This is a genomic window from Paenibacillus sp. Dod16 (assembly GCF_049893405.1).
GTDB lineage: Bacteria > Bacillota > Bacilli > Paenibacillales > Paenibacillaceae > Paenibacillus_AQ.
The window spans coordinates 1-104400 of record NZ_JBNDYG010000018.1; the positions used below are offsets into that span (position 1 = coordinate 1).

General features: G+C 49.6%; 97 protein-coding genes, 3 pseudogenes and 1 riboswitch. Of the genes and pseudogenes, 72 read left to right on the forward strand and 28 right to left on the reverse strand.

Translation table 11 applies throughout. The features are described from left to right. Nucleotides 1–263: 263 nt before the first annotated feature. From ACPV3A_RS15070 to ACPV3A_RS15090, 5 genes are all read left to right on the forward strand, one after another. Nucleotides 264–887: a TetR/AcrR family transcriptional regulator gene (locus ACPV3A_RS15070; protein ID WP_220684501.1), complete on the forward strand. Its 624-nt coding sequence runs from the start codon at nt 264–266 to the stop codon at nt 885–887. Further along, nucleotides 884–2110, forward strand: coding sequence for an Acg family FMN-binding oxidoreductase (locus tag ACPV3A_RS15075; protein WP_426200124.1), 1227 nt, complete (start codon nt 884–886; stop codon nt 2108–2110). Before ACPV3A_RS15070 ends, ACPV3A_RS15075 begins: the two co-directional genes overlap by 4 nt. Nucleotides 2111–2193: 83 nt before the next feature. Then, a complete protein-coding gene (locus ACPV3A_RS15080; protein ID WP_426200125.1) occupies nt 2194–2547 on the forward strand; it encodes a DUF952 domain-containing protein in 354 nt (117 codons plus the stop codon). Nucleotides 2548–2589: 42 nt separating this feature from the next. Then, nucleotides 2590–2886 (forward strand): antibiotic biosynthesis monooxygenase family protein, encoded by a 297-nt coding sequence (locus ACPV3A_RS15085; RefSeq protein ID WP_071219926.1) that lies wholly within the window; start codon nt 2590–2592, stop codon nt 2884–2886. A gap of 21 nt (nt 2887–2907) precedes the next feature. Beyond that, nucleotides 2908–3819, forward strand: coding sequence for a phosphotransferase family protein (locus tag ACPV3A_RS15090; RefSeq protein WP_220687359.1), 912 nt, complete (start codon nt 2908–2910; stop codon nt 3817–3819). A gap of 30 nt (nt 3820–3849) precedes the next feature. On the opposite strand, the gene ACPV3A_RS15095 is transcribed toward ACPV3A_RS15090, so the two are convergent. Beyond that, nucleotides 3850–4065, reverse strand: a complete 216-nt coding sequence (locus ACPV3A_RS15095; RefSeq protein WP_071219928.1) for a hypothetical protein — start codon at nt 4063–4065, stop codon at nt 3850–3852. Nucleotides 4066–4136: 71 nt separating this feature from the next. Next, nucleotides 4137–4733 carry an ATP-dependent Clp endopeptidase proteolytic subunit ClpP gene (gene clpP / locus ACPV3A_RS15100; protein WP_074961827.1) on the reverse strand — a complete coding sequence of 199 codons (597 nt, stop codon included), beginning with the start codon at nt 4731–4733 and terminating at the stop codon, nt 4137–4139. Nucleotides 4734–4897: 164 nt separating this feature from the next. Here clpP and ACPV3A_RS15105 point away from each other — a divergent pair, with 164 nt between their 5' ends. The 6 genes from ACPV3A_RS15105 (at nt 4898) to ACPV3A_RS15130 (ending at nt 10440) form a co-directional block, all read left to right on the forward strand. Beyond that, nucleotides 4898–5632 carry a sigma-70 family RNA polymerase sigma factor gene (locus ACPV3A_RS15105; RefSeq protein ID WP_194543694.1) on the forward strand — a complete coding sequence of 245 codons (735 nt, stop codon included), beginning with the start codon at nt 4898–4900 and terminating at the stop codon, nt 5630–5632. 215 nt (nt 5633–5847) lie between these two features. Next, entirely contained in the window at nt 5848–6327 is a 480-nt protein-coding gene (locus tag ACPV3A_RS15110; protein WP_194544882.1) for an 8-oxo-dGTP diphosphatase, read from the forward strand. A gap of 17 nt (nt 6328–6344) precedes the next feature. Continuing rightward, on the forward strand, nt 6345–7058 hold the full coding sequence (locus tag ACPV3A_RS15115; RefSeq protein WP_194543693.1) for an HAD family hydrolase: 714 nt from the start codon (nt 6345–6347) through the stop codon (nt 7056–7058). After that, complete coding sequence (fosB, locus tag ACPV3A_RS15120) at nt 7039–7464, forward strand: metallothiol transferase FosB (protein WP_194543692.1); 426 nt, start codon at nt 7039–7041, stop codon at nt 7462–7464. Before ACPV3A_RS15115 ends, fosB begins: the two co-directional genes overlap by 20 nt. A 45-nt stretch (nt 7465–7509) precedes the next feature. Beyond that, nucleotides 7510–8094, forward strand: coding sequence for a CDP-diacylglycerol--glycerol-3-phosphate 3-phosphatidyltransferase (gene pgsA, locus ACPV3A_RS15125; RefSeq protein WP_194543691.1), 585 nt, complete (start codon nt 7510–7512; stop codon nt 8092–8094). A 210-nt stretch (nt 8095–8304) separates the two neighbouring features. Further along, entirely contained in the window at nt 8305–10440 is a 2136-nt protein-coding gene (locus ACPV3A_RS15130; protein WP_194543690.1) for an Ig-like domain-containing protein, read from the forward strand. A 52-nt stretch (nt 10441–10492) separates the two neighbouring features. On the opposite strand, the gene ACPV3A_RS15135 is transcribed toward ACPV3A_RS15130, so the two are convergent. After that, nucleotides 10493–11602, reverse strand: coding sequence for a glycosyltransferase (locus tag ACPV3A_RS15135; protein WP_194543689.1), 1110 nt, complete (start codon nt 11600–11602; stop codon nt 10493–10495). Between the two features lie 192 nt (nt 11603–11794). Here ACPV3A_RS15135 and ACPV3A_RS15140 point away from each other — a divergent pair, with 192 nt between their 5' ends. The 14 genes from ACPV3A_RS15140 (at nt 11795) to ACPV3A_RS15205 (ending at nt 24476) form a co-directional block, all read left to right on the forward strand. Further along, nucleotides 11795–12682: a PhzF family phenazine biosynthesis protein gene (locus tag ACPV3A_RS15140; RefSeq protein WP_194543688.1), complete on the forward strand. Its 888-nt coding sequence runs from the start codon at nt 11795–11797 to the stop codon at nt 12680–12682. Between the two features lie 61 nt (nt 12683–12743). Continuing rightward, on the forward strand, nt 12744–13289 hold the full coding sequence (locus tag ACPV3A_RS15145; protein WP_426200126.1) for an STM3941 family protein: 546 nt from the start codon (nt 12744–12746) through the stop codon (nt 13287–13289). Next, nucleotides 13286–14215 carry a phosphotransferase family protein gene (locus ACPV3A_RS15150; RefSeq protein ID WP_426200127.1) on the forward strand — a complete coding sequence of 310 codons (930 nt, stop codon included), beginning with the start codon at nt 13286–13288 and terminating at the stop codon, nt 14213–14215. Before ACPV3A_RS15145 ends, ACPV3A_RS15150 begins: the two co-directional genes overlap by 4 nt. Nucleotides 14216–14334: 119 nt before the next feature. Continuing rightward, nucleotides 14335–14946: a hypothetical protein gene (locus ACPV3A_RS15155; protein WP_426200128.1), complete on the forward strand. Its 612-nt coding sequence runs from the start codon at nt 14335–14337 to the stop codon at nt 14944–14946. 59 nt (nt 14947–15005) lie between these two features. Next, nucleotides 15006–16220, forward strand: coding sequence for a glycosyltransferase family 4 protein (locus ACPV3A_RS15160; RefSeq protein ID WP_426200129.1), 1215 nt, complete (start codon nt 15006–15008; stop codon nt 16218–16220). 22 nt (nt 16221–16242) lie between these two features. Then, nucleotides 16243–16416, forward strand: coding sequence for a hypothetical protein (locus tag ACPV3A_RS15165; protein ID WP_194543683.1), 174 nt, complete (start codon nt 16243–16245; stop codon nt 16414–16416). Between the two features lie 23 nt (nt 16417–16439). Continuing rightward, on the forward strand, nt 16440–17009 hold the full coding sequence (locus ACPV3A_RS15170) for a methyltransferase domain-containing protein (RefSeq protein ID WP_426200130.1): 570 nt from the start codon (nt 16440–16442) through the stop codon (nt 17007–17009). A gap of 21 nt (nt 17010–17030) precedes the next feature. Next, nucleotides 17031–18164: a class I SAM-dependent methyltransferase gene (locus ACPV3A_RS15175; RefSeq protein ID WP_426200131.1), complete on the forward strand. Its 1134-nt coding sequence runs from the start codon at nt 17031–17033 to the stop codon at nt 18162–18164. Nucleotides 18165–18297: 133 nt separating this feature from the next. Beyond that, nucleotides 18298–19188 carry a TIGR01777 family oxidoreductase gene (locus tag ACPV3A_RS15180; RefSeq protein WP_426200132.1) on the forward strand — a complete coding sequence of 297 codons (891 nt, stop codon included), beginning with the start codon at nt 18298–18300 and terminating at the stop codon, nt 19186–19188. Between the two features lie 103 nt (nt 19189–19291). After that, on the forward strand, nt 19292–19801 hold the full coding sequence (locus ACPV3A_RS15185) for a GNAT family N-acetyltransferase (RefSeq protein WP_220684513.1): 510 nt from the start codon (nt 19292–19294) through the stop codon (nt 19799–19801). A 21-nt stretch (nt 19802–19822) separates the two neighbouring features. Continuing rightward, on the forward strand, nt 19823–19957 hold the full coding sequence (locus ACPV3A_RS15190) for a hypothetical protein (RefSeq protein ID WP_426200133.1): 135 nt from the start codon (nt 19823–19825) through the stop codon (nt 19955–19957). Between the two features lie 131 nt (nt 19958–20088). Further along, on the forward strand, nt 20089–23424 hold the full coding sequence (locus tag ACPV3A_RS15195) for an SNF2 helicase associated domain-containing protein (protein ID WP_426200134.1): 3336 nt from the start codon (nt 20089–20091) through the stop codon (nt 23422–23424). A 53-nt stretch (nt 23425–23477) separates the two neighbouring features. Further along, the gene (locus ACPV3A_RS15200; RefSeq protein ID WP_426200135.1) at nt 23478–24050 is read left to right on the forward strand and encodes a hypothetical protein; all 573 of its coding nucleotides are present in this window, start codon (nt 23478–23480) and stop codon (nt 24048–24050) included. A 90-nt stretch (nt 24051–24140) separates the two neighbouring features. Further along, nucleotides 24141–24476, forward strand: a complete 336-nt coding sequence (locus ACPV3A_RS15205) for a potassium channel family protein (RefSeq protein ID WP_194543676.1) — start codon at nt 24141–24143, stop codon at nt 24474–24476. 107 nt (nt 24477–24583) lie between these two features. Here ACPV3A_RS15205 and ACPV3A_RS15210 read toward each other — a convergent pair whose 3' ends face one another. Next, complete coding sequence (locus ACPV3A_RS15210; RefSeq protein ID WP_220684515.1) at nt 24584–25066, reverse strand: hypothetical protein; 483 nt, start codon at nt 25064–25066, stop codon at nt 24584–24586. A gap of 144 nt (nt 25067–25210) precedes the next feature. On the opposite strand from ACPV3A_RS15210, the gene ACPV3A_RS15215 reads away from it, so the two are divergent. Both ACPV3A_RS15215 and ACPV3A_RS15220 read left to right on the forward strand, forming a co-directional pair. Next, nucleotides 25211–25828 carry an NUDIX hydrolase gene (locus ACPV3A_RS15215; protein WP_220684516.1) on the forward strand — a complete coding sequence of 206 codons (618 nt, stop codon included), beginning with the start codon at nt 25211–25213 and terminating at the stop codon, nt 25826–25828. Nucleotides 25829–25855: 27 nt separating this feature from the next. Beyond that, nucleotides 25856–27934, forward strand: coding sequence for a peptidoglycan D,D-transpeptidase FtsI family protein (locus ACPV3A_RS15220; protein WP_426200136.1), 2079 nt, complete (start codon nt 25856–25858; stop codon nt 27932–27934). A 208-nt stretch (nt 27935–28142) separates the two neighbouring features. Here ACPV3A_RS15220 and ACPV3A_RS15225 read toward each other — a convergent pair whose 3' ends face one another. The 6 genes from ACPV3A_RS15225 to ACPV3A_RS15250 form a co-directional block, all read right to left on the reverse strand. After that, on the reverse strand, nt 28143–29174 hold the full coding sequence (locus ACPV3A_RS15225; protein ID WP_426200137.1) for a glycoside hydrolase family 88 protein: 1032 nt from the start codon (nt 29172–29174) through the stop codon (nt 28143–28145). A gap of 45 nt (nt 29175–29219) precedes the next feature. Then, the gene (locus ACPV3A_RS15230; protein WP_426200177.1) at nt 29220–29996 is read right to left on the reverse strand and encodes a carbohydrate ABC transporter permease; all 777 of its coding nucleotides are present in this window, start codon (nt 29994–29996) and stop codon (nt 29220–29222) included. Between the two features lie 62 nt (nt 29997–30058). Then, nucleotides 30059–30958 carry a carbohydrate ABC transporter permease gene (locus tag ACPV3A_RS15235; RefSeq protein WP_009589786.1) on the reverse strand — a complete coding sequence of 300 codons (900 nt, stop codon included), beginning with the start codon at nt 30956–30958 and terminating at the stop codon, nt 30059–30061. A gap of 118 nt (nt 30959–31076) precedes the next feature. Then, entirely contained in the window at nt 31077–32417 is a 1341-nt protein-coding gene (locus tag ACPV3A_RS15240) for an ABC transporter substrate-binding protein (protein WP_220684519.1), read from the reverse strand. A 143-nt stretch (nt 32418–32560) separates the two neighbouring features. Beyond that, nucleotides 32561–34108 (reverse strand): response regulator transcription factor, encoded by a 1548-nt coding sequence (locus ACPV3A_RS15245; protein WP_426200138.1) that lies wholly within the window; start codon nt 34106–34108, stop codon nt 32561–32563. 13 nt (nt 34109–34121) lie between these two features. After that, nucleotides 34122–35855, reverse strand: coding sequence for a cache domain-containing sensor histidine kinase (locus ACPV3A_RS15250; RefSeq protein ID WP_426200139.1), 1734 nt, complete (start codon nt 35853–35855; stop codon nt 34122–34124). A 237-nt stretch (nt 35856–36092) separates the two neighbouring features. Here ACPV3A_RS15250 and ACPV3A_RS15255 point away from each other — a divergent pair. The 3 genes and pseudogenes from ACPV3A_RS15255 (at nt 36093) to ACPV3A_RS15265 (ending at nt 38086) form a co-directional block, all read left to right on the forward strand. Next, a pseudogene (locus tag ACPV3A_RS15255) lies at nt 36093–37189 on the forward strand (rhamnogalacturonan acetylesterase). 101 nt (nt 37190–37290) lie between these two features. Then, nucleotides 37291–37665 (forward strand): sensory rhodopsin transducer, encoded by a 375-nt coding sequence (locus ACPV3A_RS15260; protein ID WP_426200140.1) that lies wholly within the window; start codon nt 37291–37293, stop codon nt 37663–37665. Nucleotides 37666–37678: 13 nt separating this feature from the next. Next, entirely contained in the window at nt 37679–38086 is a 408-nt protein-coding gene (locus ACPV3A_RS15265; protein ID WP_426200141.1) for a GNAT family N-acetyltransferase, read from the forward strand. Nucleotides 38087–38160: 74 nt separating this feature from the next. Here ACPV3A_RS15265 and ACPV3A_RS15270 read toward each other — a convergent pair whose 3' ends face one another. Then, entirely contained in the window at nt 38161–38562 is a 402-nt protein-coding gene (locus tag ACPV3A_RS15270) for a hypothetical protein (RefSeq protein ID WP_426200142.1), read from the reverse strand. Between the two features lie 174 nt (nt 38563–38736). Between ACPV3A_RS15270 and ACPV3A_RS15275 the strand changes: the two are divergent. The 19 genes and pseudogenes from ACPV3A_RS15275 to ACPV3A_RS15365 form a co-directional block, all read left to right on the forward strand. Continuing rightward, nucleotides 38737–38988 (forward strand): annotated as a pseudogene (locus ACPV3A_RS15275) (DinB family protein); the annotation flags it as partial. Between the two features lie 88 nt (nt 38989–39076). Next, nucleotides 39077–40159: a Gfo/Idh/MocA family protein gene (locus ACPV3A_RS15280; RefSeq protein ID WP_426200143.1), complete on the forward strand. Its 1083-nt coding sequence runs from the start codon at nt 39077–39079 to the stop codon at nt 40157–40159. Nucleotides 40160–40230: 71 nt separating this feature from the next. Continuing rightward, a complete protein-coding gene (locus tag ACPV3A_RS15285; RefSeq protein ID WP_426200144.1) occupies nt 40231–40740 on the forward strand; it encodes a hypothetical protein in 510 nt (169 codons plus the stop codon). A gap of 103 nt (nt 40741–40843) precedes the next feature. Then, the gene (locus ACPV3A_RS15290) at nt 40844–41635 is read left to right on the forward strand and encodes a lipid II flippase Amj family protein (protein WP_426200145.1); all 792 of its coding nucleotides are present in this window, start codon (nt 40844–40846) and stop codon (nt 41633–41635) included. 48 nt (nt 41636–41683) lie between these two features. After that, complete coding sequence (locus ACPV3A_RS15295) at nt 41684–41977, forward strand: hypothetical protein (RefSeq protein ID WP_426200146.1); 294 nt, start codon at nt 41684–41686, stop codon at nt 41975–41977. A 337-nt stretch (nt 41978–42314) separates the two neighbouring features. Then, entirely contained in the window at nt 42315–43013 is a 699-nt protein-coding gene (locus ACPV3A_RS15300) for a FadR/GntR family transcriptional regulator (protein WP_113057336.1), read from the forward strand. Between the two features lie 90 nt (nt 43014–43103). Further along, nucleotides 43104–44453, forward strand: a complete 1350-nt coding sequence (locus ACPV3A_RS15305) for an acyclic terpene utilization AtuA family protein (RefSeq protein WP_426200147.1) — start codon at nt 43104–43106, stop codon at nt 44451–44453. 13 nt (nt 44454–44466) lie between these two features. Then, the gene (locus ACPV3A_RS15310; protein WP_426200148.1) at nt 44467–44793 is read left to right on the forward strand and encodes a DUF4387 domain-containing protein; all 327 of its coding nucleotides are present in this window, start codon (nt 44467–44469) and stop codon (nt 44791–44793) included. A gap of 3 nt (nt 44794–44796) precedes the next feature. Continuing rightward, nucleotides 44797–45690: an ABC transporter permease gene (locus ACPV3A_RS15315; RefSeq protein ID WP_216531778.1), complete on the forward strand. Its 894-nt coding sequence runs from the start codon at nt 44797–44799 to the stop codon at nt 45688–45690. 15 nt (nt 45691–45705) lie between these two features. Beyond that, nucleotides 45706–46578 (forward strand): carbohydrate ABC transporter permease, encoded by an 873-nt coding sequence (locus ACPV3A_RS15320; protein ID WP_339218472.1) that lies wholly within the window; start codon nt 45706–45708, stop codon nt 46576–46578. Nucleotides 46579–46649: 71 nt separating this feature from the next. Further along, complete coding sequence (locus ACPV3A_RS15325) at nt 46650–48143, forward strand: extracellular solute-binding protein (protein WP_339218470.1); 1494 nt, start codon at nt 46650–46652, stop codon at nt 48141–48143. 13 nt (nt 48144–48156) lie between these two features. After that, on the forward strand, nt 48157–49311 hold the full coding sequence (locus ACPV3A_RS15330; protein ID WP_220684533.1) for an ADP-ribosylglycohydrolase family protein: 1155 nt from the start codon (nt 48157–48159) through the stop codon (nt 49309–49311). A 61-nt stretch (nt 49312–49372) separates the two neighbouring features. Beyond that, a complete protein-coding gene (locus ACPV3A_RS15335; RefSeq protein WP_426200149.1) occupies nt 49373–51493 on the forward strand; it encodes an ADP-ribosylglycohydrolase family protein in 2121 nt (706 codons plus the stop codon). 22 nt (nt 51494–51515) lie between these two features. Next, on the forward strand, nt 51516–52427 hold the full coding sequence (gene rbsK, locus ACPV3A_RS15340) for a ribokinase (RefSeq protein ID WP_426200178.1): 912 nt from the start codon (nt 51516–51518) through the stop codon (nt 52425–52427). Nucleotides 52428–52673: 246 nt separating this feature from the next. Beyond that, the gene (locus ACPV3A_RS15345) at nt 52674–52859 is read left to right on the forward strand and encodes a hypothetical protein (protein WP_074961828.1); all 186 of its coding nucleotides are present in this window, start codon (nt 52674–52676) and stop codon (nt 52857–52859) included. 411 nt (nt 52860–53270) lie between these two features. Continuing rightward, entirely contained in the window at nt 53271–53819 is a 549-nt protein-coding gene (locus tag ACPV3A_RS15350; RefSeq protein WP_426200150.1) for a nucleotidyltransferase family protein, read from the forward strand. A 107-nt stretch (nt 53820–53926) separates the two neighbouring features. Then, nucleotides 53927–54634 carry a class I SAM-dependent methyltransferase gene (locus ACPV3A_RS15355; RefSeq protein WP_426200151.1) on the forward strand — a complete coding sequence of 236 codons (708 nt, stop codon included), beginning with the start codon at nt 53927–53929 and terminating at the stop codon, nt 54632–54634. A 2-nt stretch (nt 54635–54636) separates the two neighbouring features. Further along, nucleotides 54637–55101 carry an NUDIX hydrolase gene (locus ACPV3A_RS15360; RefSeq protein ID WP_426200152.1) on the forward strand — a complete coding sequence of 155 codons (465 nt, stop codon included), beginning with the start codon at nt 54637–54639 and terminating at the stop codon, nt 55099–55101. Beyond that, on the forward strand, nt 55098–55658 hold the full coding sequence (locus ACPV3A_RS15365) for a histidine phosphatase family protein (protein WP_194543651.1): 561 nt from the start codon (nt 55098–55100) through the stop codon (nt 55656–55658). Before ACPV3A_RS15360 ends, ACPV3A_RS15365 begins: the two co-directional genes overlap by 4 nt. A gap of 199 nt (nt 55659–55857) precedes the next feature. Here the strand turns inward: ACPV3A_RS15365 and ACPV3A_RS15370 are convergent, their stop codons facing one another. After that, the gene (locus ACPV3A_RS15370; protein WP_426200153.1) at nt 55858–57108 is read right to left on the reverse strand and encodes a methyl-accepting chemotaxis protein; all 1251 of its coding nucleotides are present in this window, start codon (nt 57106–57108) and stop codon (nt 55858–55860) included. Nucleotides 57109–57291: 183 nt separating this feature from the next. Further along, nucleotides 57292–58014: a class I SAM-dependent methyltransferase gene (locus tag ACPV3A_RS15375; protein WP_426200154.1), complete on the reverse strand. Its 723-nt coding sequence runs from the start codon at nt 58012–58014 to the stop codon at nt 57292–57294. A gap of 144 nt (nt 58015–58158) precedes the next feature. Between ACPV3A_RS15375 and ACPV3A_RS15380 the strand changes: the two genes are divergently transcribed. Together ACPV3A_RS15380 and ACPV3A_RS15385 are read left to right on the forward strand one after the other, a co-directional pair. Then, a complete protein-coding gene (locus ACPV3A_RS15380) occupies nt 58159–58857 on the forward strand; it encodes a nucleotidyltransferase domain-containing protein (RefSeq protein WP_194543648.1) in 699 nt (232 codons plus the stop codon). Between the two features lie 117 nt (nt 58858–58974). After that, nucleotides 58975–59073 carry a YjcZ family sporulation protein gene (locus ACPV3A_RS15385; RefSeq protein ID WP_194543647.1) on the forward strand — a complete coding sequence of 33 codons (99 nt, stop codon included), beginning with the start codon at nt 58975–58977 and terminating at the stop codon, nt 59071–59073. Between the two features lie 72 nt (nt 59074–59145). On the opposite strand, the gene ACPV3A_RS15390 is transcribed toward ACPV3A_RS15385, so the two are convergent. After that, nucleotides 59146–59751 carry a YkoF family thiamine/hydroxymethylpyrimidine-binding protein gene (locus tag ACPV3A_RS15390; protein ID WP_426200155.1) on the reverse strand — a complete coding sequence of 202 codons (606 nt, stop codon included), beginning with the start codon at nt 59749–59751 and terminating at the stop codon, nt 59146–59148. An 84-nt stretch (nt 59752–59835) separates the two neighbouring features. Next, nucleotides 59836–59938, reverse strand: a riboswitch (TPP riboswitch). A 185-nt stretch (nt 59939–60123) separates the two neighbouring features. After that, entirely contained in the window at nt 60124–60726 is a 603-nt protein-coding gene (locus ACPV3A_RS15395; RefSeq protein ID WP_194543645.1) for a nitroreductase family protein, read from the reverse strand. Nucleotides 60727–61257: 531 nt separating this feature from the next. Here ACPV3A_RS15395 and ACPV3A_RS15400 point away from each other — a divergent pair. The 5 genes from ACPV3A_RS15400 (at nt 61258) to ACPV3A_RS15420 (ending at nt 66672) form a co-directional block, all read left to right on the forward strand. Then, nucleotides 61258–62211, forward strand: a complete 954-nt coding sequence (locus ACPV3A_RS15400; protein WP_071219984.1) for an ABC transporter permease — start codon at nt 61258–61260, stop codon at nt 62209–62211. Then, nucleotides 62201–63148, forward strand: coding sequence for an iron chelate uptake ABC transporter family permease subunit (locus ACPV3A_RS15405; RefSeq protein WP_426200156.1), 948 nt, complete (start codon nt 62201–62203; stop codon nt 63146–63148). Before ACPV3A_RS15400 ends, ACPV3A_RS15405 begins: the two co-directional genes overlap by 11 nt. Further along, nucleotides 63145–63903: an ABC transporter ATP-binding protein gene (locus ACPV3A_RS15410; protein WP_076325073.1), complete on the forward strand. Its 759-nt coding sequence runs from the start codon at nt 63145–63147 to the stop codon at nt 63901–63903. The genes ACPV3A_RS15405 and ACPV3A_RS15410 overlap by 4 nt, the downstream gene beginning before the upstream one ends. Before the next feature lie 199 nt (nt 63904–64102). Beyond that, a complete protein-coding gene (locus ACPV3A_RS15415) occupies nt 64103–65074 on the forward strand; it encodes a siderophore ABC transporter substrate-binding protein (RefSeq protein ID WP_339294410.1) in 972 nt (323 codons plus the stop codon). 173 nt (nt 65075–65247) lie between these two features. Further along, nucleotides 65248–66672: an NAD-dependent succinate-semialdehyde dehydrogenase gene (locus ACPV3A_RS15420; protein WP_426200157.1), complete on the forward strand. Its 1425-nt coding sequence runs from the start codon at nt 65248–65250 to the stop codon at nt 66670–66672. Between the two features lie 136 nt (nt 66673–66808). Here ACPV3A_RS15420 and ACPV3A_RS15425 read toward each other — a convergent pair whose 3' ends face one another. The 6 genes from ACPV3A_RS15425 to ACPV3A_RS15450 form a co-directional block, all read right to left on the reverse strand. Then, nucleotides 66809–67774 carry a Gfo/Idh/MocA family protein gene (locus ACPV3A_RS15425; RefSeq protein WP_426200158.1) on the reverse strand — a complete coding sequence of 322 codons (966 nt, stop codon included), beginning with the start codon at nt 67772–67774 and terminating at the stop codon, nt 66809–66811. A gap of 192 nt (nt 67775–67966) precedes the next feature. Continuing rightward, nucleotides 67967–68950 (reverse strand): Gfo/Idh/MocA family protein, encoded by a 984-nt coding sequence (locus ACPV3A_RS15430; RefSeq protein ID WP_426200159.1) that lies wholly within the window; start codon nt 68948–68950, stop codon nt 67967–67969. A gap of 124 nt (nt 68951–69074) precedes the next feature. Further along, on the reverse strand, nt 69075–70097 hold the full coding sequence (locus ACPV3A_RS15435) for a Gfo/Idh/MocA family protein (RefSeq protein WP_426200160.1): 1023 nt from the start codon (nt 70095–70097) through the stop codon (nt 69075–69077). A 45-nt stretch (nt 70098–70142) separates the two neighbouring features. Beyond that, nucleotides 70143–70979 (reverse strand): carbohydrate ABC transporter permease, encoded by an 837-nt coding sequence (locus ACPV3A_RS15440; RefSeq protein WP_113057310.1) that lies wholly within the window; start codon nt 70977–70979, stop codon nt 70143–70145. Nucleotides 70980–70995: 16 nt separating this feature from the next. Continuing rightward, nucleotides 70996–71937 (reverse strand): carbohydrate ABC transporter permease, encoded by a 942-nt coding sequence (locus ACPV3A_RS15445; protein WP_426200161.1) that lies wholly within the window; start codon nt 71935–71937, stop codon nt 70996–70998. A gap of 47 nt (nt 71938–71984) precedes the next feature. After that, on the reverse strand, nt 71985–73247 hold the full coding sequence (locus ACPV3A_RS15450; RefSeq protein ID WP_426200162.1) for an ABC transporter substrate-binding protein: 1263 nt from the start codon (nt 73245–73247) through the stop codon (nt 71985–71987). Nucleotides 73248–73652: 405 nt separating this feature from the next. On the opposite strand from ACPV3A_RS15450, the gene ACPV3A_RS15455 reads away from it, so the two are divergent. The 4 genes and pseudogenes from ACPV3A_RS15455 to ACPV3A_RS15470 all read left to right on the forward strand — a co-directional run bounded on the left by ACPV3A_RS15455 (nt 73653) and on the right by ACPV3A_RS15470 (nt 79437). After that, entirely contained in the window at nt 73653–74855 is a 1203-nt protein-coding gene (locus tag ACPV3A_RS15455) for an ROK family transcriptional regulator (RefSeq protein WP_426200179.1), read from the forward strand. Nucleotides 74856–74924: 69 nt separating this feature from the next. Continuing rightward, on the forward strand, nt 74925–76415 hold the full coding sequence (gene glpK, locus ACPV3A_RS15460) for a glycerol kinase GlpK (RefSeq protein ID WP_216531801.1): 1491 nt from the start codon (nt 74925–74927) through the stop codon (nt 76413–76415). A gap of 243 nt (nt 76416–76658) precedes the next feature. Beyond that, nucleotides 76659–78313, forward strand: a pseudogene (locus ACPV3A_RS15465) (glycerol-3-phosphate dehydrogenase/oxidase). 131 nt (nt 78314–78444) lie between these two features. Then, complete coding sequence (locus ACPV3A_RS15470; RefSeq protein ID WP_426200163.1) at nt 78445–79437, forward strand: aldose 1-epimerase; 993 nt, start codon at nt 78445–78447, stop codon at nt 79435–79437. Nucleotides 79438–79536: 99 nt separating this feature from the next. On the opposite strand, the gene ACPV3A_RS15475 is transcribed toward ACPV3A_RS15470, so the two are convergent. After that, a complete protein-coding gene (locus ACPV3A_RS15475) occupies nt 79537–80232 on the reverse strand; it encodes a TIGR02206 family membrane protein (protein ID WP_426200164.1) in 696 nt (231 codons plus the stop codon). A 270-nt stretch (nt 80233–80502) separates the two neighbouring features. On the opposite strand from ACPV3A_RS15475, the gene ACPV3A_RS15480 reads away from it, so the two are divergent. Next, nucleotides 80503–81450 carry a hypothetical protein gene (locus tag ACPV3A_RS15480; RefSeq protein WP_339218435.1) on the forward strand — a complete coding sequence of 316 codons (948 nt, stop codon included), beginning with the start codon at nt 80503–80505 and terminating at the stop codon, nt 81448–81450. An 86-nt stretch (nt 81451–81536) separates the two neighbouring features. Here the strand turns inward: ACPV3A_RS15480 and ACPV3A_RS15485 are convergent, their stop codons facing one another. From ACPV3A_RS15485 to ACPV3A_RS15495, 3 genes are all read right to left on the reverse strand, one after another. Beyond that, nucleotides 81537–81881 (reverse strand): LytTR family transcriptional regulator DNA-binding domain-containing protein, encoded by a 345-nt coding sequence (locus ACPV3A_RS15485; RefSeq protein ID WP_009590070.1) that lies wholly within the window; start codon nt 81879–81881, stop codon nt 81537–81539. Nucleotides 81882–82014: 133 nt separating this feature from the next. Further along, nucleotides 82015–83223, reverse strand: a complete 1209-nt coding sequence (locus tag ACPV3A_RS15490; protein WP_426200165.1) for a peptidyl-prolyl cis-trans isomerase — start codon at nt 83221–83223, stop codon at nt 82015–82017. Between the two features lie 134 nt (nt 83224–83357). After that, the gene (locus ACPV3A_RS15495) at nt 83358–84428 is read right to left on the reverse strand and encodes a permease (RefSeq protein WP_194543631.1); all 1071 of its coding nucleotides are present in this window, start codon (nt 84426–84428) and stop codon (nt 83358–83360) included. Between the two features lie 292 nt (nt 84429–84720). Here ACPV3A_RS15495 and selD point away from each other — a divergent pair, with 292 nt between their 5' ends. Together selD and mnmH are read left to right on the forward strand one after the other, a co-directional pair. After that, entirely contained in the window at nt 84721–85773 is a 1053-nt protein-coding gene (gene selD / locus ACPV3A_RS15500) for a selenide, water dikinase SelD (protein ID WP_426200166.1), read from the forward strand. 39 nt (nt 85774–85812) lie between these two features. After that, nucleotides 85813–86865 carry a tRNA 2-selenouridine(34) synthase MnmH gene (gene mnmH, locus ACPV3A_RS15505; RefSeq protein ID WP_426200167.1) on the forward strand — a complete coding sequence of 351 codons (1053 nt, stop codon included), beginning with the start codon at nt 85813–85815 and terminating at the stop codon, nt 86863–86865. A gap of 220 nt (nt 86866–87085) precedes the next feature. Here the strand turns inward: mnmH and ACPV3A_RS15510 are convergent, their stop codons facing one another. Then, on the reverse strand, nt 87086–87730 hold the full coding sequence (locus ACPV3A_RS15510; protein ID WP_426200168.1) for an SDR family oxidoreductase: 645 nt from the start codon (nt 87728–87730) through the stop codon (nt 87086–87088). Between the two features lie 178 nt (nt 87731–87908). Between ACPV3A_RS15510 and ACPV3A_RS15515 the strand changes: the two genes are divergently transcribed. From ACPV3A_RS15515 to ACPV3A_RS15535, 5 genes are all read left to right on the forward strand, one after another. Continuing rightward, nucleotides 87909–88598 carry a phosphatase PAP2 family protein gene (locus ACPV3A_RS15515; RefSeq protein WP_426200169.1) on the forward strand — a complete coding sequence of 230 codons (690 nt, stop codon included), beginning with the start codon at nt 87909–87911 and terminating at the stop codon, nt 88596–88598. A 107-nt stretch (nt 88599–88705) separates the two neighbouring features. Then, a complete protein-coding gene (locus tag ACPV3A_RS15520; protein WP_071220011.1) occupies nt 88706–89764 on the forward strand; it encodes an FUSC family protein in 1059 nt (352 codons plus the stop codon). 294 nt (nt 89765–90058) lie between these two features. Beyond that, nucleotides 90059–92389 carry an RNA polymerase recycling motor HelD gene (gene helD, locus ACPV3A_RS15525; RefSeq protein ID WP_426200170.1) on the forward strand — a complete coding sequence of 777 codons (2331 nt, stop codon included), beginning with the start codon at nt 90059–90061 and terminating at the stop codon, nt 92387–92389. 308 nt (nt 92390–92697) lie between these two features. Then, nucleotides 92698–94401: a methyl-accepting chemotaxis protein gene (locus ACPV3A_RS15530; RefSeq protein ID WP_426200171.1), complete on the forward strand. Its 1704-nt coding sequence runs from the start codon at nt 92698–92700 to the stop codon at nt 94399–94401. Nucleotides 94402–94486: 85 nt separating this feature from the next. Further along, entirely contained in the window at nt 94487–95791 is a 1305-nt protein-coding gene (locus tag ACPV3A_RS15535) for an MFS transporter (protein WP_426200180.1), read from the forward strand. Nucleotides 95792–95851: 60 nt separating this feature from the next. On the opposite strand, the gene ACPV3A_RS15540 is transcribed toward ACPV3A_RS15535, so the two are convergent. Together ACPV3A_RS15540 and ACPV3A_RS15545 are read right to left on the reverse strand one after the other, a co-directional pair. Beyond that, nucleotides 95852–97090, reverse strand: coding sequence for an MFS transporter (locus tag ACPV3A_RS15540; protein WP_426200172.1), 1239 nt, complete (start codon nt 97088–97090; stop codon nt 95852–95854). A gap of 8 nt (nt 97091–97098) precedes the next feature. After that, nucleotides 97099–97545, reverse strand: coding sequence for a MarR family winged helix-turn-helix transcriptional regulator (locus ACPV3A_RS15545; protein ID WP_426200173.1), 447 nt, complete (start codon nt 97543–97545; stop codon nt 97099–97101). A gap of 224 nt (nt 97546–97769) precedes the next feature. Between ACPV3A_RS15545 and ACPV3A_RS15550 the strand changes: the two genes are divergently transcribed. The 4 genes from ACPV3A_RS15550 to ACPV3A_RS15565 all read left to right on the forward strand — a co-directional run bounded on the left by ACPV3A_RS15550 (nt 97770) and on the right by ACPV3A_RS15565 (nt 104217). Beyond that, nucleotides 97770–98507 (forward strand): glycerophosphodiester phosphodiesterase, encoded by a 738-nt coding sequence (locus ACPV3A_RS15550; protein ID WP_216531815.1) that lies wholly within the window; start codon nt 97770–97772, stop codon nt 98505–98507. A gap of 4 nt (nt 98508–98511) precedes the next feature. Beyond that, the gene (locus tag ACPV3A_RS15555; protein ID WP_426200174.1) at nt 98512–99720 is read left to right on the forward strand and encodes an SLC45 family MFS transporter; all 1209 of its coding nucleotides are present in this window, start codon (nt 98512–98514) and stop codon (nt 99718–99720) included. A gap of 153 nt (nt 99721–99873) precedes the next feature. Continuing rightward, nucleotides 99874–100884 carry a LacI family DNA-binding transcriptional regulator gene (locus ACPV3A_RS15560; RefSeq protein WP_426200175.1) on the forward strand — a complete coding sequence of 337 codons (1011 nt, stop codon included), beginning with the start codon at nt 99874–99876 and terminating at the stop codon, nt 100882–100884. A 111-nt stretch (nt 100885–100995) separates the two neighbouring features. Further along, nucleotides 100996–104217, forward strand: coding sequence for a cellobiose phosphorylase (locus tag ACPV3A_RS15565; protein ID WP_426200176.1), 3222 nt, complete (start codon nt 100996–100998; stop codon nt 104215–104217). Nucleotides 104218–104400: the final 183 nt, after the last annotated feature.

Consider the following 104400-nt stretch of genomic DNA (forward strand, 5'->3'; position numbering starts at 1 on the left):
GTAAGCCTGCTGTTTTTCTCGGTTAGAACGCAACATATTTAACACCCTTCCGAACGGTTTATTTACTAATATTATATAATATTAACGCGGTGTCGTGTTGAATTAAATGTGCGAAAAATAGCTGTCGAGATTTTCTCGACAGCCTGAAGACATCTTGAATGATGTCTTCTTTTTGTGTTATTGATATTGCAAAAATAGAGTATTTACTCTAAAATTGATTTAGAGTAAATACTCTATTTTTTATGGAGGAAGTGTGAACCACCATGGGCTCCAAAACCAAAGACAAAATCATTCAGGCAGCTATCGATTTATTTAACGAATATGGAACGGGTGCTGTTTCTACGAATCGAATAGCTGGTGAAATCGGGATCAGTCCAGGCAACCTGTACTATCATTATCAGAATAAAGAAGATATTATCCGCGCCATTCTTCAGGTTATGATTGCGGATTGGGATCGGGTGTGGCTTTCTTCCAAGGAGGACCACATGCCTTCCCTGGGCGATCTGGAGGATATTATCCGGCTTAACCTTCAGCTTCAGCTCCAATATCGTTTCTTTTACCGTGAATTAATTCCTTTGATGAGAGCGGATCCGGAACTGAAGGTTGTTCATCAACAAATCCAGACGCAGCGGATAGGCGAGTTGCAGCAGTTCTTTCAAGTATTTGTGGATGCCGGGGTCTTTCGATTACCTGAGTCCGTAGCTATGGAATCGTTATTGACGTCCTGTTGGATTATTAGTAACTACTGGTTGTCTCATCTCGAAAGTGGCGGTGTAAGGGCCGATGAAAGTCAGATCGAACAGGGAATCGCGTTGATTCTGTCCGTACTTCATCCCTATATTCCCGCGGTAAATGACGCCACTAAACCTGAGGGGGATAACAAATGAAGAAGATTGGGAAAGAACCCGGCTTAGCCGATAAGCTAATGACAACAAACTCATCCAGAAGAGATTTCCTTAAAAAAGCGGGTGCCACTTTTCTTGCCATTTCTTTTGGTGGATTGTTGTGGAGGGCTGTGAATCAAGGAGTATTCAGCTCGGGGAAGGGACCTGCTTATGAGTTATGGTCACTTGATGAAGCGTCCCCCTTATCTGAGCCCATGGCATTAGTCCATGCAGCTACGCTTGCATCCAATCCTCATAACACTCAACCGTGGCTATTTAGGGTGTCGGAGACTTCGATTGAGCTTTACGCCGATCATACGCGCACACTCGGGACGATGGATCCCTTGTTAAGAGAAATGCATATGGGTCTTGGTTGTGCGCTGGAGAATCTGATGCAAGCAGCCGGCGCGAAAGGGTATGTTCCGAAGCTGACCTATTTTCCAGATCCTCTGGACATGGGTTATATCGCGAATGTACAGCTGATTTCCTCAGGTAAGAAAACAAATTCGTCCCTATATCAGGCCATACCTGGGAGGCATACACATCGGGGTGCTTATGATACGGACCGTGCAGTAGCTTCCGAAATGTTAGAACAGATGAGCATGCTTGGAAATGATCTATCGAATGTGACACTGACCTGGCTGACTACAAACGATGAGAAGAGCAGGGCTGGAGAGTTAGTGATTGGGGCAACCGAGGCTATCATCGCAGATGACGAGATGAGCCATGATAGCAACCGTTGGTTTCGTGGGAATTGGGATGAGTTACAGAAGAATCGGGACGGGCTGACATTAGATGCTCAGGGTGGACCGGCATGGATCCGGGCGGCTGGGAAAATGCTGCCAAGTGTTTCTCACGACAGTGCAAATCAGTTCTGGCTGAAATCTACGCGACAAACACATGTTCAAACGGCAGCTGCCTATGGACTGCTCACGACTGCGGACCTGAACAATCCGGTGGATCGGGTAAAAGCGGGACGTTTCTGGCAGAGGCTTCATCTGAAAGGGACAGCTGAGGGCTTGGCCTTGCATCCATTGAATCAGCCGATGGAGGTGAGAGATCGGGAGCTGCAGCTTAAGAGCAGGAATCGACCTTTTGGCCGGCAGCTTACAGAATTAACAGGCACCTTGGTAGGGGAGCCAGTATTCCTGTTTCGTATCGGTTATCCCTTGACCTCGGTTTATCCGAGTCCCCGCCGTGACCTTAAGGATGTCATCATAAAGTAAACGTACAATCTTAAGGGATGTGGTTTTTTTATCTCAAGTGTGTCAAGATAAATGGAATATAAGCGACTGGGGGAACGGACGGCATGATCTATCATATAATTTCTAAGGAAGCCTGGATGATAGCACGAGAGAATAGATTGTACGAGCCGCCGAGCTTACAGACGGACGGATTCATCCACTGCTCCACAGAGGAGCAAGTCAGCGGAGTAGCCAATACGTTCTACACGGGCAGGACGGATCTATACGTTTTGGGTATTCAAGAAGATCAGGTGGAAGCGGAGATTGTATATGAGGACTTATATGAGATGAACCAATTGTACCCGCATATATATGGAGGGCTGAATCTGAACGCCGTCCAGAAGATGTATCGTTTTGAGCCGGATGAAGAGGGGGTATTTGCGTTTCAGCCTTCTGCCGAGCTTGAATATAGTGGATAGACCGTGATATGAATTTTAACTTGAAACCAAGGAGGAAACGCAATGATACTCGAAGTGGCCATGCTGCAAGTGAAACCAGGACTTACGTCAGATTTTGAACGCAATTTCCAAATCGCCTCAGGGATCATATCCAAGATGGAGGGGTATATCCACCATGAGTTGAAGCGGTGCCTGGAGGATTCGCACAAATATGTTCTATTGGTGAAATGGGAGACGCTGGAGGATCACACGATAGGTTTTAGGGGATCCGCCGAATATCAGGAATGGAAAGAATTGCTGCATCACTTTTATGATCCATTCCCCGTCGTTGAACATTTTGAAGATGTGTACATAAAGTGACCGTTAAGGCAGGTGTTGGAGATGAGCCTGGAGGATCTTATAAAAGAGGTTTACGGCAGCCCGCCGCTGAAGATCGAACCCATGTCATTTGGCCATACCAATCAGGTATATAGTGTGACATTATCCGATGAGCAAATCATTCTCAGAACCAATGACAAGCCCGGCGTCCTAGAGCATACAGCGGACAATATTGCGATTCTTTCTTCATTAGGCTTGCCGGTACCGAGTGTGATCCGAACGGATGTGTCCATGGAATTGGTCCCCTTTGCTTATATGATACTGGAGCACTTCCCCGGACGGGACCTCCGATATGAGCTTGAGGGAATGACGCATGAACAAATGACTGAACTTGCCCAGCAGATCATTTCATACCAACGCAGCGTGTCAGAGCTTCCCCGAGGCACCGGATTCGGATGGGTTCCAATTGGAGAGCAGGGGCCCTTCTCAACCTGGACTCAGATCATCGATCGTGATATCCGCCAGCATATCGATCACATAATCGATGATGTTACTCCGGAGACTATCGTCCAATTGCAACACATGAAGCAGCGTTACACGCCTTATTTTGACCAAGTGGAGCCCATCTGTTTCCTTGATGATCTTACGATCAAGAATGTAATTGTGGCCCAAGGCAAGCTTCAGGGTATCGTTGATTTTGATTGGGTATGCTACGGGGATCCGCTGTACATGATTGCCCTCACCCAGACGGCGGTGGTCTCCGATATTGGAGAGCAGGGGATGCCCTACGTGGAGGCGTTATGCAGGCATTGGGGAATGGAGCAAGAACAGCGGGCGCTAATTGATTTCTATTCTGTTATTCATGCCCTGCAGTTTATCGGCTTTCATAAAAAGGAGCAGAACGAAGTCTGCAAGCAGCGAATGCTCTCATTCCTATTAGAAAAAATCAACCGCGATACAAACAGAACCGCATGAGCTTAAGGAGCCCATGCGGTTCTTGTTATCTTATCGGGAGGTTGGTGCAAATCCCACTCGAGGTTTGTCTCGTTCCTTGGTATTCACGGAAACGTAGCGGATTGCGGTTAACGGTACATACAGCATCTCATATTCGTCCTGGTACCGGATAAATTGATCGCCTACTTCCTCCAGCGTGCCGTTTCGCACATAGCTTCCATCCGTAAAATAAATGCTCACTTCCTGATTGAGCAAACTTTTCAGCATATACGTTCCACTCCTTGTGAATAAAATAGAGTATCGGGTCTAACGGATCAGGCCATTATATACGATTAGCGTCACAGTTTCGTGACGATATCGTCAATGATGCCGTATTCCTTCGCTTCTTCCGCCGACATAAAATAATCCCGCTCCATATCCTTTTCGACGCGTTCGACGGATTGACCTGTCCGCTCGGATATAATCTGTGCCAGCTTCTCACGGGTTTTCAGAATGCGTTTTGCCGTAATGGCAATATCGGTAGCCTGCCCTTGCACACCACCCAGCGGCTGATGGATCATGATCTCGCTGTTCGGCAGCGCAAGTCGTTTGCCTTTGGCCCCGGCCAGCAGCAGGATCGCGCCGTAAGAAGCGGCAAAACCGGTGCAGATGGTGTTGACTTGAGGTTTGATGATCTGCATGGTATCGTAAATGCCAAAGCCCGCGGATACCGAGCCGCCCGGACTATTGATATACATGTGGATATCCTTCTCAGGATCCTCAGCCGCCAGAAACAACAGCTGTGCGATAATGCTGTTAGCGATGGCGTCATCGATGGCTGCACCCACAAACACGATCCGATCCTTCAGCAATCGGGAATAAATATCGTAAGATCGTTCGCCCCGGTTGGTTTGTTCTACAACATAAGGAACAACATTCATGGTTTCATCCTCCATATTCGTTAGGTTTTCAGGTTTCAGCAAGTAAACGAAGAGGCAGCCGCAAAAGATACGGAGAAACCACGAAATAAATTGTTCGAAAATCAAAGTAACGAAAAGATAACTTCATTCGTTTACATATAAGATATCTGTATCGAGATTAGGAAAGGAGTTGGCTTCCGATGACGATATTTCGACCGAGCGTTACCCCTCCGGCTGATCTAAGCTTTGAGGAAATGAATGCTACCCTGCACAGATATTGTCTGTCCCTCACAAACTCCTCATGGGATTCCGATGATCTGGTGCAGGACACTTGGATCAAGGCACTGGAGCATCTGAAGCAGCGGAGCCATGTCAACCACGAAGCGCTGCTGCTGCGGATTGCCAAGAATACATGGATTGACCGGGTTCGCCGGGATCAGATCTATAGACGAATTCTGGATGAGAAGCTGGAACATGTTTTGCCTAGGGAAGAAGCGTCGAACGAGGACAGCAAACTGAACATCGAGTTCGCTTTTCAATGGCTGCTGGAACACTTGTCGCCCCTGCAGAGAACGGTGCTGGTGCTCCGTGAAGTGTACGAATATTCTGTTTCGGAAACTGCGGTGAAACTGAAAACGACGGAGGGAGCGGTGAAAGCGGCCCTTCATCGAGCTCACAAAGTGCTGCAATCGCTGGATCCGGAGGAAGAGGAACTTGAATTGGCTATGCCGGAAGACGAGGAGATGACCCTGAATCTTCAGGCATTGGCAGAGGCATACCAATCCGGGGACGTTGAAGCGGTCGTGAGGCTTATTCAATGGAATAGCAGTGAAGCATCAGCCATCGGCTGCATGGTTCCGATGCAGGTTGAAACACCGAGCGCAAGTTATATGATGTACGGCGGATATTCGTCCGACATGAGAATGGCCGCGTAAAGCGAAGATTCGAGCAGGTTGATCATACATTTATCGGGAAGGCCGGAGCAGAGGTTGCTCGGGCCTTTTTTTTGATGCAACATAACAATGAAAAAGACGACACGAATCTCCGTTCATCATATCGTCATTCAGCGCTTGGCGGATGTATAATATAAACCAAGTAGAACCGTTAGGAATGAGGGGTTAGGTTGCAGACCGAAGTGAAGTTGTACACCATGTGCATGATACAAGACGGAAGCAGCGTTCTGCTGATGAACAGACCGGATGCCAAAGGATTTCCCGGATATATTGCGCCCGGCGGCAAAGTGGATTTTCCGGAAAGCATTGTAAACGGAGCCATTCGGGAGGTGCGGGAAGAAACCGGCTTGATTGTAAAGGACATCGTCTATAAAGGCCTGGAGGAATCGTGTGAGCCGAACACAGGTCTACGGTACATGGTGTTTAATTATTTGGCCACCTCCTTTGAAGGGGAATTGCTGGAGCATCCCCCTGAAGGAGAGCTGTTATGGGTGGACCGGGATGAGGCATTAAAGCTGCCTATGCAGGATTGGTTTAAACGCCGGTTTCCGTTGTTTTTTGAAGAAGGTACGTTTGAATTAAGCGAGATTTGGGACGAGAAGACCGGGATTGTTCTGGATGAAACCATCAAGCGGTATCCGGCGAAATCACCTCAGGCGGCAGGGATCGTTGATTAACGAAGGGAGCGGTGTTCATGATGGTCAGGGCGGTGTTCTTCGATTTATTCGAGACGTTAATTACGGAATTCGCAAACGGCAAGCGGGTGTCCAAGAGGTCCTATGATTATATGAATAGACTCGGGCTATCCGAAGCGGAGTTTAAACGGGAGTGGAGCATCCGGTTTGAGCAAAGAATGAATGGTCATTTTCCCAACTATCACGCGGTGATCCGGGATATCCTTGATTCCCGGAGTTTACCTTATCATCAGGAACATGTAGAGTTTCTCTACCAGTCGAGAGTCAGCGAGAAGAAAATCCCTTTCAATACGATATCGAATGAGATCTGCAGGATGCTGGATCTTTTGCGTGAAAGGGGTCTGAAGGTGGGCTTGATCAGCAATTGCTCGGAAGAAGAGGTGATTTCTTTTGGCCAGAGCGGATTGGCGCCTTACTTCGATGACGTTATCTTCTCATATGAAGTTGGGGTAGCCAAACCGAACCCGGAAATCTATCGATTGGCTTGTGACCGGTTGTGCGTAACACCACAGGAATCTCTGTTTATCGGGGATGGCGGTTCAGATGAGCTGAGAGGCGCCAGCAATGCCGGTCTTAGGCCATATCACGCCTATTGGTACAACACGTTTATTGAGAGCGAGCATGAGAAGATCCATCAACCGCTGCAAGTGCTGGATCTTATCGAATCTTCTATTAAAAAGGAGTCGCCCAACAATGAAACTGCAGGCCATTAACCATCTCTGTTTTTCTGTTTCGGAATTGGAACGGTCCATCGCTTTTTATAGGGACGTATTTGAAGCCAAACTTCTGGTTAAAGGGAGAAAGCTGGCATATTTTGATCTGAACGGACTGTGGATTGCTTTAAATGAAGAAGATGTCGACAGGAGCACCTCGAATAGAACATATACGCATATTGCCTTTACTATGGAAGAGGAGGAGTATGAAACAACGCTGCTTCGTCTGCAAGCGCTCCAGGTGGAGATTTTGCCGGGAAGGGCAAGGGAGGAGAAGGACAAGAAGTCGATCTACTTCCTGGACCCGGATGGGCATATGTTCGAGTTTCATACGGGCTCCATGAAGGACAGGCTGGACTATTACCGCGCGGATAAAGAGCATATGACCTTTTACGATGCCGAATAGTTAGGGGAACGAACGATTCCAATTGCAGATCGAGGAGATGAACCGATGAACCTTGCCAACAAAATAACGATAGCCAGAATAATGCTGATTCCATTATTCATTCTTTTTTTTGCTGAGTATCCGCTATGGCTGACCGAGAACAGCCGCTTCTTCGGATTTATTCATGTTTATGGAACCTACATCGCGCTGGGCGTGTTCATTCTTGCTTCGGCTACGGACAAGCTGGACGGTTACATCGCGAGGAAATACAATCAAATCACGAATCTCGGAAAACTACTGGATCCGCTCGCGGATAAACTGCTTATATCGGTTGCCTTAATCATGATGGTTCAATCAGGGATGGTTGCGACGTGGATAGCCGTTGCCATCATTGCGCGGGAATTTGTGATCACAGGGCTTAGGATGGTTGCATCCGAGCAGGGAATCGCATTGTCCGCTGACAGTCTCGGCAAATTGAAAATGGTGCTTCAGGTGATAGCCATTGCAGCGGTATTGCTGGATAATTATCCGTTTCAGCTCGTCACTATGATTCAAGTGGATGAATTTCTCATGCTTGCAGCAGTCGCCTTGACGATATATTCGGGCATCCATTATCTGTTGAACAATTATAAACTCATAAAATTGAGCTGATTTAAGCAGGATGAGCGTTACCCCGGCTTGACTGATAGGGACAGCTGTCCATTTTATCACGCCGGATTTTTTTCGAGATCCGGGGCTGGGAAAATATCCTACTTTGTGCCTATTTTGGCGTCAGAAGGTAACGATTTCATCCGGGACTGTCGATATAGAGATAGACTGAAAAAAAGCCTGAGAGACAGAAGGTACAAAGGAGAGAAATAAATGAGCTTAAACAGAAAGACAACGAAGATGTTTCTTGTCGTTGTGATGATGTTGGCGATGGTTTTTCCAACCAGCGTATTCGCCGCCTCCGGGGACGTAACGTCGATTGAATTTGATACGAACGAGAGCAAAATTTACTTAACCGTTAATGAAACCTCGGAACAACTTCGAGTATTGGCTAACATTGAAGGCTCTTCTACGAAGAAGGATGTAACCAATGAGTCGACGTGGACTTCGTCCAACACGAGAATTGTAAAGGTTGACGGTGGACTTATCATTCCACTGGAGAAAGGTACAGCCCGAGTTACGGCAAAATACAAAGGCGCGATCAAGACGATTGACGTCGACGTTAAATTTGCCATTGACGAGTTTAAACTGGATCAGCCCAATAAAGTGGAGCATAAGCTTGGAACGGAAGGTCTAACCGTTAAAGCCTTGGCTGACGGAACAAACGACGTAACCACGGAAGCGAAGTGGACCACTTCCGATGACAGCGTTGTAAAAGTAAGCAAAGGCGAACTGACCCTTGTGGGTCTGGGAAGCGCAACCGTGACTGCGGAATACAAAGGACTCAAAGCTTCCTTCACGGTGAAAGTCATTGCACCTTACCAAAAGCTTGCGATCGTTCCGGGTGAAGATCTGGAGCTCTTGGTTGGCGATGCGCCTGTTGAGCTGAAAGTATTCGCTAAGCAGTCGGAGACCGATACAGGTATGGACGTGACGGATAAAATAGAGTTGAAATCGTCCAATTCTTCCGTAGCTACAATTGAGGATGGCAAGCTAAAGCCGGTTGCGTTGGGTAAATCTACGATCAGCGTGAGCTATCTGGGTTCAACGGCCAAATTGGATGTGTATGTGCGCAATCCTTATGAAGCTTTGATTCTGGATCAGACGGATTTTATCAAGAATCCGGTTCTGTTCATGAATGATTCGATTACGGTACAAGCCAAGGTTCGCAACGCGGCTTCGCAATCCATCGACGTGCCCGGGGAATGGACCTCATCCAACCCGCTGGCTGTTTCTGTTAATGGTGGCGTGATTACAGCGAGAGCTTCGGGAACCTCTACCATTAAAGTTAGTTACTTGGGAATCAGTAAAGAATTCTCGGTTAAAGTATATCCGACCGTGACCAAGTTTGAGGCAGCTGATACGGAAGTGGATGTGCTGAAAGGCGAATCCAAGTCCTTCCCTAAAGTGACGGGAACGCTTCTGGACGACGAGAAAGAGGACTTCAGCAGCGCGGTTAACTGGACTTCCAGCGATGAGAAAGTGGTAACGACCGAAGACGGCAAAATCAAAGCCATCGACGCCGGTACAGCAACGATCACCGGTAAGATCGGCTCCAGAGTAGTAGCGACGGTGCCGGTTACCGTCAATGAAAAAGTGCTGGTACTTCTGCCGGATGTAGAAGAGTATCAGCTGGTTATGGGAAGAAGCATTGCGCTGCCGAAAGTAAATGCTGTATTTGAAGATGGCACGGAGAGCGATGTGACCTCTTCCGTTGAATGGTCACTGACGGGCTCTGCAGCTGTCATTAAAGACGGTACGATCAAGGGCTTAACGAAAGGCTCGACGACACTGAAAGGCACTTACCTGAATAAAGAAGTCAAGATTCCGGTCGTGGTGGAACAGGAAGTTGTGAAGATCGTTGTAGAGCCGGAGAATATCGATCTCAACATCAAGAAATCCAAATCGATTAAAGTTACAGGCTATTACAGCAACGGCAAAACGGTTTCGCTCTCATCCAAGATGAATTGGAGTTCTTCGGACACTGCGATTGTGACGGTATCCAGAACCTCCGTTAAGGCGGTTGCCGAGGGTAAGGCAACGATTACGGGTTCATACCAAGGCAAAGAAGTTACCGTTAAGGTAAACGTGGTTCCGAAAATGAAGAAATTGATTGTCAGCGAGAAGAAACTGAACTTGAAGCCCGGTGACGTCAAAACCGTTACGGTTACGGCCGAATTCGATACCGGCGCGAAAATAAATGTTGGAGACACCGCCGTTTGGACAACCAGCAACTCCAACGTTGCCAAAGTAACGAACGGACGTATTGAAGCGATCGCGAAGGGAACCGCCCGCATTAAAGGGCAGTACAATTCAAAGACCGTATCCATTACCGTCTCTGTCAAATAGGACAACAGATTAGCAGTAGCCCGGCTTTTTAGAAGCCGGGCTGCTGTCTTTTCTATGGACTGGGCCGTTCTTGGTCATTTTGAAGCTCCTGCAGCTTGTTTTGAAAATATTCCTGGTTCGCCAGTATCGTTTCATCGCCTGGACGATAGACAAGCGCCTGCTCATTATGCTGATTGGCAAGAGCATGGGCTCCGATCCGGTCGTAACAAACGGCCAATTGCAGGTGAGGCAGCCAGGTGGAGAAGGAGGGGTTGTGAAATCCCATATAACCCGGAGGCAGCTCAAGCTCGGTCGCCAGTTTATACCAGTAAATGGCCGTATCGTAGTTGTTTTTCACGAAAAAATGGTAACCAATGCGGCAGCAGAATTCGGACCGCGGTGGCGCATAATGCAAGGATCTGATAGAGGATTCAAAAGAGGCTTGCCCATTTCCGAGCTCGTGATGGCAATCGGATAGCCTGCTGCAGGCCGTGAGTATATCCTCAATCCAGCCCTGTTCCGTATGTAAAAATTGTTCGTAATAATCAATAGCTTTCTCGAATTGGCCGTGATCCTTCAATTCATTCGCATAATAGAATAAATCTCGTGGCGTGAACGATTCGCCAGCCGTCTCACGCTTCTCGTAGATTCTAAGATTCCGGCCGGTATCGGGGTCGTGCTTCGAGCTGAGATGGGTAACCGCGATATCGCTATTGATAATATTGCCGTAGACCTCTAGATACTCATGGACGGGTCCGATCCATCGGAAGCCTCTGTTTCGCTTCACAAGACGGTTGCGCCGGAGACTGAAGGTGACATTGCCAAATTCGTCCGAACTTAAATGGTAGAGCATGGTTACGGAATCGATGCCGGATGTAAGGTTTTCTTTAAGCGTTTTTAACTTGAGCTGGTCTTCTTCCAGCAGTATGTCGTCAGCATCGAGCCACAGGATATAGTCCTGGGTAGCCTTACTAAAAGCGAAATTACGCGCAGCCGAGAAATCGTCAATCCACTCAAAATCAAAGATGAGCTCTGTAAAGGATTGAGCGATTTCTTTTGTACGATCGGTAGATCCTGTATCGACAATGATGATCTCATCCACGATGTCGGCAACACAGGATAAACAGCGGTTTAACACGAGTTCCTCGTTTTTTACGATCATGCACAGGCTGATAGTGTTCAATGAAATTACCCCCATGTATGGTTTTGATTCATAACAATATGCCAGATATATATTCAAGTCAGCTTACGAAATGAACCTTATACAGGAAGCTGTTTGAAATTTGGTCTGGATTTAACATATCCCCTAATGGTAAAATCTTCACTAATTTGGATAGCAAATCATAGACGGTGCAGAAAGAAGGGGTAGAGGAACATGAAATCTATAAACGTGCTTCATTACGATGCATTCTCCGTGCAGCCTAACAAGGGGAATCCTGCTGGGGTGGTTCTGAATGCAGATGATCTGACGGAGGAGGAGATGCAATCCATCGCTCGCAGCGTTGGATTCAATGAAACCACCTTTATCTTACAATCAGAGCAAGCAGATATCAGATTGAGGTATTTTACTCCGGGCCATGAAATGAATTTATGCGGCCATGCCACCATGGCATCCATGTATGCTTTAAAAACCAGGGGACTGCTGCCGGAAAAAGAAACCGTGTGGATTGAGACCAAGGTGGGCAGTTTGCCTATAGAATATCAAAATGCCGAGGGCCTGTTAACCATGAAGATGAAGCAGGATCACCCTCAATTCATATCCTACGAGGGTGATGTAGACCGTCTAGCATCATCGATAGGTCTGAAACGTGACGATTTGGACTTAAGTATGCCCATCGTTTATGGAAGCACGGGGATTTGGACATTGTTGGTTCCGATAAAAGGGTTGCATCATTTTGACCGGATGGTGCCAGATAATGCAGTGTTCCCGGACATTTTAACCGAAAACCCCAAGGCCTCACTGCATCCTTTTTGCCTGGAAACGATGGATGCGTCTTCGTTCATGCACGCGAGACACTTCTCATCGCCGTATTCTGGCACCATTGAAGACCCGGTAACTGGAACTGCATCGGGGGTAATGGGAGCTTATTATTTGACGTATCTGAACCCTGAGTTATCCTCCGCTCGATTTAGTATTGAACAAGGCCAGGAAATGGGGAAAGACGGTAGAGTGCATGTTCATGTGAACCGTCGTAAAGAGACCATGGATGTCTATATTTCCGGTACGGCGGTGTTTGTAAAAGAATTCCAGGTTAGCTATTGATGGATGACCATCGAATGATAGAGCCATCGACATAAGTTAATTCATACAAGGAGTGCGACCCATGCAGGAACAAGAAGAAATAAAGATTTATCCTAAGGTAACCAAAATGCTAGTGGGCTCTTTGGCGTTTGTGCTGCTAGGTAGTGGATTGGTATACGGCGGGGTGACGTCGGACAACATGGTTATCGCCATTGTCGGAATCATCTGTGCGTTGTTTTTTGGCGCGGGGCTGGTGTTTGCCGTTACCAAGCTGTTCCAATCGGCTCCGGCACTCTTGATCCATAAGGAGGGGTTCGTCGATAAATCCTCTTATGTGAGCGCAGGAGCCGTCGCGTGGGACGAAATTAAAAATATTCATATCTATCAGATCAAGAATGAGAAATTCATAGGAATTGAAGTTTATGATCCTGACTATCTGATGTCCCGGCACCCTGCCTGGAAGCGGAAGCTCATGCGTATGAATAAAGGCATGACGGGCTCTACGATTCATATTTCTGCATCGAGTATCTCCGCTAATATATACGAACTGTTCCCTTTGTTGTATCGAAGATGGAATGCGTCCAAATCGAACCCGGATCAGATGCTGAAGGAGGAGAACATGTTATGAGAACATTTAAGCCGGAAATGACTTTGGATATGGCGGTAAGCCATCTGAAGCATATTGAAGGGGAATCGGTAATGAATGTCACCCCCATCGAGATGGGCGAACTGAGCAAGGTGTTCAGTTACCGCAAGGGCGATGCCGATTATGTCATTCATTTTAAGGATAATGAGGATAGCCTTCATAAAGTGTTCAAAATCTACGATATGTACGGTGAACAATCCTTGCCCATTCCCCGTATCCACAAGGTAGGGAGAATGGAGAATATTCATTTCTCCATCTCGAACAGAGTATCCGGAACGCCGATAAGTGCTCTTGAACCGACGCAAATTCGAGCGCTCATCCCCGACATTGTCCATCAATTCATGCGGATCCGTCAGGTACATGTCGCGGATTCCCATGAGGGTTACGGCTGGATTACTCCGGAAGGCAAGGCTGTCCATCGTTCATGGCTGGATTACATCACGTCTGTTTTCGATGAGGAGCAAGAAGGCTTCTACCATGGATGGCACAATCTGTATGAGAACAGCTTTCTGGAAAAAGAGTTTTTTGAAGAAATCTACCTAACGATGATCGAACGGGTTCGCTATTCGCCTCCGGAGCGGTATCTTGTACATGGAGATTTCCATTTGGGTAATATGCTGGGAGAGAACGAGAACGTTACGGGGATCGTGGATTGGGAGATGGCCATGTTCGGCGACTTCATGCTGGATGTTTCCGTTCTTCATATGTGGTACCCGATGCTGGAGTTTCCAAGTAGGCTGCAGCAAGCCCTGGAGCAGCAAGGCATAAGTATTCCATATTTTGAGGAGAGACTGTTAGGCTATCAACTGTTCAAAGCGCTGGACGGACTCCGTTTTTATGCGAAGAAGGATGATCCCCACAGCTATCAGTATATGAAAGACAAAATTATATCTCTATTAAATCGATAGATCCCTACGGGGGTCTTTTTTTATAAGAGAAATGTGTGAAACGGAATAGATAACTGACGAGTCCAGAATCATTGGCCAAGAATATAATGGACTAGGTTTAGTTGAAGGGTGGGAACGTCATGCAGCATACCGATCGGGTAAGGAGCCGTGTACCGGATGGCACTCTAATTAGGGGCTTGTATTCTGCTGTTTATTTGGTTGAGCATGGCAAGAAACGGCCCATTAGCGATTTGGCGACTTTCCATTCGTACGGATTTACCGCGAAAAGCATGGTGGAATTGAATGAGTCGGTACTCGAAGAAATGGAGACCGGGTCACCCGTGAATATATCCGGGGATTTCATCATGAACAGTCCTTCAACCCTTCTAGTAAAAAACAGCGGATCGGAAATCTATCTGTGGAGCGATCGGCGTCTTCATCCGATTATTTCCCACGAAATGTATCATAGGCTCCATTTTAATTATTCCAGCGTTGTCATCTTGCCGGACGAACTAATCGCTATACTCCCTCAAGGGGATATGATTCATGATGCATCCTTGCTCACGTCTTTTCTTATTAACGGCAGAGTATACAGCGCTCCGAATGGGTCGATCTACTATGGGGAGCGGCATATGCTGCGGAAAATCGGAGGACCCGCCATCTTTGCTTTCTATCGGTGGAGAGTTGAAGAGATTGTTCATTTAACTAGTGAAGAGTTCCACAACTGCCGAATAGGGGAGCCGATCCTGTAAATAATTTCGCAGTATTAGAAGCTGTTTATGACGAGGTTTTTTCGGAAAGGGTGGGGTGCTTGAAGATATTGCTCGTGACGATATTCCTGATTCCTCATGTCGGTGGACTATGGAAGTATATGCTACAGATCAAGCAGGGGCTTGAGGCATTGGGGCATGAGGTCGACATGGTCGGTGACAGAATTGATTGCTTTTATGTGTATGGAGATGAGAACCGGAAGGTGTTCAAGAGTCATTATAAACCGATGTTGGAGGCGAATCTCCCAGCAGCATCCCCTATATTCTCGGATAATTGGGTCAGGCATGCTGAATCTGAGCGGTTATGTTTGGAGCTAACGCTTTCTTATTTGGACTTGGAGCAATACGATGTCATCCATGCACAGGATGTGCTGGCTGCGGCAGCCGTCAGTCGGGTGAAACCTGCGGGCATACCCTTGGTAACCAGCATTCATGCTTCCGTGGCACTTACTATTTTGAATATGGTCCAAAATGATCAAGGGATTAAACCTTCCAGCCCATTACTTGTCTGGAATTATTATAAATCGATTGAGAATATCGGGGGCTCATCCAGCGATCAGGTGCTTCTGGCTTCCGAATGGCTGAGGGATGTCGTGGTATCGTACTTTGGTCTGCCAGTATCCCGGATCTCATTGATTCCCTATGCGATGGATATTCCAAGCTTCGAAGACAGGTTGAAGAAAGAGCACGAACTGACTCGACCCGTGGACAAGAAAGTGATCATCTGCACCTCCAGACTCAGTCATGAAAAGGGAATTCACGTGTTGTTGGAAGCCTTGGGCAAACTCCATGCTTTTCGTCAGGACTGGGAGTGCTGGCTTGTTGGAGACGGAGATCAGCGTGCATTGTACGAATATCGCGTTGGTCAGTTGGGTATGACGGGGGCAGTCCGTTTTTGGGGCTCGCGTGACGATGTTCCTGCGTTGTTAGGGCTGGCAGATATTTTTGTTATGCCAAGTCTGATGGAGACCCTCTCCTATTCTGTGATGGAGGCGCAGATTGCCGAATTGCCGATCGTTTCTTCGGATGCGGGCGGTCTTAAGGAAGCAGTACAGCATGAGGTGAACGGCCTTCTCTTTCAGACCGGGAATGACGATATGCTTACTGCACGTCTGAATATGTTGCTGGAAGATGAAGCGTACCGTAGGCTTCTAGGTAAACAAGCGCGGAAATGGGCATTGGCTCATCGTGGTCTGGATTCCATGGTGAAGCGAATATTGGAGGTTTATCAAAAAGAGATAAGCAAGGCCCAGTAACCTAGGAAAGGGAGGAAGGACCATGCATTTGATAGAGGTACCCGGAGACCAGTACAGTCATTTGTTTCTGGTCAATCAATTCCCTTCGTCATTCATGGTGAATCAAATGGTGTGGGAGCAAACAGTAAGCCGGCTTCCTAAGGATTATTTCATACCGGATTACCGGATTATTAATATGATGATGAATATGAAATAGAATGATCGAATGGAGGTATGGGAATGGGAACATCTAACTGGCAGAATTTATCTTTTTGTGTGGATCTGATCCGGTATATATCTCCGAAGTCCGTACTGGATGTCGGCGTTGGATTTGGCCGTTGGGGAATGATCTGCCGCGAATATTTAGATGTTTGGGAAGGGCGCGTATTCCGCACATATTGGGATACGCGAATCGAAGGGATTGAAATTTATCCGGTCAATATTGATTCATATCATTCCTGTTTCTACAATATCATCCATGTTGCGGATGCATTCGATCATATACAAACGGAGGTTCAGCCAGGACAATTCGATCTGATCATTCTGGGTGACGTTCTGGAGCACTTTACAAAAGAGCGGGCGCTTGTGCTGCTGCAGACCTGTATTGAAAAATCCCGCTTTGTCCTGCTAAATATCCCGATTGGAACAGACTGGCCGCAGGGAGCAGTGTACGGTAATGATTTCGAAACCCATTTGAGCACATGGACAACGGAGGAGCTGGATCTGCTTCCCGTAGTCGACAAAAGGCATTTTAGGGATTACATTAACCGTGATTTCTCCACGTATTTGTTTTCGATGCCAGGCAAGTAAAAGAGAAGGGAGGTTTACGCGATGTCACCTGAAGCACATCTGCAGACCATGGTTACGAAAGTACCGCTGGAATTGTTGTTTACGGATTTCATAGATGAAGAACATAAGACCGTATTAATTCCACACTATACGGAAGCCTGGTATGACGTCCACAAAAGATACGGGGATCTTCCCATCAATCGTTTGACGCCTCATCTGCAATTGTTCCGTTACCTCATGAATCAAGGGGAATACCCGAAATTGTATCTGGACTGGCATGCCTCCATATTTATCACCCGTGATTTGGAAGTACCTATTTCGGATAACGATCTATTGGAGCAGCGGCGCATACAATATGTCACGATGGCTGCCTTGTTCGCCAATGATAAGGATCATTTCAACGAAGATCCGATTCTGGTCCAATATAACAGGAAAGGCGGTTATTTTCACGTGAAAGACGGCCACCATCGAGCCATCTTTCAATACTGCAGCGGAGTTAGGCAGGTCCCGGCTCGAATGAACGTTCGCGACTATGAGGAGTGGAAGCATACGGATGCTGTGAACCAGGTAACCGAGGTCTTTTCCCGCCATCTTCGAACCCTGATTTATACACCGATTTTGAATCCTCACTTCATGCATTTGAAGAGTGAACGGGATGATGTCTATCCGACCCGTATGGATCTGATTATGGAGTATCTGGGTTCCTCATCCGTTCGAGGAAAAAGGGTAATCGATATCGGCTGCAACATCGGATTTTATGCCAGACACTTTACGCGTCAGGGGGCTATCGTCACCGGTTATGAGCCAATGGCTGAGCATTACGAGCTGGCAAGGCAGCTGAACGTTCTCGAACGAGTTCATTTTGATCTCAAGGAGGGGCGGTTTGAACGCTCAAGTCTTACGGAAACATATGATATCGGGTTGCTTCTAACCGTATTCTATCATGTGATGGACGATCTGCCGGCGCGGGAAGCATTTCTGAGGAAATTAGACCAGAGTGTTACAGGGGTTCTATTTTGGGAATCCGGAGCCGAGCCGGAGAAGGAGAAGGCTATTTTGATTAATGGAACGCATTTTGACAGATATAAGAAATTGGGGGATACCGAAGGGACCGGGAAGAAAAGAGAATTTGGTGTTTTTCTGAAATCATCATACAAATCCGGCAGCGCTATATGAATGGAACATCTTCTATAAGGAAGGTGTTTTCTTTTTATTCTTTACTGAAAAATGATATATTGTAAGAAACAAATAGATAAAATGGGAATTTATAATAGGGATAAAACATAGAGAAATGAGCTGATTCTATTCTATGAAAAAGATCGTTCTGGCTGGTGGAACAGGTTTTATCGGAACTTATCTTGCGAAAAAATTCACGAATGAGCAGCAAGCACAAGTACTTATGATATCCCGACGGAAGGGCCATATCCCATGGAACAATCAAGAAGCGATCGTCGCTGCTCTGGAGGGGGCGGATATGCTGATTAATCTTGCAGGTAAATCGGTCAATTGCCGTTACGATGAGGAAAATAAGAAGCTGATTCTGAAATCAAGAATAGATACAACGAATATACTCGGCACGGCTATCGAGGCATGCCGTACTCCTCCTCGTACATGGTTTAATTCTAGTACGGCCACGATTTATCGCCACGCTGAAGATAAGCCGATGACGGAGGAACAGGGTGAAATCGGGACAGGTTTCTCGGTTGAGGTTGCCAAGGCATGGGAGCGCGCTTTTTTCTCGTTCTCACTGCCTCAAACAAGACAAATCGCTTTACGCATTGCCATCGTGCTGGGACCGGGGGGCGGCGTCATGACGCCTTATGTTAACTTGGTAAAATACGGACTCGGTGGCGTTCAAGGTACAGGCAAGCAAAAGTTCAGCTGGATTCATGTAGAGGATTTGTATCGTATGATCCTGTTTTTACAAGAAAGAGCAGAGCTGAGCGGGATATTCAATTGTGCCTCCCCTCATCCGGTTACGAACAAGGAACTAATGGAGCAGCTTCGGCTTGCATTGAATCGCAGAATGGGATTGCCATCACCCAAATGGCTGCTTGAACTGGGAGCCCGGCTGATTCAAACCGAAACGGAACTCGTGCTGAAGAGCCGATGGGTCATTCCGGACAGACTCTGCAAGGCAGGATTTCATTGTACATATGATACGCTGAATAAAGCACTGGCTGACATCTTGAAGCGATAAGTGGATTTTAACGCCTTGGTGGATTACGCATTGTAAAAATGATTGCATATGGAAACGGAACGGATAGAATGAATTTATTAGATGAGAGAGGGAGTGTACTGTAATGAATTCTGCGTTTACGATTATGGAGGTCGACCAATTAGAAAGCGAGACGCATCATCAATTAACGGAACTATTGATTCGGGTAGTAGAAGATGGGGCATCGGTAGGATTCTTACCGCCGCTGTCTTACGATGAAGCTTTCGCTTACTGGGAGGATGTGCTTGGCCCAGGGGTTACCCTGTGGGTTGCCGTACAGGATGGGCAGGCGATTGGCACGGTTCAGCTGCAATGCGCCATGAAGGCAAATGGCAGACACCGGGCCGAGGTAGCAAAACTGATGGTGGATCCTGTATCTCGCCGCGGAGGTATCGGCAGAACGTTGATGCTTCATCTGGAGCCGAAAGCCAAGGCAGAGGGTAGAACGTTGTTGGTATTAGATACCCGGGAGGGGGACCCCTCCAACAAGCTGTATCAGTCTCTGGGTTACATCCAAGCTGGGATTATACCCGATTATGCCATATCCTCTAACGGCGAACTGGACGGGACGGTGCTGTATTACAAACGTATCTAAGCCACGAAACGGAGGGGTTGGATGGATCAAGATGAGCGATTCTATCGCAAATGGACTCAGATCCGGGCGAAGGGGAGAGCATGGAGAGATCAAAATACCCGTTATGACAATTTGACCCGGTCTTATGAGAAACAGCGGAAGAAGAACTTGCCGTAGCGGCGAGTTCTTTTTTGCTTCTGGAATGGACGTCGATAGACGTTTTCTACTATCGGCCGTCGGCATTACTAGCCTTTTCGCCCAACATGTTATACTGTTTTTTAGCAGCAATTAGAGAAGGGATTGTGGTTATGGGTTACCAGCTGACCGAACGGGTGATCAAGTTATTATGCGGAAAGACCTCCTACGATCGCGGCGGGGTTTTATATAGAGATGGACATGTTACGATGTTGAAACAAGATACGGACACTCGGAAATACGAGGCTGAAGTGACGGATCAGGAGCCGGGTATCGCCTATGCCGAGATTGACTCGAACGGGGATGTATTCACGGAATGCAGCTGTATCGATTATGGATTCTCCCGGAAGCGATGCAGACATATTGCGGCTCTGCTCTTGAATATCCGTGATATTGAGCAAACGGTGGAAGCACCCATGCGCCCCTATCCATCGTTATTACATCCTTCTGACGGCGGAAATAATGGAGACGGGCAATTAACACCTCGGTACTCTACGGAGCATGAGAGAAGCTCGGACGAAGGGGAGCAGGATGCGCGGCTCAGCAGCCAGCTGCTCGGATTGTTCTCTTATTCTGCAGGCCGGAGGGCTACGGCAGCATCCAGGTTTGACACCCGGGAAGTTCTGGAGATGGAGTTCATTTTCAAGTTATATCCTTACGGAAATCGGAAATATCTGTTTGGCGTTGAACTGCGAATCGGTAAGAAACGCTTGTACATTGTGCAGCGGATCCGAGAGTTTCTGGCGTGTGTAAAACTCGGAGAGACCTGCATGTTCACGAAGAATTTCACGTACGATCCGGAGCAACACAGCTTTAAAAAGGAGGATGATGATATTCTCCATGAGCTGATTCGTATATACGAGCATGAAAGCATGTTTAAACAGTCACTGGACATGTATGCTCCGCATGGCAAAAAGGGAGGCGGCGACCGAATGCTGATTATTCCTCCCACTTTTTGGCCTGAGGTTAGGGAACGAATATCCCATTCGAACCATTCCCTGCTGTCTTTGGACGGGATCCTCACGGATAAGCTGGAATTCGTTCAAGATCCGATCCCCCTTCAATTCGAGTTTGATGAAGCCGGGGATGATCACTACCTGATGAAGATCGAGGGACTGGAGCGAATGATCGTTCTGGAGGGATACGGCCTCGTCATTGTGGACGGTAAGCTCATTCAGCTTGAATTGGATGCTTGCAGAAGACTCTCCGAGATGAAGGAGCTGCTTGAGAATTCGAATAAACCGCATATCCGGATTCAACCTGAGATGATGGAGTCCATTATGGAACGGGTGGTTCCGGGACTGATGAAGCTTGGAAGTGTCCACGTGGCACAGACCGTATCGGACCGCATTGTCAAAACGCCTTTAAAAGCGAAGCTCTATCTGGACAGGGTGCGTGGCCGGCTTTTGGCCGGACTCGAATTTCAATACGGAGAAATCACCATTAATCCGTTGGAGGGACATCGTGCAACACGCAGCAGCAGCTCAATTCTCGTTCGCGACGGAGAGCAGGAGCAGCGGATTCTAGAGCTTATGGAGAACGCCTCCTTTGCCAAAACGGATGGCGGCTTCTTCATGAACGATGAGGATGCCGAATACGATTTCCTGTATCATACGATCCCGCAGCTGGAGAAGCTGCTGGTTGTTTATGCAACGACAGCCGTGAAGGAACGGGTGCTTACTGAACCGATGGGAGCCAAGGTGCGGGTGGAGGTCGACGAACGGACGGATTGGCTTGAATTGAAGTTTGACATGGAGGGGATTCGGGAAGCCGAAATCCGGGAAATCGTCAAATCGCTTGAAGAAAAACGAAAATATCACCGGTTGCGAAACGGAGCGCTGCTTCCGCTGGAGAGCGCCGAGTTCCAGGCCATGGTTGCCTTAATGAACCGGGTAGGGCCTTGGTTATACGAAGGGGAGGGCACAGAATTCAAAATGCCGGCAGTCCAAGGACTTCAGCTGCTGGATTGGGAGGAAACGGGATCAGCGGTCCAGCTTGGCCGATCCTTGCGCCGAATGCTGCAGCACGTGAAGAATCCGGATCATTTGGATTTTGCCGTGCCGCCGAGCCTCGAAACGGTCCTCCGGGATTATCAGAAGTTTGGTTTCCAATGGATGAAGACGATGGCCCATTACCGCTTCGGCGGCATCTTGGCCGATGACATGGGCCTCGGTAAAACCATTCAGAGCATTGCTTTCATTCTGTCGGTGCTCCCGGAGATCAGAGAGCGCAGCGAACCTGCACTTATCGTGGCGCCTGCCTCACTGCTCTATAACTGGTTTAACGAGCTCCAGAAGTTTGCGCCCGAGATCAAGGCCGTCATTGCCGATGGCACGCAGACCGAGCGGACTAAGATTATACAGAATGCGGGGAACCCAGATGTTATCATTACTTCGTACCCGCTGCTCCGCAGGGACGTTGAGCGGTATGCGAAGCTGCCGTTCTTAACGTTAATTCTGGATGAAGCCCAATTCTTCAAAAATTATACAACGCAAACGGCTCAGGTTGTTAAAACGCTTCATGCCCGTTATCGGTTTGCACTGACAGGCACCCCGGTCGAGAACCGGCTGGAGGAGCTGTGGTCCATATATGACGCCGTTTTCCCGGCACTCTTTGGAGATCGAAAAGCGTTTCAGGAATTGCCGAAAGAAACCGTGTTGAGGCGGGTGCGTCCCTTCCTGCTTCGCAGGCTGAAATCGGATGTGCTCAAGGAACTGCCGGAGAAGATCGAGACGGTTCAGGCATCAAGCCTGCTGATCGAACAGAAGAAGCTCTATACAGCCTATCTTGCGAAGTTAAGACAGGAGACGCTCAAGCATTTGGCGCAGGATGGATTTCAGAAAAGCCGGATTCGCATCCTGGCGGGCATTACCCGTCTGCGCCAGATCTGCTGTCACCCGGCCCTATTCGTGGAAGGCTATGAGGGCAGTTCGGCCAAGTTTGAGCAGCTCCTGGAAACCATTGAGGAATGTCGTCTTGCAGGCAGAAGGATGCTGGTATTCTCCCAGTTTACGGGGATGCTGAATCTGATTGCCGGGGAGCTCGGATATCGGGGGATCCCGTTTTTCTATCTGGATGGACAGACTCCGGCATCGAAGCGGGTGGAGCTGTGCGAACGCTTCAACGAGGGAGAACGGGAAGTGTTCCTCATCTCGCTGAAGGCAGGCGGAACGGGGCTGAACCTGACCGGGGCCGATACGGTGATCTTGTATGACCTGTGGTGGAATCCGGCTGTGGAGCAGCAGGCGATGGACCGGGCCCATCGCATCGGACAGAAGAAGGTTGTGCAGGTGATACGGCTGGTGGCTCAGGATACCATCGAGGATAAAATGGCTGCTCTGCAGCAGAAGAAGAAGGATCTGATCGAGGAACTGGTTCAGCCGGGAGAAGAGTCGCTTCCAAGCTGGACCGAGGCGGAGATCCGGGAGCTGTTGTCCCTTCAGAGCTAAACTCATGGGTATGGATGGCGCTCGATTGCAAAAGATGACAAGGAGTTGTTGTTTTGAAAAAAACAATGCTTCTCATACTGGCAGCCGTGTTGGTCGTCATCAGTTACATGCCGCTGTTCCTGGGTGGATATGTATACAATGAAGAGCAGGCCTTGCGGCGCTTGCATCCTGCGTATACCGGGGATAAGTTATACGAGAGAATAGGGGATCATCACAAGCTGATCGTCTGGCATGATGGCAACGTGAAGATGGTCACCCTTATGGAAAGTAAATGGGGACTGCTGCACCGTGCTTCGAACTCGGTCGTTCTGGAACGGGGATCCGAAGATGAACCCTTTACTCGGATCTGGTCTGCTAGCCGTCGCGGGGAGGATATGTATGATACCTTACTGGCGGTCGAGACTTCAGAGAACGAGAGCAGGAAGATCATCGTGACTAATGAGCCATGGGATGATGAGCCGATCGATGATCTGGATCAGATCAAAGCCTTGTCCGGGGTCTACATTGAAATGGATGTCGAACAAGGATATGCCGTTCATTATGAACAGCTGCCTTCCGATCAAATCGGAGGTTTTATATTTCGAAGTATCGATTCCGAAGGGAATATTCTCTCCGTTCATCCTTAGCTAATGGGCGCAGAACATAAACGCTGATATAATAGCTGTATAAGATTGATGTAACGTATACTCCAGTTATAGAATAGGACGGTTTCCGGGATGATATCTTTTTTACTAACGTTAAAACGTCTTTTCAGCGGTCTGTTTCGAGCGTTTAAGCAGCGGTATTTTGTAGCGCTGTTTGTGCTTATCGTCATCATGCTGTTATCGGGCACGATGTTTTATACCAGACAAGAAGGCTTGTCGGTGCTGGATGCACTTTATTTCTGCGTGGTTACCTTGAGCACGGTAGGGCATCCGGAATTCGTGCCGCAGACGCCGCTCGGTAAAACATTCACGATGGTCTATATTGTCGTCGGAACGGGTTTATTCCTGGGGATGGCCGGACAATTGGCGTATGCCTTAATCCGAACGAATCAAAGGGATGAGAAGTAAACAACGAATTCATAATGAAAACGAAGAAACAGCCCTGGCGCCGGGGCTGTTTCTTTTCTTATGGAAAGACGGATGCTAGATGCTTGGTAAATCAATCCACAGCAGGTCTATTCAACCGTCACCGCGAAATAAAAGCTGGCTTCTCCTTGATCCAGGGGCCATGTGCAGTGAATTTCGTACAGGTACGAGCCGGCTTTCGCTGGTACGGTATATCCATCGTTACCTGAGTCCGTCAAGTTGAGAATGGTGAAGCCTTGTATTCCTTCGGGTGGCTTCGATTGAATGTCGGCACCGGCTTGGACCGCAACCGGCGTCATATCCTCAAGCCTGGGACGGGCCGCATCCGTCGTCGCGCAGTTATCCCCGTTGCACCACGAATAACCGCCGCGTTGCAGCTTGATCTCGGTGCCGTCAATGCTTACCTTGGGCAGCGGAGGTTCGGCGGCTTTCACCCACAGGGTCTGAACGGCTTTGCGGGCATTTTCCTTCGAGATCGGCGTTACGTTCTCAGACCTGGATCCGATGTAGTACCCGGTACCGAACACCATGATTAGAAGAACAATGTATAACACCGACCGCATTTTTTTCATGTCCAGCTGTCCCCCCTTTTATATCCTTTGTCTCATAACTTGCTAGAAAATATGTTATAATTTTGAAATCAGCACTTCCATTATAAACCAATCACGGATAGCAGGCGTTATATATTATGAGATTCTTTGAAGAGGATGAAACCTATGACAATAAAATGGTTAGCGTGGGCCAAGGAGATGCAGGCCATCAGCCAGGCCGGACTGGAGTATACGAGGGACGTTTATGACAAGGAACGGTTTGAGCAGCTGAGGGAGCTCAGCATCCAGATCATGCAGGAGTATACCGAGGCGGGCGAAGAGAAGATCCGTACGCTGTTTGCGAGTGAAACCGGATACCAAACGCCGAAGGTGGATGTCCGCGGCGTTATTTTTCAAGACGGAAAGCTGCTGCTGGTGAAGGAAAAGGCCGACGGGGCCTGGGCGCTGCCGGGAGGATGGGCGGACATCGGCTTATCCCCTGCGGAGGTCGTGGTGAAGGAAGTGAAGGAAGAGGCCGGTTACGACGTGCGTGCAGGGAGGCTGCTGGCCGTATTGGACAAGAAATTTCATAACCATCCGCCTTCGGCCTTCCACGTGTACAAAATGTTTATTCAGTGCGACATTACGGGCGGAGCTGCAGGTGTGGGGACCGAAACGTCCGCGGTCGGTTTTTTCCCTCAGGACGAACTGCCGCCGTTGTCCGAAGAACGGAATACCAAGGAACAGCTGAAGAGAATATTCGAATTCGAGAACAACCCGCATTTGCCGACTTGGCTGGATTAAAACATATAACAAAGGAGCGTAGACAATGTGATAGGCTTTAAACCTTATAAAGACGTACCGGATGAATCAGAAATCAGGCGTAGATTTCATGGGCGGATCAACATTTTCTTTTTCAGCGCATTTTTAATCTTTTGCGTCATTATCGTTCGAATGGCCATTTTGCAGTTCGTTGAGGGACCTGAGCTTGCGAGTCAGGAAACCGGAGGAGAGCAGAAGCATTTCCCGCTGCAGCCGATCCGGGGGTCCATCATCGATGCATCCGGCACCAAGCTTGCTTATTCCACGGCTTCAAACTCTTTATATATTACGCTCATGAAGGATTACAGCAAAAAGACGGACAAGGGCAAAGCGAACAGGCCGGAAGCGGAGGAAATGGCAAAACGAATTGTCCAAGCGTTTAACAAGTATGGGGACCCCGAGGCAGAACCGATTACAGTGAAGAAAGTGATGGACGACCTGGATTTGGAATATAACAAGCAGCATGGTTATGAACCCAGACGCATCAAGACGGATTTGACGAAGGAAGAGATCGCTTATTTTATGGAGAATCGTGCCAAGTTCCCCGGCATCCAGATCGTGGAGGAGAATGTTAGACACTATGACCTGGATACGGTGGCCGTTCAGACGATCGGGTACTTAAAGAAGTTCAGAGGCTCCAAAGACCTTAAGGTTTATGAGGCTATTGATCAGAGCAACAAGGATCAGAAAAATCCCGGCTTGATCTACACGGAAGAAGAGTGGATTGGCTATGACGGATTGGAGCAGATGTTTCAGGAAGAACTGCGCGGCAAGAGCGGATATTTAAACATCCCGATTAATCCCCAGAATATGGTAGATGGCGTTCCGACGATGGTCGCTCCCGAAAAAGGTCACAATATCCACACCACGATTCATAAAGACATTCAGCTTGCCACGGAGCAGGCCATTATGGATCAGCTTCAATATCTTCATACCCATCCGGTATCGGGAAAGCTTCATAAGGAAGCCTTAACTGGATACGCGGTCGCCATGGAGGTGGATACCGGTAATGTAGTCGCGATGGCGAGCATGCCGGATTACGACTCGAATGTGCGGGTAAATGGTGGCAAGATTACGCCGGATATCGTGGATTCGTCGGGAAACGGCACGATTACGATTTATGGATCAGGTCGCTCGGGAAACGGGTTTGAATCCACGATCTATCTCGGTTCCGTCATTAAACCGCTGACCGTGTTGATTGGGCTGAATGAGGGGTTATTTGGCTTGAACGAAACATATCCCGATAAAGGGTACGCTTTAATTGGCCGGGAAGGATATGAAAAGTCTATCTCCAACTCGGGCGGACATCGAAATGGGCCCATAAAGCCACAGCAAGCAATCCAGCAATCATCGAACGCCTTTATGATTGATATGATTGGCAAAAGGCTTGTCAATAAGTATGGTGGGGAGAAGGGTGTTACCGTCTGGGAAAAGTATATGATGCAGTTTGGACTTGGCGTTACAACGGGAAGTGGCTTGCCTGGAGAATTTAAGGGTCGTGGGGAGTATACCAATACGGAGGCAGCCGGAAGTAATCTCGCTGCGTTAGCCTATGCTTCTTTCGGACAGATGGGAAAATACACCCCGCTGCAGCTTGCCCAATACACCGTCATGCTGGCGAATGAAGGCAAGCGAGTCAAGCCACAGCTGGTTAGCAAAATCACGGATCAGGATGGCAAGGTGGTCAAGGAATTCGGTCGCGAGGTTCTGAACGAGGTCGAGTTCCCCAAAGCGTATTGGCAGACCATTAAGCGGGGGATGAATACCCAGGGGTTGGCAGCATTCGATGATTTTAAATATGATTTTGCCCGCAAAACGGGAACCTCCGAGCAGGAAGCTAAGGTGAATGGAAGATGGCAAAAGATTGATAACGGCGTCTTCATCGCCTTTGCTCCGCGAGATAATCCGAAGCTGGCAGTTGCCGTGGTTGTGCCGGAGGGCGGCTTCGGCTCGCAAAGCGCTGCGCCGATTGCGAGGAAAATATTCGATGCTTATGACGAAGTCTATGGACTTGATGGAACACCGCATCCGAAGAAGACAGATGAGCAGAAGGACAGCACTCAAGACGAGACAGGGGACAATGAATAAACAGCGTAGACGTAGAATCGTGAAGATTAGCGATGGGAAAAGGGGCGATAAAGCAATGATTTTGAATGTAATTATCCTTGTTATAACTGTCCTGTTAACCGGTTATTTTTCAATAAAATATCGCTTGTGGAAACGCATATAACAATAGGCAGGTTGTAGAGGCGAACTTGATCCTCTCCAATCCTGCCTTTTTTTGTAACTCATTTCATCAATAAGGATTGTCCTTGTTCTTCAGCACTTCCGCGAGAAAGGTCAGAGCCAAGCCTTGGCCCCAGCCCTGGATCCGCTTATCGGGCACGTCTCTGTAACCTGCGGCGTCCTTCATGACGGCCGTTCCCGCGGATACGCCGGTTACGGTGCCATCCTCGGTAATCTTGGACAAGATGCCGTCAATCGATTTCTGCGTGTATTTATTGTAGATGCGTCCCTTGGTCAGAAGGGCGGCGGCGATGCCGGCCGAGCCGGACGTTTCAAGCGGAGACTGCGGATCGGTCGTGATCGTATGCCACAGGCCGGATTCATGCTGCAGCCGAACCAGGGTGCTGAGCTGGTCGCGCAGCGAGCCTTCGATGATCATGAAGGAAGGATGCGTAACCGGCACGAGCTCCAGGGCACGGGCCAACGTGATGGCGGCCCATGCATTGCCCCGGCACCAGAACACGCCCGACATATGGTTGCCGGCGATATTGTCCCAGCCGTGGTAATAGAGATTCGTAACAGGATCCTGCAGGCAATCCTCATGGCCATGATACTGCTTCAGGCCATCCTCGAAGTAATTCTCCCGGTCCAGCATCACGCCGATTCGAAGCAGGAAGTAGCCTGCCATGAACATCGTATCAACCCATGCCTGCTCCGGAAAGTTATACGTTTCGGAGTTCACCGTATGCTGAAAGATGCCGTTGCCGAAACGCAGCGCATCATGCGTGAGAAACTCGGCCATTTCCTTGGCCGTTTCAATATACCGCTCATCTTCATAAACCTCGTATAAGGTCAGCAGGGAATGACCGATGGAGACGCCGTTGACGGACAGCTTGGGCAGCCCATCCTCCATATTTTCATCGACCCAGGCTTTCAGCTGTTCCAGATACTCCTGTTTGCCGGTGGCCTTATAGGCTTCGCATACTCCGTAAAAGGCGACCCCGCCCGGCCAGTCCCAGCTGAAATCCATACGAAAGGTCCGGTCGACCACGCGGTCTATGACAACCTCAATCTGTTGATCATCAAATACAAGTGCAGGCATGATGAGAAACTCCCTTCATATTCTATTTGCTTCTATCTGTATGAATTACCCTTTCAATCCCGTCGTGCTGATCCCTTCCACGATATATTTCTGGAAGATAAAGAAGACGATGACGACCGGCAGCAGCGATAAGGTAGCCATAGCAAACATGCCGCCCCAGTTATTAAGCGACTCCCCGTCAAGGAACAGCTTCAAGGCAAGTGACACCGGGTATTTCTCCGGATTGTTCAAGTAAATGAGCGGATTGATGAAATCATCCCATCTCCAGTAGAAGGAGAAGATGGAACACGTAATGAGAGCGGGTACGATCAATGGCACAACGATCCGGAAAAATATCCCGTATTTGCTGCATCCGTCAATCTTGGCGGCTTCATCCAGTTCCTTCGGAATGGTGCGAATAAATTGCATGATCAGGAAGATGAAGAACGGAATGCCAAAGAATTGGGGAACAATTAATGGTTTGAAGGAAGCCAGCCAGCCGAATTTGGCGAACATCACATACTGCGGAACGATCACGACATCATGAGGAAGCATCATCGTAATCATCATGCAGGCGAACCAGAATTGCTGACCGAAGAACTTGGTCCGAGCCAGGCCGAAGGCGACAAGCGCAGAGGAAGCGACGGCACCGATGGTGGATATGATGACAATGATAAAAGAATTTTTAAAGAAGGTACCGAAGGTAGTCCCGGCAAAACCCTTCCAGCCTGTAGCATAATTCGAGAATTCCAGCCGACTCGGAATCAGGCTGTAAGCCGTCGTGAATATTTCATGATTGGGCTTCAGCGAGCTGGCGACCAGCCACAAAATCGGATAAGTCATGCAGAGGGCGAACAATCCGACCAGGGTATGGTAGAGAACACGTCTGGATTTGGTCATAACCGTCAATCTCCTTTCGACTCGTAATGAACCCAGCGGGTGGATGATCTGAAGATGAGCAGGGTCAGGACACCAACGATAATGAGCATGATCCAGGCAAGCGCCGACGCGTATCCCATCTCAAAATGCGAGAACGCCTTGCGATACAAATAGAGCGAATAGAGCAGCGTCTGGTCCAGGGGCCCGCCTTCTCCGCGCGAAATAATGTAGGCCGGAGTGAAGGTCAGGAACGCCGAAATCGTCTGGAGCGTCAAATTAAACAAAATAATGGGGCTGAGCATAGGCAGCGTAATCTTGAAAAAGCGATGGACCGCATTGGCACCGTCCACGCTGGCAGCCTCATAGTAATCCTTCGGGATATTTTTCAAACCAGCCAGAAAAATGATCATCGAGGAGCCGAACTGCCAGATAGACAAGGCGATCAGTGTCCATAGCGCCGTGCTCGGATTCCCGATCCAAGAGGTCGTGGAATGGATCCCGAAGAGGGAAAGGGCAGAGTTCACGAGTCCCTTGTCGCCAAAGATCTGCTGCCACATGATAGCCACGGCCACGCTTCCGCCAATGAGAGAGGGCAGGTAGAAGGCAGAGCGGTACAGCCCCACCGCCTTGGTTGCGGTATTCAGGATCATGGCAACAAAGAGGGCGAAGATAAGGCGGAGGGGGACACTGGCAAATACATAGGTGAACGTGACCTGGAACGATTTGCCGATCTTGTCGTCCTCCAGGAACAACCGTTCATAATTCCCCAAGCCCAGCCATCTTGGCGCTTCCATCAGATTGTAATTGGTGAACGAATAATACAGGGACGACAGAATTGGATATAAGGTAAAGATGAGAAAACCAAGAACGAACGGCGCTGAAAACACGTAACCGGTGATGTGCTCGTTCTCACGGAGCCTCTTCATAGATTTCAACCCCTATGATTCAGATTTGGTTGCGCCCCGTGCAGGGGTCACTGATGTAAAAAGGCATCTCTTGCACGGGAAAGACGTGCCGGAGATGCCTTGTCTAGCCGTGTCCTGGTTATTGCTGAGATCTGGCCAAGATGGCATTCGCTTCCTTGCGGAACTCGGCCGCGGCATCTTCGATCGAGATTTTCTTGAACAGGATGCGTTCGCTGAGATCTCGCAGCAGCTTCTCGATCTCTACCGCGCCGATCGGGTTAGGCGGATCGCCTGGCGTGCTGTTGGCCTCAGCCCAAGTAACATAGTCGAAAATTTTGGCTTCGTTCTCGGAGAGGAGCGGCTTGAGCGCTTCCTTCACCTTGGCGGATACGGGAACGCCGCGTTCGCCCTTGATCAGCTTGTTGGCCTCAATGTCGTTGATGAAGAAGCTGATGAATTTGGCGGCTTCTTCTTTATGCTTGGAGGTTTCGGTGACCGAGAAATACATCGAAGGTTTCAGGAAGAGTCCTTCTTTTGTTCCGGGTCCCGGCATCGGATTCAGCTCCAATGGACGATCGGTTACCAGATTGGCCACGGCGAGGAATTGGTTGGACCAGCCGGTGCCTGATATAGAGTTGCCCAGGACAATTTCATCCTCTTCGGCTACGCCTTTCTTCTGGGCTTCCTTGTCCAGGGACAGGATATATCCGTTGTCGTACCATTTCTGGTAGCGGGTGAAGTAATCGATAAAAGGCTGGTCGTCGCTGTATCCGATTGTTTTGCCGTCAGCGCTGTACATTTTCTGCCCGATGGTTCTTAGGTAGTAAGGGAAGAAGACGTCATGCCGGTAAGCAAAGCCTCCGATTTGCAGGCCTTTTTCTTTGGCTTGGGCCCCCATCTTGTCCATGTCGTCCCAGGTCCATTCCTTGGACGGAATATCGATGCCGTTCTTCTTCATCGTCTCCACATCGAATGTAGTCTGGAGTGCGTTCACGCCGAGGTTCATGGCAACCAGCTTGCCGCTGACCTCACCGCCGCTCAGCGCATTCTCGCTGACATCGGCGACATCGAGCTCGCCGCTCTCGGTAAACGGCTTCAAATCCGCCAGTTGATTCCGGCCTGCATATTGATTCAGGTAGGAGATGTCCATCTGGATAATGTCCGGAAGTCCGCCGGCCACCGCTTGGGGAGCAAGCTTCTTCCAATAGTCATCGAATGGAGCATACTCCGGCTCAATGGTGACATGCGGATTCTGGGACTCATACATCTCGATGACCTTCAAGGTATAATCATGCCGGGACTGACCGCCCCACCACGCAATGCGGAGCTTGACCGGATCCTTGCTATCGCTTGCAGCCGCCGGCGGCGTTTCCGTTCCGGTTCCGCCGTTTGCCGGTGGTTCTGCGGCGCCGCCGCCCGAACAGCCGATCAAACTTCCGATCAGGGAAAACATCAGAACCGCGTTTAACACTTTTTTCATTCCATTTCCTCCCCTTTGTTAATCAACCATTTCATGTCGCTCCAAATGTTAGTGCTTACATTCCCAATTATCTAGTGTTTGCGGGGAAAGAGTAAGGAAAAAAACCGTGCAATTTGTTTAAAAAGCAGAGATGTACGTACAAGTTAATCACTCTTTTTCATATATTCAGAGGGTGTACGGCCAATCTGTTTCTTGAACACTTGGCTGAAATATTGAGGATTATCGCCGAAACCGAGCCGTTCCGCCATTTCAAAAATTTTGATATCGGGATCGCTTGCCATCATTTCGGTTGCGCGCTTCATCCGAAGCTTCATCACGTAATTGGAGAACTTCTCGCCGGTCTCCTTCTTGAACAGCTTGCCGAGATAGTCGGCGTTCATATACAGCATGTCGTTTGCCACCAGATTGAGGGTAAGCTCCGAGTTCCCCAGCTGCTCCTCGATAATCTCAACCACCTTGCGGACGATGGCATTATATTTGACTTTGTTCTGCTCGAAGTTTCGCAGCGTGATTTCCCGTACCGTTTTCTCCAAGAAAGATTGAATGGCTTGAAGCGTACTCATCTCGGCGATTTCCGGAATCCGTGCATAGTGTTCTTGCATCCGATCCGGGTCGGTTAGACGGATGAGGGATACATATTGCTGAATGACATAGGATTTGGTCATGTCGATACTAAGCTGCGCATGCTTCAGCTCCTGAACAAATTCGGCCAAGGCAAGCTCCGCTTCGTTGCGGTGGCCGGATCGGACCGGCATGCACAGGCGTTCCTCGTCGAGGACAAACGTTCCTTCCAGGCCGCCGGCGTGCAGCGTATCTTCCGTCGTGATCATCCCGCTCTCATCCAGATAGAATCGGTAGTTCAAGCATTGCAGCGTATCCCGGTACAGCTTCCGCGCCAGGGTAACAGGTCCGGGATCGCTGATCGCGATTGTGACGTCCATCTTGTAATACTGTTTAAAAGTACACCGGATATCCTGCAGCTGCTCATGGAGCCGCTGCTGATCATGTTGGTTCTCGATTAGCACCAGTACATGCTGTCCGATCGTCGTACTCAGCAGCGTTGTGTCCAACAGATCCTCCGCAATGTTCTTCACGGCAAATTGATGCTCGTATTCGACGGTGCCCTCCAGTTGGAACAATAGCAGCCGTACGGGCTGATCGAAATCGTATTCGAACAGGCTTCGGTACTCCTCCAGATCATGGCGCCCATAGGTCTTGTTGGTGACAAACTCTTTGAGCACCTGTTCTTTGACATGGGGCAGTACCTTCCGGAGCCGGTTCTTCATCTCCTGGACAAACGTTTCCTTGTTCCGGTCCTGGGTCAACTCGTTGATGACCTCTCTCAGCGCTCCTCCGATCTTGACCTCGTCGGTCGGCTTCAGCAGATAATGCTTCACGCCGTATTGCATGGCGCGGTTGGCATACTCGAATTCACCGAAGCCGGACAGCAATACGAATTTGATATGAGGATGGGAGGCGTGGGTCTTGGCAACGAGCTCCAGACCGTCGAGCCCGGGCATGCGAATGTCGCAAACGACGATATCCGGGCTCTCCCTGACGATTTTTTCATATGCTTGAATTCCGTTCTGGGCCGTGCCCGCCAGCTCGGTTCGGTATGATCGCCAGTCCACCATCTGAGATATGCCATCCAGTATAATCCGTTCATCGTCCACAAGCAGAACTTTGTACATCCGAATCCCTCCGTTATTTGGGTAAATACAGAATTACACGGGTCCCAAGACCCGATCCGCTGTCAATGGACAAACCGTAGTGGTCGCCAAAAGCCAGCTTGATTCGTTCATCGATATTTAACAGTCCGATCCCGTTACCGCTGGTGGCCAAATCGCCATTTCGCAATTGCGTCAAGGTATCTGGTGTCATGCCGGGACCGTCATCCTCCACGATGACGCAGAACGCGGAAGGTGTCTCCTTGCAGAACAATGAAATTCGGCAAGGGTCAACGGACGGCTCCAGCGCGTAATGAATCGCATTTTCGAGCAGAGGCTGGAGAGACAGCTTGGGGATTTTGCGGTGCAGATCCTGCTCCTTAACATCCAGCGTAAACTCTAGTCGGTCTTCAAATCGGAACTTCTGTATGAGGACATAGTTTCGGACAATCTCCAGTTCTTCACCCAGTGTCAGAATCGGTTCCTTCAGACTGACGGAGTTACGGAGAAGGAAGGCTAACGCTTGCACCATGTCGGAGATTTGGGTTTGCTTGTTCATCTTCGCCAGCCAGTTCACGGATTCCAGCGTGTTATACAAAAAGTGGGGGTTGATTTGCGCTTGCAGCGCTTTGAACTCGGTCTCTTTGATCAACAATCGGTTTGAATAATTCTCGGTGATGAGGGCATTGATTCTTTCGATCATGAGACGGAATGTGCGATGCAGCAGGCCCAGCTCGTTCATGGCGACAGGGGCGGCGTCCTGCGGGAGCACGTTGGCTTCCGCAAAGTTTCCTTTTTCCGCGAGCTTCATCCGGGTGATGAGACTTTCAATAGGACGTGTCAGACCCCGGCTGAACCGGATGCCGAGCAGAATCGCAACCGCGAAAATAACGGTGAACACGATGATGACAAGCTCTTTAATGAAAATGATTTGCTTGAAGGTTTGGTTAAAGGGTGTAACATTCATATACGTCCAGCCCGTGTTGCCAGATCGATTATGTGCGATAAAGTAGGTATGGCCATCGATTTCCCGAGTTAGGTACCCGTTTCCGGACGACAGGGAGGATTGAATGACGACCGGATCGAAGTGCGGCGTTGCGGGATATATGACATCGGTACCGGAAGTTACGATCAGGTCGCTTTCCCCGCCGGCGGACTTCCGGACGATTTTGTCCATATTGATGCGAATGATGATGGTACCCAAATAGTTAAGATCGAACAAAGTGCCGGAATAGGATCTTATTTCCCGGGAAAGTAGAAGGGCAGAATCCGTATCGTCAGGGTATATCCAGCGCTCTCCCCCATCCGCGTCCCCGGCAAGCTGAAGAATCAATTCCTTCTTGGCGGGATCAATCGGGACAACGCTGCCGACGTCCTGCTGCTGATCATACGAATCGATCAAGTGAATGGAGTAGAGCATGGGCTCGGAGCCTACGTAATTCAGGAGGCGGTCCACCAAATGCTGCCGGAGGATGAGCCTGTCATAGTCGGATTCGCTTCCGGCGATGGAACGTAATATATTCTGGATCTGGGTATCGGTAATGATATTAAAAGATAACTGTTCGATCCGCTCGAGCTCTGCCTCAATCGCGGAGGAAGACAGGTGAAGGACCTGGGAAGATTTGAGGTACAGCTGCTCGTCGTAGATGGAGAAGGCATACTGCTGGACGATGACGGCGAACGTGAATGCCATTGCAACAATTAAGCTGATAAGAAGGGAAAGCTTATTTTTGATTTTCATATTTTTATATATCGTTATCCATTTTTGCACGGCAACGTCTCCTTGCGCTGGTCCCAAAATGTTGTGTACACATTATGTACCGGGCTGTAAACGCTGTCAATACAAGCGCTGTTATTCCAGCACCTGGAGAATAATTAAAGAGGCTTTGCTTATGTAGTCGGTTATTTGAACAAGGAGAACGGTTATTTGAATTTATGTTCGGAGGCTCGTAATTCATAATGGATTTAGATGAAATTCAACCGGGAGAGGTGAAGTACGTTGCAATGGATGTATAAATTTGATTTTGGAACGGGAACGCCGGGCCAAGAACATATCAAAATAAACGCTGAAACCTTATATAATCCCGACCTTGGCTACGGATTCCATTCCTTATCCAACGTCTCTGCCTTGAAGCGCGCAGGGGAAGAGGCATTAACGGGAGATTTTATCATACCACTGAATGCTGCGTTTCAAGTCGATGTGATCGATGGTCTGTACACCCTGCATCTGCTGATCGGTGATGCCTGGTTTGATACCGAAACTTCGATTCGTGGAACGGAAGGTCAGATGCTGCTGGACGGGAAACGTTTACCGGCAGGCCACTTTGAACGATTTAGCATCACGGTGCCGGCCGTCCAAGGTAAAATCGTACTGACCTTCTCGGGCCGAGCTCCCCGGATTAATGCAATGGAAGTGGCACCTGCGCCACATGCTTGCAACTTGTTTTTGGCAGGGGATTCAACGGTAACGAACCAGCCTGCGGACGGTTATCCCTATGCCGGGTGGGGGCAAATGCTGCCCGCTTATATTAAAGCGGATGCGGTTGTGAGCAATTATGCTCGTTCCGGCCGAAGCTCCAAGAGTTTTATTACGGAGGGATTATTGGAGCAAATACGTGAGAAGATGAAGCCTCATGATTATATGCTGATTCAGTTTGGCCATAACGACCAAAAGCGGGATGAGGAGAGGTATACGGAGCCTTTTTCGAAATACAAGGAATTTTTAAAGAAATACGTGGATGTTTGCCGGGAGAAACTGGCGACGCCGATCCTGGTAACGCCCGTTCATCGTCGCTATTTTGATAGTAAGGGGCTATTGGAAGACACGCATGGCGATTATATCACGGCGGTGCGCGAACTGGCGCAGGAGGAGCATATCCCCTTGGTCGATTTGGCGGCGCTGAGTTTGGAGTATTTTAACCAGTTGGGTCCCGAAGGGACCAAATCCGTGTTTATGTGGGGGAGGCCAGGGGAATTTCTTCTGTTTCCGCAGGGCGTAATGGACAACACTCATTTTCAAGAGCGCGGTGCGGCCCGATTGGCCGATATGGTGGTTGGCGGCTTGAAGGCATTTGACTCCAGCCGTTGTCACTGTTTCTACGCTAGCATGATGGGTCGGAACGTGGATTAAAGGAACTTTCTGCGTTGATCGCGAATCTAGTATCTATTCAAATTCCTTAAATTATGAGTTGTGAGGAGTGAAACTCATGTCAAAAGGTGAAAAACATTGGATTATTCCGGATGGGTATATCCCTCCTGAAAGCAGCGGAGAACTAACCAGTCATGAATCCGTCTGTGTCTTGAACTTATCCGAGCAGGACGTTGTGGTCACGATTCATGCTTACTTCGAGGATCGTGATCCGTTGCTGGGAATGGAAAACACCGTACCAGCTAGAAGGACCAAGCATATACGAACGAGCACGCTTCAAACGGACGGCGGGGACGGTATCCCTCCAGGTATTCCTTATGCCATGGAAGTTACGAGCAGTGCACCCGTATTTGTTCAATACAGCCGTCTCGATTCGACTCAGCCCGAGAATGCGTTGATGAGTGTCATGGCGTATCCGGTAACCCGATCCTAAGGAAGGTGATTGAATGGTACGGGATATCATATATACCTCAGAGCCGCCTGAGGATTTTCGTCAACTGGAAGCATTGTACGCTTCGCTTGGCTGGAACTCTATTCGTCTATCCGTCACCGAATTGAAAACCATGTGTTTGCAGAGCTGGTATGCCATCTATGCATATGAAGGACAAACACTGGTGGGCATGGGGCGGTTGATTTCCGATGGGGTGATCACTGGCGTTATATGCGGATTAGGCGTACAACCGGATTATCAGTCCAAGGGGATAGGCCGACAGATCCTCCATCGATTGGTTGAACATTGCGAGAAGTCCCGGGTCTTCCCGCAACTGATGTGTGAAGAAGGGCTGGAACCGTATTATGAAAAGCTGGGTTTCCAGCGATTTACCATTGGGATGAAGAAGGATATACAGCGATAAAAGAAAAGAAGGACCGCGGGACGGTCCTTTTTGGATGTCGGTTACAAGTTGGTTACATGTTGGGAATAGGAGATTTAAAATTTAGCGCCCTTAATCATTTCAGAAACTTCCAGGGAATCCTCGCGTACCTCCAGTGCAATCACCGTATCGTTTTTTTGGAAAAAATGAACATGTCCCATTTGGTTCTCTTTCAATTCGGTCCAACCTGAAGATTGTATCTCTTGGAAGTAACGCTCCGGTGTGGCCAAGCCTTGTTCGCCGCCTATACCCTTCACCTCGTATTTAGCACCGTTATCGATGTTGGGATTTTCGGGTTCCGGAATGGTCTGCAATAGCACTGCGCTTTCCGGGATTGGAAAGTCGTCATTGACGGACGATGGCTTGTACCCGTCCACGGGCTCCTCATATTCAGGCGTACATCCGATTGCCAAGAGTATGAAAGACAGCACAATGAAGGGTGCAATATAGGTTTTCATATGGATCGCTCCTTTCACTTCTTAAACGTCACAAATCTGGAAAAGGTTGTGGAATATAAGACGAAACTGCCCATTTCATCCTTGATTCACTGTGCCCGGGTGCGTTGAGTCATTGAGACCTCACACCCGTGGATGCGCCGGAGGGAAATAATATTAAAATAGACATCGGGGGGCGGACATGAAGGCAGAGCCGTAATTCGAGGTCGAGAACTCGATGATTATATCGAGCAATTAAACGAAGTAAGAAACCGGACTTACGCGCTGTCCCGGTCAGTTTCTGATGAATGGCTCTACATCGAACAGCCCTTTTGGTATGACAAACCTGCGAATTACTATTTCATGTGGTTCCACGTCTTTGAGGATGAGATCAATCATCGCGGGCAAATCCGTCTCATTCGGAAGAAGCTGCCTAATGCAGTGCGCTAGGAGATGGCCAAGGACACTCCTGGATTTCCTGGGTGAGACGGGCCCGTATTGAAGGTCTGAATCTAGTGATTATGAGGTGATCACAACAATGAAATCATTGTCGGTAGGGATCATAGGGACCGGATTTGGCGGTACTGTTCATGCTCCCATTCTTCAGCTGCACCCGGGGATGGAGGTGAAATCCATTGCCAGTGTGCATCGACAGCGCACGGAGGACCGCTCGTGGAATGGAATTTCGTATTACAGGAACTGGCGTGACATGCTGGAGAGTGAACCGTTAGATCTGGTATCGATTGTATCGGCACCCGTCCATCATTATGAAATGACGATGCTCGCCCTCCAGTCCGGCTATCATGTCCTGACGGAGAAGCCTCTGGGCATGAATACGGAGCAAACGTTACAGATGTGGAGAGCGTCAGAACAAGTGGATCGACAAGCTTTCGTTAATTTTCAATGGAGATGGACACCAATTCGGCAACGAATCAAGCACATGCTGCAAGGTAAAGAACTCGGAGACATACAGCATATCAAATATACAGGGAGCTTTTCCGGCCACTCCGTACTGTCTAATTCTTACCGGGGATGGGAAGCGCGCAGCGAGGATGGCGGTGGATTCCTGTTTGCGATCGGTTCGCATATGGTAGATTCCCTCTTGTGGTGGATGGACGAAGAAATTACGGAAGTGTACGGCGACCTGAGAACCCAGGTTCCGGCCTATAACGGAGATGCAGGGCTTGAGCTTAGGGATGCTGAGGATGCCTTTACCTTCACAGGGTGTTTTAAGGGCGGAGCTTCTTTCCTTGCGGATGTATTTTTTCCGGGAATCCGCGGAGCGGGCTGGACGTTAGAGATCTACGGGACGAAGGGGACGCTGGTGATGCAAAATGATCATACTCTCGAATGCAGCTTCGGCGGGGCGTTTGAATCTATCCCGATGGATCCGTTTGCCCCGCCGGCTAACCTGGAAGCCCCGGCAGTGCCCTATTATAACGGCTTCTATCAGATGATAGACGGCATATATCAGAGCATAACTGCAAACCAATCATTGTTGAATATGCCGAATTTCGAGGATGGCCACAAGGTACAAGCTGTTCTGGATGCGATTCGTCTTTCGTCCGTTACACACAGCCGAGTCAGCGTTGATTATGGATCCATGATTCGAAATGGGTAATAGGAAAGTTAAAGCCCTTTACTCCGTATCCGAGACTTCCCGATTCCGCATATCGTTATAGTTACAACCAATTGAGCAAAACAAAATTCCGGGACATTTCCAAGCGGTTATTTGAGTTTCTTTGTGAGCTGCAGCTCCGCTACGGGCAGCGCATTGTGCTGGAGCATGATTTTTTTGGTGATTACGAGGATGTGTTTGTGGATAGCTTTCACGATTATCCTGACATCGGGTTTGTGCTGGATACGGCCAGACTTGATATTACCCGCAGGGCCTTTCGCGGGTTTGACCCGTATCATTTTCTGGATCGGATGGCATCCCGGGTATATTTGGTCCATTACAGTAACGTATTTTATGATGAGGACAAGTTCACGCATCACCTGCCTGTCCTGCCGGAGCATGATCATGATGTGAATTACGGAGATGCCCACGCTTATATGCGGTATCTTGCAGATCGCAATTCACAGTTTCATGTAACGTTTGAACATAAAGCCAGTCTCATAACCCGCCAGCAGCTGCACCAGATTTATAGCCGGACGGCTTTGATGCTGGAAGAGCAGGGAGGGCACGTACTAATCCGGTAGTAAATCGGATAGATATAAAGAGTGGGCAGAGAGCTTGCAGACCCAATTTCCACAATATAGGGTACGGTGTTTGACCTGAACATCAGGTGGGGAGGAACCCTCTATGCTACAGAGCTTGATTGTTGTGTTTGTGCTAACGATGATTATTCATACGGCCGAAACCTTGTCGTACTCCGCAAGATATGCCGGGGTGAAGCTAAACAAGATCGCTGTTGCATTATCGTTGACGGGGATTATTGTGCTGGTTTCCCGAACGTCCAACTTAGTTCAAGCTCCGCTGACAGCCAAGTTTGTTGATTATGCGAAGTTGGATCCTTCATTTGATGTGCTCACTTATTTCAGGGCGATTCTGTTAGCCGCCTCGATCGGAACCATTGTCGCAATCGCATTGTTTCCTACCTTCGTCAATCTGTTCAGCAGAGTCATCAGCAAGCTGGAGGTCGCCGGATCGATTCCGAAGCTGGTATCAAGTGTGACCATTGGACAGCTTAAGAACACAAGGCATTACATAAGAAAACCCAACTTGAAATGGAGTCAGTTTCGTTACTTAGGAGTACCTAAACGGTTTATTATCCTGAATATTGTGGTTACGGCTTTTTACACCGTAGGTGTCTTGTCATCCCTGTATGCAGCTCACCTCATTCCTCAGTACAGCACCACAGCATCTCAGGCATCCGGGTTAATCAACGGAATCGCGACCATTATTTTAACGATATTTATTGATCCCCAGCTTGGTTTGATTACCGATAAGGCGACTCGGAACGAGGAAGCGAGGGATCAGCTTGGCAAAGTATATACGATGCTGATGGTTTCAAGGTTTTTTGGGACCATGCTGGCACAGCTCGTAATCATTCCAGCCGCTTATGTGATCAGCGAGATTGTGAAGTGGATATAAGGACTGTGATTGTTGCATGAAAGCCAGAAGGAGAGAGGAAGAATCGTAATGACGCGTAAACGTGTAGTGATGGAATCCGTGCTGTTCGCTGCAGCGATATATATTGGCTATTTTGTTTTTATGATGCTGCAAGGCATGGTGCTAACACAGAGATATGTGCGGGATCTGGATCTGAGCAGGCAATATGAACAGACGGAATCCCTGCCGGCTCAGGCAGCTTTTGGAATGATTGAGCGGAATAGCGAATGGTTTACCGTGGCTGCAATTGGAGGCTTTATTGTATTAAGCGGTTTATATGGAAGTGTTAGATGGTTGTTGGCAAAACGCAGACCGCAATCCTAACGTTGGATTTTCTACGTGAGCATAAACCCTGTCATGGATTCCTATCCAAGCCAGGGTTATTTGTCTTGAATTTTATAGTCGATGTTGGATTATAGACCTTACGGATATTGGAAGTAATCCATAATAAAAGGTGTGGAAAAAGAGGACAAGAAGAAGTTGATTGGGTCACCCAATTATCCGGTGTATCTGTATATTAGGTGCTGACAGACCTTTAAAACGATTATGTAAGCGCTATTTTTATGCTTGACAGCCTTTTCGGATGCGTTTATGCTAAACATGCGGTTAATTGGGTCACCCAATTATCGTTTGCGCAAGTAGGGATAGAGAGGGTAGTCATATGACCATTAAGAAGATTAAATATCATCGGGTGTACGAGGATGTCATCGAACAGATCAAGAATTTGATTCTGGAAGGAAATTTGACCCCGGGCGACGTTCTTCCGACAGAGCGGGAGCTGGCCCAATCGTTTGGCATTAGCCGCGGGACATTGCGGGAAGCTTTCCGCATTCTGGAGCGCGAAGGACTGATAGAAGCCAGACCCGGAGGCGGGCGTTTCCTGAGCAAGGCACTGGATGTTGCCGAGGATCGCAGCCGCATCCTGGATAATATCGAACGTGCAACCATCATTGAGTTGTTAGAGGCGCGCGAATTGTTTGAGACCGGAATTGTGGAGCTGGCGGCAAAGCGCGCAACCGATGAGGATATCGCCGAGATTGAGGCAGCCTTCGCGACTTGGGGGGAGATCGATCAGAATGCGGAGGATCGATCGAAGCCGGATCAAGCATTCCACTTGTCGATTGCGAAAGCCACGCATAACGTTGTACTCGTCAATATGATTGAATTGCATATGGACTTGCTGCAGCGGACACTGAGCAAAACCGCTCAGATTCCGGGTCGCAAGAGCGAGGTCTACGAAGAACATTTACTTATTTTGCAAGCCATTAAGGAACGTGACCCGGTAAAAGCGAAGCTGGCTTTGCTGAACCATCTCAGAAGGGTTAAAGAAAACATACAGAAAAACTACATTCATGTTTAAGAGGGGAGAAACGTACCCCTTTTAACACAAATTGGATAATCCAATTATCCAATGGTCATGGGTGAATATGTTGGTAAAGAGGGACTGCAGATGAATACAGACATTCGAATTCTATCACCCTGCGGCATGCTGGGATATGGATTTCCTGAACAATCTTTCCTGAACGGACTGGAGTTCGAGCTGCACGGCATCGTCGTTGATGCGGGCTCAACGGATGGGGGACCGCACAAGCTGGGGGCCGGCGTATCGATCGTCAGCAAGCGGGCGGTTAAGAAGGATCTGGACATTATGCTCACAAACGGTTTGCCCCGGAAAATTCCGATCATCATCGGCTCGGCCGGGGGCTCGGGGGCACGGACCCATGTGAACTGGACGCTGGATATCATTGATGAGATTTTGGAAGAGCGGGGGCTTGAGGCCAAGGTGTCCGTCATATGGGCCGACTTCACCCGGGAGGAAATCCATCAGGCGAAGGAAGAAGGGCGGATTAAGGCACTAAGTCCGAATATTCCGCCACTCACCAGTGAGTTGATTGACTCCACCAACAGCATCGTTGCCCAGATGGGACATGAGCCGATTGTGGAAGCGCTTCAACAAGGTGTGGACATCATCGTCTGCGGCCGGGCGTATGATCCTTCGCCTTTCGCGGCGATCGGGATCTATTACGGCAAGGACCCGGGGCTGTCCTATCATCTGGGCAAAATATTGGAATGCGGCGCATTGTGCGCGGAACCGGGAACAACCAAAGACAGCATTCTTGGCACGATCAGCGACCATTCGTTTACCATTCAGTCGCTTAACCCGAGCCGGACGTGCAGCCCGACCAGCGTTGCGGCACATACCTTTTATGAGAAGGAACATCCGTTTATTCTGCACGGTCCCGGCTTTACGCTCGATTTGGAGAACTGCCGATTCGAGGAAGTGGAGAAAGGCGTCGTTCGCGTGACGGGCAGCCGCTTCCTTCCGGCGGAGAAATACTTCATTAAGCTGGAAGGCGCTAGGCGCGTCGCTTATCGGACCTTCGTGGTGGCGGGGATTCGGGATCCGCTCTTGATCGGGAAGCTGGAAGAGGTTGAGGATTATGTTCGCAACCAGGCGCGGGAATATTACCGGGAAATTCCGGAATCGGATTATCGGATTCAATTTTACAACTACGGCAAGAATGGCGTTCTCGGAAGCAAGGAGCCTGAGTCTTTTGCCGGACATGAGGTCGGCGTCATGTTCGAAGTGGTGGCCAAGACGCAGGAATTGGCGAACAGCATCTGCGCGACGGTGCGCTCCACCTTTCTGCATTATGGCTATGAAGGCCGGAAATCAACGGCAGGCAATCTGGCATTTCCATTCGCGCCAAGCGATATCGAGTTCGGTCCTGTTTATGAGTTCTCCGTCTATCACCTGATGGAAATGAAAAATAATGCTTTTCGTATAGAGCATCGATAAGGAGGATCAAACCATGACAGAACTCGGCGATTTAGCGAAAGTGCTGCGAAGCAAAAACTCGGGACCCTTCGAAATTACATTAGACGTGTTGTTTGATTCCAAGGAGCAATATGACAGAGTGAAACAGTCCGGCGTCATTACAAAACGGACGATATGCGAGCTGTATCAGATACGGGAGGAGCAGATTCATCATTTGGTATTTTTCGACCAGGCGCTGGGTTTCAAAATCACGATGTCGCGGGACATATCGTCGGGCAGTGTCGGCGACCGCGACGTGTACGGTGCCCAGCAGCATGCTCCCCTTATGAAGCTATCCATTGAACATCCGGAGGAGGGGTAAGCCATGAAGGTGTTAAGGCGATTAAGGCAGGATTGGGTGCTGTACGCGATGCTGTCGCTGCCTCTGCTCTACTTTTTTATCTTTCACATCATTCCGCTGTATGGCATGAAACTCGCCTTCCAGGATTACCGGATTCTCGGGGATCATGTCTGGGTCGGGTGGAAGCACTTCAAAACGCTGTTCAGCTCGCCCGCCTTCACAAGCGTGCTGCAGAACACCATTATTATCAGCTTGATGAAAATCGTATTCGTGTTCCCGATTCCGATCATGCTGTCACTTCTGATTAATGAAGTTCGGAGCACGAAATACCGCAAATATGTGCAATCCGTGGTCTATCTGCCACATTTCTTGTCCTGGGTCGTGATTGCTGGAATCTGGATCAGTCTCTTGAACCCTGCCGAAGGCGGAGTCAATCTGATAGCGAATTTCTTTCAACTGCCATCCGTGGATTACATGACCAGCAAGGAGCATATCCGTTGGGTGCTCGTATTCTCCGAAATTTGGAGAAGCGCCGGCTGGGATTCGATCATTTATCTGGCAGCCATCATGAAGATCAGCCCAGGATTGTATGAAGCAGCCAAGATAGACGGGGCGACCCGGCTGCAGCAGATGAGGTTCATTACGCTTCCACATTTATACAGCACAGTTGTAACCGTCTTCATTCTGAATCTGGGCTTCTTCATGAATGCTGGTTTTGATCAGGTGTTTAACTTTATGAACGATTCCATCATCAGTGTGGTGGATATTCTGGACACATATGTGTACCGAATCGGTATCGGGAACGGACAGTTTGCTTACGCAACTGCAGCGAGTCTGTTCAAGGGCGTGATCGGTATCATCCTCATCCTGGGCACGCATTTCATATCGAAGCGCTTCTCGGGCAAGGGCGTCTGGTAAAGGAGGGATTTAAGGGTGAGACGGCTGGAAATATCCAAAATCGTCATTTATCTCATGTTGTTCGTGTTTACGCTCATGGTATTGGTTCCTCTCCTGAATCTGCTGGCGCTGTCCTTAACCGATCCCGGCAAAGCCCATCTAATGGGTGGACTGGACATCTTTCCGAAGGGATTCTCAACAATCAATTACCAACTGTTAATGTCCAATCCCTTGATTACAGGCAGTATTCTGAATTCCGTATGGATTACCGTAGCAGGCACATTCCTGAATCTGCTGCTAACCTCCATGGCGGCGTACGTGCTGGCCAGAACCGAATTTATCGGTAAAAAGGTCGTGTTGTTTTTTCTGATCGTCATTATGGTGTTTGAGCCGGGCATGATCCCAGAATACCTGCTGGTAAAGGACCTCGGACTGATGAATACGCTAACATCACTGATCCTGTACAAAGCGATCAACGTGTACTATCTCTTTATTCTCATGCGGTTCATCCAGGACATACCGGAGGAGATTCTGGAGGCATCCCGAATCGATGGCGCAGGTCATTTCCGCTTATACAGCCGAATCATACTGCCGCTGTCCAAACCGGGGCTGGCGACCTTGGGCTTGTTTTACGGAGTGTACCACTGGAATGAATATTTCAGAGCGACGCTCTACATTTCGGACCCGACCAAATGGCCGCTGCAGGTCGTGCTTAGACAATTCGTTGTCCGCAAGGACAATACGTCCCTGATCGGCAACCAGAACATGTTCGACAGCTCGATCAACTTTGATTTTGCTTCCCTGCAGGCAGGTACGATCATGATTGCGATTGTGCCGCTGTTATTCCTATATCCGTTCATTTTGAAATATTACGCCAAAGGCGAACTGGAGGGCGGAGTGAAGGATTAAGCGGGAAGGCGAAGTCAGCTTATTTATAAGGCATAAATGTTCAAATTCATAAAAAGGGGAGAAAGATGAACATGAAAAAATTAAGCCTTTTACTCGTCGTTGCCATGCTGGTTATGGTCATGTCGGCATGCACATCGAAATCAAACACGCCGGGAGCGAGCCAAACTGAACCCGGGACTACCCAGCCGGATGGGAGCGGTGATCCCGTTACATTGAAGATCGTGTATAAGGATGAAGGAACGGCGAACCCTGTTTCGGTTAAATTCTTCGAGACCTTGGAGAAATCCCTGGCCGAAGACGAAGGATTGAACGTGAAATTCGAACTTGTTGATCTGGCACAGGGCAGTTATGCCGAGAACCTGAATCTGCTGTTGTTAGGCGGAACCATTCCGGATATCATCTACTTCCAGGGCGGCGACCAGCAAATTGCCGAACAAGGCCTGCTGGAGGATCTGACGCCTTACATTGAAAAATCCACTTACATTAAAGATATCATCGAGCCGCATAACCAAACGCGGATGGCAAGCTATCCGTATCTGCTGTGGATCAAACCGCTCGCCCCGAAGACCCCGGTCATCCGGGCCGACTGGTTTAATGCCATGGATAGCTCCAAGGCCCTGATGGAGAACCCGACCGTCGACAATTATTATGCCTTCTTCAAGGAACTGGTGGAGAAGAAGCCGGGTGAAGGCAAGCCGAGTTATGCGCTGACGGCAGCAGGCGATATTGCTGAGATTAACTTTATTTTCAATACGGCTTTCGGTTTAGATACGACTTGGCTTAAGAAGGAAGACGGAACGTATGAGTACTCCAAGGTTTCCCAGAAGGAGAAAGAAAAGCTGACGTTCTACAACAAGCTCTACAAGGAAGGGCTGCTGGACCCGCAATTCATTACGAAGCAGTGGGATACGAAGGAAGACGCCTTCTATAAAGGTGAGGCTGCCATTATTACGGGCACAGCCGGCAAAATCATCGATTTGTATGACGGAAGAATGCAGGAACTCGGCGGAGATGACGCCAATCTGATCGTGCTCCCGCCTGCTAAAGGCGAGGCTCAAGGCTTCGGGGCCACCGATGTTACGAAGGAATCCAGAGGACTTGCGATCTCCTCGCAATCTCCGCATAAAGACGTAGCGTTCAAGGTATTCGATTACCTTGCAAGTCCGAAGGGGCAAATGCTGGACCGCCTCGGTTTCGAAGAGGAGCATTACAAGGTGGTTGACGGCGAAATCGAGCTGAACGAGAAATACTACAGCGAATGGTATGCGCGTTTCTGGGAACCGACCGAGATCCAATCCGAAACGCCTTTGAAAACGCCGCTATTGGGTGAGCCTGGAACCGAATCGTTGAAAATGGCTGGCGAATTCTACACGGAAGACAATAATTTCATCATCCCTGAGCAATTCATTTCGAACTGGGACGCGATGAACAATCTGTACAAGGAATATTCGACGGATTTTATTACAGGCAAGAAGGACTTGTCCCAATTCGACCAATTCGTTGAAGCCTGGAATGCTGCAGGCGGGGCAGAGATAACGAAATACGCCAACGAAAACATCAAGTAAGGAGCCTATAACTATGACTTCATTTCGTGACCGGGTGAGGGGCGTGGTGATATCCACCGCGCTCGGAGACGCAATGGGAGCTCCAATCGAGAAATTGACGTACGGGGAGATCAAGTCCAAGTACGGACGCGTGGAATCCCTCATGACAAGATGGCATAAGATGGATCTGCCCCCCGACGCTCGGCTTGGCCGTGTAAGAGGCGATGGCATTGTCACGGACGATACGCTGATGACCATTGCGCTCATGAACGTGTATCTTACCGAGGGCAGGCATCTGGATGCCTATGATATGGGCAATGAATTCGTGAAGGAGATCGCGTTCCGCAAGACGTTTGTCCCTGAGCTGAATGAGGAAACGTTGATCATTGACCGGTTGTTCTATCCGGAAAAATATATCTTCATGCGCCATGTGCTGGCCAACTGCGATCCGAGAGAAGGCGGCATCGGGAATATGGTGAACTGCGGGGCGGCGATGTACATCGCCCCGATCGGGATCGTCAATGCGGGCAATCCAAAGGCGGCTTATGATGAAGCCATCCTGTTTGCGATGGGTCACCAGAGCAGTTACGGCCTGGAAGCCGCGGGCGTTCTGGCCGCTTGCGTGGCGAAGGCGTTTGAGCCGGGGGTGAGTGTGGACGATATTGTCCGCACTGCCATCAGCCTGGCGAAAGACGGCACGAAAGCCGCCATTGTGGAAATGACGCAAGCTGCCCGCGAAATGCGGCATCAGCGGGATGACATGGACAAAGTGATCGAAGTGTTTCAAGCGATCATGCTTAAATATTCGCCGATGGGCGATGACGTGAGCCGCCACATCGACAAGGTTGGCATCCCGAGCAACCATTATACGCCCAGCCGCCTATGGTCAATTGAAGAGCTGCCGATGGCACTGGCGTTTATCGTTCTCAATGACGGTGATTACTATCGTTCGATTCTGGACGGGGTTAACTCCGGACGTGACACCGACTCGATCGGCGTCATGGCTGGGGTGATCCTGGGCGCCATGTATGGCAGCGAGGTTATCCGCAAGGAAGATATTAAGCAGTTGAATAAGGTGAACCGCTTGGACCTGTGCGCTATCGCCGACCGGTTCAGCGGCATAGCCTTGAAGATCATTGAGGAGGATATTCGCATCAATGAGTCTCGGAAGGCCATAGTGAGTCGTTAGCTTTAACAGCAATAAGAACCACAACGGATAGAGAAAATGCTTAAAATAGGAGGGAGAGCAAATGATACCTAGACATTATGTAGAGACGGTATATGCGGGATTCATCGGTATGAACATTGGCATAAGGCTCGGTGCTCCCATCGAACCGGTGGCTTGGACGTATGAACGCATTCGGGACGTCTACGGCGATATACGGGATTACGTGAAGCCGTATACAACCTTTGCCGCCGACGATGACGCCAACGGTCCGGTTTTCTTTATCCGCGCGCTCTATGACGATGCGACAGATCGTGAGCTTGAGCCGGAGGATGTGGGCAAAGCATGGCTTAATTACGCAAGGGAAGGGATCGGCATGTTCTGGTGGGGCGGTGAGGATATCAGCACCGAGCACCGCGCCTATGTGAATTTGCGCAAAGGCATTCCGGCTCCTCGTTCAGGCTCGATCGAGGTCAACGGCACGGAGATGGCGGAGCAGATCGGCGGCCAGATCTTCATCGATTCCTGGGGCCTGCTTTTCCCGGGTCAGGCGGAGAAAGCAGCGGATTACGCGGAAAAAGCGGCCAGCGTCTCCCACGACGGCAACGGGCTGTATGGTGCCCGCTTCATGGCTGCTTGCATCGCCAAAGCCTTTGATGCTTCGTCCATGGATGAGATTATTGCGGAAGGCCTGCGCATGATTCCGGATGATTCCACCTATGCGCGCGTGGTCCACGCCGTCATGGACTTCCACCTGGAGCAGCCCTCGGATTTCCGCGCTTGCCGCCAGTACTTGGAGGACCATTGGGGATACGATAAATATACGGGCGTATGCCATATTATCCCGAATGCGGGTGTGTGCGTGCTTGCCCTTCTGTATGGCGAGGGAGATTATGCGCGCACGGTTGAGATCGCGTCGATGTGCGGCTGGGACACCGATTGCAATGCAGGCAATGTGGGAACGATCCTCGGTGTTTACAGAGGTCTGGCGGGTATTCCCGAACATTACCGCAAGCCGATCAATGACTTCATCGTGGCTTCCAGCGTGTCTGGCTATTTGAATTTGGTGGATTTTCCGACATTCGCCAAAGAGCTTGCACTGCTTGGCTATCGCCTCAACGGAGAGAAAGCACCTGAAGAGCTGGCACGTCGGGTGAGGCAGGGCGAGGTGTATTTCGATTTCGACCTGCCGGGGTCTACGCATGGATTCCGGACGAGCCATGCCTTCAAAACGCCGGTCGTTCGCCATTCGACGAAACATGTTTATGATAGCAGAGGATCGCTGGAAGTGGTTTTTGACAGACTGGTGGAAGGGGACAGCAGCAAGATCTACTATAAACCGTTCTATCGCCGGGCGGAGTTTAACGATGAGAAATATAAGCCGACCTTTGCCCCTCTGGCCTACAGCGGGCAGACCGTATCCGCCCGCATTTATGTGGATCAGTGGGAAGGCGAACCAATTACCTTGACTCCGTATGTACGCAATACCTATACGCAGGAGGACGTGCGTATGGCTGCGTTTACTCCCGTGTGCGGAGAGTGGAACGCTGTTCAATTCGTCATTCCGGATACGGAAGGTGCCATGATTGATGAGATCGGCTGGATACTCGAGAGCACGTCGCCGCTATTGAATCGTGCCATCGGAAGTTTGTTCGTCGGGCAATTCCGCATCACGGGAGCTGCGGATTATACGATCGATTTTGCCAAGCAAGCCAAAGAATTCGCTTCGATCACGCCATTCTCGCATCATCGAGGAACATGGGAGCTGCGTGATGGAACGATGCATTGTACATCGCAAGGAGATACCTCGTCCTATTCCGGCAATTACTATGCTGAAGATATGGAGATTGAAGCGACCATCAAACCGATATCCGGCACCAGCCATTGTCTGATTACAAGAGCGCAGGGCGTCATGCGTCATTATCTGGCCGGGTTCGACGGGCCCAATTCCGTATCGTTTATCAAACAGGATTTCGGGATCAAGCGTCTGATTACTGCAAGATACGATTGGGCATTGGGTCAAGAATACCGCCTGAAGCTGGTGTCCGAGAAGGATCGGTTCATCTTGTATATTAATGGAGAGAATGTGCTGGAATGCAAGGAAACCGCTTATGGACATGGCATGTTCGGCTTTGGCTGCTTGGATGACGGCGAGAATGAGATCAAGGATGTTCGTGTTCGTACATCAGAGCCGAAGTCGGTATAAGAGAGAAGGGAGCGGATTATCTTTGCGCAAGCTGGTTGTCATTGGCAGCATTAATATGGATGTTGTGAGTACTGTAGGGCAGTTCCCCCGGCCCGGGGAAACGATTCATAGCAGAGGCACCTCTTTTTTTCCTGGGGGGAAAGGGGCGAATCAGGCGGTGGCGGCAGCCTCGGCAGGTGCGGATTGTGCCATGGTCGGCGCGGTTGGTCTTGATCCATTTGGGAAGACCCTGGTTGCTTCTTTGGAGGAACGAGGCGTTGGCGTTACTTCCGTCCTCTCCAAGACAGGCACCTCGGGGATGGCGATCATCACGGTCAACGAGGAAGGCGAGAATTATATTGTGCTGTCGGAAGGAGCAAATGGGCAGTTGACTGAAGAAGACGTAGCGGCAGTGGTGAAATGGGATGGAGTATATGCCGTGCTGCTGCAGAATGAAATTCCGTGGCAGACGACGCAGTACGTTATCCAATCGGCCAACAAGGCAGGCGTTCGCGTCTGGCTGAATCCGGCGCCTGCGCGAGAGGTCCCTCATGACGTGCTGCCGCTGATCGATACATTAATTGTGAACGAGACCGAAGCGGAAGTGGTGAGCGGCCTGAAGGTGGAGGACGCTGCTACAGCGGATGCAGCGGCAGCGTCGATCATCGGCAGAGGCACCTCCAACGTGATTATCACCCTTGGTGAGCAGGGCTGCTTCTATGGGAATGCCAAAGGTGAGCGTTTCACCGTTCCGGCTTTCCGTGTCACACCCGTGGATACCACGGCGGCAGGAGATACCTTCATCGGTGCTTATGCGGCGGCTTGCACGGAGGGACAGGAGACGGAAGAGGCCCTTCAGTTTGCAACTGCAGCGGCTGCACTGACGGTAACCCGGCCAGGCGCACAAGCCTCTATACCGTCCAAGGAAGAGATTATGGCTTTTATAAATAAATAATTCGTTGCAAAAAGCGAGAGGGCGTCTTGGTTGCCTTCTCGCTTTTGTTATATTCCCCCTCGCATTTCAAATATGCGCGATAGGCCTACGATGACGACGATCCGCCATTCATTCCGGACCTGATGAGGCTGCAGTGATTGTGAACCATGTCATGTGAGATCTAAATGGAGCTGCCCGACATGTTCTGCCGAACCCTTTCATATATGTAAGAGTGATGATAATGAATCTATGAAATGGGGTATCTTCATGGCAAAACAAAAAAGAGGCAAATCCTTGTGGAACCTACCAACTCGCGCCCGCGGTACATGCCCGGTGTGCAAGAGTACCCGGACTAAACTGTTGTATCCCCGGACCAAATCGGACGGGACTGCCCTGAAAGTGTGCAAGCGCTGTGACGGCGCTTCGCAGGAGCGGGTTGACGCGGCTGTGTAGTTGTCACAACAGCGGCCTTGATTGCACGAACGATGGGATAATCTTGTAAATCTCGCGCATAACTCGAAATACGGTTTCTTAAGCTCCCTTACAGGAACATACCGCAATCAAACCGGCTCAGCAGCTGTTAGTGTGCATGCTCAGGTTTCTGTCCGGCATGCAGCTCGGGTGGCACCCGCTGCGGCTATAATCCCTGCCTGTCTTGCCGTTCAGGGATTATGTGGAATATAATAGTTTTACCAAAGAGCGTGCATAGACCGTATTCCTCGTGAAGCGGTCTATGCTTTTTTTCACGGATACAGGATTATAGGGTTACGCTCATATTCAAGTTGCGGCTAGCCAATGTAACAACCTATGGAAAATGAATGACAAGTGGGCGGCGAATAACATCAGGTTACTGGAGGTGGATGGATGTTAGAGGAGCGGTTAAAGGAATACATAAGCCGGCATAAGCAATTGATGACGGATTTGGGCAGCGTTCGCGACTTAGGACTGCCGCAATGCTATATTGCAGCGGGCTACATTCGAAATTATGTGTGGGACCTGCTTCATGGGTTAGAAGGGACGGATCGACATACGGATATTGATGTCGTGTATTTCGATCCGGAAGATGTGTCTGAAGCGCGGGATATTCGATTGGAAGAGCTTCTTAGAACAACAACGGCGAACCCGAAATGGTCAGTCAAGAATCAAGCCAGAATGCATGTGAAGAATGGAGATGAGCCTTATAACTCGACCCATGCAGCGTTAACCTATTGGCCGGAGACGGCGACCGCGGTCGGAGCAAGGTTGAACATCGAAGGAGCGCTTGAGCTCTGCTGTCCTTACGGATTGGAGGATTTATTTGCGCTTCGGGTTCGCAGAAGTCCTAACTTTCATAAGCGGAGCTATTATTTGGATCGGGTGGCGAAGAAGCAATGGAAGGATCAGTGGCCGCAGCTAACGATAAGGGATGATTAGATAAGGATACCCTATATCCTAGCAGGAGTTGCGGTGAGCAAGGAAATCGGCTGTCCGTGTTGAAATTATAGGTAGGCCTTATAACGGCCGGAACAAGGGGCTATCGAATGGACATATTCAACCGCGCACGTCAAAAGGAAATATTGTATCACGAGACTCTGTACGAAGAAACCGTATTGTTTCAGCCTGGGAGCTGGTTAGCCAAGCCCGTGCAGACGGTTCTGGATCATCTGGAATTATTGTCGTTTCATGAGACGCGGGTATTGGATCTGGCCTGTGGCGTCGGGCGTAACAGTATCCCGGTTGCGCAGCGGATCCAAGCGGCGAACGGGCAGGTCGTCTGCGTAGATCTGCTGCCATCGGCAGTCGAGAAGCTGCGGCAGTATGCGGTACTACATGGCGTAAGCTCCAACCTTGAGGCCATTGTGGCAGACGTAGAGCACTATGACATTGCCGTGGATACTTATCATTACGTCATTGCATGCTCATGCCTGGAGCATATGAGCTCCGAGGATGCCTTCGTGTCCAAGATCGAACAGATGCAGGCAGGAACCGTGCACCAGGGCATACACTGCATCATGATGAGCACAGAGGTGAAGGAAATCGATCAGGAAACGGGCCTGGAGGAGGAAGGTTTAATCGAGCTGAATCTGTCCGCGGACAGAGCCTTTTCCATCCTCGATGAGCTGTATTCGGATTGGGAGATCTTAACGAGGCGTCAGGTGCAGCAGGATATTCAAGAAGTGAAGGGTGGGAGAGACGTACTTTTTCGAAGTCAATGGATCACCTTCACTGCAAGAAAAGGAGTGTGTTAACTGTGGTGAAACATACGCATCTCGGCGTTTATGGAGTATTGATTCAGCATGATCATATCCTGTTGATCCAGAAAGCGAGAGGGCCGCACAAGGGGAAGTGGGATTTACCGGGCGGCTCCATTGAGTTCGGAGAAGAGCCGGAGCATACGCTGCAGCGCGAATTTATAGAGGAAACCGGGCTTTCTCCAATAAAGGGCAGTATACGGACGGCTATCTCCTATACGATCGTATACCAGTATGAAGCGAATCAGATGGAAGAGCTGCATCACATCGGTATCATGTATGATGTCGAGCTGCTGAATGATAAAGCCGTAATCAAAACGGACGGAGACGGTCAAGACTCATTAGGAGCTAAATGGATTCCCTTGGATTCATTGGGGTTGTTACCGTTAACACCGTTTGTGGAGATGATGATGGAGCCTGTATTAAAGGGTGAGACTTCAAAAGAAGCAGAGGTTGAAGGATGACGACTTTCTATTTTGTGAGACATGCGGAATCTCCCTTTATCCATGGGAAGGAAAGGTCGCGGGGATTATCCACCGAGGGCTCCCTCGCTGCGGTTCGAGTCAAGGATGTGCTCCTGGGAGAAGGGATTGACGCTATCATATCAAGCCCTTACAAGCGAGCCAAGGATACGGTTCAACCATTGGCGGACGCTTTGGGATTGCCGATTACGGAGCAAGAGGACTTAAGGGAACGGAAGGTCGGGGATTTTCAGGGGCATTCCTTCCTCGATGCCAAGAAGATCCTTTTTCAGGATCCAACTATCTCCTTCCCCGGAGGGGAATCCAGCAAAAGCGCGCAAAGCCGAGCAGTCCAGGTGCTAAAGGAAATCCTGAATAAACATATCGGAAAGTCTGTCGTGATTGGCACCCACGGCGACATTATGACACTCATGCTGCAGCATTATGATCAACGATTCGATTATCATTTCTGGCTAGGTACGACGCTGCCGGATATTTACCGAGCCGAGTTTGAGGAAGGGCGGCTCGTGAATATCGCGCGGTTATGGAACGAGCCATAGGGCTGGAGTACGCTGCATGATATAAAAGGGGGCTGCCCCCTACGACGGTTTGCTCACTTGACGGACGGTTCGTCATACTCGAAAATGTGTCCAATGAAGAATGGCTGTGCTCAGGATGTTATCCTAGCACAGCCATTTTTTGCATTTCGGCTCGTTGCCGCTTCGAAAGCGCGTATACATTATGTAGCGTGTACCTTACTTAAAATTTGAAAATGTTGATCGTTTTTTGCAGCCGGAAAACGGCATTATTCATTGCTTCCGCTTCCTCGGCCATCTTCTGGATCGATGAGATGCCTTCATTCATGGATGCCGACACCTGCTCCGTTCCCGCGGCGGATTGCTGCGTGATTGCCGATATATTCTGAATCGCGGAAGAAATGCTCTTCGCACTTTCGAGCATGGATTCGCTCTCCTTGGAGAAAGCGGCGATCTGTTCCGAAATATACTGCACACTGTTTACAATCTCCATGAACACCAGCTCAGCTTCACGGATCATTTCGGTTTGCTGCCTGACGACCTCTTCATTAATTTTAATGTTCTGGGTGGCATGTTTCACGTCCGATTCGATGCTCCGTACGAGATTGAATACTTCCCGTGTTGATGACGTGGATTCTTCGGCCAATTTACGCACCTCTTGGGCGACAACGGCAAAGCCGGCGCCGTGCTCGCCTGCTCTTGCCGCTTCAATGGATGCGTTCAAGGATAACAAGTTGGTCTGATCGGCAAGTTCCGAGATCGTCTCCGTGATCTGGGTAATTCCTCTGGCACTCCGGGCCAGTGCATCAATGGACTCCGCGACTTTGGCCGTTGCGTCAATATTACGCTGCATTCCTGCGGACTGCTTGGCGACGGAGTCCCTTCCTTGCTCTACCAGTCCCAGCGTTTCGATCGAACGGGTATTCATTTCCTGGGTTGAATGCGTATAGTTGCTGACCTTCTCCTCGATCTCGCCAATGGAATGTGTCATTTCGGCTACGTCTTCCGAAATTTCGTTAGCCCCGACGGCCAGCTCATTGGAAGATAAGGAGACTTGATTCATCACTTGAATGAGCTCCTGGTTTTTAATCGAGATATTGGAGCTTGAGGTCATGACCTGACGCGTAATATCCGAGGTTTCCTGCAATATTTTACGAAGCTTGTCCACCATGCTGTTGAATGTTCTGCTGAGATCGTTCATGCCCCCAACCTCTTCAACCTGGAAGGTGAAGTCGCCTTTAGCGATTTTGGCAGAAACGCTGGAGATTTCCGCAAAGGAGTTAGTAAGCGTTTTCTCAATAAGACGAGAAAGAGGAAAAGTAAGACCGGTTAGTACCACCACGATGACCACGCCAATGATTGCTTTACCCATTAGAATAAATGCAAGCAGCATTGGAACCGCAAACAAAGCGGCGATGAGAAAACAGGCTGCAGTAATTTTTCGTGAGATAGGGAGTCTGTTGAACCATGCCATAAGAATGAGTCCTCCTCAATAACATAGGATATATTTACCATGATTATAGCATCGACGGGCAAAACTAGATAGGACGAATTGACAAAAAGTGTTGGATTAGGTCGAAAGAACTGAAGTTGAGGAGGGAGAGGGGACACGTAGCAAATATGCGAATCCCCACTTGATGCACAGATATGAAAAGGTTTATTTTACTGCCCGGAATAAGGCGGAAGCGAGATAATCGGTATTATCCAGAATCATGCGGTCATGCTTGAACAGCGTTTCCCAGAGCGCAACATCGAACAGGAGTCCTTTATCACGCTGTTCAAATGTATCCAGATGACGTGTCTGCTCTTCCTTTAACTGCTCATTGAAGTGGTTGTACTCCAGAATTTCTTCCTGTTTAAACCCGCAAGCCAAGAGGGATTCCGTCCATTCTTCTCTCATCATCAGATTAGGTATTCCGAAGAATTCGAGCAGTTCCTGAAGCTTTGCTTCCGGCATGGGTTTATCTAGCAGTAATTCTCTGTCCAGCAGGACGCCTCCGCGATCCAGAACGCGGTAATATTCGGGCAGCGATTTCGAAGTATCCGTAAATACGGTAACAGACTCAGCCATGATCAGATCAAATTGGTTGTCCTCGAAAGGCAATGCGCATACATCGGCTTGATGGAACTGCACGTCGATTTCCATCGCTTCGGCTCGTGCTCGTGCTTTTTTGATCATATTTTCGTTCAGATCAATAGCTGTCACTTGATACCCCATCTCCGAAAGATGGCATGCGGTTCTGCCAGTTCCGCACCCCACCTCCAGAATGCGGCTGCCCGGTTGAATGGGATAATTCTTCAGCATTCTGAGGGTTGCCTCGAATCCTCCCGGGTGGGCACTGCCCATGCCTAATTTAGAGAGCATATGAATGTAGTTCATCTCATCTATCCCTTCTTCCCTTGTCATCAACATGAGGGTAATCGTTTATTTACCATATGATTCAGGTACGTTTAGGGTTTTAGCTGAATTAGATATTTTGAGCCCTTTTTTCGGGAGGATCAGAGTCATAATGGAGGAAACGTCATGAGGATGGAACCGGTAGAGGCAGCGGAACGCGTCATTCAACACGATTATCCCGACTGTTTGCTTGCCGTGCTTGGCGGCAGCGCGAGCAGAGGCGAATATAATGAACAATCCGATTTGGACATTATGGTCCTTGAACGAGAGGGTCATGATTTCAGCAGGAGGACGATAGAGGCGCATGGATGGATCGCGGAAATCTTTATATTGTCTTTATCCTCCTATCGCGAATATTTTGACGAGGGAGTGATCGCGGCGAATCCGTCATTTCAGCGGATGATCGCAGAAGGGACGGTGCTGCGCCTTATGCCCGAGGGGGAAGAGGTGCGGACGGAAGCCCAAAGCGATTTGGATTACGGACCTCTGCCCTTGACGATAACCGATATTAACGACTACCGTTATGTGCTAACCGAGTACATGCTGGACTTGAAGAGTCCCCGAAGCGATGGTGAAAAATGGTTTACGGTGCACAAAATAGCCGCGATTCTCTGTGATTTTGTACTTAGGGTGAACCGGGAGTGGACGGGTGAAGGGAAAACGCTGTTCCGCCTGTTTAACCGCTTTGACACAATTTTAGGAGAGCGATTGGAAACAGCGCTCGCGGCGATGTATCGCCAAGATGATCCTTCTGTTCTAATGGCATTTACCGAGGAAATGCTCCGTCCGTACGGAGGGAAACTTCTCATCGGTTATGAGGAATAAAATATCGATGCCAATAGATAAAGAGAGGTACATTAGCCGTGACGCTAGCAAGGCGCAGGAAATACTATAATAGTGTGATTACATCACGGCATACTTTAAATCCAGGAGGGGATCTTCATGAGCGGAGTATATGGCGGCGGTGAATATGGCAATTCAGTAGGAATTATTTTGGTTCTCTTTATCCTGCTCGTAATCATCTTGAGTGCTTGGGTTTAAACCGTCAAGATTCTTGGCAGTAGTGACAGAAAAGCCCGGCGCATGCCGGGCTTTTGTCTGCCTCAATCGAACTCAATTCGATGCGGCTTTAACCGAGGGGCTGTGAGCGGACACCACTGCAGTCATGACCAGATGGCTGCTGTCGGATTGGATCGCATGCAAAAACGCCTCTTCAAGAGACCCGAACACCCGGGATAAGGATCCGTCCAACCGGCTGGCGTAATGAATGCTTCCGGCGAACGTACCGGCTGCCTTCGCACGATTTACTTCACTGTAGATGACATCCATGTAGTTGTCCGTACCCATGGGGTAAAGAGCGAATTGGCAGGCAGTCTCCATATCGGCATGTTCTCCGATGTCGTTGTTCAAGCGGGTTGAATCCTCAGTCATATATACATCGGCGTCCGTATCTCCGGGGCAGCCAATGGAATAAGTGCCATTAAAAACAGTGTGCACGCCACTCGCCGCAGCATGGGCGAATATCGCTCTTGTAACATCAAAGACATGCTCTGCACGTCCACGAATACAAGTGCTCACATCGTCTGTCTGAATCCACACCTTTCCCGCATCCACAGATTGTAGAGCGCCCAGGATGACCTCCACAAACCGGTCTGTCATGGGAAATACCGAGAACCGGCATCCGACGATCCGGCTGGTTCCGCAAACAAGCTCATTCATTTTCATTTCCTCCCCATTATATAAGTCCACGCAAAAAAACCGCACCCCATGAAGAAGGTGCAGTTATGCCTACGAAAAGAAATAAACATAAATGCTACACTTCCCCACGCTAGTATGACCTAGATCGGGTGATAAGGGTTAACGGCAGCCCGCCGTCTCTCAGCACATGGCACCCCTAGTACAGCCAATATCTTATGTAGTTGGTTACCGCAAGATTTGCCCCGGAGCTTCATGTTACCGTAGAAGTTCGAGGGTTCTTACCTGTGTAATTGTATCGTTTTGCCATCGGTTTTTCAATCTTTGCCCATTATAAAAAAAACCGCCTGTCCCATTTGCAGGAACTTAGGGAGGCGGCTTTTTTCATCTGTTTGATTAGTTATATACTTTCACGCGATCTTCAAGCGGTGCAAATTCTTTTTCGCCTGGTTCAGCAACCGGCTTACCGAAAGGCATTTGAGCAATCAGCTTCCAGCTTTCCGGGACGTTCCATTCGGCTTTTACTTTTTCGTCGATCAGCGGGTTGTAGTGCTGCAGGGATGCGCCCAGACCTTCTGCTTCAAGGGATGTCCATACTACAAATTGCAGCATGCCGTTGGATTGGTTGGACCAAACCGGGAAATTGTCGGCATAAGCGGCAAAGCTTTGTTGCAGCCCCGCAATGACGTTATTGTCCTCGAAGAACAGTACCGTACCGTAACCAGCGCGGAATGAAGCCATTTTGTCGGCAGTGGATTTGAATGCTTCTTCATCGCCAACAACTTCCTTCAGGATGCCTTCCGTGATGTTCCACAGTTTATCGTGCTGTTCGCCAAGCAATACAACGACGCGTGCACTTTGGGAGTTGAAAGAAGACGGAGTATACTTAACCGCTTCGTTTACGATTTCCTGAATACGCTCGTCCGAGATAACGGATTCTTTGCTAATCCCGTAATAAGAACGGCGATTTTTGAGTGCAGCTGAAAAATCTTTAGACATTGAAAAAAAACCTCCTGGTGTAATCGAATTTGCATACGCCTGATTAGAAGATGTCCCTTACTACAAGCAAATATGCATTTTACGTTATTAGCCATAAAACCAATTATTATTCCACACTAACTTACGTTTAGTTAGAAATAATAATTCTGTTAGGATATTAATATAACTTAGAGGAATTGTCAACGACTTTATATAATTTTTCTTATCCATTTAATAAGAATTGAAACAGTCGTTTTTAGAGAAGTCTCATCATTGCAGAAGCTGCATTAAAGGGAGATTTAACCAAAGTGTGATTCTGTCCTGAGGATATAAGCTATGTCTCCACCTAACTTCATATTATGAACAATTCATGAACAAAATATACTTGTATGAACAATTTAATTGATTTTGATTCTCAATTATACTTGTCGAGCCAGAATGAGGATGATATAATGCATATCAGAACGCGATTGATAATCAATCTCAATGAGAATGGTGACGAAAATTGCATGATCCCGGGTATTTAGAGACATACGCATAGAAGGAAGAGCCATGAAGATTAGATACTTATTTGCAGCCGTTGTGGTACTCTCGATAATCTCATTATTTATTGGAGTTAAGGATATCTCGCCACTGCAATTGTTCTCGATGACAGAACAACAACAGCATATTATGCTTGTCAGCCGGATTCCTAGGCTTGTCAGTCTCATATTGGCGGGTGTCAGCATGAGCATCTGCGGATTGATCATGCAGCAGCTCAGCCGCAATAAGTTCGTATCGCCCACCACGGCAGGTACGATGGACTCTGCCAGACTGGGGATATTGGTAGCCATGCTTGTCTTCACGACAAGCGGACCGCTTATCAAAATGCTTGTGGCATTTGTATTCGCTCTGGCAGGAACCTTTATCTTCATGAAGATACTGGATCGGATTAAGTTCAAGGATGCGATCTTCATCCCGCTCGTAGGGCTGATGTTCGGTAATATCGTCAGTTCGATCGCCACCTTCTTTGCATACAAATATGATCTTATTCAGAATATGTCCGCATGGCTCCAGGGTGATTTTTCCATGATCATGAAGGGCCAGTATGAAATGCTCTATCTTAGTATCCCGCTTGTGATTCTGGCGTATCTGTTCGCCAACAAGTTTACGGTGGCCGGAATGGGAGAGGAGTTTGCTACCAACCTGGGCCTTCACTACCGGAGAGTCGTGAATCTGGGACTGGTCATCGTGGCGCTGGTTACGGCTTCCGTCGTGCTGACGGTCGGCGTGATTCCGTTTCTTGGTCTGATCATACCTAATATTGTTAGTTTGTACTTAGGAGACCATTTGAAAAAAAGCCTTTCGCATACCGCGCTGCTGGGGGCCGGTTTCGTACTGTTCTGTGACATCCTGGGCCGGATCATTATTTATCCCTATGAAATTCCGATTAGTCTAACCGTGGGCGTACTCGGAAGCGGTATATTCATTTTCTTACTGATGAGGAGAAAGGCTTATGACTTATAAAGCCAAACTCGGCCTGTTGGCCGCAGCGGCAATCATCCTGGTGGCAGTCTTTCTGTTCATTGATCTTGGCGGTAACTGGGATTACGCCCTACCAAGACGAATCAAGAAGGTGCTTGCCATTATTCTGACCGGCGGGGCGATCGCTCTGTCTACCACGGTGTTTCAAACGGTCACGAATAACCGGATACTGACGCCAAGCGTGATGGGATTGGATTCCTTGTATATCCTGATCCAGACGACCGTGATCTTTGTCTTCGGCTCCTTCACGCTGTATAAAATGGGCAGCAATGTTAACTTTTTGATCAATGTCGGCGCGATGATCCTATTTGCCGGGATCCTTTATAAGATTTTGTTCCAGAGGGAAGGAAACAACATTTACTTCCTGCTGCTGATCGGCATGATATTCGGAACCCTGTTCTCCAGCATGTCTTCCTTTATGGAAGTGCTGATTGACCCGAACGAGTTCCAGTTTGTAGCCGACAAAATGTTTGCCAGCTTTAACAATGTGAAGACCGAGCTTCTGGTCCTTTCCGTCATTGTCGTAGCGCTGACCTTGCTGTACTTTGCCCGATTTGCCAAGTACCTGAACGTGCTGGCACTAGGTCGTGAGCAGGCGATCAACCTCGGCGTGAATTATGATTATGTAGTGAAGCGGCTTCTGATTGTGGTTGCCGTTCTGATCTCGGTGGCTACCGCTTTGGTAGGTCCGATTACATTCCTCGGGCTCCTGGTGGTCAATGTTGCCTACGAAGTGATGAAGACATACAGGCATTCATATTTAATAGCAGCATCCATACTGATTAGCATTATTGCGCTGGTCGGCGGTCAATTGGTTGTAGAGCGGGTGTTCACGTTCTCTACAACGCTCAGCGTCATTATCAACTTCATCGGCGGTGTCTACTTCATATACCTGCTACTAAAGGAGAGTAAAGCATGATCCAGGTTACGAACGTATCGAAAGTCTATGGCGGCAAAAAAGTCGTTGATAACGTGTCCGTTACGATCCCGAAAGGTCAAATCACTTCCTTTATCGGTCCGAACGGTGCCGGCAAGAGTACGTTGCTGTCCATGATTAGCAGATTAACAGGCAAGGACAGCGGACAAATTACGGTGGACGGTAAAGAGGTTAGCCAATGGAAGAGCGGCGATCTGGCGAAGAAGGTTTCGATTCTGAAACAATCCAACCATATCAGCCTCCGTCTGACGGTGCGTGAGCTTGTATCCTTTGGTCGTTTTCCTTACTCTCAGGGCAGATTGAACGCGGAAGACGAGAAATACGTAGATGAGGCTATCTCTTATATGGAGCTTGGGGATATGCAGCATAAATATCTTCATCAGCTCAGCGGCGGCCAGACCCAGCGTGCTTACATAGCGATGGTCATCGCCCAGAATACTGAGTATATCCTGTTGGATGAGCCACTAAACAATCTGGACATGAAACACTCCGTACAGATTATGAAGATTCTCAGAAAGCTTGTCGCTGATCTGAACAAGACGATTGTCATCGTTATTCATGACATCAATTTCGCTTCGTTCTATTCGGATTACATCGTGGCATTGAAGGATGGAGCCATTGAAAGCGAAGGGAAGACCGAGAATATCATTCAGAGCAATGTGCTTCGCGGAATCTATGACATGGACATTGAGATCGAAGAGATTAATGACAATCGGGTGTGCGTATACTACGGCTAAGTGACATGATATGAGAGAATGGAGGATAAGGATTCTGGAAGATAACAGCACGGAATTCTTATCCAATACAAGGACAGGGCTGCCTTGGATATAGGACGGCATGATTTAATCTGTTCTTATTGAATTACATATTCAACCATAGATTCAAATATATGTTGAATTATAGAAGCTTTTAAATATAAAAAATGGGGTGTAAATAATGAAAAAATGGTTGGCTTTATTTATGGTAGCAATGTTCACGCTCGTACTCGCGGCTTGTGGTCAAGACGATAAAACAAGCGGCACGGATGGCGGAGATGCAGCTGGAGATCCACCGGCTGCCACTGAAGAAATCACGATTACCCATCAACTGGGTGAAACGCCTGTTAAGAAGAATCCTTCCCGCGTTGTTGTTTTCGATTTTGGTATCCTGGACTCTGTCGATAAATTAGGTATTGAGGTTCTGGGCGTTCCACAAGCGAACATCCCGGCCTACCTGTCCAAATTCGAAGACAAGAAATACGAGAATGTGGGCAGTCTGAAGGAGCCTGACTTTGAGAAAATCAACAGCATTAACCCGGATCTGATCATCATTTCCGGCAGACAGCAAGATGCGTATGAGGAGCTCAGCAAAATTGCTCCAACCATCTTCCTGGGTGTTGATACAAGCAAATACATGGAATCCTTTAAAGCAAACATGAACACGCTGGGTCAAATCTTTGGTAAAGAAGCAGAAGTTGAAAAAGAGCTTGCTACGATTGACGAGAACATCAAAGCATTGAATGAGAAAGCTACAGCTACCGGTAAGAAAGCATTGATCATCTTGGCTAACGAAGGCAAAATCAGTGCATACGGACCGGGTTCCCGCTTTGGCATTCTGCATGACGTGTTCGGTTTCGGAGCTGTAGATCCTAACATCGAAGTCAGCACACATGGTAAAGACATTTCGAATGAGTACATCGTTGAGATGAACCCGGATTATCTCTTTGTTGTCGACCGCGGTGCAGCGGTTGCCACGGGCGAAGGAGCTTCAGGTGCTAAAGCGGTTGTTGAGAACGAGCTTGTGAATACAACGAACGCGGCAAAAGAGGGTAACATCGTTTACTTGAACCCGGATTTCTGGTATCTTTCCGGCGGCGGCCTGACGTCGGTATCCGAAATGATCACGGAAGTAGACGCAGCTATTAAATAAGTTTAGCGAATTGTTATGAATATAGGAAACACTGGAGCTTTAAGCTCCAGTGTTTTATTTTTTTGCATTAGGGTAAGTGGGTAACGGATAATAAGAAGGACGGATCATGACCGCAGCAGTTGATGATCAACAAGCATTCACAGCCATGATGAGACGATGAGGAGGTCTTTACTATGTTTCGTAATCAAATCTATATTGCTGGACAATGGATTCAGACCGAAGAACAGATGGACGTATATAATCCGGCGGATGGGAAGGTAATAGGTACCGTGTCCAAGGCCGGCAAGAAGGAAGCCGGGCTTGCCGTTGATGCGGCAGCCGATGCGTTTTGCGCATGGTCCCGCAGAACGGCGAATGAGCGGGGAGAACTGCTGCGCCGCTGGCATCAGCTCATAGCGGAACACACGGATGATTTGGCGCGGATTATGACCACAGAGCAGGGGAAACCGCTTAAGGAAGCAGCGGGCGAGATACAATATGCCAACAGCTTTGTGTCCTGGTATGCGGAGGAAGGCAAACGAATCTACGGCGAGACTATACCCGGATCATCCAGCCGGCAGCGCATCATTGTAACGAAGCAACCCGTAGGCGTCGTAGCAGCGATTACGCCGTGGAACTTCCCCGCATCCATGATTACCCGCAAAGTGGCGCCTGCTCTAGCCGCCGGCTGCACCGTGGTGATCAAGCCATCCAGCGAGACGCCGTTCACGGCCATCAAGCTGGTGGAGCTTGCCGATCAGGCCGGTATTCCAGCCGGGGTCATTAACATCGTAACCGGAGCTTCAAGCGACATTTCCGGTGTGTGGCAGGCAGACAGCCGCGTAAGAAAGCTGTCTTTTACAGGATCAACCGAAGTGGGGAAACAGCTGATGGCCGGAGCTGCGGCTAACGTCAAGAAAATATCGCTGGAGCTTGGCGGCCATGCGCCGTTTATCGTAACGGACCAGGCTCATCTGGATCAAGCGGCTGCCGGATTAATCTCCTCCAAATTCCGCAATGGGGGACAGACCTGCGTATGTGCCAATCGGGTTTATGTACAGGAAGGGATTGCGCAGGAGTTTGCCGCAAAGTTTGCTGAGCTTGTGAAGCAATTGAAGGTAGGAAATGGACTGGAGAACGGCGTCGATATCGGTCCTTTGATTAACCGGGACGCTGTGGATAAAGTCGTGAGGCAGATCAAGGACGCGGAAGGGAAGGGCGGCCTCATATTAGCAGGAGGTCAAGCATTACCGGAGCTGGGCCGCAATTATATTGAGCCGACGGTCATTATGAACGCAACCGACGACATGGAATGCATGAACGAGGAAACCTTCGGCCCCCTTGCCCCGATTACCACATTCAAAACGATAGACGAAGCGGTGCAGCGTGCCAACAACAGTCCCTATGGATTAGCTGCCTATGTATTTACGCAGAATCTGGGCGAAGCGGTGAACATTGCGGAATCGCTGGACTACGGGATTGTGGGTGTGAATGATCCCGTTCCTTCGACGGCGCAAGCGCCGTTCGGCGGATTCAAAGAGAGTGGACTAGGCCGGGAAGGCGGGCACTACGGAATGGATGAGTTCCTGGAGGTGAAGTACATTTCGCTTGGTTTATAAGAGCGGGGTGAGTACATCATTACGCTATAGTGCGAAACGGGTGAGCTGTTGAGCAGTTATCAGACTACGTCACACCATACGAACCCAAAATCAAGGGGCATGCTCAAGGTCTACAGACCACGAGCATGCCCCTTTTTTATAATGATTGCAGGATGACCGGTTGGCCGGTTTCCGCGGATTCATTGGCGGCCAGCGTCACTTCCAGCGTCTTGAAGCCGTCTTCATAAGATGCCAGCACGAGGCTCGGATCGTTGTTACGAATGGCGTCAATCAAGGCGTTGGTTAAGTTTTTGTAAAAGTCCGATTTGCTGCGGTACACGATTTCTTTCTCCTTGTCTACAATGGAGAGCGTGGTTCCGTCCAGCACTACGCGGAAGTCGCGACCCATGATCTCGATTCCGCTCCGGTGATCGAACTGGATAAATCCAGTTTGCATATGGCCGACGGCTCCGGAGTCCAACACGAACTGGATGGCGCCCACATCCGGAATGTCGAGGTCCGGAATGTCATTCACCAGCAGCAGCTTCATATCGGCATACAGGCGGGTGATATCGCCGCACAGATAGCGAACCAAGTCCATGGTATGCGTGGACTGCTCAACCAGCTGCCCGCCGGATAATGCCTTCTTGCGCCACCAAGGAGTCGGTACAGGTGTTGTTATGTAGTGGGCGCGAACCATACCGATTTTTTTGTCCTTAAGAAAATCTTTGGCGATCGCAACGGTGTCCAGGTAGCGCAGACAGTAGCCGGAAGCTGCTATGATTCCGCTTTCAGTTATGACCTTGGCTTTGTGTCGGACAGACTGGGCGTCCAGCCCCAGCGGCTTCTCCACCATCAGGTGAATGCCCTTTGCGGCTGCCTGTTCTTCGATATCACCATGGCAAAATGGCGGAATGCATACATACAGCACATCCAGCTGCTCTTGCTCCAGCATCGTGCTGCCGTCCGTATAATAAGCTGTGCCGTACAGTTCGGCCTGCTGCTGCGCTAACGCTTCATTGGTGTCGCATATTGCAGCCAGCTTAACGTGTTCGTTCCCGTGCAGGTTTTTGATATGGACGGCGCCCATGCCTCCCGCTCCAAGCACGCCTGCTTTTATCATAGGTTGCCTCACTCCTGATCGTATAGGATGTTGGTTTCATGTTCCGGTAACTCGATTACTCACACGTGATTATAGCCCCGCTATCCATATTATTCAAGCTTCATTTGAACATAGATTGACGGATCCGCTATGAAAAAAAGCACAGAAGACCTCCTCGAATACCACGAGTACGACTTCTGTGCCGGTTAACGATTACAGCTCCGACAACGCGATTGTCCGATGGCTCGCGGATGATCGGTAGGCGGCTACGGCCACGGCAAGTGCCTTGAGCCCATCTTCACCAGTGACGGATGCTTCTGCTGCGCCGGAGGAAATCGAAGATACGAAATCCCTGATCAGGCTGGCATCCATGCTATCCCCCCATGCATGATGTCGGTATCCGGAATCATCGGTGTATACGTGCAGTTTCTGGCTGGTGGCATTAACGCTAAGGGTCCCGGCAGAGCCTACAATCTCTAAGGTCACGTCGCCCCATGTCGGAAACTCCTTGTTGCGGGACCAGCTGCAATCCAGCGTGGCAAACACACCATTATGGAACTCCATAGTCAGAATGCCGCAATCATCGATAGGGGATTCCGAGATGAGATGGTCGACTTCGGCATACACGTCCTTCACCTCGGCACCTGTAATCCAGCGCATGATATCGGCGACATGCACCGTATGATCAATGACGGCACCTCCGCCGGACAGATTGGGATCGATGAACCAACCGCCGGGATTTCGCCCGCGGTTGGTCCCCTTCATCGCCAGAATACAGCCTAATTTTCCCTCATCGACCATCTGTTTGGCTCGAACGACCGTGGCATTGTAACGCACGGGGAATGCCGTTTGCAGCAGCACGCCGCTTGCTTTGCACGCATCAATCATATCCTGTGCATCCTGTATATTGGTCGAAAGCGGTTTTTCGCAGAGCACATGCACCCCGGCTGCAGCCGCGGCAAGCACGTGCTCCTTATGATGGACATTCTCGGAGGTGACAATGACACCATCCAGGCCTTGACAAAGAAGCTCGTGATAATCCTGATAATAGGCTGTCCCGAAATACTCGGCGTATTTCCGTCCGCGCTCCTCTACAGGATCGGCTATGCCGACAAGCTCTACGCCTTCGATCCCCTGCAGGGCTTTGGCATAACTGAACGCATGCATATGCGCAAAGCTGATTACTCCCAATTTCATAGCTTTCTCTCCTTCTAAAAAAGATGAGAAAGGATAACCACCAGAGGTGTATCCTCCTTATCCCGTAAGAAAAATGATCCGCTGCATGCGGTCTGACATTTGAAAATACGTCGATCGCCTTTTTCTATGTTGAGGCGAGTGTGAGCGCATCGTCCTCGATAACCACCGGTCTGCCGGAGGCCATGGAGGCAAGGGCGGCAAGCGCGATACGAAGCGCTTCGTATGCGTCTTCTGCCGAGACGAGCGGCTCGCTGCCGTCACGGATACACGACATGAAGTGCTCCAATTCCCGGTAATAGGGACTCCGTTCAAGCGGGCTTTCCGGCACGACGACACCGGGGACGGTAGCGGCACTGCTCCGCGTTTTGAAGAGGAGAGGGCTGTCCTTCGCGCTGTCATAATCGATAACGCCGCTTATGCCCGCCATCTCTAAATTCATGGAGAAACCCTCGTGAGCCCAGGTGCCTTCCACATGCGCGATGACACCGCTACGAAAACGTAGGGTTACCAGCGAATAATCCAGCTGGGCCTGATGACGGCCATGAAGCCCTTTGGCATATACGCGCTCAACCTCGCCAAAGCACCAGCGGAGGTAATCAAAATCATGAATCATTGCGTCCAACGTAATTCCGCCGCTCGCCCCAAAGTCACTGTACCAATGGTTCCAGCCCACAGGATAACCGCCGCCCCTGCCTGCCCGGATGACAGCGGGTTTGCCGATGCTGCCCTGATCCAGAAGCGACTTGGCCTTCACATATTCCGGAAAGAAGCGGAGGACGTGACCCACGAATAAACGCACGCCTTTATCCTGGCAATAGTTGATCATGAAGCGTGCATCCGCTTCGCTTCTGGCGAGCGGTTTCTCGCATATGACATGCTTGCCGATGTCCGCGGCTTTGACAACATAGTCCTTATGAAGCGGGGTTGGCAGACAGACGTCAATGACATCAATGCGATCCGCACCCAAACCTGCAATTGCTGCTTCGAATGAAGCATAGGCCTGTGCGCCGTATCTATCCGCCAGCTGCTGTGCTTTTTCCGTCCGGATATCGGCAATCCCGGCAAGCTTAACGCCCGGCATCGAAGCATAGGCGGCGGCATGGGTCCTTCCCATGGTACCTGCACCAATAACTAACACCTGTAACATTTCCGTACACTCCTTTTTTTCTGCATGGTTCGAGCGATCCGTGTCCTATCCTTTAATCCCGTTCATGGCGATCCCTTCAATAAAGTAACGCTGAAGGAAGATAAACAGGATGATGATGGGGAGGGTAGCCATTAAGGCGCCTGCCATCAGCAGCGGGTAATCGGTGGAATGCTGTCCCTGGAAGCTGGATATCCCGATGGAAAGGACACGCATCTCCTCGGAGCTCGTCATGATGAGCGGCCACAGCAGATCGTTCCATGAGGCTAATATGGTGAAGATCGCCAGGGAGACGAGAGCCGCCTTGGATAAAGGCAAGTAAATATTCCAGTAAATTCGGAAATAACTACAGCCATCGATTTTGGCCGCTTCCTCCAGGTCCTTCGGCAGCGTCATAAAGAACTGTCTCAATAAGAATGTACCGAAGGCGCTGAATATGCCGGGTACGATCAGCACGTAGAACGTGTCCAGCCAATTGAACTCGCGCATGATGACAAAGCTCGGAATCATAACAACCTGGGATGGGACCATCAATACGGCTAGGAGCGCGAGAAAGATGGCGTTCTTGAAAGGGAATCTCAGACTGGCAAATGCATAGGCTGCAAGGGAGCACAGAATGAGCTGTCCAGCCGTCCGTCCCACCGTCACGATAACGGTGTTCAAATAATAGGTTCCGAAATCAATGGTTTGGATGACCCGCAGGTAGTTGTCCGGGTGCCATTCCACAGGGAGCCATTTGGGCGGGACAGACATGGAATCCGCAAAGGACTTGAAGGATGTAGATATCATCCATAGAAACGGCATAATCATGAGCAGCGCCCCGACAGCTAAGAGGATGTGGACCGCCAGACGGCTTGCTTTTCCAGCATCGGTTGAAGTATTCACGTCTACACACCTCCTGTTATTGGTAGTGGACCCAGCGCTTCTGAATATACATCTGAACCATGGTGATGATCAGAATAACGATAAACAGAATGAAGGCCTGCGCTGAAGCGTAACCCATTTTGAAGTATTTGAAGCCGTCTTCCCAGATGCTGTATACAACCGTTCGGGTGGATTCCAGCATCGTGGTCTGTTGATCCATCATGATGAAGATCAGGTCAAACACCTGGAACGAATTGATGAAGGACATGACCAAGACAAAGAACAGGCTGGGTGTCAGCAGGGGCAGCGTAATCCGGAAGAACTTGTACAGCGTTCCCGCTCCGTCAAGCGAAGCCGCCTCATAATAGCTGCCGGAAATGCCCTGCAGACCGGACAGCAGAATGACAGCATTGTATCCGATGCTGCTCCAGACACTGACGAGCACGATGGAGAACAAGGCGAATTTCTCATCGAACAGCCAGTTGGGCTGCGGCAGGTTCATGACGCCCAGCACGTGGTTGATCAATCCGAATTCGGAGTTGTATAACCATTTCCACACCATGCCGACGGCAATCGGCATGGTGATCACGGGAATGAAATAGAAGGTGCGGTAAAAGACCATGCCTTTGATCTTCTGGTTCAGGAGCACGGCCAGCACCGTTGCGAGTGCGACGGATAACGGCACCGTACCGACGGTGTACAGCATCGTGTTCAGCATGGAACCGGTGAATTTGTCGTCCTTCATCAAATTTGCGAAGTTATCGAATCCGATGAATTGGGGGGAGGTTAGTCCATCCCACGACGTAAACGACAGGAACAGGGATGCTGCGGAAGGTGCCATATAGAACAGACCGAGGCCCAGCACGACAGGCAGAATGAAGATGTACCCCCAGACAGCTTCGTGTACGGCGAGTTTCCCTGCTTTTCGCTTGGTTGTCGTTTTAGGAGGTTCTGTGGTCACAGTGATGGGAGAGCTCACAGGCTGCACCGTCCTTTCTTAATTTCCGTATTGGGAGCGGCTGCTCGTCATTTCGTTTCTGTCGCTAGGATGGCATTCATCTGTTCGCCGGCATTTTTTAATGCTTCTTCAAACGATTTCTTTCCGAGGAAAGCCGCTTGAATTTCCTTCACTTCAGCGTCCTGCCATTCTGCGGTTTTCTGGGATACCGGATAAGGTACGGCGAACTCCAGGCTGTCCACGAACACCTGCAGGTCAAGAGAAGGAATGGACTTCAGCCAGCCGCCCTCCGTGCCTTTGTACGCAGGCATCGAGAATCCCGATTCGGCGAGTAATTCCTGCCCTTCCTTACCGGAAAGAACTTGAATCAGCTCCCAGGATTCCTGCTCGACTTTCGTTTTGCCGTTGATGGCCCAGCTGAGTCCATGAACGATCGATGCCTTTTCCTTGCCGGCAGGAAGTTCAGCGACACCGAGTTTGTCGCCGAGAAGCTTATACAACTCAGGCGAGTTAACCGATATCCCCGGGAACATGGCCGCCTTGCCCGAGCCGAACAATTGGCGGGACTTCGTTTCAAGCTGCTGCTGCGCGCTTGGGGAATAGCCTTTTTCAATCAAGCTCTGTTCCCACTGGAACGCCGATAGTGCTTCGGGTGTATCAAATCCGGATGATTTCTTATCGTCCGAGATGACGTATCCGCCCGCTTGGGCAATGAAGTTGTAATATCCGATTTGGCTGTCGATCGGGGCTATGAAGCCGTAAATGCCGTTTGATTTATCCGTCAGCTTGGCTGCGTTCTCCTCGACGGTTTGCCAGGTCCAGGTTTTGTCGGGATAAGGCAGACCTGCTTTGTCAAACAATTCTTTATTGTAAAAAAGTCCGACGGAATCCTGGAAATAAGGAAGTCCGTGAAGTTTACCCTGATAGGTGTACATATCGACGAGCGCTTCGGTATAAACCGAGGTGTCCAGGCCGCTTTGCTCAATTAGGGGAGACAGGTCTTTAATTAGACCGGAGGAGGCATAGGAATGAAAGTTAGGGCCGTTCATCCAGTAGACGTCAGGGCCGCTGTTGCCGGCGAGGCTGGTTTTCAGCTTGGTCCAATAATCGGCCCATGGGGTGTAAGTCACTTTCACTTCAACATTCGGGTGCTTCTCATTGAAAATTTTAATGGACTTGTCCAGCGTGTCCCGCACATTTTCGTCCCATAGAGCGACGTTGATGACCTTCTTGCCGTTATTTCCGCCAGAGGCATTGCCGCCTCCGCAAGCGGACAGTAACGCGGTGAACACAAATAATATCGAAATCAGGACAGCAATTCTTTTTTTCATCAGATAACCCTCCTTGAATTCACATGATTTTTGATCAAGCGTGGTTGGTCGTACGGCTTGTTCGAAGTGAATCGGACCCCTTAAAAAGCGATAGTTATTCCATAAGTCGAAAAAAGTTAACATCAAGATGCTATCTTTCTTGACAGAACAACCAGCTTCTATTGCGAAAGATTATATAATTCCCTCTATTATTTTTCAAGATAGCGATTACAAATCGATTTAAATTCTTTTTTTCACAATATGAGCGAATCGTTATGAGACCTAACGAGACTTCTTATTTCGATTGATGGAATAAGTTTTTGTTCCGTTCTGGAACATGTTATAGTGGTTCTATCCTCATTTTTCCGATACAGAAAGTCCTACTATATGAAGAAATTAAAGAAAGGTTGAGCTCGCTTGAACAATATGAAAAAAGGTGATCACAAGCTGATTCAGGCATTAAACCGGTCCAAGGTGCTGAACAAGATCCGTACAGAGGGACCCATATCGAGAATCGATCTGGCCAAAAAAAACAAGCTGAGTCCCTCCACGGTCGCCTCTGCCGTACAGGAGCTTATCAAGGAAGGCTACGTTTCCGAGATTGGAACAGGCTCCTCCAGCGGTGGAAGAAAGCCCATTCTGCTCAAATTCAATCCGGATAATCATTATTTGTTTGCCGTAGCGATTACGAATTCGGTCATGATGCTGGCCCGCATGAATCTGGAGGCGAAGGTGCTCCGGAAGGAAACGCATCCTCTAGCCGGGCTCCAAGGAGAAGCCGTTATCGAGCGGCTGCTGAGCTTGATGGACGATTTCATGTCAGGACAAGCGGACCTGGAGCGGTGTGTCGGGATCTCCATTAACGTGCCGGGCATTGTGAGTGATAGTCAGGGCATGGTGCGTTATAACACGAAACTTCGCATGACCGATGTTCCGTTGAAACGGATTATGGAAGAACGCTACGGGCTGCGGACGTGGGTAGAGAACGATATGAATTCCGTTGTACTGGCTGAACGCAGATTTGGCGATTACGCATATGCGAACCTGATTTATATTTCCATTGGCGACGGGCTTGGTTCCGGTATTTTGATTAACGATCATCTCCTAAGGGGCAAGCATGGCGGTGCCGGCGAATTCGGTCATACGAGCGTAAACCGCAGCGGCATCCGCTGTGAATGCGGCAATGTAGGCTGCTTGGACAGTTACATCAGCTGGATTGCCGTGTATTCGCGAATCATTACGGCGATCGCAACAGGGAGACCGACGCTGATCCAGGAGCTGAGCGGGGGAGATTACAGTAAAATTGTTCCGTCCGTATTCAAGGAAGCTCTTCGCAGAGGGGACAAGCTCGCAAAGGATCTTAATGAGGAAGTGGCGGAGCTTCTGGGAGCGGCCATCGTCAATCTGATCAACATGTTTAATCCCGAAGCTCTGATCCTGGGCGGGGACATGGCACATGGAAATCCGGAATTGCTGGACATGGTTCGCAGCTATATTGACCGGCATGCGCTGCCGATTCTGAAGGAGGACATGGTATTTGGTCTGGCCTCCCTTGGCGAGGAAGACAAGCTAATGGGTGCGGCTTCGGTCCTGCTGCAGGACTTGCTAGGTTTCTCCCTGACGGAATAATGGATTTGACAACGTTTCCACCTGCACGTTATCTTTGGTTAAATGCATATGCGGAAGGGGAGAAGTTGATTGGAGCAGTACATTCTGGCACTTGACCAAGGAACGACAAGCTCGCGCGCGATCCTGTTTAACAAGGAAGGAGAAATCGTACACTCAGCTCATAAGGAGTTTCCGCAGTATTTTCCCAAGCCGGGCTGGGTGGAGCAGAATGCCAATGAAATATGGGGTTCCATTCTTGCGGTCATTGCAACCTGTTTATCCGAAGCGGGCGTAAAGGCGGATCAGATTGCCGGAATCGGAATTACGAATCAGCGGGAAACGGCCGTGGTATGGGATCGCAAGAGCGGCGAACCGATTTACCACGCCATTGTCTGGCAGTCCCGCCAGACGGCGGGCATCTGCGAGGAGCTGATTGCCGCCGGACATGACGGGACGGTTCGGGAGAAGACCGGACTGTTGATTGATCCTTATTTCTCGGGAACGAAGATCAAATGGATCCTCGATCATGTAGACGGTGCCCGTGAGCGGGCCGAGCGCGGAGACGTTATATTCGGGACCATCGATACCTGGCTGATCTGGAAGCTGTCCGGAGGCCAGGCGCACGTGACCGATTATTCCAACGCATCGCGTACGATGCTCTATAACATTCATGAATTAAAATGGGATGAGGAGCTCCTGCAGCTCCTAGATATTCCGATGGCGATGCTGCCTGAAGTCAGGCCTTCTTCCGAGATATATTCCAATACCGTTTCCTATCATTTCTTTGGGCGCGAGGTTCCCATTGCCGGAGCAGCCGGCGATCAGCAGGCGGCGCTGTTCGGGCAGACCTGCTTCTCGAAAGGCATGGTGAAGACAACTTACGGAACCGGCAGCTTTATGCTGATGAACACCGGCGACAAGCCCGTAAAATCCGAGCATGGGCTGATCACTACGATCGCCTGGGGACTGGAAGATGGCGTACAGTATGCACTCGAGGGCAGCGTGTTCGTGGCCGGCTCGGCGATCCAGTGGCTGCGCGACGGGCTGCGGATGTTCCGCGAAGCGAAGGACAGCGAGCCTTATGCGCGCCGGGTCAATTCCACGGAGGGCGTGTACGTGGTGCCGGCTTTTGTTGGACTTGGCAGCCCATACTGGAACAGCGATGTCCGAGGGGCAGTCTTCGGCCTGACACGAGGCACGTCGAAAGAGCATTTCATCCGTGCAACCCTGGAGTCGCTTGCATACCAGACACGGGATGTTCTATCCGTGATGGAAGAGGATTCCGGCTATAATATCACATCCCTGCGTGTGGATGGAGGGGCCGTGTCCAACACGTTTCTCATGGAATTCCAAAGCGACATCCTGAATGTGCCGGTCGAGCGGCCGAACATTACGGAGACAACGGCACTCGGTGCTGCCTATCTGGCGGGGCTCGCTGTCGGCTTCTGGAAGGATCAGGAGGAAATCTGCAGCAAATGGAGCATGGGGCAAAGCTTTAAGCCAACCATGGAGGAAGACGTAAGGGAGCAATTATACAGCGGCTGGAAAAAAGCCGTTTATGCGGCAATGGCTTTTCATTAGCATTTTCTGTGGTATAATGATCAATAAGTGAATATTTGTCTGGAGACTTGGAGAGACCACTAGGCGCGGAATACCTCATGTTATGGGGTTTGTTACTGCGTGTTTCGTGGTCTCTTTTTTGCTGTCTTTTTTCATTGGAAGGGTAACGAGAGATAAAAACAGGGTAAATCATACTGGGAGGGATTCATTGTGAAGCAGGCACAGACGTTTTCAAGTTTGGACCGCAGGCGTCGATTTCAAGAAATGGCAGAGGGAACCTTCGATCTGATTGTCATCGGCGGCGGCATAACCGGTGCAGGAATTGCGCTGGATGCGGTCACGCGCGGGATGTCGGTTTTGTTGGTTGAGATGCAGGACTTTGCCGCAGGAACGAGCAGTCGTTCGACCAAGCTGGTGCATGGCGGACTGAGGTACCTGAAGCAGTTTGAAGTTGGCATGGTGGCCGAGGTTGGCAAAGAACGGGCCGTTGTGTATGAGAACGGACCGCATGTAACCACGCCGGAATGGATGCTCCTGCCGATACACCAGGGTGGCACCTTTGGGAAATTCAGCACCTCCATCGGGTTGATGGTGTATGACTTTCTGGCTGGCGTAAAGCGGGGAGAACGGCGTTCCATGCTGTCCGCATCCGAGACGCTGAAGCGGGAGCCGCTTCTGAAGCAGGAGGGCCTTAAAGGCGGCGGCTATTATGTGGAATACCGGACGGACGATGCCAGGCTGACACTGGAGGTCATGAAGGAGGCAGCCGCCAGAGGGGCGGTTCTGTTTAATTACGCAAAGGCCGAATCGTTGAATTATGATGCAAATGGACGAATTAGCTGGGTGGCGGGGTCAAGTCCGTATCCGGAACCAAGATTGTAAACGCAGCAGGGCCGTGGGTGGATCAGGTGCGCGAAATGGATAAGTCCAAGAAGGGGAAAATGCTTCAGCTGACCAAAGGGGTTCATCTGGTCATCGATCAATCCAAATTCCCGCTTCGTCAAGCGGTGTACTTCGATACACCTGACGGCAGAATGGTGTTTGCCATTCCCCGTGACGGGAAGACCTATGTCGGAACCACCGATACGGTCTATAAGGCCGATCCTGTACGTCCCTTGATTACGGTGGAGGACCGGGATTATATATTGAAAGCTATACATTACATGTTCCCTGGTGTGAAGCTAAGTCCGGCAGACGTGGAATCGGGATGGGCGGGAGTCCGGCCCCTTATACTGGAGGAAGGCAAAAGCCCGTCTGAAATTTCACGCAAGGATGAAATATGGGAGTCCCCGTCCGGCCTGATTACCATTGCCGGTGGCAAGCTTACGGGCTATCGCAAAATGGCCGACACGGTTGTCGATCTGGTTGCAAAACGGATCCAAGAGAACGGCGGGAAAGCATATGGTGCCTGCGTAACGAAGAATCTGCCGATTTCCGGCGGTCAGGTTGGCGGATCCAGCCAATTCCCTGATTTTGTCCGCAAGCAGGCGGAGATTGGCGCCGCGCAAGGAATTGACCGTAAACTCGCTGAGCAGTGGGCGCGAATGTACGGATCTAACGTGTCGGAATTGTTCCGCCTGGCCAAAGAGGGCTCCGACCAAGCGGAGGCAGCGGCGCTTCCGGTATCGGTGCTGGTTCCGCTAATGTATGCGATTCAGCATGAGATGGCAGCGAAGCCGGCCGACTTTTTCATCCGTCGCACGGGTTCCCTGTTATTTCATATCGATTGGACGAGAAAATGGAAGATGCCCGTAATTGATTATATGGCTAGGGTACTGGGTTGGAGCGAGCAGCAGACCCACGAATACACGAAGGAACTGGATGAGGAGCTGGTTTCGGCCACACAGCCGGCAGTAAGCGATCAATCGGCCCCGGCTCCAATTCCGCAAAACCCTTCTACAACGAAACTTTCATCTTAACCGGCATGCAATTTTAAACGGACGGAGGGCAGAGGGGATGACAAGGGTTGACGATCCCCTCTCAAATATAGAAGTAAGGGCACTGGTATGATAATCTATATACGTTCACACTTGAGAGGAGAGATCACCCGATGAACCACAAAGCGTATGAAGGATCATATCACGGAGAGCGCGCGGTTTGGCTCCAGCACGGCCCTTACGAGGCGGCGATATTGCCCGAAATCGGAGGCAATCTCATTGCTTTTAGGGATAACGAAAGCGGTTACCGGTTCCTTCGCGAACCGGAAGCAGACGAAATGGAAGCATTCGAATCCAATCCGGGCGTACACGGCATTCCTGTTCTCTTTCCGCCTAATCGCTATGAGGACGGGCGGTTTCCATGGAATGGAGAAACCTATCAGTTCCCGATCAATGAGGAAGCGACGGGCAATCACCTCCATGGTTTTTTACATACGATTCCTTGGAGCGTCGAGGATTTTGGCAGCAGCGAGTCTGAAAGTTACGTGGTGGTTTCGGTCACCATTAATGAGAATCATCCGGTGTATGCGATGCTCCCGCACCAGTTCACTTTCCGGCTTCGCTACACGCTGAATCAGGATGGCTTGGCCCAGCATGTGTTTATACGTAATCAGGGTAACCGCAGCATGCCGTGCCTGCTAGCCTTTCATACGGCGATCAATGCTCCGTTTGCCCCGGAGAGCACGGCGGATGACTGTGTCGTAAGAATAACGATCGGCGAACGGTGGGAAATGAGTGACCGGATGCTGCCGACCGGCAAGTTCCAGACTCTGACAACAGAAGAGGAGCTGCTTCGGACAAGCGGTGTAACTCCCTATTTTGATTCGATGGACAACCATTACACGGCCGTCCCGCAGAACGGCAGAAACCGTATGGAATTGACAGATACCAAGCTTGGCAAAACATTCGTTTACGATGTCGGCAATTCGTATAAGCAGTGGATGGTATGGAACAACAAGGCCTCCCGGAAGTTCTTCTGTCCGGAGCCGCAGATCAACCTGGTGAACGCACCGAACGTGGACTTGCCTGCTGACGATATCGGTCTGTTCGGTTTGGCTCCGGGTGAAATTTGGGAAGCAACCTCAAGGCTGTATCTTAAGGATTAGTAGTCAGACCCTTTTCTCCCAAAAAAGCGTATGGATTCTGGCACCCGGCTACACAGGGCGTTTACCATCCATACGCTTTATGTTTATTTGATTCCTTCTTCAACTGCCGGTCGAAGAAAAAGTTTGTTCCTGTTTACGGCGGCGACTGCGTTTAATGCGATCCGGCATCACAAAAAAGACGATATACATAAGGATAAACAGCGTGAGTGCGATGAGTTCCTCAACGAAAATGTATACGGGATGCGGTCCAAGCAGGTCCAGCAGCGAAGCTGTGTCCGGCTTGCGCATCAGGAACATATAATTCGAGCCGACAGCGAGGTTGACCAGCCCGACAACGAATGCGGATACGTTTAGGAAGACCATCGTCCAGCCGATGGATTTCCAGGTTGGACGGTATCCTCGAACCCATGTCATGTACAAAGCCGTCAATATGATCGCGATATGGACGACGAAGAAATGAAAGAACCGGAAGTGTGGGAAAGGATAGCCCAGATTCGGTGTTAATATAGCCTGTAAGGCCCCTCCGATGCCGGCAAAGTAAACCAACGGATATAGGCGGTGTTCATCCGTAAGCAGGATGGCGATGGAGAGAAACAGGGTCAGACTGCACAATTCCAATGGAAGCGAAGTGGCAGGGTCCCATATTCCCGTTGACGCATACCAGATATGAAGGGAGGCTTCCGGTAACGAAAGCGCAGCAAGCAGTCCCCATCTCACGGTCTTTTGCAGAGAAGCATTGGAGGCGATTACGGTTCTAAACAAGTACAATAGTAAGCCAAGAGCGATAAACACCATAATGGCCATCCAATGTTCGATGGAGAAAGCAGTAAAAACTTCCGGATATCTCGGATCAAAATAGGGATCGATTCGTGATCATCCTCTCTATGTTCATAAGCCTTAGATTTGATATTACCATAGTGTGGAATGGGTTAGGAATAGGATCATATCTCGCATCCTTATGTATCATCAGGTACAACCAGACCAGAATACATTACATTTATGTGGGTGTGCAAGGCCCCAATAACCTGCCGTTATAAATTATAACGATGGAAGAGAGGTACATTTATGGCGAGCAAACGACAGGGAATCAAACGTTATGCAAGTCTCCTGCTTAGCTTAGCTCTGATCCTCAGCTTAAGCGGACTTGCTCCTCCAGGGGAAGCCGAAGCAGCCAGCTCCAAGTACAAAAAGTTTTTCGATATCAGCAAAAAGGGAGCCGCCATTCCCGGTTACTCCGGAACCAAAGAGTGGATTCCACAAGGGCTGGCTCTTGTTCCGAGCAAGAATTGGATCATTATATCGCATTATTGGGGAAATAAGGACAGCAATCAAGCCAGCAGCATTTCGATTACAAGCAGCAAAACCAACAAACGTATCAAAACCTTGTATTTGTATGAGAGCGGGAGCAAAAAACATACCGGGCATGTCGGAGGGCTTGCGGTCAGCAAAAAACATCTGTGGGTGGCGTCCGGCAAAAAGGTGTATAAAATTCCGCTGAGTACAATTAGCAGCAAGAAAGATTATGGCAATATTGTCATGACACCTTATGCGCTCGGTCATAAAGCATCCTATGCCACGTATTCCGACGGCATTCTATGGATCGGCGAATATATGGATGGCGAGGATCAAGGGGGCAAGCAGTGTGCGCCGGGACCTAAGGGCAAGCTGCGAGGCTATCCATTAACGTCCAGCGACGCTTTGCCGCCGAATCGGAAAGCCGCCTATACCTGGAGCACACCTGACCGTATCCAAGGGGCGGTCGTGACGAAAACTCGCGTTGTATACAGTCAATCCTGCGGACGCAACAATGCAAGCAAATTGCTCATATATACTCGTGGAACAAAGGGAAAGGCTGCGGCCACGCCGTTGACGATGCCTCCGATGTCCGAGAATATTGCGATGCGGGGCCATGACCTGTACGTTCTGTTTGAATCCGGTGCCCGCAAGTACAGAAACGGTGCATTGCCGCTGAAGCATCTATACATCGTTAATGCTAGGAAACTGAAGTTATAGCCTGTAAATTAAAAGATCCCGCCTCCGTTTGACCGGATACGGGATCTTCTGTTTTGTGCGCCTGATTCATGAGAAGAGCGCTGCTCTTAAACAGGCTGTTTTACTTCTGCGACAAGGCGCTTGAGCGATTCTTGCTTCCATCTCGGAATCCGAAGATGTTTAGCAGAAGGTGCCTTCTCCCCAAAGTAAACGATGCCTTGTTCTACCGTCGTGATTTTGTCAACGTTGACGTAGCAGTTGCCGCCGACATGATAGAACTGTTTACCGGAGAGCAGGGATGCGATTTTTTCGGCAGTCATTCTCTTTTTAATATTGTAGTTTCTGCCGTGAAAGCTGACCAAACCGTGCGATCCGGTTTTAAAGAACAGAATGTCTGTCTCCACCACGAAGTCCTCATACATGTTGCGGGATTCCGATACGTGCTTCATCATTCTGCGTCCCCCTTTTCCAAGATCAACATTTGATAACGCTTACATTCTAACATGTTTTCCCTGGTGTTGAAAGAACTTTTTATTTGGCATTAAAAAAAGCCCGTACCGCAAGGGTAGGGGCTTGGACTAACATTTAAGGTGCAGCAGGTGCTTCTGGTGCTTCTGTTGCAGGATCTGCTGGCGTTTCTGTTGCAGGATCTGCTGGCGTTTCAGCCGCAGCTTCGTCCAGCGTATTGGTGATGGTTGCTTTATCCTTCAGCTCCTGAATATAGGCTGTGGATTCGGAATAAACCTTCTGGTTCTCAAGCTGACTGCGGATTTCTTCCTTCTTATCTTCAAGGGTAGGGTTCGTAGCTTCTTTACGATCGGTAACCTTGATGATGTGGTAACCGAAAGAACTCTTCACCGGGTCGCTGATTTCGCCCTTCTTCAATTTGAACGCTGCTTCTTCAAATGCAGGGTCCATCTGGCCGCGTCCGAAGAAGTCCAGGTCGCCGCCGGTCTCCTTCGTAGCATCTTGGTTCTTCTCTTTTGCAATCGCTGCAAAGTCAGCGCCTTCCTTCAGCTGCTTCACGATGGCTTCGGCTTCTTCCTTGGTCTCGACCAGGATGTGGGATGCGCGAACTTGCTCAGGCGTAGCGAAGCTGTCTTTGTATTGGTCGTAGATTTGTTTGATCTCATCATCGGTTACTTTGATTTTGTCGGCCATCAGCTTTTTGAGCTCGACCTGGGTTTTGGTCTGTTCTTTAAGATCGTCGAGCGTCATGCCGGCTTGCTGAAGCTGCATATTGAATTGGTCCTCGGATGGGAAGGTCGCCTTCAAGGCATCCACTTCTTTACTTACATCAGCGTCGGTCACCGTAATGGATTTCTTCTTCAGCTCCTGCTGGATCAATTCCTCTGTGATCATGGAATTGAGTGTTTGTTTACCGCCTGCGCTGACAAGCTCATCATACAGATTATCCTTGGTAATGTTAACGTCATTGACTTTGGCTATAGCTTCATTGCCGGATCCTTTGGCAAACGGAGGGACAATCAGGACGACGATTAACGCTGCCGCCAATACGAGCGAAGCGATCATCCAACCTTTGCCTCCGTTACCGCCGCCACCTGCAGGAGACTGTTCATCGAAATGCGGTTGATCCCCTGCCGGATGCATGAGTGCAGGCTGTTCGTTCTCATCCTTGTGAAGCTCGATGGGCTCCGGATAGGTTGAATCTATTCTTTCTTCTTCATGAGACAAGCTGCCCGGATCTTGTTGGTTATTCTCTTTCTCTTGGGCTTGTCCTTGTTCATCCTCGGGTTGCCCCGGATGGTTTGGCTGCAAATCGTTATCTTTCATTTAATGATTGACTCCCTTCGACTGCATGTAATAATGAGTTGGTTCATTCTTTAATCACTTTACCAGATAAGCCAAGGGTTTACCTTAAGAAAAAATAAAAATTGAAAAGATACGGGAAAAAGTTGGAGCTGGGTCTACAGGATCAGCATGCCCGCTATACCGCATACGATTCCGAGCAGCACTACAGAAGCAACAACAAACCACATTACATTCCTCGGGAATGAGCGTCGTACCATGAGCAGGGACGGAAGACTGATGGCCGGCAGCGTCAGAAGCAGCGCTGCGGCCGGGCCCGCTCCGAGACCTGCTGCCATAAAGGCCTGAATGATCGGGATTTCCGCTGCGGTTGGAATGACAAACAGCATTCCCATCACGGAGAAGAAGATGACGGCCAGCAGCGTGTTTCCTGCAGCAGCTCCCAGATGCGGAAACATCCATACTTGCAGTGCGCCAAGGAGAAGCACGGCTATCAAATACGCCGGAACCACGCGAATCAGCATATGACCGATGCTGGCGAGCCAGCGTTTCCACAGCGGACGTTCATCGGTTTGATCGGTGCTCTCCGGCGCGTCAATCTCTACCGGATCCACCTCTTTGGCGAAGCGGTTAGCCAGGTAACTGACGCCAAAGGTCAGAATGAGGCCGAAGACTAAACGCAGCGCGGTAAATTTCCAGGATAAAACAAACGTCATAAAGACGAGGGTTGCCGGATTGATGGTCGGATTGCCGATCCAGAACGCGAGGGCGGAGCCCACGGACACCTTTTTCTTACGCAGACCGATCGCGATCGGTGCCGCGCAGCAGGAGCACATCATCCCCGGAATGGAGGCAATTCCTCCAATCGCCGTGCTGCCGAAGGTGGTTTTGCCGAGAACGCGGAGCAGCCATTGGGAGGGCAGCAGCGACTGGATCAAGGTCCCGAGCAGAATACCGAGCACCGCCGCTTTCCATACTGCTTTAAAATACGTGACCGCATAGTCCCAAGCCGCTTGCCAAGAAGGCACGACATTGCCGGGCTCCATGCCTAATATGGAGGAGCCGATGCTGTGCTCCATAATAGCTTTGAGCGCTTTATCATAATAAGGCCACCACTTTACGTAGGTTAGCCCTGTTGCTGCAATGATGATGAAGACGGTGATAAACCAGATGGTTCTTCTGCGATCCGAATGATCAAAGGCCATTCTGCCGTCGCTTGAGTGATTCATGATCTATATTCCCCCGATGCGTTGTGAAATGATTTACATATCCAATCAATTAGTATATCACATTGTGAGCAGAAAGAAGAAAGATATTCCCGGTAATTGCAAGATATAGGAAGACCATTAGACTTGGAGCAGCCAATTTCTTATAATATAGATATTGTGTGTGATCACAAGTGTTAGTAAACGGACGAATATCAGATTATCCCCGGGGTAGATGAGACGTTTTTATGCATCCACGCCGGGTTTGTTGCATGTGTTTTATAAGTTCAACTCTTAAGCGAAGGGAAGACCCGTGATGAGTCAATCGGAAAAAATAAAATTAACCTCGTATTCTTCTAAAGGAGGATGCGGCTGCAAGATCGGACCTGCGGACCTGGCGCAGGTCATTCGCAAGCTCCCGCAAGCCGAGCCGAATCCTAATTTATTGGTCGGTTTAGATACAAGTGATGATGCAGGCGTATACCGTCTCACGGATGATTTGGCTATGGTTCAGACCGTCGATTTCTTTACGCCGATTGTGGATGATCCCTATGATTTCGGACAAGTGGCTGCTGCGAATGCCATCAGCGATATTTACGCCATGGGAGGCAAGCCGCTGACTGCCTTGAATATCGTGGCATTCCCGATCTCAACGCTGGACAAGCAGGTATTGACGGATATTTTGAGAGGTGCAGGAGATAAATTGAAGGAAGCGGGGGTAACCCTGGTTGGCGGGCACTCCATCGATGATAAGGAACCGAAATTCGGCCTTGCCGTTACAGGTACTGTCCATCCGGACAAAGTAAGAACCAATGCCGGCGCTATGCCAGGTGATGCCTTGATTCTGACGAAGCCGATCGGCGTGGGTATCCTTACGAGTTCCATCAAGAAAGATCTGTTAAGCGATGAGGAGATTCGGCGAGTTACCGCGGTCATGGCCGCATTGAACAAAACGGCTGCCGAGCTCATGGAACCGTATGAGGTGCATGCTTGCACCGATGTAACTGGTTTCGGTCTCCTGGGACATGCGCTCGAAATGGCCAAAGGAAGCGGCACGGGGATCCGTATTTCCAAACCTTCCGTTCCCATTTTGGAGCGGGTTCGAGAGATGGCTGATGGCGGTGTTATACCAGGCGGTACGAAAAACAATTATGATCACGTGAAGGACGATGTGGATTTCCCGAATGACATGGATCAGATCGATAAGTGGATTTTGTGCGATGCCGTTACTTCAGGAGGACTCCTCATTGCGGTTGATGGCTCGCAGGCCGATCAGCTTCTGGCAGAGCTTCGCGAAGCCGGGCTGGAAGCCGGGAGAATCGGCCAGGTCGTGCATGACCATCCGAATCGCATTGTCGTTGAGTTATAAAGTGAATCGGGTTTTGTATCAATAAAGGAGCGAGCAGACATGTTTCAAGACATCACCGTAAAAGAATTAATGGAACTGCAAAGCAGCAAGAAGATTACTTTGATTGATGTCCGTTCCCCTTCGGAGTACAGGGATTCCACGATTCCGGGAAGTCTGAACATTCCGGTCTTCAATGATGAAGAACGGGCGGAGATCGGGACGATTTATAAGCAGGTGAGCGTGGATGCGGCTAAAGAGCGTGGACTTGCCATTATGTCGGCCAAGCTCCCGAGCTTTGTGAAGCAATTCAAGGAGATCAAGGGAGATAAGGCGGTCTATTGCTGGCGTGGCGGCATGCGCAGCCGGACGGCCGCAACCGTTCTCTCATTGATGGATATCCATGTTAACCGGATTACAGGCGGAATTAAAGCTTACCGGAAGTATGTACTGGATACGCTGGAGCATAAGAGTCTGGACGCAGAAGCATTCGTCCTTCACGGCTTGACAGGCACGGGCAAGACGGCAGTGCTTAGACAGCTTCAGCAGGAAGGCTACCCTGTCGTGGACCTGGAAGGGCTGGCAGGACATCGCGGCTCGATCTTTGGCCATATCGGTCTACAGGCGAATAATCAGAAGACATTCGATTCGGAATTGTTTGAGCGGCTGAAGCAACTGGAATCCTCGCCGTATTTGTTATTTGAGGCGGAGAGCAAACGGATTGGCAAAATCGCCGTTCCCGATTTCCTTATGCAAAAGAAGGAGTCGGGGGTAGCCATCGTGTTGGAACTGCCAATGGCGGAGCGTGTTCGCCAGATCCTGGAGGATTACAACCCTTCGGCTTATAAAGAGCAATATTTGGCGGCCTTTCAATTAATCAAAAACAGAATCCATACGCCTATCGCCGCGGAAATTGGCAAGTCTTTGGAAGAGGGGCGGTTTGCCCAGGGAATACAGCTGCTCCTTGAGCATTATTACGATCCCAAGTACAATCACTCCTTCAGTCAATACGAGGGCAGCACGCCCATCGTTGTGGCGGTGGACCGGGTGGAAGAAGCAGTGGATGCGGTTAAAGACATATTGCGGACTCAAATGCAGCAGAAGACCGGCGCGTAAGAATGCATTACAAACGTAAGAATGCATTACAAACGTAAGAATGCATTACAAACGCTTATTGGACAAAGCGAATCATAAACTATGCGCCTCCGTGGGCATGGACCGCTTATATTATAGCTGGTTATGATTGAACTAGTACGAAAGATCGCCCCTGAAGTATGAGCGGATAAGAGCGTACCGCTTATACTTCGGGGCGATCTTTTTTGATAAACGACTCTTTTTAGATGGAGGATAAAGCTTCGGATATGGGAGTATCCCCTGAAATTAGGTCGAAGGAACGACGGAAGGTATTTTCTTCATCCAGGGATAACAGAATCGTTCGCGCTACATCCTCACGCGGAATCGAACCGCCCCGGATATTCTCCGCAGCGGCGATGTGTCCGGTACCGGGGTTATTCGTAAGTCCTCCTGGACGAATGATGGTGTACATGAGGCTGCTCTGACGAAGCATGCGATCCGCGTAATGTTTGGCGGCATAATACGGTTTGATCTCCTCATTCCAATATTCCCGATGATGGGCCCCGATTGCACTCACCATCACAAAGCGCCTAACAGACGCCTGCTCGGCGGCTTCCATCATTTTTACGGCTCCGTCTAGATCGATTAACAGAGTCTTGTCGTATCCGGTAGCTCCGCCCGAGCCGGCAGCGAATACGATCGCCTGGCAATTCTTCGCTGCATCCGCAAGCTCCTCGACCGACCCTTCCAGGTTCGCAAGAACACACTCTATTCCGGCAGCTTGATATGGGGCTGCTTGCTCCTCCTTTCGTACCATTGCTCTTACGGTATAGCCTTCATGGTCTTGCAACAGATGGGTAAGCTGTTTGCCTATTTGGCCGTTGGCACCGACAACGAGAACCTTCATGTGGACAACTCCTTATGGTAAAAATTCTCTTGAAAGAGTAATCATTGCGATTTTGACATAGACTACGGGATATTTCATGTATATCCCATATGGACTTTTCTTTATCTCAGGAAAATGATATTATCTTGTTTTCACCAACTTGCACGGATTCGAAACAAAGGCAAAGGAGAAAAGAGAGTTGAGCGGACAGAAGCTACACCTGACTTCAGGAAGACAACGCTGGATTTTCCTCATATCGATAGTCAGCTTGATCGGATTTGTCACACTGGCTGCTTTGGTAAAGCGGCAAAGCCTGGCAACGTTTGATTTGGCGATCCTAACAACGGTACAAGCCTGGGAGCATCCGCTTATCACGGATATTGCCATCGGGCTGTCGTTTATAGGCTCCATCGGACCGGTGATTGTGTTATGTCTGATTGTAATCGCCGTGCTATATTGGGTACTGGGGCACCGCATGGAGATTCTTCTCCTTATTGTGGTCGTCTTCGGTTCATCTATTCTGAATTTATTATTAAAATGGGTCTTTCAACGGGCAAGGCCCGACATCCACCGCTTAATTGAAATTACGGGATACAGCTATCCCAGCGGACATTCCATGGCCGCCTTCTCGTTCTACAGCGTGCTCGCTTACTTGTTGTGGAGACATATTGACAGCAGGGCGGGGAGAGGAATATTAATATCCATCTCCGTCACCATGATTCTCGGCATCGGATTAAGCAGGGTCTATCTCGGGGTCCACTATCCAAGCGATATTGTTGGTGGATATCTGGCTGCTTGTGCTTGGCTTGCATTTCTGGTCCGATCTTACGAGAAGAGGATGGGAAAGCGGGCCAATCCGGAAGATGTGAATGAATCAGAAACTGCATAACATTGGAAGCGTAAGGGTAATTCATGTAATAGCGGATCAAACGGAGGAGTATGTATCATGGTGTGTATCCATAGATGTGAAATTGGGTTAGGTAAGGAGGGCTGTCCGTGGCGTTTGGAGCAAGAATGTTCAAAACCGGCTTAGCCGTAACGCTGGCTCTTTATTTAGCCATGCTGTTTGATTTTAAATCCCCTGTCGTTGCCGCCATAGCAGCGATTTTTGCGATGCAGCCATCCATATACAGGTCGTGGAGATATTTCCTGGACCAGCTGCAGACCAGTACGCTCGGTGCGATTCTGGCGATGCTTGGAGGATACTTTTTATCGAATCAGCCGATTTCCGTCGGTTTGGTATGTATTCTAGTGATTATGATTTGCATGAAGCTGAAAATGGGCGAGACCATCGGACTTACGCTTGTTACGGTTATCTCCGTGATGGAAGCTTCCGGTCAATGGGATTTTGCACTCAATCGCTTTATTCTGACGATTATCGGTATCATATCCGCATTTCTTATCAATATTCTTGTGTTTCCCCCGAAACCCAAGGAACAGTACATCACGCGGATTCATATTGTATTTGGCAAAATGTCGCTGCTGCTGCGCACAGCCATCTCCCACGAAATGAAGGATTCGGTATACCGCGCGGAGAAGAAGGAACTGGAATCGGCGATCAAATCGTTGTCCGATAAATACAATTTGTTTGAGGAAGAGCAGAAGAAGCTGAAACGGGCCAAGTACAGTCAAGCAAGACAGCTTGTGGTGTATAAACAACTGCTTCAATCCCTTCGTAAAGGGTATGAAGTGCTGGATGCCGTGGAGAACCACTATTTCCAGGCGGAACGATCCGAAGAAATCGACGAGCAGTTTGATCACAATCTGGAGCGGTTAATGAAGTACCATGAGCATATTTTGTGGAAATTCGAAGATAAATTGAAACCGAATGAGGACGAGGCCGAGACCATGGCGGAGAACAATGAAACGTTCATGGAGCAGGTGATGTGCGGACCAGGCGCCAATCCAGGGGGGCTTCGTCTGTCGGTGGTGGCCGCCTCTATGTATGATTACGGGTATCAGCTAGACCGGCTGAACCGGGTCGCGGATCAAATCAGCCGTGTCGTGGATGATAAAGAGCAGGAGGAAGCCTTGTTCTCGTGGCTGCGTAAATAAGAGAAGTCATCATGAGGGAGCCGATCAAGATGCTATATTTGATCGGCTGTTTTTTTGCACCAGGATTATAGGACTCCTCTTGGCAGTGAGCCTTGGGAATGGTATTGTATATAAACGCAAAAAAACCGCCCCGGTGGGTCGGCTGTCTGAAATTCGATGTTGAATTATGCGGGTTACATTGCTATAATTAGCAATGGTTTGTCATTAAATCTCGATGATTTGGTTAGAATATCACAATTATATTATATCACAGACATATTACGCTGTCAACCAGTATATTAGGGGGATGAACAAATGGCTATCAGCGAACAGGATTGGCAAGAAGAACAGGCAAGGGTAACGGAAGTGACAACGAAAATCGGTAATAAAATATCTCAGCTGGAAGCGAGCGTCGGGGATATCCGTGAAGTCGTTATTGATATGCGGAAAGACTTCTGGGACGAAGTAACGGTCAACTTCAGCAACCCGGACGATTTGGGTGAAACATCTACCAACCTGAGGCAGCAGTCGCAGGTGCTGGCGGAACGTGAGCATGCTCATCTGCAATCCAGCAAGCTGCTTAAGAAATATAGAAAACTTGTGGAATCCCCTTACTTTGGACGCATTGATTTTCAGGAGGAAGGAACCGCGGAGACGGACACTATTTATTTGGGAACAGGATCTTTTTTGGATGAACATATGGAGACGTTTCTGGTTTACGATTGGCGGGCTCCAATCTCGAGCTTGTATTATGACGGAGCGCCCGGCCCGGCCCAATACGAAACGCCCTCGGGCACGGTTAAAGGCGAAATGCTGCTTAAGCGCCAATTCGTCATCCATAACGGCGAGATCAAGGTGTTGTTTGATACCGGCGTAACCATTGGAGATGAGCTGCTGCAGCAGGTGCTCAGCCATAGCGCGGATGATCGGATGAAGAGCATCGTAGCTACAATTCAGAAGGAACAGAATGCCGTCATCCGAAACGACAAAACCCGCATGCTGATCGTTCAGGGGGCTGCCGGCAGCGGCAAAACCTCAGCGGCACTGCAGCGGGTAGCTTATCTGTTGTATAAGTATCGGGAGACGCTTCGGGCCGACCAGATGATTCTGTTCTCTCCGAACCCCCTGTTCAATAGTTATGTATCCACGGTGCTTCCGGAGCTTGGCGAGGACAATATGCAGCAGACGACCTTCCAGTCCTATCTGGAACACCGGCTGGGCAAGGAGTTTGAGCTTGAAGATGTGTTTACGCAGACAGAAACCTTGCTGAATGCGGACGATTCGCCGCATTACCGTGCGCGACTTGAGAGCATATCCTTTAAATCCTCGGGAGCTTATCTGGACACCATCAGACGATACAAGGAATTGTTGGAGAAGGGCGGGATGCTCTTTAAGCCTGTCGTATTCCAAGGTAAGGTGATCGTCAGCGCCGACGAAATGTCCGCGCAGTTCTATAGTTATGATTCGGCGGTTAAACTCGCTGGCCGGATCGACCTGATGAAAGAGTGGATGCTGAAACGTCTGTCGGAGTTCGCCCAGAGCGAAAAAGACGCCCCGTGGGTGGAGGAGCAAATCCAGCTGCTGGATACGGAAGATTACCAACGGGCCTTTCAAACGATGAGACGTAAGCAGAACCGGAAGTCGGACACGTTTGACGATTTCGATAAAGAAAGGGATGTCCTTGCCAAAATGGTCATCAGCAATCGGCTCAAGCCGGTTAGACGCTGGATCAAGCGGTTTCGATATGTGGATGTAAAGGGCATGTACCGAAAATTATATACCGATGAATCGCTATTTCGCCGGGCGGCCGGAAATTTGGAGACGCTCCCGGACTATTGGGAGGAAATCTGCAGTCTTACCGCTGCGTCACTGGACAACAAATCGCTGCTGTATGAGGATGCGACTCCGTTCCTCTATCTAAAGGAGCTGCTTCAAGGTTTCCGCACGAACACGTCGATTCGTCATGTGATTGTCGATGAAGTACAGGACTATTCGGGATTTCAGCTGGAATTCCTGAAGCGATTGTTCCCGCGAGCGAAAATGACGGTGCTGGGGGATCTCAATCAAGCGATTTACGCACATGGAGAGGCGCTTGGCAATCTGGAAAATCTGGTGAGTCTGTACGGCGAGGAGGATACGGAGGTCATCAATCTGACGCAAAGCTACCGGTCCACATATGAAATCGTTGATTTCACGCGGCAGATGATACCGGGCGGGGAACGGATTGTTCCATTTAACCGGAGGGGCGAAGCTCCACAGGTGGTTGCGGTGAACGATACAGAACGTCTGCACGAAGCGATAGTCTCTGATATCCGTGAGCTTCATGAACAGGGATTCCAGTACGTGGCGGTGATCTGCCGGACAGAAGAGGAGAGCAGACGCGTGCACGAGCAGCTGTCGGCAGATATACCTACGCGATTAATTACCAAAACAACTCCCGCTTTTGAGAAAGGAACGCTTGTCGTTCCTGCCTATCTGGCCAAAGGGGTGGAATTCGACGCGGTGATCATATACAACGGCTCCGAGGATGTGTACCATCGCGAAAGCGACCGCAAGCTGTTCTACACCGCATGTACGCGTGCCATGCACAAACTTCATGTATATCATATCGGGAAAAAAAGCCACTTTATACCGGATCAAAACTAAATAATTTAAGGTCTGTCTGCGCAACATCTCAGGCAGGCCTTTTTTCATGATTGATATATGAAAACCAAGCATGTTTCATAGAAGAGGAAAAAAACGGAAGCAAAATTAGGAGGAAGTATGGAGGGAGCTTTGTACCATAAGGAGGGAGTTATCCAATATTTATCATGATTTGACCGGTGACTAATAATATTTTTCAATTATTTTCAGGAAAAGCGCTTTCTCGATCTCCGAGTCTATTCATTTTTGACATAAATTTGACGAAAAAAGGTTTGGGGGTATACTACTTATCAAAGGTCGGGTGCTTGCGGATGAAGATAAAAACAAAATTAATTCTTTCGTCTACGATTCTTGCAGTGGTTACGTCGGTAATCGTAATTATCGCGTTTATCACTTCGAATATGACGGAGAAGAGGTTCAGCAAGATTATTGAAGTGGATCAGAAGGTCATTTATAACCTGACGCAATTGGAGACTCTATTGACGGGCGTCTCTAATGATGAGCGGGGGTACTTATTGACCGGTGATTCGACCTTTGCAGATTCATTGAAAGCGAAGCAGGAGTCCGTCGCCAAACTCATGGCCGAAACCAAAGGCTTGATGACGGCTGAGGAAGACCGCAACGTTTTTAACGAGATCGAAACCGGGTATGTCATATACACCGAAGCCGTGAATGAGGTGTTAAACAAATTAGGGTATGACACCGGTTTTTACAAGGCTGTGCCGTTCCGGGTATATGAAGCTGCTTTTAACCAGGAACGCGAAGTGCGCAAGTCCTTCAGTACGCTTATCGCACAATTTACAGTACATAAAAATGAAGCCTTGGCTAAGCAGGCTGATCAGATTGCGGCCAGCAGCCGATTTCAGAATTTGATCATTATGTTGATCGGAGTTGCAGCCGTTGTTTATTTTGCTATACAAGGATATCTTCTTACCCGTTCGATTCGTCCTTTGAATCAGATGAGCGATCAGCTAATGAAGATTGCCGAAGGCGGAGGGGATTTGGTTACCCGATTACAGATCAATACGAAAGACGAAATCAGGGATGTAGCTGATGCTTATAATAAATTGGTCGATGGCTTCAGGGAGCTCGTCGTACAGGTGCAGGATACGGCCGGCAAAGTCGGTATCGCAGCTTCGACGCTGCACTCCACAACCGAGGAAATTCGTCAAGCTTCCCAGCAAACCTCAGGTATTATGGAAGAGCTGGCGGCCGGGGTAGAGAACCAGCTTCAGGATACGGAGGAAACGACGGCTACGGTAACGGACATGGCGGAAGGAATGAAACACATCGCGCATGCCGCCCAAGACGTCTCCGGCTTGGCAGCAACGACGAACCAGCTTGCGGCTGAAGGGGAACAGGCACTTATCCATACACTGTCTCAAATGGAAGGCATACGCACCAGTGTGGATCAATCCGCGCAATCGGTGCGTGCGCTCGGCGAAAAGGCCTCCAACATCGGAGCGATGGGTCAGATCATTATCGACATTGCGGAGCAAACATCATTGCTTGCCTTAAATGCCTCAATTGAGGCCGCTCGGGCGGGCGAGCATGGCAGAGGTTTTGCGGTTGTAGCGGCTGAGGTCCGGAAATTGGCTGATCAGGCATCGAACTCCTCCGTCGAAATCAGACAATTCGTCCATGAACTTCAGCAGGATATTGTTGATCTGGCCGGCGTTATGGAGCAGGGGACCCGCGAAGTGACCGAGGGCATGAATGTGGCACAAGGAGCCGAGAGAGCCTTTAAGGACATTGAGCAATCCGTCGGCGAATTGAATGAACAAATTCAGAGTGTCACCGTTGCAACTGAGCAGATGAACTCCGGAGCGGGAGAGCTTGTTCACGCCATCCGCCGAATTCAGGAGGTCACCGAGACGACGGCAGGGGGAACTCAAAGCGTCAGTGCCGCCACGGAAGAGCAGCTGGCCTCAATGGAGGAAATTACAAATTCCGTTGAAGATTTGAATGTCATGTCCAGCAAGCTTCGGCAGTTGATGTCCGGCTTTAAAGTATAAATAAGGAAAAATTGTATATGGGAAAAAACGGCCACCTTGCAATCATGCATATTCCGGGGAAAAAAACCTACAATATGGATGACAGATAACGCAAAGGTGGTCTTCTCTCATGGAAAACAAGAAATGGGATCTGGTTGCCCTTGCATCCATACCACTCATCATGACGTTAGGCAATTCCATGCTGATTCCCATTTTGCCGCAGATCTCCAAAGCTCTGGGGATCAGTTCCTTCAAGGTCAGTATGCTTATAACGGTGTATGCTGTTGTAGCCATCTTACTGATCCCGATTGCCGGTTATTTATCGGATCGGTATGGACGAAAGAAGATCATCATCCCTAGCTTAATTATTGCGGCATTAGGCGGAGCTGTCTCGGCTGTGGCTGCCTGGATGCTGAGTGGGACGGCGGCATATTACGTTATTTTGGCAGGACGGTTTCTGCAAGGAATTGGTGCTGCCGGGGCATTCCCCATTGTCATTCCGCTTGTCGGCGACATGTTTAAAGAGGAAGAAAAGGTCAGTAAGAGTTTGGGTATTATCGAAACCTCCAATACGTTTGGCAAGGTAGTCAGTCCAATACTGGGCGCCCTGCTCGGAAGTTTTATCTGGTTTTTGCCCTTTATAGCGATTCCGATTCTATGCCTGATCTCTATCGTGCTTGTCATTTTTCTAGTGAAGACACCCAAGTCGAACAACGACGATAAACAATCCATACGCGAGTTTTTGAAAACAACCAGGCAGGTTTTGCATGAGAAGGGAAGATGGCTGTATGCGATATTCGCGATCGGCGGCATTGCGATGTTTGGCGTATTCGGCGTGCTTTTCTATTTGTCGGAGACGCTCGAGAGCACTTACAATTTACACGGTGTGGTAAAAGGGCTGGTGCTTGCGATTCCCCTGGCTTTGTTATGTCTGTCTTCCTATTTAGCCGGTAAATTCACGGGCAAAAATAAAGCGGCTAAAAAGTGGACCGGTTTCGCGGGTATGGCCATTTTGACGGCTTCCCTGATCGTCACCGGATTTAGTTCGCAGATTTATTTTGTAGTCGGTATGATGACACTTGGCGGCATCGGGATCGGGATGGTACTGCCGTGCATGGACACGCTGCTGACGGAAGGTATAGAGAAGGAGCAGCGAGGTACCATTACCTCTCTATACAGCAGTATGCGTTTTATCGGCGTATCGCTCGGACCTCCAGTTGTCTCGCTGCTCCTCGGGGCGAATCATTGGGTGCTGTTCGGCACTATGGCAGCCGTCGCGGCTGTAGGCAGTCTGCTCACATTATTCGCCGTGAAGCCGGAGGCAAAGGAAGACGATACCGGAGGGAATTCATACCGAGTCGACTTCAAGAAACCCCAGGGCTTGAAAAAGAAAGGTCTTGTCCATAAATAATGGACAAGACCTTTCTCATATCTGGATATTTTCTTGGATTTGCACCAATTGCTATCTCCGTTAACCAGCAGCGGTGGGTTCGGTATCCTCAAGCTGTGACGTTCCTTTGATGCGTGATTGACCGGCTACCTGCATGATGATATAAATCAGGATTAACATCACAAGCGCAATGGCTGAATAACGGTACATGATCGCGTACGAAGTGGATTTGGCGATGGAACCGAGCGCGATAGAGCCGATAGCGACACCGAAATCCAGAGAGTTAAAGAACATGCCGTTGGCCATGCCGCGCTGCAGCGGATGAACCTCCTGAATCATCCAGGTCTGGATGGATGGCTGCATTGCACCGAAGCCAAGGCCATAACATAATGCCGATAACAGCATAGTTCCCGTCGATGTGGCGAAGGTCAGTAACAACAAACCGGCGACCATTAGAATAGCAGCGGGTATAACCAGCGCCTTGTGTCCATACCGGTCATAGATTCTGCCGGAGAACGGCCGTACCAAAATAATGGCAATGGCATTGAACAAGAAGAAATACTGGGGATTCCGGAGGTGAGCCTCGGCGCCGAACAACGCCATGAAGCTCAACAGCCCGCCGTACGTAATGGACATCAAAAAGTTAAGGACGCTGGGCAGAATCAGCTTTTTATTGAATGAAGCTTTAGGCTGCTCCTCAACTCGAGGTTGAAACGCTGCGGGGCGCTCCATATTTCGTTTTGCAGATCTTGTCGTCAAAACGTAGGCAAGCGGGAAGATAAGTACATTGATCATGACGGTGATGATCACAAGCGGTGTGAACCCCCCGTCTTGCAGGAGCGTCAAGCCGATCATCGGTCCGATCGACATGGCGAGCGTAGTGGATAAACCGAAGTACCCCATGCCCTCGCCCAGTCGTTTGATCGGAATGACGTCCGATGCCATCGTAGGAAACGAGGTGCTGGTCATGCCAAAGCCGATGCCAAACAAAACGCGCATCAGCAGCAGAAAGGCAATGCCGGTTGCCCAGTAATAGCCGAGCGTGGCTGCCAGTGAAATGAACAGCCCGACATACAGAAGCAGGCGCAGCTTACCTTTTTCCAGCGCTTTACTTGACACGAAGCGGGAAGCGATCGCGCTGAAGGCGAACACGCTGGTTATCAGGCTGACCTGCAGCGGGCTTGCCATAAACGCCTCCTTGGCATATGCGGGCAGCGTGGTCAGCATCATCTGCAGGGTCAGAAACAGAAAAAGGTTGCTGACCATCAAGGTGATGAATTCTTTGGTCCATAATCGTTGTGTTGTATTCATTTCATTCATGTGAAACATCACTCCTGTTTGTCTAAGTTGTGTATGTTGGCATTGATGCGCGAGAGTGTGTCCCAGAACATCTCTAATTGATGATCGTCAATGCCTTCGATTAACTGGCTTCCGCATTGACTTTCGATGGTCGTGGTTGCCTCGATCAATTCTTTGCCTGTATCCGTCAAAAAGAGCTGGAAAGCTCTCCGGTCGTTAACCGAAACGGATTTGCGAGTATACCCTTTTTTCTCGAGCAGATCCAAAATACGGGTAGTGGTCGGTTGGTCCTTATCCGCTTTGGCGGCAACCTCCTTTTGATTTAACCCTTCGTGCTCTCCGATGTGGTATAGAACCAGCCATTGCTCGGGGGTGATATCATAGGGCTTCAGGGCATTGGCAAACAAATGCGATGCGCGGCGATAGGTGTAACCCAGATGAAAACCGATGGAGGGGTTGCGTTTAGGTATTTTCAAGAAACAAGTCACACCTTTCATTTCAAGTTTTCAAAAATAGTTGTCTAAACAATTATATGCCTGACATGCAAATCAGTCAAACCATTCAAAAAATTAATTATCTGGATGACAGGGTTTCGTTCAACGATGTGGAATATGAAAAATGGAATGATAACATAGCTCTAACAATTGCGAGCTATATTTATAGTACAAACCAATATCTAACCACTCAGGAGGAAGTACAAATGTCACAATTGATTAATTTTGCACACCGCGGGTCATCGGCCATATGTCCAGAGAATACGATGGCTGCTTTTGCCAAAGGCTTGGAGCAGGGAGCTACCGGGATTGAAACCGATGTTCAGATGACGAAGGATGGAAGGCTGGTTCTGATCCATGATGAGAGTGTCGCCCGTACCACGGGGGCCGAGGGGCTAGTCAAGGATTATACATACGACGAGCTGGCCAAGCTGGATGCAGGCTCATGGTTTGGAGCGGATTTTCAAGGGGAACGGATACCGCTGCTGGAAGAACTGCTGGAATTAACGAAAAATCGCGGCACGATTGTTAATATCGAGCTGAAGAACGGGTCGATTCAATATCCTGAGCTGGAAAAGCGCGTAATCGAGACCGTAAGACATTACAATATGTCAGAGCAAATCGTCATCTCAAGCTTTAATCATTATTCCCTGGTGGAGTGTAAACATATTGATCCTGAAATCCGTACGGGCCTGTTGTATGGCGAAGGCTTATACAAACCGTGGGAGTATGCCAAATTGGCTAAAGCGGATGCTCTTCATGCATACCATCGCGCAGTTCTGCCGGAATGGGTAGAGGAAGCGAAACAGCATGGCGTGGTCTATCACCCTTGGACCGTCAATGACGAGGAACAGATGAAAACCTTGATCGATGCCGGTGTAGCGGGCATTATTACGGATTATCCGGATGTACTCGGGGGATTGCTACAAATTAAGGGAGCGTGACTTTGTGAAGAAAACATGGCTGCTGGGCTTTGGCTTTTTCAGCATTAGCATTACCTGGGCGCTGTACAATGCGTTTGTGCCCTATTTTCTGGAGGATTACATATCCAGTGTCGCACTGATCGGTTTCTTTATGACGATCGACAATTACTTTGCCTTGTTCTTGCAGCCATGGATCGGAAGTCGCAGCGACAGGACCCATACCCGGTACGGCAGAAGAATGCCTTACCTGCTCATCGGTATGCCGCTTGGCGCTCTGTTTACCGCAATCATTCCGTTTCACAACGGGATGGCGACATTGATACTGTTTATGGTCCTCATGAACCTGGCCATGAGTCTGTATCGTTCGCCTACCGTTTCATTAATGCCGGATATTACGGAGGAGAAACGCCGCACGAGAGCCAACGGCATCATTAACTTTATGGGCGGCATAGGGTCCATATTGGCTTTTGGCGTGGGCTCGGTACTGTATAACGCACATCAGTCCCTGCCTTTTATTGCGGCAGCGGGCATAACGCTGGTGTCGTTGTTCATTTTGAGAACGTTTATCCAGGAGAAGCGTGACGCTCCAGGCTATCAGGCTCAGACGGCCGCCAAATCTAAAGTTTCCTTTAAGAGTCAGATCAATCGGACGACGGTGCTGCTCTTGGCGGCGATATTTTTCTGGTTTGTCGCATATCAAGGGGTTGAGACGCTGTTTACTTTGTACGGGAAAAACGAGATGGGGCTAACGGAATCGCAGGCTTCCTTTTCCCTAACGTTTTTTTCGCTCGCCTTTGTTGTGTTTGCCATTCCAAGCGGATGGCTTGGCGGTAAATTCGGCAAGAAACGGATGATTCTGATCGGCGTCAGCGGGCTGTTGATTGTCTTTGCGCTCGTACCATGGGTTGAATCACTGCTATTGCTTCGCATATTGCTGACCGTTGGCGGATTATTCTGGGCTTGCATCAATATCAACTCCTATCCATTTATCGTATCTACAGGATCGGAGGACAGCATTGGGACGCGGACGGGAATGTACTATTTGGTATCCTCACTTGCGGCGATCTCGTCACCGCCTCTTCTGGGCAAGCTCATTGACGGCATGGGGTATTCGATTCTGTTTTATTGCGCCGCAGGCAGCATGCTGCTCGCGCTGATCTGCGTGCTGATGATCCGGCATCAGGAAACGGAAAGCCCTGCAAACTCGCAGACGGCTTCCGCCAGCTTGTCCTAGCCGATTTGATTTTTTGATAACCGAAGGTTCGGCTCCTGCTGGTCAGTGTGTACGGAATAACATTGACGAGAGCTTGCCGGCACAGGTAGAATCTAATATCAGATAGATTTGAATTAGAATATGCCGGCGAAGGTGCAGGAGCTGATTCCAAGGTTGACAACGATTTATGATATTGCCAAGAAAACAGGATATTCGCCTACGACGGTGTCGAAAGTCTTCAACAATTATCCGGATGTCCGGGAGAAGACGAGATCCAAGATTCTGGCAACCGCGAAGGAAATGGGCTATCTTCCTAACGCAAACGCCAGATCGCTTACGACGAAGAGATCCTGGACCATTGGCATTCTCTTTGTGGAAGCTACGGGAGCAGGGATTCGTCACCCTTATTTCGGAGCCGTCATCGAAAGTTTTAAGAAAATTGCCGTATCCAAAGGGTATGATCTGATGTTCATCTCCAAGGATGTCGGCGGCCGAAGAAGCAGTTATGTGGAGCATTGCAAAATCCGGGGCGTCGACGGCGTGGTCGTCATTCTGTCGAGCACCGAGGACCCCGATTTCCAGGAGCTGCTGGATAGCGGCATACCGTGCGTCATTCTGGACTCGTCACCGGAGCATGTGCATTCGGTTTACTCCGACAATATTGGGGGGAGCATGCAGGCACTTCGGTATTTGCATTCGCTTGGACATCGCAGCATTGCCCATATATCGGGCGGATTGAATACGTTTGCAGGCGAGCAGCGTCAGCAGGGCTATGAGCAAGCCCTACGGGAGCTTGATCTGGAACGAAGGGAAGAGTACATAACAGGCAGCGATTTTTTCTCCATCGAGAGCGGATATGAAGCCATGAAGAGGCTGCTGGGGCTGGAGGATCGGCCGACAGCTGTTTATGCCGCTGGAGATCTGCTTGCGCTTGGAGCTATTCGTGCCGTGCAGGATCATGGCTTGAATGTACCGGGAGATGTGTCCATCATCGGTTTTGATGATATAGAAATGTCCCGTTATATTACCCCTGCATTAACGACCATACGCCAGGATACGGAGCAGCTGGGAACCGTTGCGGCGGAGATCCTTCTTACTTCGATCGAAGAACAAGACGCACCAGTACAGTCGGTTATGCTGCCGGTTCAACTGATTATCCGGGAATCCTGCCGCCCGGTCACCTAGGTGAAATATAAAGGCAGGACTCATTTTTGCCACTTTTCGAAACCGGTTTCGAAAAGTGGCAAACTCTGAATTTTGAATCAAAGTATGAACCCATTTAAGGAGGATCTAAGCATGTCAAATTATCGTTTTGAGAAGGATACCTTTGTGATCGAGCAGTATGATCTCGCCAAACCGTTCTCCAGCTTCCTGCCGGGGATCGCTGGCTTGAAGGGGATACCGATGTGGACCTTTTATGTGAATCGGGGTCAGGGGATATGCAGCTTCGGCATACGGGATAAGAACTCGCCGATCATGGAATTTTCCCCGGCGAATATCTCGTATAAGAATGTGTCAACAACCGGATTCCGTACGTTTATCAAAATAGCGGGGACACCGGCAGTCTATGAGCCGTTCCAATCCTTTCAGCCGGATTCCAAAGCGAAGAGAACGATGTTGATCCGTCAGAATGAGCTGGTCGTTGAGGAGGAGCATGCTGGTAACGGATTTCGCACGTCGGTGTCGTATTTTCAGCTGCCCGGTGAAGATTTTGCCGCCCTTGTCCGCGAAGTCAGCGTAACGAATATCGGAACTCAGCCTGTATCGCTTGAACTGCTGGACGGCATGCCGGAGATTCTGCCTTATGGTGTCGAGAATAGTGGGTACAAGGAGGTCGGCAATCTCCTGCGAAGCTGGATGGAAGTGGAGAACCTTGAACGGGGGATCCCGTTCTATAAAGTTCGCTCTAGTACTCACGATGAGGCGGAAGTCAGCGAAGTTACGAGCGGTCACTTCTATCTGTCGTTTGATCAGCACGGGAAGTTGATCCAACCCCTTGTAGACTTTGAGCTGATCTTTGGAGGAAACACTTCATTGATCCACCCTGATCGATTTGCCGTGAGCTCGGTGGAAGCTTTGATGAACGCCAAGCCGTATGCCGTCAACAAAGTGCCCTGCGGATTCAGCGGGCTGTCGGCTACGCTTGAGCCTGGGGAGACGGCGACCGTTTATACGCTGGTAGGCCATGTGAACGATATCGGCAAAATCAATAAGCGCTCCAAAGATTTGTGTTCGCCTGCCTATATCCTCCGTAAACGCGAGGAGGCCTCGGCGTTGACAAGGGAATTAACCGAGGATGTTGCAACCAAATCGGGATTACCACTATTTGATGAATATAGCCGTCAGTCCTATTTGGACAATTTTCTGCGGGGCGGATATCCGTTCCTATTCGATAACGGGAAGGAAGGGGCCGTTGTCCATCTATACTCCCGCAAGCATGGGGATCTGGAGCGGGATTATAACTTCTTTTCTCTTGCGCCGGAGTACTACTCACAGGGGAACGGCAATTTCCGGGATATGAATCAGAACCGCCGAAATGACGTGTTTTTCCACCCGAAGGTAGGTACATTCAACATCCGGATGTTCTTCAGTCTCATTCAAGCCGACGGATATAACCCGCTTAGCGTAGAGGGAACGAAATTCCGCGTGAGTGAAGGGAAGAAACAGGAACTGGAGAAGCTGCTGCGGGCCTCCGCGGCTCAGCAAGATTATGAGAAGCTGGCCAAAGCTTGCGCCGGGGATTATACGCCGGGTAAAATTATCAACGCGATTTCGGATCAAGGCATCAGGCTGGAGATCAGCGAGGAAAAGTTCCTGTCCGGGCTGTTGACGATATCCGATCAACATTTTGCCGCTTCGTTCGGCGAAGGGTTCTGGTCGGATCATTGGACTTATAATATGGACCTGGTTGATACCTACTTGGATATATATCCCGACCGTTATGAGGAACTGTTGTTTGGCGAGAATGCGTATACATTCTTTGACAGCCCGGTGTTCGTCCTTCCGCGGAGTGAGAAGGTTGTGATCAGCCGGGGCAAGGTACGGCAATACGGTGCGCTGTTGGAGGACGAGGAGAAACTGAACAAGCTCGGCAGAAAAAGGAACGCTGCGGAATGGCTGCGTGTAGATGGCGGACTAGGCGACATTTACCGCACGAATCTGTTTGTCAAAATGATCTCATTATCCCTCAATAAAATGGCAACACTCGACCCTTACGGGATGGGGGTAGAGATGGAGGCGAACAAGCCGGGCTGGAATGACGCGATGAATGGTTTGCCGGGCCTTTTTGGGTCGGGCATGAGCGAAACAATGGAATTGAAGCGGATGATCGCATTTATCGTGGATTCGGCCGAGCGGTTCGGCCATCAAGTGATTCAGGTACCGGAGGAGATTGCGTCTTACTTAGAGAGCGTATACGAAGCCGTACAGCTATATCAGTCCGGCTCACTGGGCTCATTCGGTTATTGGGACTTGGTAGCGGGGCAGCGTGAATCCTATCGTGCATCGGTTCGGTACGGGATCAGCGGCCGGGAGGTTGAAATTTCGGTGAAGAACGTGAAGAGCATGTACGAAGCCTTTCTGGATAAAATCGAAGAAGGAATCCAGCGTGCGGAGCAGATGGGTGGCGGAATCGTGCCAACGTATTTCCGTTTTGAAGCCGAGCGATTTGAAGAGGTTCGGGATGCAGCGGGAAACCCGGTGATCACCCGCTATGGTTTGCCTGCCGCAAAAGTGCTTGAATTCAAGGCTTATGCGCTCCCGCATTTTCTGGAGGCACCGGCTCGCGGCATGAAGCTTGCCGATGAAGGCCGGGCGAGAACGATGTATGACCGGATCAAGGCATCCGATCTGTATGATTCCGCGCTCGGAATGTATAAAACGTCCGTCAGCCTGGAGGGCGAAACCGATGAAATCGGACGCATCCGTGCATTCACAGCCGGCTGGCTGGAGAGGGAATCCGTATTTTTGCATATGACCTATAAATACTTGCTTTCATTATTAAAAGCCGGATTGTATGACGAGTTTTTCTCGGAGATCAAAACTTCCCTCATCCCTTTTCTGGACCCGGCTGTTTATGGACGCAGCACGCTGGAGAACTCCTCGTTTATTGCCAGCAGCGTGAATCCGGATCCCCACGTGCATGGACGAGGTTTTGTGGCAAGGCTGAGCGGATCGACGGCCGAATTCCTAAGCATGTGGATTACGATGATGGCAGGAAAAAAGGTATTCCGATACGAAGGCAGCCAGCTGCAGCTTCATCTGAACCCCGTTCTCCCAGCGTGGCTGTTTGACGAGAATCAAGAAGTGTCGTTCACCTTCCTTGGGGCCGTCAAGGTGACGTATCGCAGCGAGCGCGCAGCCAATACGTACGGTCAGGAAGGCGTTACGATTCAGCGTTTAACTCTCACCACGGTGGGAGGGGATTCGATCAAGGTCGATGGGCCTCTTATTACAGGTGAGTTGGCTCATGAAGTCCGTAACGGGAACATCCGGGCCATTCATGCTGTGATGAAATAGAGGGAAACGAAAGCCAAACAGGCCACCCGAGATGATGATATGCTCCCATCATAGTAGACAGTAGAAAAAATGAAATTCTACTTCTACCTATGATGGGAGTTTTTGTAATGTCCAAAAGAAGCCCGATTTCATATGAAATCAAGATTCAGGTTGTGAGGCGTTGCTTGCAACATGAATCCAATC

Bases quoted from the DNA above. Each gene is read 5' to 3' on its own strand.
- ACPV3A_RS15070 (WP_220684501.1), top strand. From the start codon at position 264: ATGGGCTCCAAAACCAAAGACAAAATCATTCAGGCAGCTATCGATTTA.
- ACPV3A_RS15075 (WP_426200124.1), top strand. From the start codon at position 884: ATGAAGAAGATTGGGAAAGAACCCGGCTTAGCCGATAAGCTAATGACA.
- ACPV3A_RS15080 (WP_426200125.1), top strand. From the start codon at position 2,194: ATGATCTATCATATAATTTCTAAGGAAGCCTGGATGATAGCACGAGAG.
- ACPV3A_RS15085 (WP_071219926.1), top strand. From the start codon at position 2,590: ATGATACTCGAAGTGGCCATGCTGCAAGTGAAACCAGGACTTACGTCA.
- ACPV3A_RS15090 (WP_220687359.1), top strand. From the start codon at position 2,908: ATGAGCCTGGAGGATCTTATAAAAGAGGTTTACGGCAGCCCGCCGCTG.
- ACPV3A_RS15095 (WP_071219928.1), bottom strand. From the start codon at position 4,065: ATGCTGAAAAGTTTGCTCAATCAGGAAGTGAGCATTTATTTTACGGAT.
- clpP (WP_074961827.1), bottom strand. From the start codon at position 4,733: ATGGAGGATGAAACCATGAATGTTGTTCCTTATGTTGTAGAACAAACC.
- ACPV3A_RS15105 (WP_194543694.1), top strand. From the start codon at position 4,898: ATGACGATATTTCGACCGAGCGTTACCCCTCCGGCTGATCTAAGCTTT.
- ACPV3A_RS15110 (WP_194544882.1), top strand. From the start codon at position 5,848: ATGTGCATGATACAAGACGGAAGCAGCGTTCTGCTGATGAACAGACCG.
- ACPV3A_RS15115 (WP_194543693.1), top strand. From the start codon at position 6,345: ATGATGGTCAGGGCGGTGTTCTTCGATTTATTCGAGACGTTAATTACG.
- fosB (WP_194543692.1), top strand. From the start codon at position 7,039: ATGAAACTGCAGGCCATTAACCATCTCTGTTTTTCTGTTTCGGAATTG.
- pgsA (WP_194543691.1), top strand. From the start codon at position 7,510: ATGAACCTTGCCAACAAAATAACGATAGCCAGAATAATGCTGATTCCA.
- ACPV3A_RS15130 (WP_194543690.1), top strand. From the start codon at position 8,305: ATGAGCTTAAACAGAAAGACAACGAAGATGTTTCTTGTCGTTGTGATG.
- ACPV3A_RS15140 (WP_194543688.1), top strand. From the start codon at position 11,795: ATGAAATCTATAAACGTGCTTCATTACGATGCATTCTCCGTGCAGCCT.
- ACPV3A_RS15145 (WP_426200126.1), top strand. From the start codon at position 12,744: ATGCAGGAACAAGAAGAAATAAAGATTTATCCTAAGGTAACCAAAATG.
- ACPV3A_RS15150 (WP_426200127.1), top strand. From the start codon at position 13,286: ATGAGAACATTTAAGCCGGAAATGACTTTGGATATGGCGGTAAGCCAT.
- ACPV3A_RS15155 (WP_426200128.1), top strand. From the start codon at position 14,335: ATGCAGCATACCGATCGGGTAAGGAGCCGTGTACCGGATGGCACTCTA.
- ACPV3A_RS15165 (WP_194543683.1), top strand. From the start codon at position 16,243: ATGCATTTGATAGAGGTACCCGGAGACCAGTACAGTCATTTGTTTCTG.
- ACPV3A_RS15170 (WP_426200130.1), top strand. From the start codon at position 16,440: ATGGGAACATCTAACTGGCAGAATTTATCTTTTTGTGTGGATCTGATC.
- ACPV3A_RS15175 (WP_426200131.1), top strand. From the start codon at position 17,031: ATGTCACCTGAAGCACATCTGCAGACCATGGTTACGAAAGTACCGCTG.
- ACPV3A_RS15180 (WP_426200132.1), top strand. From the start codon at position 18,298: ATGAAAAAGATCGTTCTGGCTGGTGGAACAGGTTTTATCGGAACTTAT.
- ACPV3A_RS15185 (WP_220684513.1), top strand. From the start codon at position 19,292: ATGAATTCTGCGTTTACGATTATGGAGGTCGACCAATTAGAAAGCGAG.
- ACPV3A_RS15190 (WP_426200133.1), top strand. From the start codon at position 19,823: ATGGATCAAGATGAGCGATTCTATCGCAAATGGACTCAGATCCGGGCG.
- ACPV3A_RS15195 (WP_426200134.1), top strand. From the start codon at position 20,089: ATGGGTTACCAGCTGACCGAACGGGTGATCAAGTTATTATGCGGAAAG.
- ACPV3A_RS15205 (WP_194543676.1), top strand. From the start codon at position 24,141: ATGATATCTTTTTTACTAACGTTAAAACGTCTTTTCAGCGGTCTGTTT.
- ACPV3A_RS15210 (WP_220684515.1), bottom strand. From the start codon at position 25,066: ATGAAAAAAATGCGGTCGGTGTTATACATTGTTCTTCTAATCATGGTG.
- ACPV3A_RS15215 (WP_220684516.1), top strand. From the start codon at position 25,211: ATGACAATAAAATGGTTAGCGTGGGCCAAGGAGATGCAGGCCATCAGC.
- ACPV3A_RS15225 (WP_426200137.1), bottom strand. From the start codon at position 29,174: ATGCCTGCACTTGTATTTGATGATCAACAGATTGAGGTTGTCATAGAC.
- ACPV3A_RS15230 (WP_426200177.1), bottom strand. From the start codon at position 29,996: ATGACTTATCCGATTTTGTGGCTGGTCGCCAGCTCGCTGAAGCCCAAT.
- ACPV3A_RS15235 (WP_009589786.1), bottom strand. From the start codon at position 30,958: ATGAAGAGGCTCCGTGAGAACGAGCACATCACCGGTTACGTGTTTTCA.
- ACPV3A_RS15240 (WP_220684519.1), bottom strand. From the start codon at position 32,417: ATGAAAAAAGTGTTAAACGCGGTTCTGATGTTTTCCCTGATCGGAAGT.
- ACPV3A_RS15245 (WP_426200138.1), bottom strand. From the start codon at position 34,108: ATGTACAAAGTTCTGCTTGTGGACGATGAACGGATTATACTGGATGGC.
- ACPV3A_RS15260 (WP_426200140.1), top strand. From the start codon at position 37,291: ATGTCAAAAGGTGAAAAACATTGGATTATTCCGGATGGGTATATCCCT.
- ACPV3A_RS15265 (WP_426200141.1), top strand. From the start codon at position 37,679: ATGGTACGGGATATCATATATACCTCAGAGCCGCCTGAGGATTTTCGT.
- ACPV3A_RS15270 (WP_426200142.1), bottom strand. From the start codon at position 38,562: ATGAAAACCTATATTGCACCCTTCATTGTGCTGTCTTTCATACTCTTG.
- ACPV3A_RS15280 (WP_426200143.1), top strand. From the start codon at position 39,077: ATGAAATCATTGTCGGTAGGGATCATAGGGACCGGATTTGGCGGTACT.
- ACPV3A_RS15290 (WP_426200145.1), top strand. From the start codon at position 40,844: ATGCTACAGAGCTTGATTGTTGTGTTTGTGCTAACGATGATTATTCAT.
- ACPV3A_RS15295 (WP_426200146.1), top strand. From the start codon at position 41,684: ATGACGCGTAAACGTGTAGTGATGGAATCCGTGCTGTTCGCTGCAGCG.
- ACPV3A_RS15300 (WP_113057336.1), top strand. From the start codon at position 42,315: ATGACCATTAAGAAGATTAAATATCATCGGGTGTACGAGGATGTCATC.
- ACPV3A_RS15305 (WP_426200147.1), top strand. From the start codon at position 43,104: ATGAATACAGACATTCGAATTCTATCACCCTGCGGCATGCTGGGATAT.
- ACPV3A_RS15310 (WP_426200148.1), top strand. From the start codon at position 44,467: ATGACAGAACTCGGCGATTTAGCGAAAGTGCTGCGAAGCAAAAACTCG.
- ACPV3A_RS15315 (WP_216531778.1), top strand. From the start codon at position 44,797: ATGAAGGTGTTAAGGCGATTAAGGCAGGATTGGGTGCTGTACGCGATG.
- ACPV3A_RS15325 (WP_339218470.1), top strand. From the start codon at position 46,650: ATGAAAAAATTAAGCCTTTTACTCGTCGTTGCCATGCTGGTTATGGTC.
- ACPV3A_RS15330 (WP_220684533.1), top strand. From the start codon at position 48,157: ATGACTTCATTTCGTGACCGGGTGAGGGGCGTGGTGATATCCACCGCG.
- ACPV3A_RS15335 (WP_426200149.1), top strand. From the start codon at position 49,373: ATGATACCTAGACATTATGTAGAGACGGTATATGCGGGATTCATCGGT.
- ACPV3A_RS15345 (WP_074961828.1), top strand. From the start codon at position 52,674: ATGGCAAAACAAAAAAGAGGCAAATCCTTGTGGAACCTACCAACTCGC.
- ACPV3A_RS15350 (WP_426200150.1), top strand. From the start codon at position 53,271: ATGTTAGAGGAGCGGTTAAAGGAATACATAAGCCGGCATAAGCAATTG.
- ACPV3A_RS15355 (WP_426200151.1), top strand. From the start codon at position 53,927: ATGGACATATTCAACCGCGCACGTCAAAAGGAAATATTGTATCACGAG.
- ACPV3A_RS15365 (WP_194543651.1), top strand. From the start codon at position 55,098: ATGACGACTTTCTATTTTGTGAGACATGCGGAATCTCCCTTTATCCAT.
- ACPV3A_RS15370 (WP_426200153.1), bottom strand. From the start codon at position 57,108: ATGGCATGGTTCAACAGACTCCCTATCTCACGAAAAATTACTGCAGCC.
- ACPV3A_RS15375 (WP_426200154.1), bottom strand. From the start codon at position 58,014: ATGAACTACATTCATATGCTCTCTAAATTAGGCATGGGCAGTGCCCAC.
- ACPV3A_RS15380 (WP_194543648.1), top strand. From the start codon at position 58,159: ATGAGGATGGAACCGGTAGAGGCAGCGGAACGCGTCATTCAACACGAT.
- ACPV3A_RS15385 (WP_194543647.1), top strand. From the start codon at position 58,975: ATGAGCGGAGTATATGGCGGCGGTGAATATGGCAATTCAGTAGGAATT.
- ACPV3A_RS15390 (WP_426200155.1), bottom strand. From the start codon at position 59,751: ATGAATGAGCTTGTTTGCGGAACCAGCCGGATCGTCGGATGCCGGTTC.
- ACPV3A_RS15395 (WP_194543645.1), bottom strand. From the start codon at position 60,726: ATGTCTAAAGATTTTTCAGCTGCACTCAAAAATCGCCGTTCTTATTAC.
- ACPV3A_RS15400 (WP_071219984.1), top strand. From the start codon at position 61,258: ATGAAGATTAGATACTTATTTGCAGCCGTTGTGGTACTCTCGATAATC.
- ACPV3A_RS15405 (WP_426200156.1), top strand. From the start codon at position 62,201: ATGACTTATAAAGCCAAACTCGGCCTGTTGGCCGCAGCGGCAATCATC.
- ACPV3A_RS15410 (WP_076325073.1), top strand. From the start codon at position 63,145: ATGATCCAGGTTACGAACGTATCGAAAGTCTATGGCGGCAAAAAAGTC.
- ACPV3A_RS15415 (WP_339294410.1), top strand. From the start codon at position 64,103: ATGAAAAAATGGTTGGCTTTATTTATGGTAGCAATGTTCACGCTCGTA.
- ACPV3A_RS15420 (WP_426200157.1), top strand. From the start codon at position 65,248: ATGTTTCGTAATCAAATCTATATTGCTGGACAATGGATTCAGACCGAA.
- ACPV3A_RS15425 (WP_426200158.1), bottom strand. From the start codon at position 67,774: ATGATAAAAGCAGGCGTGCTTGGAGCGGGAGGCATGGGCGCCGTCCAT.
- ACPV3A_RS15430 (WP_426200159.1), bottom strand. From the start codon at position 68,950: ATGAAATTGGGAGTAATCAGCTTTGCGCATATGCATGCGTTCAGTTAT.
- ACPV3A_RS15435 (WP_426200160.1), bottom strand. From the start codon at position 70,097: ATGTTACAGGTGTTAGTTATTGGTGCAGGTACCATGGGAAGGACCCAT.
- ACPV3A_RS15450 (WP_426200162.1), bottom strand. From the start codon at position 73,247: ATGAAAAAAAGAATTGCTGTCCTGATTTCGATATTATTTGTGTTCACC.
- ACPV3A_RS15455 (WP_426200179.1), top strand. From the start codon at position 73,653: ATGAAAAAAGGTGATCACAAGCTGATTCAGGCATTAAACCGGTCCAAG.
- ACPV3A_RS15470 (WP_426200163.1), top strand. From the start codon at position 78,445: ATGAACCACAAAGCGTATGAAGGATCATATCACGGAGAGCGCGCGGTT.
- ACPV3A_RS15475 (WP_426200164.1), bottom strand. From the start codon at position 80,232: ATGGTGTTTATCGCTCTTGGCTTACTATTGTACTTGTTTAGAACCGTA.
- ACPV3A_RS15480 (WP_339218435.1), top strand. From the start codon at position 80,503: ATGGCGAGCAAACGACAGGGAATCAAACGTTATGCAAGTCTCCTGCTT.
- ACPV3A_RS15485 (WP_009590070.1), bottom strand. From the start codon at position 81,881: ATGATGAAGCACGTATCGGAATCCCGCAACATGTATGAGGACTTCGTG.
- ACPV3A_RS15490 (WP_426200165.1), bottom strand. From the start codon at position 83,223: ATGAAAGATAACGATTTGCAGCCAAACCATCCGGGGCAACCCGAGGAT.
- ACPV3A_RS15495 (WP_194543631.1), bottom strand. From the start codon at position 84,428: ATGAATCACTCAAGCGACGGCAGAATGGCCTTTGATCATTCGGATCGC.
- selD (WP_426200166.1), top strand. From the start codon at position 84,721: ATGAGTCAATCGGAAAAAATAAAATTAACCTCGTATTCTTCTAAAGGA.
- mnmH (WP_426200167.1), top strand. From the start codon at position 85,813: ATGTTTCAAGACATCACCGTAAAAGAATTAATGGAACTGCAAAGCAGC.
- ACPV3A_RS15510 (WP_426200168.1), bottom strand. From the start codon at position 87,730: ATGAAGGTTCTCGTTGTCGGTGCCAACGGCCAAATAGGCAAACAGCTT.
- helD (WP_426200170.1), top strand. From the start codon at position 90,059: ATGGCTATCAGCGAACAGGATTGGCAAGAAGAACAGGCAAGGGTAACG.
- ACPV3A_RS15530 (WP_426200171.1), top strand. From the start codon at position 92,698: ATGAAGATAAAAACAAAATTAATTCTTTCGTCTACGATTCTTGCAGTG.
- ACPV3A_RS15540 (WP_426200172.1), bottom strand. From the start codon at position 97,090: ATGAATGAAATGAATACAACACAACGATTATGGACCAAAGAATTCATC.
- ACPV3A_RS15550 (WP_216531815.1), top strand. From the start codon at position 97,770: ATGTCACAATTGATTAATTTTGCACACCGCGGGTCATCGGCCATATGT.
- ACPV3A_RS15565 (WP_426200176.1), top strand. From the start codon at position 100,996: ATGTCAAATTATCGTTTTGAGAAGGATACCTTTGTGATCGAGCAGTAT.